The following is a 113,705-nucleotide window of genomic DNA, read 5'->3' as shown; positions in this document are numbered from 1 at the left end:
GAAGACGTTGCCACGACGGACACCGGCGCCCGCAACGACAGCGATCGCCCGTCGATTCCGCTGGTGCCGGAAAACGCCACCTGGGACAGCTTCCACGGTCAGCTCAACGCCCAGAAGTACAGCCCCCTCGACCAGATTACGGCGGACAATGTCGGCGATCTCGAGAAAGTCTGGGAATTCCATACCGGTGACGTCTCCGACGGTTCCGGAGATACGCCGGCAAGCGTCTGGTCGGCGACGCCCGTCTTCGCCAACGACACCATCTATATCGGCACGCCCTTCTATCGCCTGATCGCGCTCGACCCGGGCACCGGTAAAGAGAAGTGGAGCTTCGACACCAAGTCTTCGCGCAAGGCGCTGACCCAGCCGGTGTTGAAGAACCGCGGCGTGTCCTATTGGGAAGCAGAAAACCCGGTCGCCGGTGAACCGTGCCAGAAGATCGTCTACATGGGCACCATGGACGCTCAGCTGTTCGCGCTGGACGCCGATACCGGCAAGCTCTGCAAGGGCTTCGCCGACAACGGCGTGCTCAACGTCAACCAGTGGAACGACACCCACGCCGTATGGCCGCTGTCCATACTGCAGCCACCGACCGTGGTCGGTGATCACCTGATGCTCGGTTGGGCCGGTATGGACTGGGCCTACGAACAGGCACCGCCGGGAACGATCTTCTCGCTGAACGCCCAGACCGGCGAGCTCGAATGGACGTTCCAAGCGCTCTCCGACGAGATGCGCGAGAAGAGCGGTACCGCCAACGTCTGGACGCACATGTCTGCCGACCGCGAGAACGGCCTGCTCTATCTGCCGGTCTCTTCGCCATCTCCGAACTACTGGGGCGGCAACCGCACCGAAAAGGCACCGCTGGCAACGTCGACCACCGCGCTGGATATCGACACCGGTAAAGTGGTGTGGTCTCGTCAGTGGGTTCACCACGATATCTGGGACTACGACATCAACTCCGCCCCGACGTTGATGGATATCACCGTCGACGGAAAAGAGATTCCGGCACTGGTTCAGGCGACCAAGCAGGGCTTCCTGTTCGTGGTCAACCGTCTGACCGGGGAAGACGTCTGGCCAATCGAGGAACGTCCGGTACCGCAGGGCGATGGCAGCGTCAAAGGCGAAGTGTATGCTCCGACACAGCCGTTCCCGACCAAGCCGGCCCCGCTGCTGGATCAGTCCAAGAAGCCCGAGATCTGGGGCCTCGCCGATGCCGTGGGCGGTGGCCAGTGTTCGCGTCTGTGGGACAATCTGACCTACGAAGGCATGTACACACCGCCGACCACCAAGGGAGAAGGCGCACTCTCCTATCCTGATAGTGCCGGTGGCGTGCAGTGGGGCGGTGTCGCTTACGATCCCCAGAGTCAGACCGCGATCGTCAACACCTCGCATATCGTGCAGACCATCAAGCTGTACAATCGCGAGGATTACAAAAAGGCCGATAGCGGCTCCGGCAACGAGAGTGGCTTCGCGCCGCAGGAAGGCGCGCCGTACGGCCTGCGCCTGCAGGTCGCGACGAACTGGCTGGGCATGCCCTGCTGGGAGCCGCCCTTCGGCGAGCTCGTGGCGATCGACATGCATACCGGTGACGTGAAATGGCGTCGTCCGATCGGGGCTTCTCAGCAGTACGGCTTCTTCATGCCCGAAAAATGGGGTTCACCGACCATCGGTGGCCCGGCCGTGACGGCAGGCGGCGTCGTGTTCATCGGTGCCTCGATGGATGCCAAGCTGCGCGCCTTCTCGCTGAAGACCGGTGAAGAGTTGTGGGAAGACCAGGCCGAAGCACCGGCCGTGGCCAATCCCTCGGTCTACGAGTACAAGGGCCGCCAGTATGTTGCCTTCGTCGCCGGCGGCAACACGATCCTCAAGGATCAGGTTGGCGATCAGGTCGTGGTGTACGCCCTGCCGGAGGATTGATTCTCTAGTTCGGCAACACTGATGCGGTAACAGCCGCAATCGTCGTGACGGGGTGGGCCTTTGGCCCACCCCGTTTTACGTCAGGCCATCCAATAAACAGAACACCTCGCGCCTTTCATTCGATCACGCTCTCTCTCGATACTCGGTCAATCACCTCTCCACCAACAATAAAGAGGTCGCGACCGATGTCCCTCTCCCAACTGCTCAACTGGCGCCTGCACCTGCTGGTCGTCGTACTCTCGCTGTTCAGTGAATGGATCGGCATTCTCAAGATCCCGCTCGGACCCGGCGCCCTGCTGCTGTTGCCGTTGTTCTATGCCTTTATCCTCGGCGTACTGCTCAACCCCCATCTATTTGCGGGAACGAAGCGATTCCTGCCGGAAAGCGTCAGCCAGGCGGCTACCCCGCTGATCCTGATCTCGATCATGCCGTTCATCGCACGCTTCGGCTCGACCATCGGCCCGGCCATCGACCAGCTCATCAGCGCCGGCCCGGCACTGATCCTGCAGGAACTGGGCAACCTCGGCACCATGCTGGTGGCATTGCCGGTCGCGGTGCTGGTGCTCAAGATGGGCCGCGAGGCCATCGGCGCGACATACTCGATCGCTCGCGAGCCCAATATCGCGATCATCTCCGACAAGTACGGCCTCAAGGGGCCGGAGGGGATCGGCGTAATGGGCGTGTATGTCGTCGGCACCATGTTCGGCACGTTGTGGTTCGCGCTGATGGCCGGCTATCTGGCCTCGCTCGACTGGTTCGATCCACGCGCGCTGGCCATGGCCTGCGGTGTCGGCAGCGGCAGCATGGTGGCGGCCTGCTCCGGGGCGCTTGCCGGCGCCATGCCCGATCTCGCCGATGACCTGCTCGCTTTCGCTGGCGCCAGCAACCTGCTGACCTACGCCACGGGGCTTTACGTGTCACTGTTCATCGCGCTGCCCGTCGCGGAATGGCTATATCGCCGCCTGGGCGGACGTAGTCGCGCCGACAGCATGGCGGGTGTCACCGCGGCCGATGGCGGCAGTCAGGGTGAAAACGACGACCTGACCGCCGAAGAACGTCCCGAATCGAATCTCGGCAAGACCGCCGCGGTGCTGGCGATGGCCTGCGTGGTCGGCTGGATCGCCAACACCATCAACGGCGCCTCACTGATCGACGCCCTGCCGGGCATGATCATTCTCTACATCATGACCCTGATCGGCCTGGTCATCACCCGCCTGGCACCGTTCTATCTGCCCGGCGTGGCCTGGGTATCACTGGTCAGCATCATCATGACGCTGCCGTTTTTTCCGGGCAGCGGCTGGATCGTCGATCAGCTCGCCGCGGTCAATTTCCTGGCCATCGTCACGCCGGTGCTGGCCTACGCCGGACTGGCCCTCAGCCGCCGCGAGTTCACGATGTTCCGCCAGACCGGCTGGAAACTGATCATCATCTCGCTGCTGGTATTCACCGGCACCTATGTCGGTTCGGCGGTCGTAGCCCAACTGTTGCTTTAAGTCATTGACCGCCATTATCGGAGGAGATCATGAACCAACCCGCTTCCTATCCCGATCCTGAAACGTTGACCGAGTGGCGCCACGACTTCCACCGCCATCCGGAGATCGCGTTCGAAGAGACTCGCACCAGTCAGCGCATTGCCGCGATACTACGTGAGCACGGTCTCGACCCGGTCACCGGCCTTGGCGGCGGTACCGGTATCGTTGTCACCATCGAGGGTAACCGAGGCCCGGGCCGTGCCATTGGTCTGCGTGCCGATATCGATGCGCTTCCGATCGAGGAGCTCAACGACGTCGACTACCGCTCGACGATACCGGGCCGCATGCATGCCTGCGGCCACGACGGCCACACCACCATGCTGCTGGGCGCGGCCTGCGCACTGGCGAGAAACCCAGACTTTGCCGGCCAGGTGCACTGTATTTTCCAGCCCGCCGAAGAGAGCGAAGGTGGCGGCCGCGTGATGGTCGAGGAAGGATTGTTCGAGCGCTTCCCGATGGCGGCGGTTTACGGCCTGCACAACTGGCCGGGACTCGCTGTCGGTGAAGCCGCCGTCCACGACGGCCCGGTAATGGCGGCGTTCGATGTTTTCACGCTCAGACTGACCGGGCGCGGCTGCCACGCCGCCATGCCGCATCTGGGCACGGATGTGGTGCTTGCCGCCTGCCAGCTGGCCAATCAACTGCAGGGCTTGATCAGCCGCGAGACCCCGCCCCATCAATCCGCCGTGCTGAGTATTACCCAGTTTCACGCTGGCGACGCCTATAACGTCATTCCCGAGACGGTCGAACTGCGCGGCACCGTGCGCTGCTTCGATGCAGCGCTCAAGGCCAGGCTGGAGCAGCGCTTTCGCGATGCCGTGGATGCCACCGCCCAGTTTCACGGCCTCAAGGCCGAACTCGACTATCAGGCGCGCTATCCGGCGACGATCAACGATCCCGAGCACGCCGCGCGCTGCGCCGACGTGCTCGACACGCTTCCCGGTATCGCCAAGGTTCACCGCGACATGGCGCCCAGCATGGGGTCGGAAGACTTCGCCTTCATGCTGAACCAGTGCCCCGGCGCTTATGTCTGGCTGGGCAACGGCAATAGCGCCGCGCTGCACAACCCGGCCTACGACTTCAACGATGCCATCTCTCCCCTCGGCGTTGCCTACTGGCAAGCACTGGTGAGGGAACTGCTGAGCGAGTGACACGACGCGCCGAGCGGAACGCTTCATTTCCAGACCCAGCCAGGAGAACTGCATGAAAATCACCGTCATCGGTCTTGGCCAGATGGGCGGCAACATGTCGCTGACGCTCAAGCGCGCCGGCTTCGATGTCACCGGCAGCGACGTGTTCGAAACCGCCCGCCAACGTCTCGCCGATCAGGGTCTCGACACCGTCACGCCCGACGCGATGCCGGCCAGCGACGTCTATCTGCTGTCACTGCCGACCTCCGATCACGTGCGTGAAGTCATCGAGACGTCCCCGGGCTTGCTCACACTGGCGCCCAGGGGCAGCGTGATCGTCGATACCTCCACCAGCGATCCGGTGGTGAGCCGCGAACTGGCGGCCAAGGTGATCGATGCCGGGCTCGAATGGCTGGACGCGCCGGTCAGCGGCGGCCCCAAGGGCGCGGCGAGCGGCAAGCTCGGCATGCTGCTGGGCGGCGACATGGCAACGATCGAGCGGGTCATGCCGATGCTCGAGGCAATGTCCGCCAGACGCACCCACGTGGGCGGCCCGGGCAGCGGCCACGTCGTCAAGCTGGCCAACAACTACCTCTGCGCCACCAACCTGATCGCCACAGCCGAGGCGGTCACGCTGGCCGCCAAGGCGGGAGTCGACCCGGCGGCCTGCCTGGCCGGTCTTAACAGCGGCTCCGGTCGCAGCGCCATCAGTGAAGTCAACTTTCCTGAATGGATTCTCTCCGGGCGCTTCGACTCCGGCTTTACCAGCGGCTTGATGCGCAAGGACCTGCGCCTGGCGCGCGATGCCGCCGAAGGTCTCGACCTCGATCTGGCGCTGTTGGATCAGGTAGTGGCTGGCTGGCACGTCAACGCCGATCGGCCGGCGGATGCCGACGACTTCAATCACATCACTTCGCCCATTCTGGCCCAGGCCGGCATCGGTTTCGCCCCTTCCGCCGCCGGCGATGAGGAAGCCTCCGCATGAACGCGCTGAACACTCAGGCACAGCAAACCCTGCATCGTCTTCTCACCCAATTCGGTTTGTCGCTGGAAGCCGGAGACACGCCCTGTTCCAACTGGATCAATGGCGATCTGGTCACCGGTCAGGGCGATGCCATCAGGCTGACGAATCCGGCCACCGGCGGTGAACTGATCAACTATCGAGATGCCGGTGCCGAACTGCTGAATCAGGCCGTCGAAGCCGCTGCACGTGCCCAGGTCGAATGGATGGCGCTGACCGCCAGCGAACGGGGTCGACGCATGAACACCGCCGTCCGTCGACTGGAGGGCCACGAAGAAGACCTCGCCCAGCTAGAGAGCGTGGTCGCGGGTAAGCCGATCCGCGATTGCCGGGGCGAAGTCGGCAAGGTCCGCGAAATGTTCGAGTACTACGCCGGCTGGTGCGACAAGCAGCACGGCGAAGTCATCCCGGTGCCCACCTCGCATCTCAACTACGTGCGCCACGTGCCGTTCGGCGTCGTCGGCCAGATCACGCCCTGGAATGCGCCGATGTTCACCTGCGCCTGGCAGCTGGCCCCGGCCATCGCCGCGGGCAACGGGGTCGTGCTCAAACCCTCGGAGCTGACGCCATTCTCTTCGGTCGTCATCGCCCGCCTGCTCGAATCCGGCGGCCTGCCGCAAGGCCTGATCAACATCGTTAACGGCGTCGGCACGACCACCGGCGCAGCCCTGACCGGCCACGACGGCATCAGCAAGCTGGTGTTCGTCGGCTCGCCCGACAGCGGCCGCCTGATTGCCGAAGCCGGCGCCCGTCGGCTGGTGCCCAGCGTGCTCGAGCTCGGCGGCAAATCCGCCAATATCATCTTCGGCGATGCCAGGCTCGACGACGCCGTGGCCGGCGCGCAGGCGGCGATCTTCGCGGCGGCCGGGCAGAGCTGCGTGGCCGGCTCGCGACTGCTGATCCAGCGCGACATTTTCGACGCCGTGGTCGAACGCGTCGGCCGTGCTGCCAGCCAGATCGCCGTTGGCCTGCCCGCCGAGGAAGCGACCCGGATGGGACCGCTGCAGAACGCGCGCCAGTTCGAACGCGTGACCGGCATGATCGAACGCGCCTGCGCTGCCGGGGCTCGCATCGTTAGCGGCGGCGCCCGCCCTGCGGACCTGCCAGAAGGGGCGGACGGCTACTATCTCGCGCCCACCGTGATCGCCGATGTCGATGCCTCGATGGAAATCGCCTGCGAGGAAGTCTTTGGCCCGGTCGTGGTGGCAATGCCGTTCGATGACGAAGCCGATGCCATTCGCCTCGCCAATGCAACTCGCTTCGGCCTCGCCGGTGCCGTCTGGACGCAGGATCCGGCCCGGGCGCATCGCGTCGCCGCTCAGTTGCGCGCCGGCACCGTCTGGATCAACAGCTACAAGGCGATCAATGTGATGTCGCCCTTCGGCGGCTTCCGCGACAGCGGTTTCGGCCGCTCCAGCGGACTCGACGGCTTGCGCGAATACACGATTCCCCAAAGCGTGTGGGTCGAGACCGGCCTCGAAGCCAGCGTCGCCATGGGCTACGGCAGCGGCCACGCGTAGCGATCTGGGCGCGGTCGAAAGTAAGAAACCGGCAAGCCTTAGCCATCGGGCTGCCGTGAATCTCGCCGCATGGGCCCAATACGTCGAAAGATATCGACCGTGTCGTGGCAGAGCCGGACCGAGAGAGCGGTGCCGAAATGAGAAAAAACGCGGCCGATCCCGTACCCTACCCCTCTTACTCTCGATCTTAGGCAATACTGCAGACAACGACACTATCGGACGGACGGCTCATGAGCTTCGGTATCGATCACCCTTTACTGGCGGTCAGTGATCTCGATCATGCCGCCCGGGCAGCCACGGATCTGGGTTTCACCGTCAACGCGCGCCATCAGCACCCGTGGGGCACGGACAATCACCTGCTGTTCTTCAGCAATAATTTCATCGAATTGATCGGTATCGGGCGTCCCGAATGCCTCGATTACCAGGACGATAACGGCTTCCAGTTCGGCCGGCTAATCGAGGCTCGTCTGAAAGCGGTCGGCGACGGTATCGCCATGGTGGCGCTCGATAGCAACAGCATTCAGCGCGATCATGCGCTGGTGGCAGCGCGAGGATTTACCGAGGCGTGTCCGATCATTTTTCGACGCACAGCACATCTGCCAAGCGGACGCGACGAAGAGATCAGCGTGGCGCTGGATATCCTGCATGATGCAGAACGCCCCTTCCTGACCCAGTTCCTGTGCCAGCAGCTGCGTCCGGAACTGTTTCGTGTCGACCCGACCCAGGAATCGCATGCCAACACCGCCACCTCGATCGCCGACATCTGGTACGTCAGCGATGATCCCGGCTATGACGTCGAATACTTCAGACGCATTCATGGCCCCCAGGCCGTACGCGGCGGCGACACCGAATGGACCATTCATACCCACAAGGGCGACTGCCACCTGCTCGATCGCCGAGCCCTGGCGGAAACCTTCCCGAGCCTGGGGGATCTGGAAGAGCAGCCGCCACGAGCCGTGGCGTTGACGTTGACCTGCCGGGACCTGAATGCCGCCATCACGCAGTGGGAAGCTGTCGGCATCGACTACCACCGCCACAGCGAAACCCAGGCCGATATCGCGCCCGGCGTGCTCGGCACGCTGCTGCGTTTCGAGCAGCGCTGAACGTTTCAGTCAGATCGGCCTGACAGCGAGCGGAATGCCTGCATCCACGAACCGAGATGACGCAGCAGCTTGAGACTCGCCTGAGGTTGGCGCCGGCCCACCCGAGTGACCATGTGGGCCTGGGAATTCTGAAAGAGTGCCGACGCCACCGGCAAGGCAACGACATTGCCTTCGCCCAGTTCGTGGGCAACGGCAAAGCGAGGCAGTAGCGTGATGCCCATACCCGCCACCACCGCGCGACGCAGCACGGCCATCGAATTGGTCTCCACGGCCACCTGCGGCCGCAACCCCGCCTGCACGAAGGCCTGATCCACCAATCGGCGCACGCCGTGGCCCGGCTTCCAGAGCGCCATGGGGGTTTCGCTGAGTCGTTGCAGCGAGATCGGCTTCAATTCCCGGGCCAGCGCATGATCCACGGGGCAGATCGCCAGCAGCGGCTGGCCACTGGAAGCCCAGAAGCGAATCTGCGGGTGCACTCGCTCGTGGAACATCAATCCGATATGTGCCCGATCCTCGACCACGGCTTCGATGATCTCGTCGGTACTGCCCTGCTCGATGTCCAGACGCACGCCTCGGTAGCGCTCAGCAAAAGCTTTCAGCGGGGCATCGATCAGATCGTTGATGAACCCCTCGCCGACGACCAGCGAGATCGTACCGGTCTCGAGCCGCTGGTACGCCTCCAGCCGACCGATGAATGCATCGTCGAGGTCTCCGCGCTGGCGACAGTAATCCAGCGCCATCTCGCCCACCGGTGTGGGCCTGATCCCTCTCGGCGTGCGTTCGAGCAGCGGTGCTTCGAAGGCGGCTTCCAGCAGTGCAATCTGCCGACTGACCGCCGACGGCGCGATGCCGAGCCTGGCCGCGGCCTTGCGTAGCGAGCCGGATTCGACCGTGACCCGAAAATAGACCAGGCGCTGATGAGGAATATCCATGGTTGATGACCGAGAAGCGGGAACCGTTGCCTCGATTAGCCCACTAACCCCTGGTGACGTCAACGCCTCGCTCGATTCTGACTGAGCCTTTCCGGCTCGACTTTTGCCACGGGATGCTGGCAATGTTGTCCAGTCAGGGCTGAAAACGAGCGGCGAAGGTCTTCACACGGCGTCTTTCGCTGACGCCGATGTTCTAACCAGAAAAATGTCTTACCCGGACGATGTCTTAACCAGGAGTCAATGCATGTTCATCGCCATGAACCGCTTTCGCGTCAACCCGGAACGCACCCACGAATTCGAGACGATATGGCTGGAGCGAGAAACGCACCTTCAGGATCTGCCGGGGTTCGTCGAATTTCAGATGCTGCGTGGCCCCCAGGAAGAAGATCACGTTCTCTACGCCTCACATACCGTGTGGCGCACTCGCCAGCATTTCGAGGACTGGACGCATTCGGAAGCCTTCCGTGCCGCTCATGCCAACGCCGGCCAGAGTCGACGCGAAGGTCTGTATTTAGGCCCGCCCAAGTTCGAGGGTTTCGAGGTCATTCAAACGATCGGCACCGATGACCAGGCTGTCTAATCGGCGATACCGGGGTCTGTCCCGCTACCTTGCGCTGACCGTTCTATTGTTGGGCTGTACTTCAGCGTTGGCCGGGCCGCCGCCCACCAAAGCCGAAATCGCCAGGCAGAAGGCCGAACGGCTCGAGCAGCGCGTCGTCGAAACAGATCAGATAGCGCCGGCTCCCGCCGCGATACGACTCACGCCCGAGGGTACGCAGGCCGTCGATCCCAACGGGCGAGCCCCCCTGGACGACGCAATTACCTGCCTGGCCCGGTCGATCTACTGGGAGGCCAAGGGCACCGACTCGCAAGAAATGCAGGCGGTCGCCAACGTGATCATGAATCGACTGGGCGATCCGACCTTCCCTTCCACGCTGTGCGGCGTCGTTCAGCAGGGTTCGGAGACCGGCCGGTGTCAGTTTTCCTGGTGGTGTGACGGGCGTCCCGACGAAGCCGACGAACCCAAGGAATATACGACGGCCAGAGAGATGGCTCGGCGTGCGCTCAACGGCACGCTGCCGGACATCACCCACGGTGCGCAGTTCTTCCACCATCGCAGCATCGGGCCAGGCTGGATGGCGACGCTGGTCAAGACGACACAGACGCACGAGTTCAGTTTCTATCGCCTCCCGGGATGAGCGCGGGCATTGATCGAACGATCTGCCCGCTCCGAATCAACGGACGTCACCGCCGTGGCCGTGAAATCGAGGGGCTAGGCATACGACATCCGGCGCCACGATCGAGCCGCTTCCGACTGCGGCGCCGGACCACACCCATCGAGCCATGATGATTCACGACTCAAAACCTGACGCACTATTCGACGCCTTTCACCCGACGGCAGAGCCGTTGCGCCAGGATCTGGCGCCACTCCGCCAACTCTGGGTGCGCGACATCGCCTGGCTGCTGCACGCGCCGGATATGGCGACCCTCGATGCGACGTCCGGTTATTCCGGCCGCCCCACATTGGCAGAGCTCGGCCTCGATGAGCCTCGCCGAAGACGTTGCTGGCTGCTAACGCAGGAATCACGCACAGCCAGTTTCGAGGCCCATCATCAGGCGCGCCGCTCCCATCGCCTAGGCATCTATCATGAGTCGCTGTGGCAATGGATTCTGGATCACGCGCCTCGCACCCGGTTACTGGCCCACAACGTGACGCTGCGCGAGGACAGGCAGACGCTCGGCGAACTCGACCTGCTGTATGCCACCGAAGCGTCCACGGCGACGACTGAAGCCGAGCACAAGCCGCCGATCTACCATGCCGAACTGGCCATCAAGTTCTTTCTTGGTCTACCCGAGGGACCCGGCGACGAACGAAATGCCGCGCGCTGGATCGGCATCGGCAGTTTCGACTCCCTGGCGATCAAATGCCATCGCCTCCAGTACCATCAGTTACCCAAGGGGCAATCGCCAGCCGCCCAGCATCAGCGCCAGCGGCTCGGCGCCGAAGGACCGCTGCAACAGCGAATCATCATGCCAGGGTTTCTCTATCACCCCTGGCGTCAGCGCCTGCCGCTGCCGACGCTAGCCAATGAGCGCGTCTGGCAGGGCCTTTGGTGCTCCCATCGGTGCTGGGCCACCCTGGCCCGGCGGTTACCCGAGGCGACTACCGGTCACTGGCTGATCAAACCCCACTGGCTCGCGCCACCGATAATGGCGCCGATGTCGCTGGCAGAGCTGGGTGCTGCGCTCGCCGATCACTTCTCGCTTCACGGTTCACCCAGACATCTGCTGCTGATCCTGCCGGACGGACGCCATTGCCGGGTTTTCGTGGTCAGGAACGACTGGCCGCCGGCGTTGCCGTTGCCACCCCGCTGCGCTTCGCCCAGCGCGCATTGAGCCACAGCGAACCGGCGAGAATCGCAGCGCCGACGCACAATCGGGTCAGATCGGCGTCCCGATTCCAGATCAGCAGATTGACGATCAGACCCGCGGGAATCAGCGCGTTGTTCATGATGGCCAGGGTACCGGCATCGACGCGGCAGGCGCCCTTGTTCCAGAGAAAATATCCCAATCCGGAGGCCGCGATCCCCAGCCAGCCCAGCACACCCCACTGCAGCGGCGTGGACGGCAGTTTCGTCGCATCACCGAGGATCCAGAACGCCGGCACTGCCAGACACAGCGCCCCCAGATAGAACCAGCCGAAAAGGTGGCGATGCGCCACGCCGCTTGGCAAACTGCGCGCCAGATGGCGATAACCGACCTGGCCAAAAGCGAAACTCAGGTTGGCCCCCTGCACGACCAGAAAACCCAACCAGTAGTCGCTGGTCACGCCGTCGTAGCGAATGACGGCGGCCCCAGCCACGGCCACGACCGCCACCAGCAGGTAGCGCGGCGAAAAGCGTCGTGCCAGCAGATCATCGATCAGGGTGATGTACAGCGGCGTGAAGATGGTAAACAGCAGGACTTCGGGTACGCTCAGCAACAGGAAGGATTGATAGAAGAAGAGATACATCACGCCAAGCTGCACGCTACCGATCGCCATCAGCCCCAGGCGAACGGGCCAGCGTAATGCGGCGGGGCGCAGAAAGGGAAGAAATACCAATGTCGCCAGGATGATGCGGGTCATGACGGCGAAGTAGCTGTCGACTTGTCCCGAGAGATAGACGCCGATCAGACTGAACGAGAAAGCCCATAGCGCCGTGACGCCAACGAGATACGACATGAACGGTAAACCTTCAAAAGAACCAAAGTTGACAGCCATTATACGGCTACGTCGACTTTTGCCCAAGCTCTCGCGCTTCGAATTCGACGCACGCTCCGGTGAAGCGTCGCACGTCGGCTGGAACGGTCACGGCGAAGGCTCGCTCGACATCACGCAAGAGGACAACCATGTGCGGTTCTTTGAGTCGGGTACCTTCACGGTCGCCGGTGGGAGTCGTAGCGTTCCCATGCGTAACGTCTATCGCTGGGAGCTCTTTGACGACCGCGTCCGGCTTTTCCACGAAAGACGCGGGGTCGAAGCGGCCGTTCTGCTGTTCGATCTGATCGCGGAGAGCGACGACACTCTGGTCAATGCCGAAGTTCATCAGTGCTCGGCGGACGCCTATAGCGCCAGGCTGGTGCTGACACCGGAAGGACTGGACCTCGAATGGCGAATCGTCGGTCCGCGCAAGGACGAGCGAATTCTCTATCACTATCGATGATGAATCACTACCGGTGATGAATAACTACCGGCGATGAATGGGAGTTCCATCGCGTCGTCAGGAGAGTCAGGAGATCCCCTGGAAAACCTTGCTCTGAAACGACGACGGCTTCCCGAAGGAAGCCGTCGTGAATGTTTCGAAGGTCTGTCTCGAAGGACTATTTCGAAGGACTGTGTCGAAGCGGTGCCTCAACGCGTTGCGATGATCCAGATGGCGTGGATGATACCGGGAATATAGCCCAGCAGCGTCAGCACGATGTTGATCCAGAACTGCAACCCCAGACCGACCTGCAGGAATACTCCCACCGGCGGTAGAATGATAGCGATAATGATACGAATGATGTCCATGTAGCCTCCTTTGCCCAGAACGACATCTTTATTGATCTTCGACAATCCATTGCGGCGCCTCGAGAATAGAGATCCCACTCCCGAGGGCAAATTGACGAAAAGCTTTGGTTACTCTTGCCTTACCCCGTGTAGAGCATAGTGCCCATCAGCGTCGAACGCAGCCTTTCATTGATCACGCTCCTTGTCATTTATCTCGCTCTTCGCATCGCGCCCTTTGGCGCGCCCCCGATCGCCTACCTTGCTGTGGATCGAGCGCGAATCGGAAGCCAGTTCGTCGTGGTGGCGCTCCCAGTCTTCCCAGTCATGCGGCGTTCCACTGCGGGGGCCATGTTCCGCGGCCTCGCGGGCACGGGCCCAGGCTTTCTCCTCGAGCGACTGAGGCTTTTCTTCCTCCTTGTCGAGCGAGATCCCCTGCTTGGCCATGTAGTCTTTTGCATTCATGAGCTGATTCTCCTGTTCGCGCCTAAGCGGTACGACGAACCACTCACATGAGGAGCCGATTTACGGTATCGACTCGTTCACGGCTACGTCACGACGGCAAAGGCAGTTACGACACTGACCTCTGATATGGCGTCGAAGTCCCGGGAGTTCAAGCCTCCCGCGTCTGAAAGGATTCCAGCCTGAGCAGACTGCCAAGATGGGCGACAGGTTGACGAGTGCAAATTCTGCGGACAAATGGAGACTATGCACTATAGTTAATGTGTCTTGACCGTAGTAAAGCGCGATGCCGTTCTCCTCCACAAAAGGAATTTGTCATGAGAAAGAATCTGATCACCGCTTCACTGACCGCCCTGATGCTGATGGGTTTCGCTGGCAGCGCCATGGCGCAGAGCGATGCAATGCAGGAAGCCGAGAACGCCAATGACAAGCCTCTCGCCGAAGGCAGCGGCGTTACCGCCTCCGGCAAGGAAGATACCGACAAGGAAAGCGGCCACAGCGATGCCGCCAACCAGTCGCTCGATGCCGTCGACTCCGAGACCGATGAAGCCACTGATGTTTCCGATTCGAAAGAACTGGACGACATCAATGCCGAGGGCCAGAGCGACGCCGCAGGGGACGCCATCGAAAGCCAGTGATCCTGCTCATGCCCAGTTAGTTTCGACACGCTTGAAACCAGTGACGAACCCACCCTTCCGGTGGGTTTCGTCGTTATAGGGCTCAGCGCGTGGGATAGCGGTAACGCAGCAACCGGCTCCCGCCGGATTTCCATTTATGTCAGACTTCGCCTTTCTTTTGTTATCAGGCCTTTGTCAGCAGGAGCCTTCCACGCATGCTGGATCGCATTCGCATCGTTCTCGTCCAGACTTTCCATCCCGGCAACATCGGTGCCAGCGCACGTGCCATGAAAACCATGGGGCTGAGCGATCTGGTACTGGTGTCGCCACGCCAGTTTCCCGATGAAGAAGCGACTCGGCTCGCCGCTGGCGCGACCGATCTCATCGACGACTGCCGCGTCGTCGAAACGCTTTCCGAGGCGATCGGCGACTGTGTCCAGGTTATCGGTGCCAGCGCTCGTCTACGCAGCCTGCCCCTTCCTTGCTACCACGCGCCGGATCTCATGGCAGCGGAGCTGTGGCAGCGCCTACCGGAAGGGCCCGTCGCGATCGTCTTCGGGCGGGAGCGCTACGGGTTGACCAATGAGGAAATCGGCCACTGCACCCATCAGTTGAACATCCCCGCCAATCCCGATTATGGCGTGCTGAACCTTTCCCAGGCTGTGCAGATCGTCGCTTATGAAGCGTTCAGACAGTCCCGAATGCACGGTGAGGCGCATCAGGTGCCCAGAGCGGCCGGCCCCTATCCTACGGTCGAGCAGCTCGAACACTTCTATGGTCATCTCCATCGAGCCCTGGATAGCGCCGGGTTCCTGACCCAGCCCCATGCCAAGACGGAGGCCCATCTTCGAGCGCTGTTTACCCGCGCCGAGCCCAGCCGCAAGGAGCTATCGATTCTGCGTGGGGTTCTCAATGCGCTGGAAAGCCGCAGTCCATCAGAGTGAAGGGGATACGCCGGGTGCCTCGGAAAAACCTCCCCGAAAAAGCACTTTGACAGTGGAGCCGTCGAGATAGAGAATAGGAATCACTCTCATCAAAAATGGCGATGACGACGATGATGACCGAGCGCTCCCAGCTCTACTACACCTGCGTCTTTCTGCAGGTGTCGTTCCGGGCCATCGGCAATTCGATAACGGCGGCCGACGATGAAACGCGGCGTTGCTGGCTGGATGCCCAGACCCTGCAATTGCTGCTCGGTGAGCTCCAGCGCTGTCGCCAACAGGCATCGCCGTTTCGCGATCTTCACTCGCCGTTGGACCAGGCAAACTATCACTGCGGACTGCTGATGGCCCAGTGCCCCGGGGCTCTCGATCAGCGACTGTGTCGGCATCATCTCGACGCCATTTGCCTGCCACTGGGCCAGGCCATCGACCAGCTCGCAGGGAAGCCGACGCTGGCGACAAAACCATCACCCAAAGCAGACCGGCGCTTTCGCCACTGGTTCGGGCGCTGAGCGCCTCGGGCTCGAACCGATTGACCACATGGTTATGCCTGACGGTGACGCATAAAAAAACAGCGCCCGGAGGCGCTGTTTTCTGAGGGATAGAACTAATTCAGAGAATTAGTCCTGGCCCATCTGCTGCTTGATCAGATCACCGATGGTAGTCGGGCCGTTGGGCTCCGCTTCCTGGTCACGCGTCTTGCCCGGCGCACGACGCGGCGCCTCGACCTGGTCTTTCGCCTTGATCGAGAGATTGATCACGCGGCTCTTGCGATCCACGCTGACAATCCGTGCTTCGACGCTGTCGCCTTCGTTCAGCACGTTGCGCGCGTCTTCGACACGGTCAGCGCTGATCTCGGAGGCCTTGAGCACGGCCACGACATCAGTCGCCAGCTCGACATGGGCTTCCTTGGCATCGACTTCGACGATGCGGCCCGTGACGAGCGCGCCCTTGTCGTTGACGGCCAGGAACTCGGAGACCGGATCGGACTCGAGCTGCTTGATGCCCAGCGAAATGCGCTCACGCTCCGGATCGATCGACAGGATGACCGCTTCCGCTTCATCGCCCTTCTTGAACTGACGAACCGCTTCTTCGCCGGTTTCGCTCCAGGAGATGTCGGAGAGGTGAACCAGACCGTCGATGCCGCCTTCAAGACCGATGAAGATACCGAAGTCGGTGATCGACTTGATGGTGCCGGCAACGCGGTCGCCCTTGTTGTAACGGCCGCTGAAGTCTTCCCACGGGTTGGTGGTGCACTGCTTGATACCCAGGGAAATACGACGACGCTCTTCGTCGATGTCGAGAATCATGACTTCGACTTCATCACCGACCTGAACCACCTTGGACGGATGGATGTTCTTGTTGGTCCAGTCCATTTCGGAGACGTGAACCAGACCTTCGACACCCTCTTCCAGCTCGGCGAAGCAGCCGTAGTCGGTCAGATTGGTGACGCGAGCGTTGACCTTCATGCCTTCCGGATAGCGGTCGACGATGTTGACCCACGGGTCTTCGCCCAGCTGCTTGAGACCCAGAGAAACACGGTTACGCTCACGGTCGAACTTGAGCACCTTGACATTGATCTCGTCGCCGACGGCAACGATTTCGCTCGGATGCTTGATACGCTTCCAGGCCATGTCGGTGATGTGCAGCAGGCCATCGACGCCGCCGAGGTCGACGAAAGCGCCGTAGTCGGTCAGGTTCTTGACGATACCGATGATCTGCTGGCCTTCCTGCAAGGTGGCGAGCAGCGCTTCACGCTCGGCACTGTTCTCGGCTTCGAGCACGGCACGGCGGGAAACGACGACGTTATTGCGTTTCGGGTCGAGCTTGATGACCTTGAAGTCCAGCTCTTTGTGCTCGAGGTGCGCGGTATCGCGGACCGGACGCACGTCGACCAGTGAACCCGGCAGGAAGGCGCGGATAGAGGCGACGTCGACGGTGAAACCACCCTTGACCTTGCCGTTGATCACGCCCTTGACGATCTCGTCCTTCTCGAAGGCCGCTTCCAGCTCTTTCCACGCTTCGGCGCGCTTGGCCTTCTCGCGTGACAGGCGAGTCTCGCCGAAACCATCTTCGACGGCTTCCAGCGCGACCTTGACTTCGTCACCGACCGCAATGGTCATTTCGCCATTGTCGTCGCGGAACTGCGCCACGGGGATCTGCCCCTCGGACTTCAGGCCAGCGTTAACAGTGATCCAGTCGCCTTCGATGTCAACCACGGTCGCCATGACGATGGCACCGGGTTCCATGTTGATGTCCTGGAGAGACTGTTCAAATAACTCAGCAAAGCTTTCGCTCATGTGATTCCTACGTGATCAACGTTGATGACGGTCAAACCGTCTTCCTCCGCACCACCAGCGAGCACGGGCCTTATCGACATATCCCTGGGGATGTTAGCGCTGGTTCGACCTGCAACGACTTGCCAGTCGGATCGTTGCACGTCATGACATCTTGCCAGGGGCCCCGGAACGGAAGTGCGTCGTCCGCTGGTGCCGTCCAAAACCGATCGTCGCCAATCCTGCAGGCTTCAGACCAGGTTCCGTTCGGCGAGCAGCGTCTCGATACGCTCCACGACTTCCGGTATATCCAACTGCGTCGTGTCCAGCTCCACCGCATCTTCAGCGGGTTTGAGCGGAGCCACGGCACGCTGCATATCACGCGCATCGCGCGCTTGGATTTCTTTCAAAAGGGTCGAGAGTCTAGCATCTTCCCCTGCCTGCTGCAATTGGAGCAAGCGTCGCCGCGCCCGCTCCTCGGCGGAGGCGGTCAGGTAGATCTTGAGCGAGGCGTCGGGAAAGACCACCGTTCCCATGTCGCGGCCGTCGGCGACCAGCCCGGGCGCCTGACGAAAATCCCGCTGACGCTGGAGCAGTGCCTCGCGTACCGGGGGCAGCGCCGCGACCTGGGAAGCGGCACTACCGACTCCCTCGCTACGAATCGCCTGGGTCACGTCGTCGCCTTCCAGCAGAATCTGCATCGCGCCATTCTCGACCGCGAACACCACGTCGAGATTCTGGGCCTGCTCGGAGAGCGCCCGGGCGTCATCGACGGCAACGCCATTGCGCAGCGCGGACAGCGCGGTCAGTCGATAGAGCGCGCCGCTGTCCAGCAGATGCCAGCCCATGTGTTCGGCGATCATCCGACTGATGGTGCCCTTGCCGGCGCCACCCGGGCCATCGATAGTGACGATTGGTGCGGCCTCGCTCATGTCGGGGCCTCCGTCAGTTCGAGCCCGACCCTGTTCGCCAGTGAAACGAATCCCGGGAAAGACGTCGCCACGTTGGCACAGTCGTCGATAGTGATCGGGCCGTCGGCGCGTAGCGCGGCAATGGTAAAGGCCATGGCGATACGATGATCGCCCAGGCTATCGACCTGACCACCTCGATAGTTGGCGGCGTCGCCACCCTTGCCGACGACATCGATACCGTCATCGTAGACGGTGGTGTCGACGCCCAGGATGGTGAGGCCGTCGGCCATCGCCTGGATCCGATCGGACTCCTTGACGCGAAGCTCCTCGGCACCGCGCAGACGGGTAGTGCCCTCGGCATTGGCTGCGGCGACGAACAGCGCCGGGAACTCGTCGATCGCCAGCGGCACCTGGTCGACGGGAATATCGATCCCCTTCAACGGCGCGTAGCGAATGTGCAGATCGGCGACCGGCTCGCCGCCGACTTCCCGCGGGTTCTCCAGCCGCAGATCGGCGCCCATCGCCTTGAGAATATTGATCACGCCGATACGGGTCGGGTTGACGCCGACATGCTCGAGGACGAGATCGGAACCCGGCGTGATGGCCGCGGCGACCAGAAAGAAAGTCGCCGACGAGATGTCGGAGGGCACGTCGATCGGCGCGCTGGTGAGCTCGCCGCCGCCCTGCAGCATTGCCAGGTCGCCATCGCGGTCGACCTGGTAGCCGAAGCCGTTGAGCATGCGCTCGGTGTGGTCGCGGGTCGGTGCCGGTTCCCGCACGCGGGTCTCGCCCTCGGCGTAGAGACCGGCCAGCAGCAGGCAGGATTTGACCTGGGCGCTGGCCATCGGCATGTCGTAGTCGATGCCTTTCAGCGGCTGACCGCCGTGAATCTTCAGCGGCGGGCGTCCGCCTTCGGCGGTATCGATCTTCGCTCCCATCAGCCGCAGCGGATCGGCGACTCGTGCCATCGGCCGCTTGGTCAGCGAGGCATCGCCGGTCAGCTCGGTATCGAATGCCTGCCCGGCGAGAAGGCCGGTAAACAGACGCATGGCGGTGCCGGAATTGCCCACGTAGATCGGCCCCACCGGCTTTTTCAGTCCATTCAGGCCCACGCCGTGGATGGTCACGCGCCCCTGGTGCGGGCCTTCGATCGCCACGCCCATGTCACGGAACGCCTGCAGCGTCGCCAGACTATCCTCGCCCTCGAGGAAGCCCTTGACCTCGGTAATACCGTTGGCCAGCGCCCCGAGCATGATCGAGCGATGAGAAATGGACTTGTCGCCGGGAACGCGAATTCGGCCGCTGACCGAACCGCCGGGCGACACCCGGTACTGAACCTGTCGTGCTTCCATGGTCTGATAACTCGTCTGATTCAACAGCGTTTCGAAATAATGTCTGGCGTGGCTAGCCCGGTCGAACGTGCCCAGCATGGCGTCGCTATCGCCCTGCTCCACGGCCGTCCGCAGCCGGGCGAGCCCGGCCTCGAAATCGTCCAGCGCCGCCAGCAGCGCGCCGCGATTGGCGGTGAAGATGTCGCGCCACATGACCGGATCGCTGCCGGCGATCCGGGTGAAGTCGCGAAAACCACCGGCCGCATAGCGAAAGATATCCAGGCGCTCGTCCTGCCGCGCCAGGGTATCGACCAGCGAAAACGCCAGCAGGTGCGGCAGGTGGCTGGTTCGCGCGAGCACCTGGTCATGTCGGTCGACCGGCATCTCCAGCACTTCGGCGCCACAGCGTTGCCAGAGTGCGCGCACGGTGGCGACGGCGCGAGGCGCGGTGACAGCTTCCGGGGTCAGAATGACCTTGTGATGACGATAGAGCTCGGGATTGGCCGCGGCCACACCGCTCTTCTCGGAGCCGGCGATCGGATGACCGGGCACGAAATGCGGCGGCATATGGCCGAAGGCTTCTCGCGCCGCATCGCAGACCCGACGCTTGGTGCTGCCGACGTCGGTCAAGATGCGATCGCCAATCAGCGCCACCAGCTGCGCGAAAACCTGACTCATGGCCAACACCGGCACCGCCAGCACGACGACATCGCTCTTGGCCACCAGTGGTGCCAATTCGCCACCGCCCTCGTCGATCAATCCCATCTCGAGCCCGGTGGCGATCTCGTCGGAATTCGGGTCGCATGCCAGGATTCGGCCGCGATAGCCATTGGCCTTGAGCGCGGCGGCCAGCGAGCCGCCGATCATGCCGAGCCCCACGATCAGCAGCGTCGGCTCGCCAACCGTTGCATCGCCTCCCCCCATCCTAAAGCACACCCACCGGATAGGAACCGAGCACTTTCATGTCCTGGGCGCGACGGCGGACTTCATCCAGCACGCTGGCGATCTCGGGCTGGTCGAGGTGCCCCTTGAAGTCGATGAAAAACACGTAGTTCCAGGCGCCGGTTCGAGACGGTCGCGTCTCCAGCCGTGTCATGTCGACTCCGTGGCGATGGAACGGCTCAAGCAGACCGTGAAGCACGCCGGGCTCGTTGCGCATGGCGACCACCACCGTGGTCTTGTCGGTACCCGAGGGCGGCACCAGCTCGTTGCCGATGATCAGAAAGCGCGTGGAGTTGTCCGGGCGGTCCTCGATCTTCTCGGCGACGTGGTCGAGCCCGTAGAGCTGGGCGGCCATGTCGCCGGCGATCGCCGCGCTGTGCCACTCGGTCTTGACCAGCCGCGCGGCTTCGGCGTTGGACGATACCGCGACACGTTCGGCGTGCGGATAGTGCGCGTCCAGCCACTTGCGGCACTGGGCGAAGGATTGCGGATGCGAGTAGATCCGCGAGATCTTGTCGCGGCGGGTGACGCTCGACATCAGCAGATGATGGTGAATGCGCAGCACCACCTCGCCACTGATATGCAGGCCGGAATCCATGAAGGAATCCAGCGTGTTGTTGACCACGCCCTCGGTAGAGTTCTCGACTGGCACTACGCCATAATTGACCGCGCCCGCCTCGACTTCGCGGAAGACCTCGTCGATCGCCGCCATCGGCAGGCTGATCGCGCTGTGACCGAAGTGCTTGAGCGCCGCCTGCTGGGTAAACGTCCCTTCCGGGCCGAGATACGCCACCTTGATCGGCTTTTCCAGCGCCAGACAGGCCGACATGATTTCGCGAAACAGCCGCGCCATCTCCTCGCTGTGGAGCGGCCCGGGGTTGTTCTCCATCACCCGGCGCAGCACCTGGGCCTCGCGTTCGGGGCGATAGAACACCGCGTCGGGGTCATCCGCCGTCTTGACGTGGGCCACCTGGGCGGCGCATTCAGCCCGCTCGCTGATCAGGCGCAGCAGCTCGCCGTCGATGGTATCGATGCGTTGCCGCAAGGCCGCGAGATCCAGCGGCGAGTTCGGGGAGTCACTCATGACCGTTTCCTGATTGACTGTATCCTGATGCCCGTATTGCCAAGGCGTTGGATGGCGCTGCGCTCAACCGCGGCGGCGCTCGAAATCCTGCATGAAGGTGATCAGCGCCTGGACATCGGCTTCACTGACCGCATTGTAAAGGCTCGCGCGCATCCCGCCGACGCTGCGATGCCCCTTGAGGTTGAGAAGCCCCGCCGACTCGGCTTCGCTCAGAAAGACGGAATTCAACGACTCGTCCGCCAGCGTGAACGGCACGTTCATGATCGAGCGGTTGACCGGATCGATCGGATTGGCATAGAAGTCGCTGGTGTCGATCGCGGCGTAGAGTGCCTCGCACTTGCGTCGGTTGATCGTCTCCATCTCGTCCAGCCCGCCGATGTCGTGCTTGAGCCACTGGAATACCAGACCGGCCAGATACCAGGCGTAGGTCGGCGGCGTATTGATCATCGAATCGTTGTCGGCGTAGACCTTCCAGCCCAGCAGCGACGGCGTCTGCGGCAGCGCCCGCTCGAGCAGGTCGTCGCGCACGATGACCACGGTGATACCGGCGGGGCCGATATTCTTTTGCGCTCCGGCGTAGATCACTCCATAGCGACTGACATCCAGCGGCGTCGACAGAATCGACGACGACATGTCGCAGACCAACGGCACCTCGCCATTCGCCCCGTCGACCTGAGGCACGTAGTCGTAGGCCAGGCCACCGATGGTCTCGTTATGACAGTAATGCAGATAGGCAGCGTCGGCGGAGAGCGCGATCTCGTCCGGGCGCGGTACGTGAACGTAACCGTTGCCGCGGGTCGAGCCGGCAATGTGAGGACCTGCCAGATGCTTATTCGCGAGATTCAGATGCTTATTCGCGAGATCCAGATGCTCGGCTTCCTTGATCGCCTTGCCGGACCAGATGCCGGTATCCAGGTAGTTGGGTGACCCGCCCGGCCCCAGCAGATTGAGCGGCACACAGGCGAACTGCATCGTCGCGCCGCCCTGCATGAACAGCACCCGGTAGTTGTCGGGAATCGCCAGCAGATCGCGAAAATCCTGTTCTGCCTGAGCGGCGATCGCCTCGAACGTCGGGCTGCGGTGACTCATTTCCATCACCGACGCGCCCTGCCCGCGATAATCGAGCATCTCTTCGCGGGCGCGCTCCAGAACCGCGGTCGGCATCGCCGCCGGACCCGCGCAGAAATTGTGCAGACGTGTCATTGCCAGAATTCCTAGAAGTTGTCCGAAACTCGTCAACGGCTGAAAAACGTGCCACTGCCAGCGCCCCGGCTTGGCCGGGGCGCCTCACTTCACTCGCTGCGCGGCTCGTCGTCGTTCGAGCCATTGCCGTCCACCCCGTCGTCATCCGCCTCGGCGTCGCGATCAGTGTCGGACTCGTCAGCGGTGTCGTCGGCGGTCTCGGAGCCAGGCTGATCGGCATCGGCATCAACGGTTTCGGCATCGATCGCTTCGGCGTCGAGCAGCTCGTCGTCCTGAGGCTCGTCGACACGCACGGTCTTGACCAGGTGCTCGTCGTCACCCGTCCGAATCAGCGTGACACCCTGAGTGTTACGCGAGCTGATCGAGACTTCGGCGACACGCGTGCGGACCAGCGTACCGCGGTCGGTGATCAGCATCATCTCGTCGCTCGAGCGTACCTGCATCGCGGCCACCAGCGAGCCGTTACGTGAAGTCGTCTGCATCGCGATCACGCCTTGGCCGCCCCGTCCACGGAGCGGGAACTCCTCGAGCCGGGTACGCTTGCCGTAGCCATTCTCAGAGCCGGTCAGAATGTAGATCTGCTCGTCATTGACAGCGACGTTGCCATCACTATCGCCAGCATCAGCCGGGCTGTCGGACTCGGCGTCGGCTTCGGCATCGATGGTCTGGCTCTGGGGAATGATCAGGCTGATCACCTGGGCGTCGTCGAGCAGGCGCATCCCGCGCACACCGCGTGCGGTACGGCCCATGGCGCGCACGTTGCCTTCCTCGAAGCGGATCGCCTTGCCGTTGGAAGAGAGCATCATCACGTGATCCGAACCGGAGGTGATCGCGGCACCGATCAAACGGTCACCCTCATCGATGTCGATGGCGATCAGACCGACGCTACGCGGGCGGGAGAACTGATCCAGCGACGTCCGCTTCACCGTGCCGTTCGCGGTGGCGAAGAAGATGTAGCTGTCGGCGCGATACTCGCGCACCGGCAGGACGGCGCTGATCGACTCGTCGGCGTCCAGCGGCAGCAGATTGACCAGCGGCTTGCCGCGCGAGCCGCGGCTCGCGTTGGGCATCTCGTAGGTCTTGAGCCAGTACACCTTGCCGCGGCTGGAGAACAGCAGCATGGTGTCATGGGTCGAGGCGACCACCAGATGTTCGATGACGTCTTCGTCCTTCATGCTGGTCGCCGATTTGCCGCGGCCGCCACGTTTCTGCGCCTGGTAATCGGTGATCGGCTGGGTCTTGGCATAGCCGCCACGCGACAGCGTGACCACCATGTCTTCCTCGGCGATCAGATCTTCCATGGAGAGGTCGAGACGACTGGTGTGGATCTCGGTCCGGCGGTCGTTGCCGAACTGATCGCGAATCGACTCCAGCTCCTCGCGGATGACCTCGAGCAGGCGATCCGGCGAGGCCAGAATATGGTTGAGCTCGGCGATCTTCTCGAGAATGCTCAGGTACTCGTCGAGCAGCTTCTCGGTCTCCAACCCGGTCAGACGGTGCAGACGCAGTTCCAGAATAGCCTGGGCCTGCGCCGGGGAGAGCCGATACATGGCGCTGTCTTCGGACAGTCCATAGGGTCTTTCGCCAGCGCCCTCTTCGAGATCTTCCGGCTTGCACGACGTGGCGCCGGCGCGCTCGAGCATCCCGGTCACCTGACCCGGCTGCCAGTCGCGGCCCAGCAGCTTCTCCTTGGCCTCGGCCGCATTGGGCGAGGCCTTGATCAGCTCGATCACCTCATCGATGTTGGAGATCGCCACCGTCAGACCTTCGAGCAGATGACCGCGCTCGCGTGCCTTGCGCAGCTCGAAGAGCGTGCGACGGGTGACGACTTCACGCCGGTGACGCACGAAGGCTTCGAGCAGCTGCTTGAGGTTAAGCGTCTTGGGCTGGCCGTTGTCGAGCGCGACGATGTTGATCCCGAACACGTTCTCGAGCTGGGTATGCGCGAACAGATTGTTGACGACGACGTCGCCGGACTCGCCGCGCTTGATCTCGATCACCACCCGCAGGCCGTCCTTGTCGGACTCGTCGCGCAGCTCGGCGATGCCCTCGACCCGCTTCTCTTTCACCAGCTCGGCGATCTTCTCGATCAGCCGCGCCTTGTTGACCTGATAAGGCAGCTCGGTGATGACGATATGGTCACGACCGCTCTTCTTGTCGAACTCGACGGTGTGCTTGGCACGCACATAGATGCGCCCGCGCCCCGTCCGATACGCCTCGAGAATACCGGCGCGGCCGTTGATGATACCGGCGGTGGGGAAATCGGGGCCGGGGATATACTCCATCAGATCGTCGATCGTCAGGGTGTAGTCGTCGATCAGCGCCAGACAGCCGTTGATCACCTCGACCATGTTGTGCGGGGGAATGTTGGTCGCCATGCCGACGGCGATGCCGGAGGCACCGTTGATCAGCAGGTTCGGCACCTTGGTCGGCAGCACCTCGGGAATCCGCTCGGTGCCGTCGTAGTTGTCGACCCAGTCGACGGTGTCCTTCTCGAGATCGGCGAGCAACTCGTGAGAGAGCCGCGACATGCGCACCTCGGTGTAACGCATCGCGGCGGCGTTATCGCCATCGATGGAACCGAAGTTGCCCTGACCGTCGATCAGCACGTGACGCATCGAGAAGTGCTGGGCCATCCGCACGATAGTGTCGTAGACCGCACTGTCGCCGTGGGGATGATACTTACCGATCACATCGCCAACCACGCGCGCCGATTTCTTGTAGGCCTTGTTCCAGTCGTTGCCGAGCTCGTGCATGGCATAAAGCACACGCCGGTGGACCGGCTTCAAGCCATCGCGGACGTCAGGCAGTGCCCGCCCGATGATGACGCTCATCGCATAGTCCAAATAGGACTGCTTGAGCTCATCTTCGATGTTGACTGGCAGAATTTCTCTGGCGATATCACCCATGGGTCGTCAAATCCTTTGCACCGCTGCCACGACCGGAGTCCGGCCATGGCAGCGTTAATAAAGCCCCGGCAAGGCGACTGAGAGGCTCAGCCGCACAATCATGGGATAATACCATTTCAGGGGCTTCAAAGGCAGGCGTTGACGCGCTTTGAGCGGGTTTTCTACGTCGCTTCGGGTATCGCCACTACCAGCGGCCCCAGTCGCTCCGCCCATTCGCCCGTCATCGGGATCACCTGGCCGCTCTGCTGATCGAGCAGCACGAAGGTCAACGAGGCCGCCACCACCAGCTCGCCGCTGCCGACGTGAGTGATCCGATGCCCGACGACACCGCTGCGGCCGCCGACGCGGGTAAGGCAGGTCTCGACCTCGAGATCGTCGTTCATCACCGCCGCCCGGCGGTAATCGATGTTGAGATTGACCGCGACCAGCGCCACGCCCTGGGCCAGCCCCTCGGCGAATTCGGGATGGGCATCGACGTAGGCCCAGCGCCCCTCCTCGAGAAATTCCAGATAGCGGGCATGATTGACGTGGCCGTAGCCATCGAGATGGAAGCCGCGAACGCGGACTGCGGTCACGGTAGTGCGTGAATCCATGGAAGCCTCTCCTGGTTGGGCGCAAGGTTTGCCGTAGCTCGTAGCTCGTAGCTCGTAGCTCGTAGCTCGTAGCTCGTAGCTCGCAGCCAAAAACATACGCCCGTTTGAAACAGGCGCGCAAATATCAAAGGTCCACCTCGGTAGTAACAGCTGGGTCATTTCGCCATAATATGCCTCCTTTCAAACGGAACTGGCGCATGTGGTTCAAGCATTGTCATCTGTATCGCTGCCATGACGTCGAGGTCCTCTCGCTAGAGGATCTGGAAACCGCATTGGCAGAATTCGCATTTCGCCCCGTCTCCCCGCGTGAGGCACGGCGGGTCGGCTGGAGCGCACCGGCAGGCCGTCGCAGCGAACAGCGCGCGCATGAAATTCAGGGCCATCGGCTGCTGTCGATGCTGCGCCAGGAACGCCTGCTGCCGGCCGCGGTGATCAACGACGAAGTCAACGAGCGCAGCGAGGAGCGCGAACAGGCCGAGGGCCAGCCGCTGTCACGGCGCGAACGTCAACTGCTCAAGGAGCAGGTGATGGAGGAACTACTGCCGCAGGCTTTCACCCGCACCCAGCGGGTCGAACTGTGGTGGGACACTCGCAAGCGCCTGATCGGCATCAACGCGTCCAGCCGCAAGCGCGCCGAAGAAGTGCTGGACCTGCTGCGTCAGTCGCTGGGTTCGCTCAAGGTCACTCCCCTGGCGACTAAAACGCCGCCGGCACGGGGGATGACCCAGTGGCTGAGCGATCCGGCCAGCCGCCCCGCCAGCCTGTTGCTGGGCGACCAGGTCGAGTTGCGCGCCGCCGAGGACGACGGCGTGCTGCGCGCCCGCAAGGTCGATCTCGACAGCGAGGAGATTCAGTCGCTGCTCGAGAACGGGCGCCAGGCGAGCCAGCTGAGCCTGGGGAGCGAAGGCCAGCTTCGCGTCATGCTGCACGACGATCTGGCGCTCAAGTCGCTGCAGTTCGACGACGCGCTGCTGGACGAAGCCAGCCAGAGCGACAGCGGAGAGGACCCGATCGTGAGTCTGGAGACGGACTTCGCGCTGATGTCGCAGACGCTTTCCACCTTCGTCGACCAACTCATCGAATGGCTGGGCGGTGAAGCCGACCCGGCAACGCCGACACCATGACGCCACGATCCAATACCGACAACAATACCGTGCCCGGTAACGATGCCGTAAACGGCAGCGGCGCCGTGACCGACGCCAAGCCTTCGGTGACCGCTAACCAACATAGCGCCGAAGCGGCGATCGATCTCGATCGCTTCGCCGACATTCGCCCCTATCACGACGAAGAGGTCGAAGCCGTACTGGCCCGACTGGCGCATGACAGCGAGCTGCTGGATGCGATCACCCGCTTTCGTCTGCCGCGGCTGGCCCGTTTCGCCCCGCCATTGGCGCGGGCATTGGCGAGCTTTCGGCTTCAGCGCGAGATGCGCGGCGTCAAGACCGTGCGCGATCTCCAGCTGCGTATTGCCGACTACATGGCCCACATGATCAGCCACTCCACCCGCGGCTTCACGGTCGAGGGGCTGGATCGGCTGGACGCGAATCAGGCCTACCTGTTCATCGGCAATCACCGCGATATCGCCATGGACCCGGCCTTCGTCAACTACGCGCTGTACAGCGAAGGCCACGACACCGTACGCATCGCCATCGGTGACAACCTTTTGCAGAAGCCTTTCGTCACCGACCTGATGCGGCTCAACAAGAGCTTCATCGTGCCGCGTTCGGCCAAGGGCAAACGCGCGATGCTGGCGGCGTATCAGTCGCTTTCGGGCTATATCCGTCATTCGATCACCGACGACAACCACTCGGTGTGGATGGCGCAGCGCGAGGGCCGGGCCAAGGACGGCATCGATCGAACCGATAGCGCCATCGTCAAGATGCTGTGCATGGCACGACGTTTGGAAGAAGGCGACAGCGACATCGGTCAGGCCGTGCAGGAACTCAAGATCGTGCCGGTCTCGATCAGCTACGAGTACGACCCCTGCGCGATCAACAAGGCCCGCGAGCTGCATGCCAAGGAGACCGACGGCGCCTACCAGAAAGTGGAGTTCGAGGATATCTTCTCGATCGTCGCCGGCATCACCGGCGACAAGGGGCGCGTCAAGCTCAAGTTCGGCACGCCGCTCTCCAGCGATTTCGAAAGCGCCGACCAGGTCGCCGAAGAGATCGACCGCCAGGTGCTGGAAAATTACCCGACCTTTCCCAGCCATCAACTGGCACTGGCGGAAACCGGCCTGGCGCCGGAGCTGGTCGATCTTTCCGGCGTCACCCCGGAAGACCGCGAGCGCTTTCAGACCCAGCTGGCTGCCGTCCCCGATGCGCTGCGCCACTGGTGGCTGTTGCAGTACGCCAACCCGATTCTGAATCGGGCCGGAAAAGCGCACAGCCGCGACACCTGAGCGCCGCTATGCCCTCCGGCACACGCGGTTGAGTTCAGACAGCCCTACCGCCATCGCCCCGCGATGGCGGTTTTTTATGGGCGCTCGGTAAGTGGCGACGGAAGAACCTCGATGGCGATGAAACAACATTGATACCCCCGAGCGAACACTCGGGCCGATGAAAAACGTTCGTGACGATAAAACGTTCGTGACGATGACAGATGTCACTTGCGCCAGAAGAACGGTGTCATCAATACCAGCACGGTGAGGATCTCGAGTCGACCCATCAGCATGCCGACGGAGAGCAGCCACTTGGCGGCATCCGGCAGCGAGGCGAAGTTGCCGGCGGGGCCGATCGTATTCCCCAACCCTGGGCCGACGTTGGCCAGCGCCGTGGCCGCCCCGGTAATCGCGGTAACCATGTCGAGCCCCAGCGCGGCCAGCGCCAGCGCCAGCACCGCCACGGTCAGAAAGAAGAAGAACGAGAAGGCCATGACCGCCCGCACCACTTCGTCGTTGAGCGGACGCCCGTTGTAGCGCTGGGCGAACACGCCGCTGGGGTGCACCAGGTAGCGCAGCTGATTGGCCAGCAGCATGCCGCCGATCTGAAAGCGGAAAATCTTCATGCCGCCGCTGGTCGAACCGCTGCAGCCGCCGATGAAGGTGATGAAGAAAAACGTGGTGACCGCCAGCGGCCCCCACTGGGTGTAATCCGCGCTAGCGTAGCCGGTGGTCGTTACCACCGAAATCACGTTGAAAGCGACATTCGTCAACGCCTCGAAAGGCGCATCCGAGAACGCCAGCACCCGGTAGAGCGTCAGCGCCGTGATCACCATGATCAACAGCCCGACCAGACCGCGCACCTGCTGGTCCTCCCACAGCGCGCCCCGGCTATCGCGCAGCAGACGAATGTAGAGCACGAACGGCAGCGCGCCGCCGAGCATGAACAGACAGCCCAGCCACAGGATCAGCGGCTGATCGTGGTAGATACCGAACGAGGCGTCGTAGTTGGCGAAGCCGCCGGTGGAAACCGAACTCATGGCGTGCACGACGGCATCCAGCATGCCCATGCCCGCCAGCCGGTAGCTCAGAATCGCAGCCAGGGTCAGCCCGAGATAGATAAAGGTCGACGCCTTGGCGATACCGCCGGCCCGCGGTAGTACCTTGTCCGACCAGTCGGAGGATTCGGTCTGGAACAGCCGCATGCCGCCGACCTTCAGAAACGGCAGGATCGCGATCGCCATCACGATGATCCCGATGCCGCCCAGCCACTGCATCAGCCCGCGCCAGAGTTTCAACCCATCCGACAGATTATCGATGCCCGAGAGCACGGTGGAGCCGGTGGTAGTGATCGCCGAGACCGACTCGAACACCGCATCGGTGAACGACAGCTGCGGCGCCCCCAGCACCAGCGGCAGGCTGGCGAAGGCGCTGATCACCGCCCAGCTCGACGTGGTCAGGATGAACATGTGGCGCGTCTTCAACTCAACCGAGGTGCGCCAGGTCCAGATCAGCAGCGAACTCGAGACGATCGCTACCAACCCCATCGACTTGAGAAACGCCCACAGATCGGGGTCGTTCTCCAACCCCAGCATGATCACCGGCGGCACCATGAACAGCGCCAATACGATCAACAACAGCGCCAGAATCTTGAAAATCGGCTTGGCGTCTTGCAAGACTTCCTCCTGATCCCATTACCGTTCGGCTGTTATTGCCGCGACGAGCCGAATGAACCGCAGCGATGATAGGCCATCCCGACGCGCAAGACACGACCCGGACACCATTTGTTATCGATACGCCTTGCCTAGGACTTGCAGTAAAAAGCCGCCGAAAGCCGCGGAACGGATCCGCTCTGGGCCCGCAGCGAGATATGCTATGGTGGCGCCAATCATCACCGCCGAACATGACCCGCCAAGTACGAGAGGAAAACCCCATGAGTTCCGCTTCGGAAATGCAGAAGACCCGCGTCATTCAGGAGCTTCGCGCCTTCATCAAGAAACTGCTGCAGGAACCCGGCATTCTCGAGAACTCGCTGACCATTGCCAAGCGCCACTCCGACGGCAGCAACGACGCCACGGCCTGGGCGACCATCGCCAACGAGATTTCAGACACCACCAGCGTGCATATTCCGGAGGACCCCGCCGAGCATTCGGAAGCGGATAGGCTGTTTTTGGAAGTGTTGCGGGAGGTCGTGGGGGAAGAAAAGGCGCTTTACTGAGGTTATAATACAGTAGGTTGCAGAACGAGAAAGGCCGGCGAGCGCCGGCCAATTCTATTAATCACGAATAGCTTGATTATTCTTCGTCAGCGCCAGAGCAGCTGTCAGGGATAGCCGGGTCGCCAGCAGTAATAGTAGTGGAACAAGCCCAACCACCGCCGGTAGTGTCTCCATTCGTCGTAGAAGTCTGGCGAGTCAAGATAATGGCTTTACCATCGTAATTGCCCCCATCAAACTCAAACTGAATAGCAGCCTGACTGCCGCCACTGCCTTTATTAGAGATCGACAATGTTCCGTTCTGAACTGATTCTGCATTCAGACCAAGCTCTTCGATCGGGTTGGCTTCATCTAAGTTAGAAAGGTCACCATACTGCTGTATCTCCAACTCTGCTGGCGTTTGCAGCGACTTGAGAGTCGCCAATGCCGCTGTAAACTGCGAACGCGCCACATAATTCTGATATTGCGGAATCGCGATGGCGGCGAGAATGCCGATAATCGCGACGACGATCATGAGTTCGATCAGGGTGAAGCCGCCCTGCCGGCGTGACATATTCTTTCGTGTTTGCTGCATCGTGGTTCCCTGCCTTGCTGTTGTTGGATTGATCGCTGAATCGATCGATGAATCGTTCGTTGAGTCAACCGTTGAGCCCAGTGTCGAGCCGCTCGACGTGATCCCTCTCGTCATACCTGCCGCGCGCCCCGAATTTTGCGTTCCGCCCGCCTGCCTTGCTCGAGCCTGACAGCCCCGTCGAATCCGCCCGAGCCGCTCTAACCCTGCACACGCGTCGATACGTAAAATTACCTTCAGTGACACTACAGTCGCGTTATCGGCCGATTGCGAAGAATACTTAAAGAAAAAATGCCGTTCGCCGATAGCAGCATCATTGGAGACGGTAAGGATCGACTTTTCAGGTTTCGATCGACCGCCTGCCCGTTCGTCAGCCAGTCAGCCGGGGCCCTATTTCCATGCCGGACGTCATCACCTCGCGCGCACAGAGCAGTCTCGCTCAGCGCTTTATCGAACATCGCCTGATCGGGGCGGCGGACTGCGAGCAGGCGTTCCGTGAAGCGGCCGACAAACAGCTGACGCTGCTGGAGTTCCTGGTTCGCGAGGGCCGGATCGATGCCCGCGAGGCCGGTATTCTGGCCGCCCGCGAATACGGTTTGCCGTTCATGGACCTGAAGGACGTCGACTGGGACAAGCTGCCGGTCATCGAACCGGTGGCGGACAAGGTCATCCGACGCTTCCAGGTGCTACCGCTGGCCCGCGACGATCGCCGTCTCACCGTGGCGATCGCCTTCCCCGCCACGCTGGCGAGCCTCGACGAGCTGCAGTTCACCACCGGTCTGGCGATCGAGGGCGTGCTGGTGCCGTTCGATCAGCTGGAACGGGCGCTGGCCAAGCGCTATCAGCACCACGAGACCTCCGGCATGCTGGAAGCGCTGGGGGAAGCCAGCGATTCGCTGACCCTGGACACCAGCGAGGCGGATCTGGCGAGCGAAGCCGCGGCGTTCGACAAGGGCGGCGAGGACGACGAGCCGGTGGTGCGCTTCGTCAACAAGATTCTGCGCGACGCCATCCATCGCGGCGCGTCGGACATCCACTTCGAACCCTACGAATCCAGCTACCGGATTCGCTTTCGCGTCGACGGCATGCTGATCGAGATCGCCCGGCCGCCGCTTAATCTGCGCACCCGCCTGGCCGCGCGGCTCAAGGTCATGGCCCGACTGGATATCTCCGAGCGCCGCCTGCCGCAGGATGGCGCGATGAAGATTCGACTCGATGCCCAGCGTGCCATCGATTTCCGCGTCAACACCCTGCCCACCGTGTTCGGCGAGAAGATCGTGCTGCGCCTGCTGGATGCCCGGACCGCCAGCTTCGGTATCGATGCGCTGGGCTTTGCGCCGGACCAACGGCGGCTGTTCGAAGCCGCGCTGGCCGAACCCCAGGGCATGATTCTGGCCACCGGGCCGACGGGCAGCGGCAAAACGGTGACGCTTTACACCGGCATCAACCAGCTCAATACCGAGGAGCGCAACATCTCGACGGCCGAGGACCCGGTGGAGCTCAAGGTACCCGGGGTCAATCAGGTCAACGTGCAGCCGCGCATCGGCCTCGACTTCGCCAGCGCCCTGCGCGCCTTCCTGCGCCAGGATCCGGACGTGGTGATGGTCGGCGAGATCCGCGATCTGGAAACCGCCGAGATCGCGGTCAAGGCAGCCCAGACCGGCCACCTGGTGCTATCGACGCTGCATACCAATTCCGCCGCCGAAACCCTTACGCGCCTGCGCAACATGGGCGTCGCGAGCTTCAATATCGCAAGCTCGGTGTCGCTGATCATTGCCCAGCGACTGGCGCGCCTACTCTGTCCGCGCTGCAAGGCGCCGGCGGAAATTCCTCATGAGGTGCTGCGTCGGGAAGGCGTCTCACCGGAGAAGCTGGCTGACACCACGCTCTACCGCGCCGTGGGCTGTGACCACTGCACGCTGGGCTACAAGGGCCGCATCGGGATCTATGAAGTCGTGCCGGTGGACGATGCCATGAGCCAATTGATCATGACCGATAGCCACGCCCTCGAACTCGCCCGCGCAGCGCGCACCGCCGGCTTTCCGGGGCTGCGCCAGAGCGGGATCGACAAGGTGCTCCAGGGCCTGACCAGCCTTGAGGAGATCAATCGCGTGACCACCGACTAGCCCATGCGCGGCCACCGAAGACCTCGCACTCTCTTTTCATCGATTCACTGTCAGGAACGCACGCATGGCGACCACGCTCAAGTCAGCCAGACCGTTGAGGCCCTCCAAATCACCCAAGCGAGTGGTGATGCACCGCTGGCAGTGGCGCGGCAAGAATCTGCGTGGCGAAGCGGTTTCCGGAGAGCTGATTGCCAGCGAAATCGCGGATGTGCGCAGTGAACTGACCCGCCAGAAGATCATCGTCAAACGGATCACCCGCAAGACCGGGATGTTCGGTCTGGGCCGGATCAAGTCAAAGGACATCACGCTGTTCTCGCGTCAGCTGGCGACCATGATTCGTGCCGGCGTGCCGCTGCTGCAGGGCTGCAAGGTCGTCGCCGAAACCCTCAAGAATCCGGCCATGCGCAATCTGGTCGAGACGCTGGCCAACGATATCAGCGCCGGCGCCAGCTTCTCCGAAGCGCTGGCCAAGCATCCCTCGCGATTCGACCGCATGTTCGTCAACATGGTCGCCGCCGGCGAACAGGCCGGCGCCCTGGACAAGATGCTCGAACGCGTGGCCAGCTACCGCGAAAAGGTCGAGACCCTCAAGGGCCGAGTCAAGAAAGCGCTCTACTACCCGACCGCGGTGGTGCTGGTGGGCATCGGTGTGACCGCCCTGCTGCTGGTCAAGGTGGTCCCCCAGTTCCAGAGCCTGTTCAACGGCTTCGGCGCCGAGCTGCCGGCGTTTACCCAGTTCACGGTGCATCTTTCCCAATTGACCCAGGCCTACTGGTGGCAGGCGATTCTTGCCGCCGCGGCGATTGTGTTCGGACTACGCCAGGCGATGAAACGCTCGCCGGCCTTCGCCTATCGTGCCGATCAACTGGTGCTCAAGCTGCCGGTCATCGGCAATATCGTCGACAAGGGCTCGATAGCGCGTTTCTCGCGGACCCTGGCGACAACGTTCAATGCCGGTATTCCGCTGGTCGAAGCGCTCGATACGGCCGCCGGCGCCACCGGCAACCGGGTCCACCAGCGGGCGATTGCCAGCATTCGCGAGGACGTCGGCACCGGCCAGCAGCTCAACTTCGCCATGCGTCGGACAAAAATTTTTCCCGTGATGGCCGTTCAGATGGTCAGCATCGGCGAGGAGGCCGGCGAACTGGATACCATGCTCGACAAGGTGGCGGAGTTCTACGAGGAGGAGGTCGACAATCAGGTCGACGCGCTGACCTCGCTGCTGGAGCCGTTCATTCTGGTGGTACTGGGAACGCTGGTTGGTGGGCTGGTCGTGTCGATGTATTTGCCTATTTTCCAGATGGGTTCCGCCATTTAGGTTGTTATTCATGACTGCGCGCATCCGCCGCGTTGTAGCCCGCCACCTCGAAATCCTCACGGACAACCGCGTCCGCTCCGGGTTCTCGGCGTCGGGCGCCTAGCGGCAAAAGCGCTCGACAATGAATCTCGACCTCAGCGCACTCAAAAGCCAGCTTTCATATGCGTTACCCTTAGCGGTGACTATTTATTCGATGTTCGTGGAGTTTCCGTTGTCCGACCTTCCCCCTCTAATTCTCTGGCCGCTGGCGTTTCTATTCGGCGCGGCGCTTGGCAGCTTTCTCAATGTCGTCATCGTGCGGCTGCCGGTGATGCTGATGCGCCGCTGGCGGGCCGAGGCGCTGGCAGCGCTGGAGCAGCCGACGGAAGTCGATGCGCCCTACAATCTGGCGACGCCACGGTCGCACTGCCCCGGCTGCGGGCATTTCATCGCCTGGCACGACAACCTGCCGCTGATCGGCTGGCTCAAGCGTCGCGGCCGCTGTGCCGCCTGCGGCACGTCGATCAGCGCCCAGTATCCGCTGGTCGAACTGGCCGCGGCGCTGCTGACGGTGGCGGTCATCGCCCTGCACGGTTTGAGCTGGCAGAGCCTGTGGCTGATCGGCGCCTGTCTGACCCTGCTGGCCATGGCCGTGATCGATTGGCGAACCCAGCTGTTGCCGGATGCGTTGACCCTGCCGCTGCTCTGGGCCGGGCTGCTCTACCAATGGCTGTTCGATCCGCTGATGCTGGCAAGCGCGGTGCTGGGGGCGGCCGCCGGATATCTGTCGCTATGGTCGATCTACTGGCTGTTCAAGCTGACCACCGGCAAGGAAGGGATGGGCTACGGTGATTTCAAGCTGATGGCGGCGCTCGGCGCCTGGCTCGGCTGGCAGAATCTACCGCTGCTACTGTTGATTTCCGCGGGTGTCGGCGCGATCGTCGGCTTGATCCTGATCGCCTCGCGTCAGCAGAATCGCGACCAATCGATGCCGTTCGGACCCTACCTCGCGCTGGCCGGATGGATCTCGTTGCTGGTCGGCGCGCCGCTGCTGGCCGGCTATCAGGCGCTGCTGATGGGAGGCTGGCAATGAGCACCGACGACAGGCAAGCCGAAGCGGAAATCGCCACGCTGGTCGTTGGCGTGACCGGCGGGATCGGCTCGGGCAAGAGCGCAGTGGCGGATGCCTTTGGCGACCTGGGCATTGGCTGGGTCGATGCCGATCAGGTGGCGCGGGAAGTCGTCATGCCGGGCGAGCCGGCACTGGCCGCTATCGTCGAGCGCTATGGCCCGACGATCCTGCAGCCGGACGGCACGCTCGACCGGCGCGCGCTCCGCACTCGAATATTCGACGACGAGGCGGAACGCCGGTGGCTGGAACACGAGACCCACCCGCGTATCCGTCAGGGTCTGATGAGACACCTGGAACGGCTGGCCGGCAGCGGCGCGCCTTACTGCCTGCTGGTCTCGCCGCTGCTGACCGAGTCGGGGCAGCGCGAGCTGGTCGATCGGATTCTGGTGGTCGACGTGCCGCAGGAACTCCAGATTTCCCGCACCCTGGCACGCGATGGTGTCGATCGACGTCAGGTGGAATCCATCATGGCCGCGCAGAACCCGCGGGAACATCGTCTTGCAGCCGCCGATGACGTCATCGACAATGGACGCGACCACCAACATCTACTCGAACAGGTCGCCCGGCTGGATATCCGCTATCGTCAACTGGCTCGTTCACGGGAACGATAGCGGCCGATACCCAAGCCGCCGCGCCAATCTCCGACACAAAAGCCACCGACACGACACCTCTCGCCATGACCCGACGTAACGACCCCAGTAATGATGCAGCCCCGGGTTCCGATCCCGCCTCCGGCAAGAAGCCGTTGACGGTACCCTGCCCTCAGTGCCAGAAACCGATCGCCTGGACGACCGAAAATCTCTATCGGCCATTCTGCTCGAAACGCTGCAAGCTACTCGATCTCGGTGCCTGGGCCGACGGCTCTCATCGTATCGCCGGTGAACCGCACATGGATGAAACCGAACTCGACGAACTGATCGATCGCCTCGAGCGCGGCGAATAGTCCGTTCACACCCGGAGTACCGACGCTTCCCACAGCGTAACTCTCCACGGCGTAACTCCCCACAGCGTAACTCTCCACAGCATAACTCCGTGGCCAATAACGAAGACGCCGCACCCATTGGGTGCGGCGTCTTCATTTTTGACTCGTGGCTCGTGGCTCGTGGCTCGTGGCTCGTGGCTCGTGGCTCAGGAATCGTTGCGCCAGAAATCACGGATCGACGCGATGCCTTGAGCGCCGACCGCGCGCGCCTGACTGGCGTGATGGCGAGTCATGCCGCCCAGCGCGAAGACCGGCATCGCGGCCGTTTCCACCATCTGCTGGAAATCGTGCCAGCCGATGGTGACGGCATCGGGATGCGACGGTGTCGGCGCCAGCGGTGAAAGAGTGACGAAATCGCAGTCGATCGCACCCGCCTGAACCAGCTGCTCGTCACCATGCGTCGAGGCACCCAGCCACTTGTTGCCGGGGATCGGGCGATGCTTGAGCGCCATCAGCCGCGCGCTGGTCAGATGAATGCCGTCGGCATCGACCCGTTGCAGCCATTCGGGATCGGCGTTCAACAGCAGCTTGGCCCTGTAGCGCCGGCACAGTTCCAGGGTTTTTTCCGCCCTTGCCTGATAAGCGGCGTCGTCCAGGCCTTTCGCGCGCAGCTGCACCAGCCGGACATTGTCTTCCTTCAGCGCCCGTTCGAGCCGCTGCAGAAAGACCGTATCGTCCGCCTCTTCCGCAGTAATCAGATACTCCTGGGGAAGCGCCACCGCCTGCAGGATCGGCAGGTTGGCCGCCGGGAACGGATAGTTGGGCAGGTCATCCACATCGACCCAGCGCACCGGCTGGCCTTCCCGGCCGTATGGGTCGCCGTCGTATTCGCGCACCTGCCACACGTCCAGCAGGATATGCTTGTCGGGGTATTCATGGTGCACCCGGATTAGCGGCTGGGCGCGCAGGATCTGAATGCCGAGCTCCTCGCTCAGCTCCCGCTTGAGCGCCTCCAATCCGGTCTCGTAGGGCGCCAGCTTGCCCCCGGGGAACTCCCACAGACCGCCCTGATCGGCCGTTGCCGGGCGCTTGGCGATCAGCACCCGTCCGTCGCCGCGAATGACGGCTGCTGCCGCTACATGGACCCGTCTTTTGATCATTTTGCTCAGTCTCTCGTACCACTGCAGTGTTTACGCTTTGTCTCGAAAATGCCTGCGCTCGCCGATTTTTTCAGACAGAGCTGACTCTTGACCCGCGAGGTCGACATGGCGCGCATCGTCCGGAATCGCTCAACTACGGTAATCCGCGTTGATCGATACGTAATCGTGGGATAGATCCGAGGTCCAGACCGTCGCGCTGGCCGTGCCCCGACCAAGCCGAATCCGGATGGGGATCTCCTCCTGAGCCATGACCCGGCTGCCGATCTCTTCGGTATAGCTATCGGCGCGCCCGCCGTGTTCGACCAGGCGTTCGCCGCCGAGATCGATGACGATACGCTCGACATCGAGGCCCTCCACCGGCGCGCGACCCACAGCGGCGAGAATCCGCCCCCAATTGGCATCGCAGGCGTAGAGCGCGGTCTTGACCAGCGGCGAGTGCGCCACCGTGAACGCGACCGCGCGGGCCTCGTCGACACTGGCCGCCTGTTCGACGTCGAGCGTGACGAACTTGGTCGCGCCCTCGCCATCGCGGATGATCGCCTGGGCCAGCTCGGTCAATACCGTCGTCAGCGCCTCACGGAAGCGTCGCTCGTCGTCGGCGGACTCGACAGCCGCGCCGCGGCCCGTGGCGATCAGGGTGCAGGCGTCGTTGGTGGAGGTATCGGAATCCACGGTGATCGAATTGAACGAGACCTGGACCGATTCGCGCAGCCACTGTTGAAGCTTAGACGCTTCGACGGTCGCGTCGCAGGCGACGAAACCCAGCATGGTCGCCATATTGGGCTGGATCATGCCCGAGCCCTTGCTGATGCCGTTGATCGTGACGGTGCCGCCGCTGAGCTCGACCTGAGCCGAGGCGCCCTTGATCCGGGTGTCGGTGGTCATGATGCCCTCGGCGGCCAGTGCCCATCCGGCTTCGTCCAACGATTCCATTGCCGCCGACATGCCGCCGACGATGCGCGCCACCGGCAGAGGTTCGCCGATCACGCCGGTCGAGAACGGCAGTATCTGAGCGGCATCAACCCCGGCCAGATCGGCCAAAGAGGCACAGCAGCTTTCGGCATCCTGACGCCCGCGTGCACCGGTTCCGGCATTGGCGTTACCGGTGTTGATCAGCAGATAGCGCGGCGCGGACTGCTGCAAGTGATCACGCGCCACCTGTACCGGCGCGGCACAGAAGGCGTTGCGCGTGAACGTCGCCGCGACCGCAGCGCCTTCCGGTATCTCGATCACCACCAGGTCACGCCGATCCGGCTTCTTGATCCCGGCCATCGCCGTGCCCAGGCGCACGCCTCCGATGGCGGGCATCTCCGGGAATACTGACTTACCTACGGCCATCTCGATTCTCCTTGAAAGGCCCGACTCGCGCCGAGCCCGCCACGCTTCAGCTGAGCGTGCCGTGGCACTGCTTGAATTTCTTGCCGGAACCGCACGGGCAAGGATCGTTACGACCGACCTTGGGGCTCTCGCGACGGACAGGCTGAGTGCTGTCGTCACCGGCTTCGGGTTCCGGCTCGGCCCCTTCGGCCGTCTGCTGAGCGGCGGCCACGGCATCTTCGTGCACCGATTGGCTGGAGGCCTTTTCGCGCTCGAGCGCTTCGCGACGCTGGCGTTCGAGATCCTCGACCTCTTCCTGGCGACGTACCTGGACGTGGCTCAGAATTCGCGTGACGTCGTGCTTGATGTTGTAGAGCAACGACTGGAACAGCTCGAACGCTTCGCGCTTGTACTCCTGCTTGGGGTTCTTCTGCGCATAGCCCCGCAGGTGGATGCCGCGGCGCAGGTGGTCCATCGACTGCAGATGTTCCTTCCAACGGGTGTCCAGCACCTGAAGCATCACCTGCTTCTCGAAGCGTCGCATCATATCGCCACCGATCGCCTCGACCTTGGCGACATACAACCCGCGATGCTGATCGTGCAGGCGCTGGCGCAGCACTTCCTCGTTGAAGTTGTCGTCCTCTTCCGCCCACTGCACTAATGGCAGGTCGAGATTGAACTCCTGCTTGAGCTGATCCTGAAGGCCGGCCAGTTCCCACTGTTCCGGCAGGCTCTGCGGCGGCACGTAGTCGGAGATGGTCTGCTCGAGCACCTCGTCACGAATGCTGGCGACGTTATCGGAAATCTCGTCGGCGGCAAGAATGTCGTCGCGCTGCTCGTAGATCACCCGACGCTGGTCGTTGGAGACATCGTCGTACTCCAGCAACTGCTTACGGATGTCGAAGTTGCGGCCTTCGACCTTCTTCTGCGCCCGCTCGACCGCATTCGACACCATCTTGTGCTCGATCGCCTCGCCTTCCTCGAGCCCCAAGGCGCCCATCAACCGCTGCACGCGGTCGGAGCCGAACAGGCGCATCAGACTGTCTTCCAGCGACAGGAAGAATCGCGTCGAACCGGGGTCGCCCTGACGGCCGGCACGCCCGCGCAGCTGATTATCGATACGTCGCGACTCATGGCGCTCGGAGCCGATCACGTGCAGACCGCCGGATTCGAGCACCGCATCGTGGCGCTGCTGCCACTCGGTCTTGATCGCCGCGATCTGTTCCTCGCTCGGATTCTCGAGCTTGGCGACCTCGGCCTCCCAGTTCCCGCCCAGCATGATGTCGGTACCACGACCGGCCATGTTGGTGGCCAGGGTGATCGCACCGGGGCGACCGGCCTGGGCGATGATTTCCGCTTCGCTATCGTGCTGCTTGGCGTTGAGCACGTTGTGCGGAATCTTCTTCGCCTGCATCAGCTTGGAAAGATATTCCGAAGTCTCGATCGACGCGGTACCCACCAGCACCGGCCGGTTGGCTTCGCGCTGGGTATTGACGTCCTCGATGATCGCGGCGTATTTCTCTTCGGCACTGAGGTAGACCAGATCGTTGAGATCCTGGCGCGCCAGGGGACGGTTGGTGGGGATCACCAGCACGTCGAGACCGTAGATGTGGTTGAACTCGAAGGCTTCGGTATCTGCGGTACCGGTCATGCCCGCCAGTTTTTCGTAGAGACGGAAATAGTTCTGGAAAGTGGTAGAAGCCAGCGTCTGACTCTCGCGCTGGATCGATACCCCCTCCTTGGCCTCGACCGCCTGGTGCAGTCCTTCCGACCAGCGCCGCCCCGGCATGGTGCGGCCGGTATGTTCGTCGACGATGACCACGTTGTCGTCGGCGACGATGTAGTCGACGTCACGATGATAGAGACAGCGCGCACGCAGTGCGGAGTGGATGTGCTGCAGCAGGCCGAGGTTCTGCACGGCATAGAGCGATTCATCGGCTTTCAGCAGGCCCGCTTCGCGCATCAGTTCCTCGACCTTCTGATGCCCTTCCTCGGTCAATTCGACCTGCTTCTGCTTTTCGTCGATCAGGAAGTCGCCGGTACTCGGATCTTCCTCGTCGGTGCACTGCTCGAGCTGCTTGGAAAGCGTGTGGATAGTGCGATAGAGCTCGACGTTCTCTTCCACCGGGCCGGAGATGATCAGCGGTGTCCGTGCCTCGTCGATCAGGATCGAGTCGACCTCATCGATGATCGCGTAGTGCAGCGGGCGCTGGACCTTGTCCTGCATCGAGAACGCCATGTTGTCGCGCAGGTAGTCGAAGCCATACTCGTTGTTGGTGCCGTAGGTGATGTCGCAGGCGTAGGCGCGGCGCTTTTCGTCGTTGGGCTGACCAGAGGCGATGACGCCGACGCTCAGTCCGAGAAATTCGTAGAGCGGACGCATCCAGTTGGCATCACGACTGGCCAGGTAGTCGTTGACCGTGACCACGTGAACGCCCTTGCTCAGCAGGGCATTGAAGTAGACCGCGAGGGTTCCGACGAGAGTCTTGCCTTCACCGGTCTTCATTTCCGCGATTCGGCCGTCGTTCAAGGACATGCCGCCGACCATCTGGACATCGAAATGGCGCATGCCCAGAACGCGTTTACTCGCTTCGCGGACGGTAGCGAACGCTTCCGGCAGCAGCGACTCGTGCTTCTCGCCGTCGGCGAGTCGCTGGCGGAACTCGGCGGTCTTGGCCTGGAGCGCGACATCGTCGAGCGCTTCGAAAGTGGCTTCCAGTTCGTTGATCGCCACCACCTGCTTGCGCATGCGCTTGACGTCGCGATCGTTCTTGGAGCCGACCAGTTTATGTAGCAATCCATTCAACATGATGTGGTTCCTGCCTAACTCTGTTTCTCGTACTGCGCCGAGGCAACGACACGACAATAAGAGCCGCGTCGGCTGCCGATGAGATGAAACGTATGACCAGAGATCAGGCAGAAACCGGCGGACCGCGGCGGGAGATGACATCCAGTGCGGCGCTGAGGGAGATAGCAGGTTCAACATAGAACGAGCGTCGCGCTCGGGCCGCCGCAGCCTGCGGATGAACGGGTCGCTTGGCAGCCACGCGCGCGACGCGCCGGGATTCCGCGCGAATGGCCTCCGGGGCCATCAGATAGACCTGGGTCAGGCGCTCGGCCAGCCGTAATGCCTCGGCGTGGAGCAGACCTGCAGGCAGCAGACAACCGACCAGCACGCTGGCCAGCCACCAATGGGCTCGCTGCCGGGGGCGCCAGATGGCGCCGCGCTGACCGGACTGCGCTTTGGCCGAAGTCATGCTGTCGACGAACTCCGCGTCGTGATAGGTTTAGCGGGACATTTCCCACTGCGTGCAGGCCGATGAGTATAAAGGCTAAGCGTTTACGAGCCCAGCCCGTTTCCCGACTGCTGGAACAACCCGGCGGGCTGGGTGACGTCATGCGCATGGCGACACTGATCGAACGCGCCCAGACGCATCTGAGGCGTCAGCTGCCGCCGGATGTCGCCGAGCATCTTTACGTCGGTGGCTACCGCGACGGCGTGCTGACACTGATCACCGATCGCGCCGCCTGGCTGACCTGGCTGCGTTACGAGCAGCCGCGCCTGCTCAAGCTGCTGCATCAGCTGCCGGGATTCGAGGCGATCATGAAATTTTCGCTGAAGGTGCGTCCGATCCGTCCCGTCAAGGCAGTGCCGCGCCACACGCGACGCCTGTCGGCGGCCGGCGCCGAGGCGCTCTCCCACTGCGCGGAAAACCTCGATGACTCCCCACTCAAGCGCTCGTTGAATCGACTGGCGTCTCATGCCGATGCGCCTTCCGAGCCCGCCGACGAAACCCCGACGTAGCGCGGGGGACGGACTTCACGTCCGTACGAATTGAGCGCACGAGCTGACGATGATGACCGCCGAGATTTCCAACACGCAGACACGACGACGCCGATCCGAAGATCGGCGTCCAACCCAGCGGCACCCTCGGCCGCGTGAGTAAAAGGATCACGACTGGCGTATTACGCCATGGCAGGCGCTGCATAAGAGATAGGCGCAGCTTGAGTCGACTCTTCGAAGGTCACGATTTCGTAAGCCTCTGGATGAGCCAGCAGCTCGCGGCAGAGCTGATTATTGAGTCCATGGCCGGACTTGTAGCCCTTGAACTCGCCGATCAGACTGCAACCCAATTGATAGAGGTCGCCGATCGCATCCAGCATCTTGTGCTTCACGAACTCATCGTCATATCGCAAGCCGTCCTGATTGACGATGCGATAATCGTCGACAACGATGGCATTGTCGAGGCTGCCGCCCAGGGCCAGATTCTGTGAGCGCAGGAATTCCAGATCGCGCATGAAACCGAAGGTTCGTGCTCGCGACACTTCCTTGACGAAGGAGGTAGTAGAGAAATCGACGCTGGCCGTCTGCTTCTGCTGCTCGAAGACAGGATGGTCGAAATCGATCGCGAAGCTGACCTTGAAGCCGTTGTGCGGCAGGAAGGTCGCCTGCTTGCCATCGTCATTGACCGTGACTTCGCGCTTGATACGAATGAACCGCTTAGCCGCCGCCTGCTCGGCGATACCCGCCGATTGAATCAGAAAGACGAACGGCCCGGCGCTGCCGTCCATGATCGGCACTTCCGGCGCGCTCAGTTCGACATAGGCGTTGTCGATACCCAGACCCGCGAACGCCGACATCAGATGCTCGACCGTGGCCACCTTGACGCCATCCTTGGACAGCGCGGTGCACAGATTGGTATCGGTGACACTCTCGGCGTGAGCCGGAATGTGCACCACCGGGTCGAGATCGGTACGCACAAACACGATGCCCGTGTTGGGCGCCGCAGGACGCAGCGTCAGATACACTTTCTCTCCGGAATGGAGCCCCACGCCGGTGGCGCGGATCGTGTTCTGCAACGTTCGTTGTTTGATCATGGCATCGACCTAACAGTCAAATGGTTTGGAAACGGTGTTCACTATAACACCAAACCAATAGCCTACCAACCATATCGACGTTACAGAATGATGATCGGCAGCTTAAAAAGCTATCAATCCGCCTGACGACGCAGGAACGCCGGAATGTCCAGATAGTCGTCCATATCCGAAGACTTGCGTCGGTCCTGCTGGGGCTTCTTCGCCGCCGCTTCCTGCTCGGCACGCGCTGCCTGCTGGCGCATTACCGCCGGCTGCTGCAGCTTGCGATAGTCGGTCGTTTCCGGACGTGAAGCCGCAGTTTCGCGAGGAGCCGCCTTCTCTTTCTGCGCGTCGAGACCTGCAGCAACAACCGTCACCCGCAGCTCATCGGACATTTCCATGTCGATGGAGGTACCCACGACAATGGTGGCATCCTGTGAAGCGAATTCCTGAACCGTTGCCCCCACGTCGTTGAACTCACCGATGGAGAGATCCGGACCGGCCGTAATGTTGACCAGGATGCCGCGGGCGCCGTGAAGGTCGATATCTTCGAGCAGCGGGCTGCGAATGGCCTTTTCGGCGGCTTCACGCGCACGGTTTTCACCCGTCGCCGCGCCGGTGCCCATCATCGCCATCCCCATTTCCGACATCACCGTGCGCACGTCGGCAAAGTCGACGTTAATGATACCGGGGCTGGTGATCAGCTCGGCGATCCCCTGGACTGCACCCAGCAGCACATCGTTGGCGGCGCTGAACGCGGTCAACAGGCTGGCATTCTTGCCCAGCACCGACAGCAGCTTTTCGTTGGGAATGGTGATCAGCGAATCGACGTACTCGGAGAGCTCCTTCATTCCCTCTTCCGCCGCGCGCATGCGCTTCGGACCTTCGAACGGGAACGGTCGCGTGACGACAGCGACCGTCAGAATGCCGAGTTCCTTGGCCACCTGGGCCACGACGGGCGCGCCACCGGTACCGGTACCGCCACCCATGCCGGCAGTGATGAAGACCATGTCCGCACCCTGCAGCATTTCCGCGATGCGCTCGCGATCTTCCATCGCGGCCTGACGTCCAACATCCGGATTGGCTCCCGCGCCCAGCCCTTTGGTGATCTCGCCACCCAGCTGCAGTACGGTCTTGGCCGCCACGCGCTTGAGCGCCTGGGCATCGGTGTTGGCGCAGATGAACTCGACGCCTTCGATGTTGCTCTCGACCATGTGGTTGACAGCGTTGCCGCCGCCGCCGCCGACACCGATGACTTTGATGACTGCACTACTAGAAGGTGCGTTATCTACTAGTTCGAACATTGCCCCGTCTCCAAGACCGCGTGCGGCCTGTCAGAAATTTCCTTTAAACCAGCCTTTGAGTCGCTCCAGCGTCGAAACCTCATCCCTGGTTGCGCGCCGGGGAAGTAGATCTTCCCGTTGAGGCTGGGCTGATACTGCGCGAGAGTGCTTGGAATCTTTCATTCCGTAGAATAGCAAACCAACACCTGTCGAATAAATCGGGTTGCGCACCACGTCCGCCAAACCGCGGACATTGTACGGGCAGGCGATGCGAACCGGCATGTGGAATATCTCCTCCGCCAGCTCCACGACCCCCTCCATGCGAGAGGTGCCGCCCGTCAGCACGACGCCAGCCGCCACCAGGTCCTCATAGCCACTGCGACGCAATTCTTCGCGCACCAGAGTGAAGAGTTCCTCGTAACGCGGTTCCACGACTTCCGCCAAGGCTTGGCGCGAAAGGTCCCGCGCCGGACGATCGCCGACGCTGGGAACCTTGATCATTTCATCGCTGCTCGCCAGTTGTGTCAGCGCGCAGGCATATTTGACCTTGATGTCTTCGGCATACTGGGTCGGTGTTCGCAACGCCATCGCGATGTCGTTGGTCACCTGATCGCCGGCAATCGGGATCACCGCGGTGTGTCGAATGGCGCCCTCGGTAAATACGGCGATATCCGTCGTGCCACCACCGATATCGACCATGCACACGCCGAGTTCGCGCTCGTCTTCGGTCAGCACCGCATGACTGGAGGCGAGCTGTTCGAGGATGATGTCGTCGACTTCCAGACCGCAACGTCGCACACATTTTTCAATATTCTGCACGGCGTTCATCGCCGCCGTCACCAGATGCACGCGCGCCTCGAGGCGTACGCCGGACATCCCGAGCGGCTCGCGGATCCCCTCCTGGGTATCGATCGCGAACTCCTGGGGGATGACGTGCAGCACTCGTTGACCTTCCGAGATAGCACGGGCGCGGGCGGAGTCGATCACGCGCTCGATATCGGCCTGCGCGACTTCACGCTCCTTGATCGCCACGACGCCATCGGAATTCATGGAGCTGATGTGGCTCCCGGCGATACCGACATACACGGAATGAATATCACAGCCGGCCATCAGCTCGGCTTCTTCCACGGCACGCTGAATCGACTGAACGGTTGATTCGATATTGATCACGACACCCTTCTTCATACCACGAGAAGGATGTGAACCAATCCCGGCGATTTCCAACCCGCCATCGTCGGTGGGTTGCCCCACGATGGCGACCACCTTGGATGTTCCGATATCCAGCCCGACCACCATGTTGGAAGCGTTGGATTGTCCTGCCATAGGTCGGGGTCGCTCCTCAAACTTCACCAGTAAACCGATAAAAATGGGCTAACAAAGACTCGCGCTTATTATAGGAACAAGTCGACCTTTTTCACCAGCCCATCACTGAAACAAAAGCCACATTAAGCTCTTTTTCTTTAAAAGGGAAATAAGGAAGGAGGCTCGCGGCTATTTACAGCCGCGAGAAATAACAGAATGGGCCAATAGCGGTATGTCGACGAGGGTCGGACGAGGCCAAAGTCCTGCTACTGTTTCCGTCCAACTACCGAGTGATGTTCTCCAGGATGCGCCAGCCGGGAGATCGAGGCCATCTTTACGAACCATGATGACAAGGACTAATCATCGGAGGTCGCGGTCGTTTCACCATGGCGCGCCACTGAAACTCCGTTGGGATAACGCAAGTCGATGTAGCGTATCTGCGACGCTTCCTCACTTAACTGTCGCTTCCATGCAGCAATAAAACGAGCCAGTCGTGCGTCCAAGTCGGTACGTCCCAGAATCACCCACACGCCATCATTGACTTGAAAACGCCAGGCGCCTCGAGGTTCCAATCTCAACTGGGTGATCGACAGTCCGAGATTGGACAGCGTACGGCGCAACGAGTCGTAATAACCCAGCACTTCTCGACCCGATCCCTTGGGGCCGCCGAGATCAGGTAGCCGACGACCCAAGTCGGTCACCGGCCCGGGGGCAAACGACTGTCCCCGGCTGTTGAGCAACCGATCATCATTCCAGCGGGCGACTGGATCCTGTTCGTAGAGCACGAAGCGCAGAGTATTCGGCCACTCCCGTGAGATTGTCACTTCTCGAAGCCACCCGATCTGACGCGCTTCGTTGCGCAGATCGGTCAAGGATAGAGACAGCCAGGTGTGCCCCCTCACCAGTGGCGCCAATTCCTTCTGCAGGTAACTCGCGCTCACGTAATTCAGGTCGCCGCTGATCGACACCCGTTCGATGGGCTTGTCCAGCCATAACCACAGCGCCCTGCCGCCGGCACCGATGAGCACGACGAGCATGAGCACACCCAGTAGCGTACCCCGCGCGTTCGCGTTCATGTCGATCGCCCCATACTGACGTCGTCGCGCCCATTGTCGATCCTTGGTGACTCGCTCAAAGGTCCACCTCGTCGAGATGGAGCGCACTCTGGGCGAGTCGCTGGGAAATGCCGCCGATATCACCGGCGCCCTGCGTCAGCAGAATGTCCCCCGGGCGCAACACCCGCGACAGGATCGCCGGCAGAGCCGACTTCTCTTCGATGAACAGCGGGTCGACCTGGCCCCGCTGGCGAATCGATCCCGCCAGCGTCTTGCCTTCGGCTCCCGGAATCGGCGCTTCACCGGCACCGTAGACATCCAGCAATAGCAGCGTGTCGACGCCGGAAAGCACGCGCACGAAATCCTCGTAGAGATCGCGGGTACGACTGTAGCGATGTGGTTGATAAACCATCACCAGACGACGCTGTGGCCAGCCAGCCCGCACCGCACGGATCACCATCTCGACTTCCCGCGGGTGATGGCCATAGTCGTCGACGAGCATCACTTCGCCACCGCTAGGCAGCGAGTAATGGCCATGAACCTGGAACCGCCGGCCGACACCTCCGAACGACGCCAGCCCCTTGACGATATCGTCGTCGCTGACGCCCGCATCGGTGGCCACGGCGATCGCCGCCAGCGCGTTCAGCGCATTATGGGTACCGGGCATTGCCAGCGTGATGTTCAGCGAAGCCAGGCCGTCGGGGCGTTCCGCAACGAAGCGGATGGTTTCGGCAGTCTGCTGGAAGTCTTTCACTCGATAATCGGCTTCTTCGCTGAAACCGTATGTCACGAACTGGCGCTGAACCTGGGGCAGCAATTCCCGCACGTTGTCATCGTCGAGACAAAGCACGGCACGACCGTAGAACGGCAGGTTGTGCAGGAACTCGATGAACGTCGTCTTCAACCGCGAGAAATCGCCATCATAGGTCGCCATGTGGTCGGCATCGATATTGGTGACGATCGATGTCATCGGCTGGAGATGGAGAAAAGACGCATCGGATTCGTCGGCCTCGGCGACCAGAAAGTCACCGCTACCCAACCGCGCGTTGGTTCCGGCACTGGTCAGTTTGCCACCGATGACGAAGGTCGGATCGAGTCCGGCTTCGGCGAACAGCGTCGATAACAGACTCGTGGTCGTGGTCTTGCCATGGGTACCGGCAACGGCGATGCCATGACGAAAGCGCATCAATTCGGCGAGCATCTCCGCCCGGCGTACGACCGGGACGCGATGCTCGCGCGCCCACTGGATCTCGGGATTGGTCGGATCGACTGCCGTCGACACCACGATGACATTGGCACCCTCGGCGTTGACCGCCGCATGACCGATCGCCACGCGAATGCCGCACTGGCGTAGATGCTGCGTCACCGCGGATTCGCGCAGATCGCTGCCACTGACCTCATACCCTTCATTGACCAGGACTTCGGCGATACCGCACATGCCGGCCCCGCCGATTCCGACGAAATGGATGCCACGGATGCGCCGCATGCCCAGATGCGATCGCGTCGGACGCGTCTGAATGCTATCGCTCAAAATCGATCTCCATGCAGCCGTCGACCAGACGATCGACGGCATCGAGGTGGGCTACCCGCCGAGCCTGGACCGCCATTCGCGCCAGCACGTCGGGCTGTAAAAGTGACTCGAGCGCCGCCTGGAGACGTTCAGGGGTCAACTCGGCCTGCTGGATCAACTCGGCGCCACCGGCCTCGACCAGGTGGCGCGCATTATGGGTCTGGTGATCGTCGACAGCGTGCGGAAACGGCACCAGCAACGACGGCTTGGCCGCTGCCGACAGCTCGGCGATGGTCAGCGCCCCGGCGCGACACACGATGATATCCGCCCAGTCATAGGCCTCGGCCATATCATCGATGAAAGCGCTAACCTCGGCTGCGACACCGGCCGCGCGATAGGCGTCTCGTGTGACATCGTCCTTGTCGCGCCCGGCCTGGTGACGAATCTCGGGCCGCGGCGACAACGTCAGCGCCGCCAGTGCTTCCGGCAATTTCTGATTGAGCGACTGCGCCCCCAGCGAGCCGCCCAGCACCAGCAGGCGCAGCGCACGGCCGTTCATCTGCTCGGCCGTTCGGGGCCGCTCACCCAACGCGGCGATATCCGCGCGCACCGGATTGCCAACCACCTCGGCCTTGCCACCGGGAAACGCCCCCGGGAAGGCGGCGTAGACGCGCGTCGCCAGCCGCGCCAGTGAGCGATTGGTGAGTCCGGCGACGGCATTCTGTTCATGGACGACCAATGGTTTGCCGCTCAATCGCGCCGCCAGCCCGCCGGGACCGCTGGCAAATCCGCCCAGGCCGACGACCAGTTGCGGGTCGAAACGCTGGATCACCCGGCGCGACTGCCGGATGGCACGCGTCAGACGCCACGGAATCGCCAGCCAGCCGGCCAACCCCTTGCCTCGCAGCCCTGTCACATCGATCTGGTTCAGCGGAATGCCGTCAGCGGGAACGAGACGATTCTCGATCCCGCGCGGGCTTCCCAGCCACTCTACCGTGACACCACGTTCGCGCAGGGCCCGGGCCAGCGACAGCGCCGGCACGACGTGCCCGCCGGTGCCCCCGGCCATGATCAGGACGCGCCTCAGTTCACTCATGATCGGGCTCCGTCGTGCCACGCGCCGGCCGGACGCCAGGCCCGATGTCGGTTTCAGGACGGGAATTCAAATCGGGACGGGAATCGTCCTCGGGCATCGGTCGCCGTCCCAGTCGCCGCACTTCGGCGTCGACCCGGAAAAGAATGGCCATCATGATGCCGCTGATGATCAGGCTCGAGCCGCCGTAACTCAGCAATGGCAACGTCAAGCCCTTGGTCGGCAGCATGCCGGAGCTGACGGCGATGTTGATGAACGCCTGGGCGCCGATGACCAGCGCGATGCCGTAGCAGAGGTAGGCCGCGAACGGGTTCCCGGCCAGCTCGGCCTTGCGCCCGATCCGGAAGGCGCGGAACACCAGCAGCGCGAACAGGAGAATTACCGCAATGGCACCGAACAGTCCCAGCTCTTCCGCCAGCACGGCGAAGACGAAATCGGTATGCGCCTCGGGTAGATAGAACAGCTTCTGAACGCTGTTGCCCAACCCCAGGCCGAACCAGTGGCCGCGACCGAAGGCGATCAGCGCCTGAGTCAGCTGGTAGCCGGTGTTGTACTGGTCCGCCCAGGGGTTGGCAAAACTGGTGATGCGCTGAAGACGATAAGGCTCCGCCACTGCCAGCATCACCGCCCCCGAGCCGACGACGGCCAGGATCAGCAGGAATCGCCACAACGGGGCACCCGAGAGCAGCAGCATTCCCATCACGCAGCCGGTCAGCACCACGACGGCCCCGTAGTCGGGCTCCAAAATCAGCAGAAAGCCGATCAGAGCCATCACCGCCAACGGCCGCATGAACGCGCCCCAGCTTCGCCGAACCTCAGGCAGATACCGCTCCAGGTAGCCGGCTACGTAGACGATCAAGCAGAGCTTGGCGACTTCCGAGGCCTGAATATTGATGATACCCAGCGGGATCCAGCGGCGACTACCATTGATCTCGCGGCCCACGAGCAGCACCAAGAACAGCAGCAGCAGCGCACCGATCAGCATCAATGGCCCCTTTCGACGCCACCAGTCCAGCGGCAGACACACGGCGACCAGGCCGACCCCGATCGCCGCCAGCACGAAAATGCCATGCCGAATGCTGAAGTAATAAGGGTTGCCGGTCAGATTGGCGGCGATTTCGGTCGAGGCGGAGGTCACCATCACCCAGCCGATCAGCATCAGCGAAAGCGTGGCCAGCAGAAGCCAGCCATCGAATGCGTGATGCCGCGTGGTGAGCCGATCCTGCGACGTCCTCAACATGGCTTTCAACATGCGACTTCCTGTCCTTGATCGAGAATCTTCCGGAACGATTCGCCCCGCGCCAGATAGTTGGGAAACTGATCGAGACTGGCGCAAGCGGGTGACAACAACACACAGTCGCCGGGTTCGGCGATCGAAGCCGCCCGGCGCATGGCCTGCAGAAGCGTCTCGACACGCCACGTCGCTACCTGCGACTCGAGCGCCGAGACCAGCAGCGGCGCATCCTGACCGAAGACGATCGCCTCGCGAGCGTGCCGGGCGAGCGGTGCCGCTAGCGGCGAGAAATCCGCCCCTTTACCGACCCCGCCACCCAGCCAGATCAAGCGCCCGGTCAAGGTTTCTCCCAACCCGGCGATCGCCGCCAGGGTCGCGCCCACGTTAGTGCCTTTGGAGTCGTTGATCCAGCGCACGCCGCCACGCTCGGCGACGATCTCACCGCGATGGGGAAGGCCCGCAAACCGGGCCAGAACACCGCGCATGACCGCCAGCGGCAAGCCGACAACGTGTCCGATCGCCATCGCCGCCAGCGCATTGGCCTGGTTGTGACGCCCGGCCAGGCGCAGCTCGCTGACCGGCATCAAGGCTTGCTGGCCATGGCACAGCCACTCGCCCGTGGCCTCCGTCTCCCCTGGCACGCTACCCGGACTGGCGATCCCCCAGGCGTCGCCTGCAGGCGAATGCGTCGTGAAGCGCTCGCAAGGCAACGAGGTGTCGTCCGGCCAGGTGGCGGGGTCCTCGCCGTTGACGACGACATGCGCCGCGCCCTCGAATATTCGCGCCTTGGCGTGCCGGTATCCGGCCATGTCACCATGGCGATCGAGATGATCCGCGGACAGGTTGAGGAAAGCGGCACAGCTCGCCCCCAGAGCGTCCAGCGTCTCCAGCTGGAAGCTCGACAGCTCGAGCACGAATAGCTCGGCATCCGGATGATCGATCAGCAGATCCAGTGCGGCATCGCCCAGATTGCCGCCCACGGCCACTCGTCTGCCCGCCTCCCGAGCCATCTCCCCGACCAGCGTGGTCACCGTGGACTTGGCATTCGACCCGGTAATTGCCACGATCGGTGCCTTGCAATGGCGCGCGAACAGGGAAATTTCCCCGATGACGCGATCGCGTACCGCGGCCAGACCGCTGCGGCCGAGATCGACGCCGGGACTCACGACGATCTCGGCAAAGCTCGACAGATCCAGCCCCGCCAGATCGCCGAGATGAATCTCGACGTCCGGATAGGCCTCGCGGAACGCGTCGATGCCGGGCGGCGCTGCCCGCGTGTCGGTTACCACGAAGCGCTCGCCGCGCTGCTGCAGAAACCGAGCGATCGCCCGGCCGGATATTCCCAGCCCGACGACCAGCCAGGGCATCGCCCCACTTCCGTCGTCCTTCTTCGAACGCGATACGACTCGCGCAATCCCCGACTGATCGCTCATGACATTAACGCAGCTTCAGGGTCGCCAGCCCCAGCAGGACGAGGATCACGGTGATGATCCAGAAGCGCACGATCACCCGCGGCTCCGGCCAGCCCTGGAGTTCGAAATGGTGGTGCAACGGCGCCATGCGGAAAATCCGGCGACCGGTAAGCTTGTAGGAACCGACCTGAAGGATGACCGACACCGTCTCCATCACGAACACCCCGCCCATGATGAACAGCACGATCTCCTGACGCACGATGACCGCGACGATACCCAGCGCCGCGCCCAGCGCCAGCGCACCGACGTCCCCCATGAAGACCTGGGCGGGATAGGTGTTGAACCACAGGAAGCCGAGCCCGGCCCCGGCGATGGTGCCGCAGAATACCGCCAGCTCGCCGGCCCCCGCCACTTCGGGAATGTGCAGATAGTTGGCGAACACCGCGTTGCCGCTGGCGTAGGCGAACACCGCCAGTCCCATGGAAACCAGTACGGTGGGCATGATCGCCAGCCCGTCGAGACCATCGGTCAGGTTGACCGCATTGGAACTGCCGACGATGACAAGATAACTCACGACGATGTAGAACACGCCGAGCGGCATCACCACGTCCTTGAACAGCGGCACGATCAGACTGGTCTCGACCGGGCTCGCGGCGGTGAAATAGAGAATGATCGAGGCGCCGAGCCCGATGACCGACTGCCAGAAGTATTTCCACCGCGCGGGCAGACCACGAGGGTTCTTCTCGACCACCTTGCGGTAGTCGTCGACCCAGCCGATGGCGCCAAAGCCCAGCGTCACCGCCAGCACCAGCCATACGTAGTGGTTGGTCAGATCGCCCCACAGCAGCGTGCTCACGGCAATCGAGACCAGAATCAGCGCCCCGCCCATGGTCGGCGTGCCGGCCTTGGACAGATGCGACTGTGGGCCGTCGTCGCGCACGGCCTGACCGATCTGACGCTCGACCAGACGTCGAATCATCTGTGGTCCCATCCACAGACTCAGAAAGAGCGCTGTCAACGTGCCCAGAATCACGCGCAGGGTCAGGTATCCGAAAACATTGAAAGCACTTTGAAAATGGGTCAGCAGTTCAGCCAGAAAAAGCAGCATGAGTCAGATTCACCTTGAGGCATCGTCACGCAGTGCGGCAACGAGTCGTTCCATGCCGGCACTACGCGAACCCTTGACCAGCACGCTGGCCCGGGAAGGAAGCTGATCCTGGGCAAAACGCTCGAGCGTTGCCCAGTCATTGAAATGACGGCCTTCGTCACCGAAGGCCTCGATGGCGGCACGTGCGGGTTCGCCGTACGTGCCCAGAAACTCGATGCCGAGGTCGCGTGCTGCGCGCCCGACCTCGGCATGCAGGCGCTCGGCGTCAGCCCCCATTTCGCCCATCGCGCCGAGAAAACACCAGCGCGGCGATGGCAGCGAAGCCAGTACCTCGAGCGCCGCTCGCATCGCGCCGGGGTTGGCATTGTAGCTATCGTCGATCACCCGACTGCCGCGAATGCCGTCGAGCGCCTGCATCCGTCCGGCCATGCTGTGACAGGCCTCGAGCCCGGCGGCGATTTCCGCGCCACAGAATCCCAGGGCGTGCGTCGCGGCCGCGGCGGCCAGTGCGTTACGCACGTTGTGCCGGCCCATCAATGACAGCGTGACCCGCACCGGCGTCTCGCCCGGCAGGTGAAGCGTGAAAGCATAACGCCCGGCCGCGTCACAAACCAGATCATCGGCGACGACGCTGGCGCCGGTATCGATACCGAAATCGATCACCCGGGCGCGTCCGGCCAGCGCCTGCCACACCGGGAAGTAGCGCTCGTCGCGGTCGAGCACGGCACAGCCGTCGACCGGCAATCCGGCAAGAATCTCGCCCTTGGCCTGGGCGATCTGCCCCAGCCCGCCGAATTCCCCGACATGCGCGCCGGTGACGTTGGTGATGATGGCGACCTGCGGTTTGGCCAGCGCCGTCGTCCAGGAGATTTCTCCCAGATGATTGGCCCCCAGCTCGATCGCCGCATAGCGCTGCTCCGCGCTAAGCTCGAGCAGGGTCAGCGGCGCGCCGATGTCGTTGTTCTGATTGCCCCGTGTGGCCAGCGTCGGCGCGCGGGCCGGCAGGATCGACGCCAGCATCTCCTTGACCGTCGTCTTGCCGCTATTGCCGGTCACCGCGATCAGCTGACCATCCCAGGCCAGCCGATGCGCCCGCGCCAGCAGCCCCAACGCGAGCCGCGTATCCGGCACTTCGATCTGTGTTAGCGAATCGTCGATCGGCCGGGAGACGATCGCCCCCACCGCGCCCTTTTCACGCGCCTGGGACAGAAAATCATGCGCATCGAAGCGCTCTCCTTCGAGCGCGACCAGCAGGTCACCGGGCAAAAGCGCCCGGGTGTCGGTAACGACCCGCGAGAACTCGACGTCAGCCCCTCGCAGCGTGGCACCCAGCTGCGCGGCGATGGTACTGAGTCTGCCGTTCATTGAACTGCCTCCCGTGCCCGGCAGGCTAGCGCCGCGGCATCGACGTCGCTGAAGTCGTGACGCACCCCGGCAATTTCCTGATAGTCCTCGTGGCCCTTGCCGGCGATCAACACGATGTCGTCGGGACCGGCGGCGGCGATGACGCGCTCGATCGCCTGGCCACGACCGGCGATGGACCAGCTGCGCACGCGAGCCGTCTCCGACAGCCCCTCGACGATCTGATCGCGAATCGACTGCGGATCCTCGCTACGCGGATTGTCGTCGGCCACCACGACCCGGTCTGCCAGCCTCTCGGCCGCCGCCGCCATCAGGGGACGTTTGCCACTGTCGCGATCGCCGCCACAGCCGAACACGCACCACAGCTCGCCCCCGTTCGCGGCGGGCAAATGCATGCGCAAGGCGGACAGGGCGTTCTCCAGCGCGTCCGGCGTGTGGGCATAATCCACCACCACCACCGGCACCTTCGCGCCTTCTTCGCGTGGCAGACGCTGCATGCGCCCCGGCACCGGCCGAAGCTCGCCAGCGGCCTGCCACAGGGATTCCAGCGGATAGCCCAAGCCATAGAGCGTGGTGATGGCCAGCAGCGTATTGTCGAGATTGAAGCGCCCCATCAGCGGTAGCTCGAGCACGCCTTCGTTGTCGGGGGTAGCGACGATCGCGCGGAGACCGTTGGGCAGCGCTTCGCAATCGACGACTCGCAGCGTCGTCGCTTCGCCATTGCCCGTCGCCAGCACTCGAACACCGGACGACAGACCGGCCAGCATCAGCCGCGCCAGGGGATCATCGCCGTTGACCACGGCAAGCTGAAGCGACTCTCTCTTGAACAGCCGTGCCTTCGCCGCGGCGTAGGCCGCCATGCTGCCATGATAATCGAGGTGATCTCGGCTCAGATTGGTGAAAACCGCCGCGTCGACCCGCGTATCGCCCAGCCGCTCCTGAGTCAGCGCGTGGGACGAAACCTCCATTGCCACGGCCTCGACGCCATCGCGCGCCATCTCGCCGAGCATCTGCTGCAGCGCCAACGGCCCCGGCGTCGTCTGCAGCGCGGGACGAATGGCGTCCGGCCGGCCGTAGCCCAGCGTACCGATCACCCCGGCCGGCGTGCCTAGCGCCTCCAGCAACGTGGCGATGTAGTGGGTCACGGAACTCTTGCCATTGGTGCCGGTGACACCGATCAGCTTGAGCGTCTCCGGCACCGCAAACAGCCCGCGACCCATCGCGGCCAGACGATGCGTCAATCCAGGCAGCGCCAGAACGCGATCGTCCGCCAGCCAAGTCGAATCCAGCCCATCCGCTTCACACAGAACGCCGACGGCACCGGCCTGCAACGCGGTTTCAATGAAGTGACGCCCGTCGACACTGACGCCAGGCACCGCCAGAAACAGATCGCCCTGTTGCAATTGGCGGCTATCCTGCACGAGCCTCAGTTCGGTCGTCGCCGGCAGCCAGGTCGTCAGGCGAGACGCTACGGCGAGATCCGGCCACAGCTCGGCCAGCGTTGTCGCCAGCCGCGTCGCGTCGATTTTCATCGGGACGCCTCCTGTTTCTCCGCCTTGGACGGGGCGTCGGGCGGAACATCGAGCAGGCGCAGGGCGCTGCCGACCACACGGCTGAACACGGGCGCGGCAACCAGGCCACCGTAATAGTCACCCTTCTTGGGGTTGTCGATCATCACCACGGTGACGACTCGCGGATCGGAAGCCGGAGCGATACCCGCGAACAGGCCTCGATATTCCTTTTCCTGATAGCCGGAGCTCGTGACCTTGCGCACGGTGCCGGTCTTGCCCGCAATCTGATAGCCCGGGACCATCGCCAGGTGGCCGCCGGCGTTGGGTTGCACGATTTTTTCCATCATGCCGAGCAGTTGATGAGCGATCGTCGGCGAGATCACCTGCTGGCTCTCGGGGCTACCGTCGAGCTTGAGCAGCGACGGCGACAGTCGCTTGCCATCGTTGGCGATGGCCGTATAGGCGCTCGCCAGCTGCAGCGGTGTGACGGCGATGCCGTAACCGTAGGCCATGGCGGCCTGAACGCTGCGCGGCAGATTGGTCAGCGACGGCAGACTGCCACTGTTTTCCCCGGGGAAACCGGTTCCGGGTGACTGGCCCAGCCCCAGTTCGCGATAACGATTCCAGATGGTGTCCTGGGGTAGCGACAGCGCGATATGCGACATGCCGACGTTGGAGGAGTGGAACAGAATTCCCGCAGGATCGAGTTTGCCGTAATTGCGGAAATCGCTGATGGTATAGCCGTCCACCACCATCCAGCCCGGCGTGGTGTCGACGATGGTATCCGGGGTGTACTTGTCGGTAGCCAGCGCTGCCGACATCGCCAGCGGTTTCATCACCGAGCCGGGTTCGATGGCGTCGGTGACCGCCTGGTTGCGCAGCCCGCGAACGTCGACATCACCGCGATTGTTGGGGTTGTAGGAGGGCAGATTGGCCATCGCCAGCACCTCGCCGGTACGCGCATCGAGCATCACCAGCGAGCCGCCATCGGCGTCGTTCTCGCGGATTCCCGCGGCCAGCTCCCGGTAGGCCATGTACTGCAGACGCAGATCGATCGACAGTGTGAGATCGCCGCCCGGCTTGGCCTCTTCGATCAAATGGAGATCGCGAACCAGATGCCCCTTGCGATCCTTGAGCACGCGACGCTTGCCCGGCTGACCGGTCAGATAACGGTTGTAGGCGAGTTCGAGCCCTTCCTGGCCCTTGTCGTCGACATTGGTCACGCCCACGACCTGGGCCGCCACTTCCCCCGCCGGGTAATAGCGCTTGTACTCGTCACGCGAATAGACCCCGGGCATCTGCAGATCGAGCACGGGCTTGGCCGCGGCGGGCGTCAACTGCCGCCGCAGGTACATGAACTCATGGTCGGAATAGCGCTCGATCCGCTCTTCGAGCTGCTGGGGATCGATCTTCAGCGCCTTGGCCAGCAAGGTCTGCTGGATGGGATCCTGAGGCAATTCCTTGGGGTTGGCCCACAGCGTCACTACCGGGGTGGAGATCGCCAGTGGATCACCGTTGCGATCGCTGATCATGCCGCGGTGGGCACCGATGGTCTCGACCCGCAAGGTGCGAGCGTCGCCCTGATTCTGAAGAAAGCTGCGATCGATCACCTGGAGATAGACGATACGACCGGCCAATGCGGAGAGCGCCACCAGAATGATGAAGAGCATGAACCAGTAACGCCCCGCGGCCAGCGGACCTTCCGGCCGACGCGATCTACCCGGTGGCCTGCGACGCGTCGCACTCATGGATGAATCACCTTCACTTCATCGACGCTCGGCACGCGCATGTCCAGGCGCTTGCTCGCCAACGCTTCGATCCGTGCCGGCGATGACCAGGTGCTCTCCTCGAGCAACAGTCGCCCCCACTCGGTCTGTAGAGAGTCGCGCTGGTTTTCCAGTTTCTGCAATCTGGCGTACTGCACGCGGGTCAGGTGAGACGTACTGATGACGGCAACCGCCGTGATCAGAACCGCAACGAGTACCGCGCCGAGCAGCAGCGCGCGACCACTCGGGCGCCGAGCGAATGGCCAGTCACCGGTTTGCAGTAGGCGGTGTCGTCCTTGAACGGCCATGGGGCTCCTTAACTCGACTTCTCGGCGGGCGGTCTCGACTTCTCGACGGCAGGTCCCAGCTTCTCTGCGATACGCATCACCGCACTGCGCGAGCGCGGGTTGGCATCGATTTCACTGTCGCTGGCACGCATCGCCTTGCCCACCGGCTTGAGACGCTTGTTAAGCTGGTCTTCACGGATCGGCATGCCGCGAGGCAGATGCGTATCGCCACGCGCCTGATCCCGGATAAAACGTTTGACCAGCCGGTCTTCCAGCGAATGAAAGCTGATGACGACCAGCCGTCCTCCCGGTTGCAGCGAGTCGAGCGCCACATCCAGTGCCCGCTCCAGCTGCCCGAGTTCATCGTTCAGGTGAATGCGGATCGCCTGGAAGACCCGCGTCGCCGGATGCTTGCCCTTCTCCCAGGCGGGGTGGGCCGCCTTGACGATCTCCGCGAGCTGGTGGGTACGCTGGACCGGCGCCTCTTGCCGCGCGGCGACGATGGCGCGGGCGATGCGTTTGGCGAAACGCTCTTCGCCATAGGTCTTGAAGACGCGAGCCATCTCCTGGTCGCCGGTGCGCGCGATCCATTCGGCGGCACCGATGCCCGAGGTCGGGTCCATGCGCATATCGAGTGGGCCATCACGCAGAAAGCTGAACCCACGCTCGGGATCGTCTAGCTGGGGAGAGGAAACGCCGACATCGAGGAGAATACCGCTCAGGCTGCCATGGACGCCGCACGCCGCCGCGTGGCGGTCCAGCTCGGCAAAGACACCCTGGCATACCGTCAATCGAGCGTCGTCGATCTCGGCGGCAACGGCCAGCGCGGCAGGGTCGCGGTCGATCGCGACCAGCCGGCCGTGACCGTCGAGACGCGACAGAATCGCGCGGGAATGGCCGCCGCGACCGAAAGTCCCATCGAGATAGGCACCCGAGGGAGACTGCACCAAGGCATCCACGGCACCCTCGAGCAGAACGCTGGTATGACGAAAATCGGGGCGATCTGCCGTACCGCCTGAGGGTGCCTCTGAAGCGTTGTCGCGGTGCAGCATGCGGATCTCGGTGTCGAACGGCAAAAATCGGAGAGGGAGTCGGCCGATAAGCCGGGTTCTGTCTAAGACAGTCATTCATCTAGGAAACGCGTCGCCACGTTTCTCGAGCAACCTACCCGGATCCAGCGCGGGCCACGCCAACGGATCCCTATTTGGTCTTGCTCCAGGTGGGGTTTACCTTGCCACGCACTGTTACCAGGCGCGCGGTGCGCTCTTACCGCACCCTTTCACCCTTACCGGCAGCGAATACGCTGCTTAGGCGGTCTACTCTCTGCTGCACTAGCCGTCGGCTTGCGCCGCCCAGGCGTTACCTGGCACCTCGCCCTATGGAGCCCGGACTTTCCTCCCCCGGCAATGCCGGCGGCGACTGTCTGGCCAACTCCCAAGCGCGCAAGAATAGCAGCCCCCCGGAGCCCTCTCAAGGCGGCATTGTCGCGATCGACGAAAGCCGCCAAGATTGGCATGAAAACGTCGCCCGACGCCGACACTTTCCGCGGCGAGACTAACCACTCGACAAAACCTAGGGGTCGGATTTCAGCGTCAACGCCAGCTGATACCAATGCTTGCGTCGCCCACCGAGCAGACGCACCGCCACGGCGGCCGCGCTCTTGACCCCGACGTCCTCGGCGAGCATCGCCCGAATCAGCGCCTCACCCTCGGCATCGTCGGCGGTCTCGCCCCGGGCCGGCGCACCGGCCAGCATCACCACGAACTCCCCGCGCGCCTGATCCGGATCCTCTTCCATCCGTTGCAGCAACTCGGTGGCGGAGCCCTCCAGCAATGTCTCGAAGGTCTTGGTCAACTCACGCGCCAGCACCACCCTGCGCTCGCCGACCACCGCGGCAAGATCGGCGAGCAGATCGCGAATTCGGTGCGGCGACTCGTAGAACACCCGCGTCTCGGCGCGAGCCGCTCCGGCGGCCAGCTGTTTCTGGCGCGCTCCCGACTTGGCGGGAAGAAATCCCTCGAAAGTAAAACGATCCGTCGGCAGCCCGGCCACACTCAACGCGGCGATCAGCGCACAGGGGCCGGGCACCGGAACCACACGGCAACCCGCCCGGCGCAGCTCCCGAACCAGCACGAAGCCAGGGTCGGAGATCAAAGGCGTCCCGGCATCGCTCACCAGCGCCAGCGACTCCCCCTCGATCAGGCGTCGGCGCAACTGCTCCACGCGAGCGGCTTCGTTATGTTCATGGAGTGAAATCAGCGGACGCTCGATTCCCAGATGACGCAGCAGGCGCTGGGTATGCCGGGTATCCTCGGCCGCAATCGCGTCGACCTCCGAAAGAAGCCGGCCCGCCCTGGCGCTGATATCCTCGAGATTCCCAATCGGCGTGGCGACCACGTACAATACGCCTTCCTTTGTCTCGCTCATTCGGTACCATCCGGATTGACGTGCATTCAGACATCGACGACTGCCAGCGGCAGACTCGATTTTCAGTTCAACAAGGAAGCCTCCGCGAGGCAGCGACGGGCAGCCAGCATTGGCCAACGAGATGCCGAAGCCGCCCACGGAACGGGAACAGGTCAGCGCCTCGAGTCTTCGAGCTGCCGCTCTCGATCTCCGGCTCAGCGATGACCGGTATCGACAGCGCAAGACCCTCAACACGTAAAGGGATAGACACTATGCGTTATGCGCTGCGGCAACTTCTTCTGCCACTGATCGCACTCCTGATGCTGGCTGGCTGTGCCGGGCAGAACATGATGCCAGGCACCAGTGGGCCAAGCGCTCAGGAACTGCTCGATCAGGCCAACAGCCAGAGCGGCCAGCAGGCTGCCGCCTCTCGTCTCGAGGCGGCGGATATCCTAGCACGCCAGGGCGACACGGCGCAGGCGCTCCAGATCGCCAGCCAGATCAATGAGGGCCAGCTCGACGACGCACAGCGAATTCGCTGGGCCCTGGTACTCTCCGATAGCGCGTTGAACGAAGAGGACGGCGACAGCGTGATTCGCGCCACCGACATCCTCGACAGCACCAGCAACCTCTCCAGCGACGATCGCCAGACGCTGCGTTACCGGCGCGGTATCGCCCTCAACATGGTCGGCGAACCGGAAGCGTCCGCCCGCCTGTTGATCGGTCTGCAACGCGAAGATGCCCCTTACGAGCTGAACGACGAAATCTGGAAGCCGCTATCGACCCTCAGCCCGACTGCGCTCGATGCGCTGGCCGCCACGGGTAACGACTCACTCACTCAGGGCTGGGTGAATCTCGCCCGCCTCTATCGCACCAGCAGCAGCGATATTTCCAACTTGTTCGACCGCCTGGATCAATGGCGCAGCCGCTATCCGGACCACCCGGCCAACCGGCGCCTGCCCAAGGATCTGACGACATTGCGCGAAGTCGAGGACAACAAGATCAACCAGATCGCGGTGTTCCTGCCGAGCAGCGGTCCGTTGGCCAATGTGGCCTCGGCCATCCGTCAAGGCCTGGAAGCGCGCGCTCGCGACGCCGAGGCGCATGGAGAACGCACGCCGCAGCTGACCTTTATCGACTCCAGCGAGCAGGATACCGATGCCCTCTATGCCCAGGCGACCATGGCCGGCGCTCAAGCGGTCATCGGGCCGCTCGACAAGAGCAAGGTCAGTGCGCTGGAAACTCGCAGCAGCGTTCCGCTACCCACTCTGGCGCTGAATTACGGCGAGCATGCTCAAAACCAGGCCGCCAAACTGTTCCAGTACGGCCTTTCCGCGGAAGACGAAGCGCGTCAGGTCGCGCATCGCGCCTATCTCGACGGTCACTCACGCGCCGGGATCATGGTTCCGGACAACGACTGGGGCTCCCGCGTCCTGGCCGCGTTCCGCAAAGGCTGGGAACGTGAAGGTGGCGACGTCGCCTCGGTGGTCAGCTACGACCCCTCGGGCTCGGTTGCTACCGCAGTGCGCAACTTGTTGAACAGCGACCCCTCGAGCATGGACATGCTGTTCCTTCTGGCGCTGCCCAGCTATGCCCGCCAGGTGCCGCCCACGCTGGACTTCTACTACGCCGGCAATTTATCGGTGTACGCTACGTCGCACGTTTATGAAGGGATCTCCCAGCCACGCGCGGATCACGACCTGAATGGCGTGCAGTTCGTCGATATCCCATGGATGATTCCGGATGCCGCCACCGGGGGCGCCGATGCGCTGCCGTTCGGCTCCACCTACCAGCAGCTGTCCAGCCAGGATGATCCGGGGCTGCTCAAGCTCAACGCCATGGGCGTCGACGCCTATGAACTCGCCCGGCGTCTGCCGCTGATCCAGGCCCTGCCCAATACGCAGATCTTCGGTGCCACCGGCATGCTGCAGGCTGCCGACGACGGCCGCATCCAGCGCACGCTGCCATGGGCCGTGTTCCAGTCCGGCAGCCCCCAGCCGCTGTTGACGCCGGTCCCGAGCCGCGCGACATCGAATCGGGTCCGCGCTGACGAGCGAGGCGCCTCATTGTCTCGTTCGCCGGATTCGGCCAACGGCAGCCTCAACGGATCCGCGCTCGATGCCGAAGAAGATCGCACCATCCAGTCGTCGGGCGCCAACCCACCGTCCACCCCCTCGTCAGATGCCAACTGATCGATCCACACCGATCAATCGCCGCCAACTCGGGCAGCAGGTCGAACAGGCCGCCGCCCGCTGGCTCGAAACCCATGGCCTGGTGCTGGTTGCGAGCAATCAGCACGCCAAGGGTGGCGAGATCGATCTGGTCATGCACCATGGCGATGATCTGGTCTTCGTCGAGGTGCGACATCGTCGGCGTAGCGACTACGGCAACCCGCTCGAAACGATCACCCCGGCCAAGCAGCGAAGAATCATCAAGGCGGCGCGTTTTTATCTTCACGCACACGGGCTATCATGCCCCTGCCGCTTCGACGTCGTTGGCGTGACCGGAAGCTTGCCCGCGCTCGAATTCGACTGGATTCGATCCGCCTTCGACGCATATTGACCCAGGCCCCGATAGGCAACTCATGGATTTTCAAGCACGCATTCTCGACCTGTTCAACTCAAGCATCGATACCAAGACCTACGCCAGCGAGGTGTTACCGCCGTTCATCGAAGTGGCTAGCCAGATGATGGTTCAATGTCTGGTGAGCGAGGGCAAGATTCTTGCCTGCGGCAATGGCGGAAGCGCCGGCGACAGCCAGCACTTCTCCTCCGAGCTGCTCAATCGCTTCGAGCGCGAGCGCCCGAGCCTGCCGGCACTGGCGTTGACGACCGACACCTCGACACTGACGTCGATCGCCAACGACTACAGCTACAACGACGTATTCTCCAAGCAAATCCGCGCTCTAGGTCAACCCGGCGACATCCTCCTGGCCATTTCGACCAGCGGCAACTCGGCCAACATGGTTCAGGCCATCCAGGCTGCCCACGACCGCGAAATGAGCGTGGTTGCCCTGAGCGGTCGCGACGGCGGCGACATGGCTTCCCTGCTTGGCCAGGAAGATTGTGAAATTCGCGTTCCCGCGACTTCCACCGCGCGCATTCAGGAAGTCCACCTTCTAGTGATCCACTGTCTGTGCGATCTGATCGACCAACAGCTTTTTGGCAGCAACGAGTGAGCCCCCATGAAAAGAACCCTGATCGTTTCCTCCTGTTTGATTGGCTTGCTGACACTCGGCGGATGCGCCACCGGTAGTCAGGAAGAGAACTACGCCGAACGCACGCCCGGCGCCAAAGTCGAAGACAGCAACATCCAGGGCAAGATATTCGATGCGCTCAACGCCTCCGACGCCCGCTATGGCGATGCGCATGTCAATGTCGACAGCTACAACAGCAACGTGCTGTTGACCGGCCAGGTTCCCAGCGACGATCTCAAGCAGCGGGCCGCCGAGATCGCCCGCGACGTGCGCAGCGTACGCCAGGTGCACAACGAGCTGACCGTATCGGCCAATACGCCGGTCAGCCAGCGCATGACCGATACCTGGATCACCGGCCGCATCAAGGCCAATATCGTCGCCAACGAAGACCTGGACGCCAACCTAATTCGGGTGATTACCGAAAACGGAACGGTCTACCTCATGGGCCTGGTTACCCAGCAGCAGGCCACCGAGGCGACCGGCGCCGCTTCCGGCGTTGGTGGGGTACAGCGCATCGTCAAGGTATTCGAATACCTCAATTGATCGCCTGAGTCTGAGTCTGGACCTGAGCCCGAGCCTGAGCCCAAGCCCGGACCCGGACCGGAAAGAGAAAGCCGCCGCCGAATCAGATTCGGCGGCGGCTTTTTTCAAGCTTCAACTTGCCACGAACATCGACGACATCACGACGTCGGCGAACGCAGAGCCTACTTGACGATGCGCAGGGACGGCTTTCCCTTTCCGGGACGATTGGACGAATCCTCATCCGTTTCGTCGACGGATTCGGATGGTTTGGTCGCCTCCTCCGTGCGACTTTCGACGCTCTCGAGCGTAGGTCGCCCTTCGTCTTCCAGCGCCGCATCCTCTTCACTGGCGAAACTCGGCATGACCGGCTCCTGGCCGAAAACCATGCCGATACCGTTCTCGCGAGCGTAGATGGCGATCAGCGCATCCATTGGCACCACGACCTGCATCGGCTGACCGCTGAAACGCGCTCCGAAGGTGACCGCCGCGTTGTCGATGGACAAGTCCCGCACCGCTGCAGGTGCGATGTTCAAAACGATCTGACCGTTCTGCACGAACTGCTGCGGAACCCTGACGTCGGGTTTTCCCGCATCGACCACGACGTAGGGCGTCTGCTCGTTATCCAGCAACCACTCATAGAGGGCTCGCGCCAGATAGGGACGGCTAGTCAGCATGTCATCTCCTCTCGGGGCAGCTTGGGACACGGCCGTGTCAGCTACGCATTTCACGTTCGGATTCGGATAGTGACACCTTGAAAGCGTCACGCGCGAAGACGCGCTCCATATAGCTTACCAGCGGCGCAACCTGCTTTTCAGGCAGCTCCACGCCCAGTGCCGGCAAGCGCCAGAGAATCGGCGCAATGCAGCAATCCACCAGCGTGAACTCTTCGCTCATGAAAAATGGCATGTCTTCGAAGATCGGCGAGATTCCCGTCAGGCTTTCGCGCAGTTCCTTGCGGGCCTTCTCTGCGTCCTTCTTGGAGCCCTGCTGAATCTGTTCGACCAGAGGGCACCATTCACGCTCGATGCGGTGCATCCACAGGCGACTCTGCGCACGCGCCACCGGATAGACCGGTAACAGCGGCGGGTGCGGGAAACGCTCGTCGAGATACTCCATCATGACCTTGGACTCGTACAGCACCAGGTCACGATCCAGCAGCGTGGGCACGCTGTTGTACGGATTGAGATCCGCCAGTTCGGCGTTGTGCTCGTCGGCTGAGACTTCCAGGATATCGACGGCCACGCCCTTCTCTGCCAACACGATTCTGACGCGATGGCTGAAATGATCATCACTACCGGAGTAAAAGATCATCGACGATCGCTTGGCCACTACACCCATGAAACTTTCCTCGCATTAATTCAATGGCCAATGGTAACACGACGGGCAAACCGGCTGGGTCCCCGCCGCGACCATGGGAAGCACAAATGCTCATACGCATCGTACCAACGGCAAAACGCCCGACTGAGTAAGTCGGGCGTTTTGCGCAGACGCGATCCCGCAGGATCAGCGCTTGGAGAACTGCGGACGACGACGAGCTTTGCGCAGACCCACTTTCTTACGCTCGACTTCGCGAGCATCGCGGGTCACGTAACCGGCCGCACGCAGCGGACGACGCAACTCTTCGTTGTAGACCATCAGCGCGCGCGTGATGCCGTGACGAATCGCGCCGGCCTGAGCGGAACCACCGCCGCCCTTGACCGTGACGTAGACGTCGAACTGGCCAGTGGTCTCGGTCAGTTCCAGCGGCTGACGCACGACCATCTGTGCGGTCACGCGGCCAAAGAACTCACCCAGCTCACGATCGTTGACGGTGATCTTGCCGGTGCCCGGCTTGAGAAACACACGAGCGGTGGAAGTCTTGCGGCGCCCGGTGCCGTAATACTGTTGTGCCATGACGGATTACCCTCAGATGTTCAGTTCTTGCGGCTGCTGCGCGGCGTGCGGATGCTCGGTACCGGCATACACCTTGAGCTTGGCGTGCATGGCACGACCCAGCGGCCCTTTGGGCAGCATGCCCTTGACGGCGGTTTCAATGACACGCTCCGGCGCATGATCGATCAGCTTCTCGAACGACATGGTGCGCAGACCGCCCGGATAACCGGTATGACGATAATAAGTCTTGGCTTGCGCCTTGTTGCCGGTCACGTGCACCTTCTCGGCGTTGACGACGACGATGTAATCGCCGGTGTCGACGTGCGGGGTGTATTCCGGCTTATGCTTGCCACGCAGGCGGCGTGCGATTTCTGTCGCCAGACGACCGAGCGTCTTGCCCGATGCATCAACGACATACCAATCGCGCTCCACGGTATGCGACTTGGCACTGAACGTCTTCATGAGTGTTTCACCAAATAAGCGTATTTGGGCGTCGAAGCAAACGCTTCTCGGCCATCCCTATTTTTCTTGGGTTACCGGTCTCATGGTGCCCGCGAGGGTCACCGACAAGGCGGTAACAGATCGAAGAGCGCATATTGTACACGAGCCGATCGGGCGACGGAAGATCGAGCCTTGATTTTGCCACGACACCGCCGCCCCTCGTTTCAAGGCTTGTGCGCCAGCGCCAGGTAGTCGCGAGACTGCATCTCCTGCAGGCGTGACAGCGTGCGTTCGAATTCGAAACCGAGATTACCCCCGGTGTAGAGCGACTCGACTTCGGTCTCGGCAGAGAGCAGCAGCTTGACCGCGCGGTCGTAGAACTCGTCAACCATGCTAATGAAGCGGCGCGCCTGATCGTCGTTGCTTCCGCCCATGCGCGGCACACCCGACACCAGCACGGTGTGGAATTCCCGCGACAGCTCGATGTAATCGTTCTGGCTGCGCGGCCCGTCACAGATCATCTTGAAATCGAACCAGACGACTCCCTCGTGCAGGCGACGCGCCTTCAATTCACGATGATTGATCGTCAGTGCCGCGTTCTCGCGCCCCGCGTTGCCGGCCACCGAGCGAAAGCTCTTCGCGAGCAGCTGCTCGGCCTCGTCATCGAGCGGCGAATGGAATATCTCGACCTGCTCGAGGGTACGCAGACGATAATCCACCCCGGAATCGACGTTGACCACCTCGCAGTGTCGCTTCAGCAGATCGATTGCCGGCAGGAAGCGGGCCCGCTGCAGACCGTCCTTGTAGAGCTCGTCCGGCACGATATTGGAAGTCGTCACCAGCACCACGCCCTGCGCGAACAGTGCCTCCATCAGATTGCCGAGAATCATCGCATCGGTGATGTCCTTGACGTAGAACTCGTCAAAACAGATGACACGCGCCTCGCTGGCAAAGGTGGCAGCGATCTGGGTCAACGGGTTCTTTTCACCTTTGTGAATTTCGAGCTCGCGATGGACCCGCTGCATGAAACGGTTGAAATGCGTGCGCATCTTGCGATCGAACGGCAACGACTCGTAGAACACGTCGACCAGATAGGTCTTGCCGCGCCCGACGCCGCCCCAGAAGTAAAGTCCCATCACTCGCGGCTTGTCGCTTGCCTCCGGCTCCGATGACTTGCGCTTGCCGAACAGCCCCGCCATCTTGGACAGCTTCGACTCCCCCGGTCCCGCGAAAGAGGGCTTGGGAGCCGGTGTGCGCTGGAGATCGTCATAGAGACGTTGCAGATGCTTGACCGCATTCTCCTGCGCGGCGTCATAGCTGAAGTCATCGCGCTCGAGGTCGGCGCGATAGCGGGACATCGGCGTCATGGCGCTGGAATCGGACGTCGCAGACTGGGGAGAACTCATGGCAGTATCGTGACCTCACGTCGGGACAAGTGGCGAGATTATACGCTTCGACGAAAGTCTTGACAGGGGTCGAGCACAAGCAAGGTTTGACCCGGCAGCCAGACAGATCGATATAATGGCCCCGCATCGATCTCATGCAATGGTCTACAGGACAGATCGTGCCGGGCACGACGACGAGGAGCGCACTGTGAACGAAAGCAATATCGACTGGATTCTGGCAATCGCCTGCTTCCTGGCGGGCATCGGTATCGGCGCCCTTTGTTATCACCTGATGAACGCCAACGTGGCCCGCAATCAGAAAGTGCGGCAACGTCTGGCCGAGACCGAGCTGGAGCTCAACCAGGTCAAGGACGGGTTGAACGACCACTTCGCCAAGGTAGCCGATCTGGCTGCCAGCATTCAGCGTCAGAGCCACGACCTCGAACTGCATCTCGTTCAGGGCGCGGACAAGTTGGTCGACGACTTGAAGTTGAAGCGCCGCCTGCACGGCCAACAGGAGGAGAGCGAAGAGATCGACGCGCCGGAAGTGCCGCGCGACTACGCCGACGGTGCTGGCGGCACGCTGTCCGAGGATTACGGCGTTCGCCAACGCCATACCGCCGGGCAACAGGAAGGCACGCCTCAACCCCCGCGCTACTGATACGCCTCGCATCAATCCTGCCACCGGCGTTATCGACGTTCCTGGCACTATCGACGTCACTGACGCTATCGACGTCACTGACGCTATCGACGTCACTGACGTTCGACCGACGCTAGCCCGCCGCTGCCAGCCCGCCATTCGCCGGAATGGCGGGCTGGCGGGCTGGCAGCGGTCGCTCAGGCAGGGTTGTCGATATCGATGAATCGCTGCTCGATATCGAATCGTTCGGCCAACCACTGCCCCAACGCCTCGATGCCATCCCGTTCGGTGGCATGATGACCGGCGGCCAGATAGGTGATGCCGAGCTCTCTCGCCATGTGCGTGGTGCGCTCGGAGATCTCCCCGGAGATGAACGCATCGGCCCCCGCCTCCGCCGCCAGCGGCAACATGTCCTGCGCCCCGCCGGTACACCAGGCCACGCTTCGGATGACACCGGCGTGGCCCTCGATCAACGTGGGCGCGCGCCCCAGCCGCTGTTCGATACGCTCGGCTAGCGCCTGGCTGTCGAGCTCTGCTTCCGGCACGCCCATCCACAGCAGGCCCTGCCCCAGCTCACCGTCGAGGCAGCGTTCGGCTCGAAAGCCGAGACGTCGCCCCAGACATGCGTTATTGCCCAGCGAGACGTGCGCATCCAGAGGCAGATGATAAGCCAGAAGATTGAGATCATTCTGCAGCAAGGTCGCGAAGCGACGCCGCTTCATGCCCGTCACGATGGCCGGCTCGTTTTTCCAGAAATAGCCGTGATGGACCAGAACGGTATCGGCGTTCCAGGCGACCGCCTCGTCCAGCAGCGCCTGACAGGCAGTCACACCGGTCACGATTCGCCCGACCGATTGACGTCCCTCGACCTGCAACCCGTTGAGCGTGTAGTCCTTGAAGGTGTCGACACGCAATTCGGCATCGATAGCCGCCTGCAGCACCTGCCGTGAAACCATACTGCCTCCCAGCGAAAAGCATTGTTGAATGTTACACTTATGATACGTCTTGCCATCACGCCTCGGCGGCGTGGCTGTCATCGAGCTTAGCGTTCCGCTGTCGATAACACGACAACGCGACTGGCCTTGACTGGATGCGACGCTGCCAGCGAAGAGACGCCGTTTGGCCGAGTCGCTCCTGGTATCGGCGAGCCGCATCCATGTAAGCACCGTCATCGTTTATTGCCATCGGCTGCCACGACATAGTCCGATCCCGAGCCCAAGGACCCAGCAAATGCGTCGCCATCTCGCTACCTACCTGTGGCCCGCCCTCTGTGGCATTCTGCTGTCGATCGTCTTGCTCTACGCATTTCCGTCGTTGCTGGGTCGCCAGCAGCCCAGCCAGCAAACCGAGACGTCGACCGCCACGACCAACGGTGATCGCTCCGCGCCCGAGGTCGTCGACGCCCCCGCGCTGAATCGCCACGAAGGCCCCGTCAGCTATTCCCGTGCCGTCAATCACGCCGCGCCCGCCGTGGTCAACGTCTACTCGTCTCGCGTGGTCGATACCAGTCAGCACCCGCTGATGTCGGATCCGTTCTTCCGCCAGTTCTATGGCAAGAACATGCCTCAGCGTCAGCGCATGCTGTCGAGCCTGGGTTCCGGGGTCGTGGTCAGCGAGGATGGCTACATCCTCACCAACAACCATGTCATCAGCGATGCGGACGAGATCCAGGTGGCACTGCGGGACGGCCGGGAAGCCATCGCTCGGGTGATCGGGACCGATCCCGACAGCGATCTGGCGGTACTCAAAATCGACATGGACAACCTCCCGGTCATCAAGCTGAGCGACTCCGAAGATATCGCCATCGGTGACGTCACCCTGGCGATCGGCAACCCTTTCGGGGTCGGCCAGACCGTCACCATGGGCATCATTAGCGCCACCGGCAGGGACCACCTCGGCCTGAGCCGCTACGAAGATTTCATCCAGACCGACGCCGCGATCAATCCGGGCAATTCCGGCGGTGCCCTGGTGGATGCCAATGGCTCGCTGATCGGCATCAACACCGCGATCTTCTCACGCTCCGGTGGCTCCCAGGGCATCGGTTTCGCGATCCCGGCCAATCTGGCCCGCAGCATCCTGGATGACATCGTGACCCAGGGCCGAGTCATCCGCGGCTGGCTCGGTCTGGATGCCCAGCAGATGACACCCGATCTCGCCGCCTCGTTCGGCCTCAAGACCTTGAGCGGCGTCATCATTGCCAACGTGGCATCCGGCGGCCCCGGCGACCAGGCCGGGCTACGACCTGGCGATATCCTGCTGGCGATCGATGGCAAGCCGATCCTCGATCCGCGGGAAACACAGGTGGATATCGCCGAGATCGCACCGGGTACAAAGCTGCCATTGACGATCGTGCGCGGCGGAGAAAAACGCCAGGTTATCTTGAACGTCGGCGAACGCCCCCAGCCAGCGGAAAGTCGCGACAATGCGCCCCGGCAGGCGACGCAATCCGACGGCAATGACGAACCCGGCACGAATGACGAACCCGGCGCCAAAGAACCCGGCACGAATGACGAACCCCGCGCCACGGAGCCGAATCCCGATGGCACGAACGACGAACAGCGTGTCGAAACAACGCCACCCGATCGCGGCGGCAGCGACAACGACCAGCCCTAGCTCGATCTGTCACCCATGAAAGACGAGATCGCCGCCTCGAAGGGCGGCGATCTCGATCGTGAACGGCCACATTATTGCCAAATGTTGTGCGTGCCAGACAGCCCTTTTGCTAACGCTTGAATCGATTTTCGGCCGACCGTGCATGAGCCGTCAGTGACTCGCCGCGCGCCAGCACGGAGGCGGTTCGACCCAGCATGTCGGCGCCTTCCGGCGAACACTGGATCAGGGACGAGCGTTTCTGGAAGTCGTAGACCCCCAGCGGCGAAGAGAAGCGCGCGGTCCCGGAGGTCGGCAGCACGTGGTTGGGCCCGGCACAGTAGTCGCCCAGGACTTCCGCCGTATAACGGCCCATGAAGATGGCGCCGGCGTGACGCACGCCTTCCGCCATCTCCTGTGGCGCCTCCACGGAGAGCTCAAGGTGCTCCGGCGCGATCCGGTTGATCAGCTCGACCGCCTGCGCCGGCCCGTCGCAGAGAATCAGCGCCCCGCGGCGAGCCAGCGACTCGCGAATGATCGCCTCTCGCTCCATCGTCGGTAGCAGACGCTCGATCGAGGCCAATACCGCCTCCAGGTGCTCCGCATTCCACGTCACCAGAATGGCCTGGGCGTCCTCGTCGTGCTCGGCTTGGGAGAACAGGTCCATCGCCAGCCAGTCCGGATCGGTTTCGCCATCGGAAACGACCAGAATTTCCGAGGGCCCCGCGATCATGTCGATCCCTACCTGGCCGAACACCGCTCGCTTGGCGGTGGCGACATAGATGTTGCCGGGCCCGACGATCTTGTCGACCCGCGGCACGGTCTCGGTGCCGTAAGCCAGCGCTGCCACCGCCTGAGCGCCGCCCAACGTGAAGACGCGATCGACGCCGGCAAGATGCGCCGCGGCCAGGACCAGTTCGTTGACGATGCCGTCCGGCGTTGGCACGACCATGATGATTTCCGCCACGCCAGCCACGTGCGCCGGCACGGCGTTCATCAACACCGACGAGGGGTAAGCGGCCTTGCCGCCGGGGACATAGATGCCGACCCGGTCGAGTGGCGAGACCTTCTGCCCCAGCACGGTTCCATCCGGCTCACTGTACTGCCAGGATTCCGGCTTCTGGCGCTGATGATAGGCGCGGATACGCTCGGCGGCGTGCTGTAGCGCTTCACGCTGCGTCTGCGGTACCGAGGCGAACGCTGCCGCCAGGCGATCGGCGCCGATCGTCAGCTCCGACATCGAGCTCACGGACAGACGGTCGAAGCGATTGGTGTATTCGATCACGGCGTCATCGCCGCGCTGACGGACGGCGGCAAGAATCTCCGCCACCCGCGAAGCGATCTCGTGATCGGACACTCCTTCCCAGGCCAGCAGCGACTCGAGTCGCGCCTCGAAGTCGACGTCCTGAGTGGTAAGACGGGCTATGGTCGTCATCTGGCTCATCTATCGATTCTCTCTAGGTTCGAACGACGCTGTCGATGCCGCTGCCTGAGTCCGCTCAGACGGCGCTCGCACCTCGGTCCTGGACCGCCTGACGCAAACGCTCGATCAGCGGCCGCAGGCGTTCGTGCTTCATCGTCATCGATGCCTTGTTGACCACCAGCCGAGTGCTGATGTTCTCGATCAGCTCGCGGGGCGCCATGCCATTGGCACGCAGCGTGTTGCCGGTGTCGACGATGTCGACGATTTCATCCGCCAGGTTCATCAGCGGCGCCAGCTCCATCGCGCCGTAAAGCTTGATCACCTCGGCCTGAATCCCCTGCTCCGCATAATAGCGGCGCGCCACGTTGACGAACTTCGTCGCCACGCGGCGCCGGGCATGAGCCGGCTGCGCGCCGACGATGCCCGCCGTCATCAGGCGGCAGCGGGAAATTCCCAGGTCGAGGGGCTCGTAAAGCCCTTCGGCCCCGTGCTCCAGCAGCACGTCCTTGCCGGCGACGCCGAGATCGGCCGCGCCTAGCTGCACGTAGGTCGGCACGTCGACAGCGCGAATGACCACCAGCTTGACGTCGGGCAGGTTGGTATCGAACAGCAGCTTGCGGCTCTTGCCGAAGTCGTCCGCCGGCGTGATACCGGCATCCGCCAGCAGCGGCAAGGTCTCTTCGAGGATACGGCCCTTGGAAAGCGCCAGAATCAGTTGGTTGCTCATGGTCTCTCTAGCCGTCGCTTAACCCGGCACGCGTCGAATGCGCGCGCCCAGTAGCTGCAGTTTCTCTTCGATGCACTCGTAGCCGCGATCGATGTGGTAGATCCGGTCGACCATGGTCTCCCCCTCCGCCAGCATCGCCGCAATGACCAGACTCGCCGAAGCGCGCAGATCCGTTGCCATGACCGGCGCGCCGGACAGCTTCTCGACGCCGGTCACCACCGCCGTGTTGCCCTCGAGTGCAATATGCGCGCCCATGCGGTTGAGCTCCTGCACGTGCATGAAGCGGTTCTCGAAGATCGTCTCGACCACGGTGCCGGTGCCTTCGGCCACGGCGTTCATCGCCACGAACTGCGCCTGCATGTCGGTCGGGAACGCCGGATAGGGTGCCGTGCGCAGATTGACGGCCTTGGGCCGACGTCCCTCCATGTCGAGCTCGATCCAGTCTTCACCGGTGGTGATAGTCGCGCCAGCTTCCTCGAGCTTCGCCAGCACCGCTTCCAGAATGTCCGAGCGCGTCTTGCGCACGCGAACACGACCGCCAGTCGCGGCCCCGGCAACCAGAAAGGTTCCGGTCTCGATACGGTCCGGCATCACCTCGTAATGACAGCCGTGAAGACGCTCGACCCCTTCGATCGTGATGGTATCGGTGCCCTGTCCACGAATATTGGCGCCCATGGCGATCAGGCACTCGGCCAGATCGACGACTTCCGGTTCGCGAGCGGCGTTTTCCAGCACGGTCGTCCCTTCGGCCAGCGTCGCTGCCATCAGCAGGTTCTCGGTCCCGGTCACCGTGACGGTGTCGAAAAAGATCGTGGCGCCCTTGAGCTTGCCATCCACACGCGCCTTGATGTAGCCGTTTTCGACCGTGATCTCGGCGCCCATCGCCTCGAGCCCGCGGATATGCAGGTCGACCGGCCGAGAGCCGATGGCGCACCCGCCGGGCAAGGACACATCGGCCGTGCCGAAATGCGCCAGCAGCGGGCCAAGCACCAGGATCGACGCGCGCATCTTCTTGACCAGCTCATAGGGCGCATGACAATCACGCACCTGCGAGCCGTCGATCTGGATGCTCATTTTCTCGCCCATGACCGGCTCGATGCCCATGCGCCCGAGCAGCTCGAGTGTCGTGGTGATGTCCTGAAGATGCGGCAGATTGCCGATGGTGACGGGCTCGTCGGCGAGCAGCGTCGCCGCCAGGATCGGCAGCGCGGAGTTTTTCGCGCCGCTGGCCCAGACCTCGCCATCGAGGGGCCCGTTGCCGGTGATGATCAGCTTGTCCATGAAGGTTCGCTATAGAATCGAGAGAGATGATCGACCCGAAGGTCCAGAACGACGTCCGGGCGTCGATTTTGAATCAAGCGCCTAGGTTTTCTGTGAATCAAGCGCCCAAGTTTTCAGGCGCCTTTTGCCACTGCGCCGGCGTAAAGGTCTTGATGGTGATGGCGTGCAGCGCGCCGGACGCGATCTCGTCGGATAGCGCGCCGTAGATCAGCTGCTGGCGCTTGACCGGGCTCATGCCGTCGAAGACATCGCCCACGGCGATCACCTGGAAGTTGCAGCCTTCGCCCTGAATATGAAACTCGCAGCCGTCGATCTGGTTCTCGAGGCGGCTTTTGACATCGCTGGGTTGCATGACGATCGGGCTCCCTTGTGACGGCTGCGCAGAATGCGCAGGGAAAGCGCCACATGGTAGCGGAAAGCGCCCCGTCTTGGCGATCTCGCCAGCGTGTAAAAACGCTGCAAGTCACCGAATGCTACGGGGCGCTCGGATGCGGGAGATGCTAGCGGCCGCCCGGTGCAGGCTCGGCGCAGGTCGTCTCTACGGCCGGCAGCAGTGGCGCCAGCTCGGTGATATCCATCAGTCGCTGAAGCGGCGCCGACAGCGAGACACGGCGCAACGTCAGGGAGTGACGATTGACGCTACGCACCCACACCAGCAGCACACTGAGAACGGCACTACTGGCGACCTGCACGCCGGTCAGATCGAACGAGACCTCGGTCTGTCCCGGCTGATCCGCCAACCAGTGCCGACCCGCCTGGGCCAGTGGGCCGGCACTGTCGAAGTCCGCCTCGCCGCGAATCGTCAGCACGTGATCGTCGACGACTTCCAGCGTGGCGTCCTTGCGCTCGAGCAGCAAGCTCACGCGTCGCCACCCTTCTGGAGCTCATCGGTACCCACTTCCGGCGCCCAGTTGTCGATCACTGCATCGATATCGCGATTGTTGTCACGCATCGACTGATCGAACTGATTGCGGAATGTCAGGCCAAGGTTGATACCGTTGACGATCACATTGATCACCTTCCACTGTCCGTCACTCTGACGCAGCGTGAAATTGACGGGATAGGTCTCACCGCTGGTAGAGACGACCTCCATCGATACCGACGCCTGGTCGTCGTAGCGACCCGCCTCCTGTTCGTCTTTCACTCGGAGTGTCTTGTAGTCGAACGTCACCAGGCCTCTGGCGTAGGTGTCGATCAGCGTCTTGCGGAACACCTTGACGAATTTCGAACGCTGCTCCGGTGAAGCGCCGCGGAAATAGCGGCCCATCACGCTGGCGCCGATGTATCGAAAGTCGGCCACTTCCGCCATGTTGGTATCGACTAGCTTCGCCAACTCGACTTCGTGCTCGGCGTAGTAGTCCTTCTTGCCATCCAGCTCGGACATCAGCGAGTCGACGCTCTGCTGAATGACCTGCGTCGGCGACTGTGCCGCCTGCGCCGGGGTAATGACGCTTGCCAAACACATCGCGATCAGCGTCAGCCCGGCCATCCAGACGCGGCGCGCCCAGGTATCGCGACTGGAAATACTCATGGCGTTACGTGCAGACATCATTTTCATCATCGACTCCTTGTCTACGATCTCGATCTATCGACTTATTTGGACATATTGGACACGAACTGCTGGATGAGTTCCTCCAGCACCAGCGCCTGCTGAGTATCGTGGATGACATCGCCGTCATGCAGCATGTCGGGCGCCCCGCCCACGGTCAGGCCGATGTACTGCTCTCCCAGCAACCCCGAGGTCAGGATCGCCGCCGTGGTGTCGTTGGAGAGCTTGCCGTCGTACTTCGAATCCAGCTGCATGGTGACCTTGGCATCGAACCACTTGGGATCGAGCTGGATATCGGTCACCTCGCCGATGCGTACGCCGGACATGGTGACCTTGGCCTGGGGCCGCAATCCGCCGATGTTGGCGAAGTTCGCACTCAGCGTGATGGTATCGTTGGGCATTCCCACGCCCAGGCCACTGACCCTGAGACCCAGGAACACCAGACCCAGAATGCCTGCCAGCATGAAAATGCCGACGCCCAGTTCCAGCAAATTATTGCGCTTCATCCTAGATCTCCAAACATCAACGCGGTGAGCACGAAATCGAGGCCCAATACCGCCAGCGAGGCGTATACCACCGTCCGGGTGGTCGCGCGTGAAATACCTTCCGAGGTGGGAACTAGGTCGTAACCCTGGAATACTGCGATCCAGGTCACGACCAGACCGAATACCAGGCTCTTGATCACACCGTTGAGAACGTCATCGACGAAGTCGACGCTGTCCTGCATGTTGCTCCAGTAGGAACCCTTGTAGACACCCAGCCAATCGACGCCGACCAGATACCCCCCCCAGATACCGACCACGCCAAAGAGAACGGTCAGGATCGGCAACGAAATGAAACCGGCCCAGAACCGCGGGGCGACGATGCGCCGCAGCGGATCGACACCAATCATCTCCATGCTGGTGAGCTGTTCGGTGGCCTTCATCAGGCCAATCTCGGCAGTCAGCGCAGAGCCCGCGCGGCCGGCGAACAGCAGCGCAGCGACCACCGGCGCCAATTCCCGGACCAGCGACAGCGCGACCATCTGGCCCAGAGCCTCGTCCGCCCCGAAACTCACCAGAATGGTGAAGCCCTGCAGCGCCAGCACCATTCCGATGAACAGCCCAGACACCAGCACGATCGCTACCGACATCACGCCAACGAAATGCATCTGGCGAAGCCAGAGATGAAAACCCTCGCGGGAAGGCAGGCAAAAGATCGACTGAATCAGGAACAGACCGGCTCGACCGATCGTGCTCAAGGTGTCGAGGGTGGCCCGACCCAGCGCGGCGATATATCGCGTCATGAGAACTGCCCTGCCGGCGCCAGAATGTCGTCGAAGAAATCCGGAGCCGGATAGTGAAACGGCACCGGCCCGTCGGGCTCGCCATGTACGAACTGCTTTACATGGGCATCGTCATTGACGTTGAGTGTCTGGGGAGTGCCATGCGCCATGACCCGGCCGTCGGCGATGATATAGACGTAATCCGCGATCGACAGTGTCTCCTTGATGTCGTGGGAGACCATTACGGCAGTCAATCCGAGGGCCTGATTGACCTTCTTGACCAGCTGCACCAGCACACCCATCGAGATCGGATCCTGACCCACGAACGGCTCGTCGTAGAGCACCAGCTCGGGGTCCAGCGCCACCGCTCGCGCCAGCGCGACACGCCGGGCCATGCCGCCAGACAACTCGGACGGCATCAGATGCCGCGCACCCCGCAACCCCACCGCCTGCAGTTTCATCAACACGATGTCACGAATCATCGCGTTGGGTAGTTCGGTATGAACCCGAAGCGGAAACGCGACGTTCTCGAACACGTCGAGGTCGGAGAACAGGGCACCACTCTGGAACAGCATGCCCATCCGGCGCCGCAGCGTGAACAGCGAACGCCGGGAAAGTTGGTGTACGTCCTGGCCGTCGATGAGGACCTGCCCTCGATCCGGCACCAGCTGCCCCCCGATCAACTTCAACAGGGTAGTCTTGCCGGTTCCGCTGGGCCCCATGATAGCGGTTATCTTGCCGAGCGGAATCTGCAGATCGACACCGCGAAAAATGTCAGTGTTGCCGCGGGAAAAGTGCAGATCCTTGACCTCGACCATAATCGGGTCATCCATGCAGCATCCACCAGTTCAGTGAGATTGATTATCGAACATTGTATCCTAACCTAACCGGCAGCGACCAGCCGTCACTCGACGATGACAAGACCCGCCACCGTCCCGGGGACGAATCCCCGCGCAAACGAAGGTATACTCTCTATCCTTTGCATCGCCTTTGAAGAATCGATCCGAGCGTGATGCTCTCCATACCGCGACCGATATGCATGCCATGACCGAATCCCGAACCGCTTCCGCCGAGCCGCCGAGCGAACCCACCGGGCTGGACTTTCGCGCCAGTGCCAGACGCACGCTGACGCTGGAACAGCAGGCCATCGGCGAACTGGTCGAGAAACTCGACGACTCTTTCGACGCGGCCTGCCGGCTACTGCTCGACTGCCGCGGGCGCCTGATCGTGACCGGCATGGGCAAGTCAGGCCACATCGCCCGCAAGATGGCGGCGACACTGGCCAGCACCGGCTCTCCGGCCTTCTACGTTCATCCCGGCGAAGCCAGTCACGGCGACCTTGGCATGATCACCGGCGACGACGTCGTCATTGCCCTGTCCAATTCGGGCGAGACTCAGGAAATCACCGGCCTGCTGCCGCTGTTCAAACGCCTCGGCGCACCGCTGGTCAGTCTGACCGGCCGACCGGCCTCCACGCTGGCCCGCTACAGCGACGTGCATATCGATGTCGGCGTTTCTCGCGAAGCCTGCCCCCACGATCTGGCGCCAACCTCGTCCACGACCGCCGCCCTGGCCATGGGCGATGCGCTGGCATTGGCACTGCTCGAGTCCCGTGGCTTCAGTGCCGAGGACTTTGCGCTTTCCCATCCCGGCGGCACGCTGGGCAAACGTCTGTTACTGCGGGTCGCCGATCTCATGCACGACGGCAACCGCCTGCCTCGCGTCGCCACTGGCAGCCCGCTGAGAGAAGCACTGCTCGAGATGACACTCAAGGGCATGGGCTTTACCTGCGTCGTCGATGAACACGGCGTGCTCGCCGGTGTCTATACCGACGGTGATCTCCGTCGAACGCTCGATCAGCGCGGCGATTTCACGCTGCTCCGGGTCGACGATGTCATGACTCGCGGCGGTAAGACGGCGACACCGGAGATGCTGGCTGCCGAAGCGGTGCGGATCATGGAAGACAACCGTATCACCGCGCTGGCCGTGGTCGAGAACGGTATTCCGGTCGGCGCGCTGCACATGCATGATCTGCTTAGAAGCGGCGTGATCTGAACTACGCGGCGTCAAGACCATGCGGCGTCAAAGCGAGAAGGACCCGCCGAGCGCGTCGTCCATCCGGGCATCTATCGCACCGTCTATCGAATCATGGACCCAAGCGTAGATCATCAGGTCGATCACGACACCGATCAGAGCACCGACAAGCGCCGATCGTTGCCGCTTGATGAATGCACGCTCGATGAATACGACCGCTATCCTAGATAGCCGATCATGACCCAATCGACCCACACGAGGAGAATCCGTGGCCAAGACGACCCGATTTCAGTCTCCCTGGTGGCGCCGCCTCGGCCTGCTGGTACTGCTGCTGGCACTGGGGGGTGGCTTGACCTATCTGGACCAGCGCGGGGACAACGATAGCGGAGAAACTCTCGGCAATACCGCGGGCGAACCCGACTACTACCTCGAGGATGCCAGCATGACCCGCTACGACGAGCAGGGCCGTGCCTACCAGCGGCTGGAAACGCCTCGCCTGGTGCATACGCCGGCCGATGACATCATTCGCACCCAGACCCCTCATGGCTACCTGACCGATGACCAGCAGCGCCAGTGGCAGGTGACCAGTGACACGGGCATCATGAATCGTAGCGGCGAGCAGTTGACGCTGGAAGGCAACGCGCGCCTGGTACAGCCGGAACAGGCCTGGAGCCTGGAGACCCGAACGCTGCATTACGACAGCCGCAAGGCGCACGTCTGGAGTGACACGTCCGCCGTGTTGCGTCAGCATGACCAGAGCATGCGTGGCGACCGCTTCGATGCCTGGATCGATGAAGATCGTATGCGCCTGACCGACAACGTGCAGGGACGCCTGCCACAGCAATCCCAGTCACAGCAACCCAAGGATCAAGGATCATGAGGCGAGAACTCGGCCAACTTCTGGTGCTGACGACGCTGGGCATCGCAAGCTTCTCGGCGAACGCGCTGGAAAGCGACGCCAGCGCGCCGATCGAGATCGCGGCGGACCAGCTCGATATCGATGACCGTCAAGGTACTGCCGTCTACACCGGCGGTGTCGACATGCAGCAGGGCAGCATGCATCTCAAGGCTGCGCGGGTCGATATCCAGCGCGCCGACAACGGTCAGGTCGGCCAGGTCACGGCCAAGGGCGGGGGCAGCGAGCGCGCCTATCTCGAACAGAAGCCGGGGGCCGACCAGGAACTGGTCAAGGGCTGGGGCGATACCGTGGTCTATCACGCCGCAGAACGGCGGGTGGAGCTGATCGGTAACGCCGAACTGCACCAGGGCGGCGATACTTTCGACGGCGCCTACGTCGAGTACTATCTCGACTCACGCCGCGTCCAGGCTCGCGCCAGCCAGGACAGCGACGGCAACAGCGACGGCCGCGTCCGCATGACGCTGACCCCGCGCGAATCGTCCCAATAGCACCTCGATCGCGCCCGGATCCCGAGGGTGCTCGAGACCCGATATTCGAAGTGAGCGGGCCAGATGCCGATCTCCGTCGCGATCGCGACGGTCTGCTCTGCCCCGCGTTGTGCCGTGACAAGGAACGACCGAATGAAAACGCTGACGGCCGCCAATCTGGCCAAGAGCTACAAGGGACGCCGCGTCGTCCATGATTTCAGCCTGACCCTGCGTCAGGGCAGCATCGTTGGCCTGCTGGGCCCCAATGGGGCCGGCAAGACCACGTCTTTCTACATGATCGTCGGCCTGGTCAAGGCGGATGCGGGAAGCGTCCATATCGACGATCACGACCTCAGTCGCGCCCCGATGCACGACCGCGCCCGCGCCGGGATCGGCTATCTGCCGCAGGAGGCCTCGATCTTTCGCAAGCTGAGCGTGGCCGACAACATCATGGCCATCCTCGAGACCCGCAAGGATCTGGACCGTGCCGGACGCCGCCATCATCTCGAGCAGTTGCTCAACGATTTTCATATCGACCACATCCGTGACAACCTCGGCATGAGCCTGTCCGGTGGCGAACGTCGCCGCGTGGAAATCGCCCGGGCACTGGCTACCGAGCCCGCCTTCGTACTGCTCGACGAACCCTTTGCCGGTGTCGATCCGATTTCGGTCGGCGATATCAAGCGTATCGTCCGCCAGCTTCGTGATCGCGAAATCGGCGTACTGATCACCGATCATAACGTGCGCGAAACGCTCGATATCTGCGATAACGCCTATATCGTCGGCGATGGCCAGATCATCGCGGAAGGTCGTCCGGACGCCATTCTCGACAATCAGCGCGTGCGTGACGTCTATCTGGGTCACGAATTCCGGCTATGACCGCCTTGCGAACCGGCACCAACTGATGCGAGCCACTGGCATGTTTCTTGCATCGTTTTCCTGCATAAGTCGTTGCACGCTACCCGATCAGTCAGTAACGTAGTCCCCTTCTCGTTGATTGTGACGATCGCCTCACCATGTCCATGAAGCCCTCGCTGCAACTTAGAGTCGGCACGCAGTTGACCATGACGCCTCAGCTCCAGCAGGCGATTCAACTCCTGCAGCTGTCGACGCTCGACCTTTGCCAGGAGATCCAGCAAGCCCTCGAATCCAATCCGATGCTGGAGCTGGAAGAACCCTATTCCGAAGAGCCCTGTTCCGAAGAAGAGTCTCAGGAAGCGCCCGAGGACGACTGGGCAAGCGATATTCCCGACCAACTGGCGCTCGACAGCGACTGGAGCGACACCTACCAGGATGCCAACGCGGGCTCGCTCAGTGGCAACGGCAGTAGCAGCGAAGACGCGCCGGATTTCGACCGCAATGCAATCGCCACCAGCCTGCACGACCATCTGTCATGGCAACTGGCGATGGGGGATTTCGACGGCCGCGAGCGCGAGCTGGGCGAATGCCTGATCGACGCCATCGGTGACGACGGCTATCTCACCGGCTCACTCGACGAGCTCGCCGCCGGCCTCCGAGCCCAGCGCGGCGAAAGCGTCAGCACGGCGGACCTCGAGCATGTTCTGATGCGAGTACAGCAGTTCGATCCCACCGGGGTCGGCGCCCGCGATCTGCGCGAATGCCTGTTGCTTCAGCTCGGCACGCTGGCGAGCGAAACCCCGCTGCTGCCCCAGGCCAAGCGGCTGGTACGTCAGTTTCTGGAGGCACTGGCCGGCAACGACCGACGCCTGCTCATGCGGCGCCTGCGCCTGGAAGAAGACGAACTCGACTGCGTCATCGCCTTGATTCGCACGCTCGAACCTCGCCCGGGGCAGCGCTTCGATACCAGTCGCGACCACTACGTGATTCCCGATCTCGTCGCCACGCCCTCCCCCGAGGGCTGGCGTATCGAACTCAACGCCGAATCACTGCCGCGCCTGCGCATCCAGCCGGACTACGCAGCGCTGATCAAACGCGCCGACAAGAGCGACGACAATATCTTTCTGCGCCAGCACCTTCAGGAGGCCCGCTGGCTGCTCAAGAGCCTCTCCAGCCGCAACGACACCCTGTTGCGCGTCGGCCGCGAGATCATGTCGCGTCAGGTCGATTTCCTCGCCCACGGCGAGGAAGCCATGAAACCGCTGATCCTGGCCGACATCGCCGGCAGCGTCGAACTGCATGAATCGACGATTTCCCGCGTCACCACCCAGAAATACATCCACACGCCTCGCGGCGTCTTCGAATTGAAGTATTTCTTCTCGAGTCAGGTCGGTGGCCAGCGAAGCGATGGCGATAGTTATTCGAGCACCGCGATTCGCGCCCGACTCAAGAAGCTGATCGGCGAGGAGCCACCGCGAAAGCCGCTCTCGGACAGCAAACTGGTCGAATTGCTGGCCCAGTCGGAAATCTGCGTCGCCCGGCGGACCGTGGCCAAATATCGTGAAGCCATGGGCATTCCCTCCTCCAGCGAACGCAAACGTCTGGCTTGAGTCCGAGCGGAAGATCAACCAACGCTCGCCAATCTACGTCAGATCGATCACGATGACTTTGCAGTGCCCTGAAAAGGGTTACAATCCGAAGTGCCATCTGCCGCAACAGGAGCGTGCCATGCAAGTGAACGTTACCGGCCACCATGTCGAGCTGACCGACGCCCTACGGGACTATGTCGGAGAGAAGCTCGTTCGTTTAGAGCGTCACTACGACAACATCACCAATGTTCAGGTCACCCTGAGTGTCGAGAAGGAGCGTCAACAGGCTGCCTGTACCCTGCATGCCGCTGGCGCCGACCTACACGCCGAGGCTAGCGAAACCGACATGTACGCCGCCATCGATTCGCTGGCCGACAAACTCGACCGTCAACTGGTCAAACACAAAGAGAAGGCACAAGCCCGCGCCCAAGGCGCTGGCGCCCGTTAACGCCTGATGATGACACTGGAAAGCATTCTGCCCCCCGAACGTACCCTTTACGGGGTCACGGGGGGCAGCAAAAAACGTCTGCTGGAATTCTTCAGCACCTTCATCGCCCAAAACACACCCAGCCTGGATAGCCAGGAAGTTTTCAGTCGTCTGATCGGCCGCGAGCGGCTGGGCAGCACGGGAATCGGTCACGGCGTTGCCATTCCCCATGCGCGCAGCCCTCACTGCAAGGTGCCGGTGGCCGGTTTCATGCGCCTGGAGGATGCGATCGACTTCGATGCGATCGATGGCGAACCGGTCGACCTGGTGTTCGTACTGCTGGTGCCGGAAGAGGCCGATGAAGCCCATCTCTCGCTGTTGGCAGAAGTCGCCGGCATCATGAGCCAGAGCAGCGTCCGCCAGCAGTTGCGTCAGGTCGAGACGCAGGCCGCGCTGCACGATGCGCTGGTCGACGCCATCCGCCACCACAGCAGCGACGACGGTTAAATCAGGACGGACAAACCATGCAGCTCGTCATCATCACCGGCCTCTCGGGATCGGGAAAATCGATCGCCTTGCAGGCGCTGGAAGATCTGGGCTACTACGCCATCGACAACCTTCCGGCCAACCTGCTGGCGCCGCTGATTGACGAGCTGCGCGGCGCGCCGCCCTCGCGGTCCAATGTTGCGGTCAGCATCGATGCCCGTAACCTCCCGGAGTCGCTAGAGCGCTTTCCGGGCCTGCTGGAGGCGGTGCGCGAGCGCGGCATCGACACCCAGGTCGTCTATCTGACCGCCGATGCCAAGATCCTGCTCGAGCGCTACTCGGCCACCCGTCGACGCCATCCGCTGACTCGCGGTAACGACATGACGCTGGCCGAGGCCATCGATCACGAGCAGGAGTATCTCGCACCGATTCGCCGCATGGCCGACCTGGTGATCGACACTCGCGGATTATCGGTACACGACCTGCGGGGGCGGATCAGCGAACAGGTCGCCAGCCACCGCGGCGGACGCCTGACCCTGACCTTCGAGTCTTTCGGTTTCAAACGCGGCGTGCCGCTGGATGCCGACATGGTGTTCGATGCACGCTGTCTGCCCAACCCGTTCTGGGATCCCGGCCTTCGCACCTACGACGGCCGCGACCAACCGGTCATCGAATTTCTGGAGTCCTATCCCGACGTTCACGCCATGGCCGACGACATTCACGCCTGGCTCGATCGCTGGTTACCGGCCTACCTGGCCAGTCATCGCAGCTACCTGACGCTGGCGATCGGCTGTACAGGGGGCCAGCATCGTTCGGTCTATCTGATCGAGCGGCTGGCTCACCATTTCCATCATGAAGCCGTCGATACCCGGCTTCGTCATCGCGAACTCGGTATTCATACCGAACTCTCGACGGCGTCGGTATCGCTGGCTGCGCCGTCAAAAGAGGCAGGATCATCCGAGCACGATGCCAACACGTGAACTTCGTCTGACCAACCGCCGCGGGTTGCATGCCCGGGCCGCCACCAAGCTGGTGCAGTGCTGCCAGCCGTTCTCCGTTCGCGTCGCCATCCACCATGGCGAACGCCGCGCGGACGCCGCCAACATCATGTCCCTGTTGATGCTCGCCGCCCCCTGCGGTACCGAATTGACCGTGGTAACCGACGGCGACGAGGAAGAGGCTGCCATGGAGGCGATCGTCGCGCTGTTCGAGGCGCGTTTTCACGAGGACGAATAGCGCTCACGCTTCCGACCCATTCGTGAACAGTGTTCTACATCCTCGTCATTTTTTTCGACGATGGTAGAATGCTCATCCTACCGCCAGTCGCTCAAGGATGACCGTTCAGGATGAGCAACAATCCCGAAAAACTGCAGCCCCGGCTGGCCAAGCTCAACGAAGCCCTCGAAAGCGGCGCACTGGACCAGGCCAGGCGCATGCTCAATCGGGGGCTGGCGCCGGTAGACGTCGCGCATCTGCTGGAGTCCACGCCGCCCAAGGAGCGCGAGATCCTGTGGGGTTTGCTGGATCCCGACCTCCACGGCGATGTGCTGCAGTATCTGGGCGACGACGTCCAGATCGAATTCCTCAACCGCATGGACGCGGAACAGCTGCTGACGGCCACCGAAGGTCTCGATGTCGACGATCTCGCCGACCTGCTGCAGCAACTTCCCAACACCGTCATCCAGGAAGTCCTCCAGTCGATGGAGGCACAGGAGCGCCAGCGGGTCGAGGCCGTCCTCTCCTATCCCGAGGATACCGCCGGCGGCTTGATGAACCCGGACGCGATCACGATCCGCCCGGACATCACGCTGGACGTGGTGCTGCGCTACCTGCGCCGCCACGAGCGCCTGCCCGATGCCACGGATACGCTGCTGGTGGTCACGCGTCGCGACGAGCTGATCGGCATTCTATCGCTCAACCGCCTGCTGGTATCGGACGTTTCGGTGCTGGTGCGTGAGGTCATGGAGACCGACTTTCACGCGATCCAGGCCATCGCGTCGGACACCGACGTCGCCACCCTTTTCCAGAAGCACGACCTGATTTCCGCACCGGTCGTCGGCATCGACGGCAAGCTGCTCGGCCGCATCACCATCGATGACGTGGTCGACGTCATCCGCGAAGACGCCGAGCATCAGGTCATGAGCATGGCGGGTCTGGACGAAGACGAAGACACCTTCGCGCCAGCACTGAGAACCAGCCGCCGGCGTGCGGTCTGGCTGGGCATCAACCTGCTCGCAGCGACCATCGTTTCCATCGCCATCGGCTTCTTCGAAGATACGATTCAGCAGATCGCCGCGCTCGCCGTGTTGATGCCGATCGTCTCCAGCATGGGCGGCATCGCCGGCTCCCAGACCCTGACCGTGATGATCCGCGGTATCGCACTCGGCCACGTCTCCGGCGCCAACGTTCGTTGGCTGCTGGTGCGCGAGCTGCTCGTCGGCATGACCAACGGCCTGATCTGGGCGGTCGTCGTGGGGACGATGTCGGTGTTTCGCTTCGACGACATTCGGCTGGGCGAGATCATCGCCATGGCGATGGTGATCAATCTGACCGTCGCGACCCTCGCCGGCACGTTGATCCCGGTGCTGCTCAAGAAGTTCAAGATCGACCCGGCGCTCTCCGGCGGCGTCCTGCTGACCACCATCACCGATGTCGTGGGCTTCGTGGCCTTCCTGGGACTGGCAACCGTCTTCTACCTGTAGCGGCGATAGCAAGACCGCGAAGGGAAACCATGCAGAGAGGCTTGTTAATCGGCCGGGTAGAAAGCCCCGTAGACAGGCCTTATATCTTCTAAAGGTCTAGTGGAAAGGCACGGGATCACCCCGCTCAAGTTTCAGGCCGCGCGGGTTTCAGGCCGCGCGGGTTCCAGGCCGCTGATGCAAGCAAGGAGACGCCAATGAACTTCCACACCCGCAAGTGGATCAAACCCGAGGATCTCAATCCCAACGGCTCGCTCTTCGGCGGCAGTCTGTTGCGGTGGATCGACGAAGAGGCCGCGATCTACGCCATCATTCAGCTGGGTAACGCCCAGGTGGTGACCAAATACATCTCGGAGATCAACTTCGTCTCCAGCGCCCGCCAGGGCGACATCATCGAGCTCGGCATCACCGCCACCCATTTTGGCACCAGTTCAATCACGCTGGAGTGCCACGTTCGCAACAAGATCACGCGCAAGAGCATCCTGACGATCGACAGGATGGTCTTCGTCAATCTGGGCGAGGATGGGACCCCGGCAGCCCACGGGCGCACCGAGATCACCTATATCAAGGACCGCTTCGACGCCTGAGGCCGCGAGCCGCCGGTTTCTGTCAGAAAAAAACGTCAGCGACGCCGTCGCTGACGTTTTTTCGTAGCTCGTAGCTCGTAGCTCGTAGCTCGTAGCTCGTAGCTCGTAGCTCCAGCCTCTACTGCCCCGCGATCGTCATCGAATCGAGCAGCCAGCTGCCGGTCTGGATGCTGCCGCGCCGATCGATGTCGTCGCCGATGCCCTGCAGGCCGGCAAACATGTCGCGCAGGTTGCCTGCCACCGTGAACTCCTCGACCGGGTGGGATATCCGGCCATTCTCGATCCAGAAGCCGGCCGCACCACGCGAATAGTCACCGGTCACCGGATTGAGGCCTTGCCCCATCATCTCGGTCACCAGAATGCCCGTGCCCATCTGCTGCATCAGACTCTCCAGCGGCGTCGTCGGCGCCTGAATGCGCACGTTGCGCGCTCCGCCCGCGTTGCCGGTGGTCTCAAGCCCCAGCCGGCGAGCGCTGTAAGCCGACAGCATGTAGCTCGCCAGCTTGCCGCGATCGATGAACACGTTGTCGCGGGTGGCCACGCCGTCGCCATCGAACGCCGCGCTCGCCATGCCACCGATCTCTTGCGGATGCTCGCCCAGCGAAAACCACTCGGGGAACAGCGTCTCGCCCAGTTGATCGCAGAGAAACGAGGACTCCCGGTAGAGCGCGCCGCCGGCGATGCTGTTGAGTAGATTGCCGACCAGACTGCGTGCCATGTCCGGTGCCAGCAGTACCGGCAGCCGCCCGGTCTTCGGCCGCTGGCCGCCCAGGCGGCGTAGGGTGCGTTCCGCCGCACTGATGCCCACCGACTCCGGGCTTGCCAGATCGGCGGACTTGCGCGCGGTGGTGAAATCATGATCGCGCTGCATGGCGTCGCCGCTGCCGCCGATCAGCAGGCAGGAGAGCGAATGTCGCGTCCCCCGCTTGCTGCCGAGGAAGCCATGGCTGTTGGCATAGACCGTCACCACCTCGGAGGAAGAGAGGCTCGCTCCCTCGGAGTTGGTGATCCCGGGCCGCTCGCGTCCGGCGTTCTCGCAACGCAGCGCCAGCTCGATCGCCTCGTCGGTGCTCAGCGCCCACGGGTGATGCAGATCCAGATCCGACAAGTCGGTTGCCATCAGCCGGGCGTCGGCAAGGCCCGAGGCCGGGTCTTCGCCGGTGTAACGCGCGATAGAGATGGCCTTTTCGACGACTGCGCGAAGGGAGGCATCGCCGGCATCCGACGACGACGCATTGCCCTTGCGATTGCCAACGTAGACCGTGACCGCGATACCCTGATCGCGAGACAGTTCCACGGTCTCGGTTTCACCGAGACGCACGCTCACGCCCAGCCCCTGGTCCACACTGGCGCCGACCTCGCAGGCATCCGCGCCCATCTGTGTGGCAAGGTCCAACGCCATGCTGGCACGCTCTTCGAGACGCGACTGCTGCGCCTCGGCATTGAAGGCTTGGCTCATCTCAAACTCCTGATTCGTAAAACTCGGATCATAGACATCACAGTCAAAAACCTGATCGAAAAACGGGTCGGAAGACGGCGACAATCAAAGCGTTTCCGCTCAAGAAGACCTCGGCCAGCGACGCCATCAGCACGGATTCGCGCATCGAACGGACGCGAGACGTGGGCTAGCCGGATCACGCTGATATACTGCGGCCCTCATTCGTCGCCAGGGTCAAGATCATGGGTAGAAAATCGGACAACGACACGCCTTTCGAGGATGACGCGCCGCCCAGCAGAAGCCAGCTCAAACGCGAGATGCAGGAGCTACAGGCGCTGGGCGAACGCATCATCGCGCTGGACCCCGCCGTCCGAGCCCGGCTGCCGCTTTCCGACGACATGCGCGAGGCCGTCGAGGAGACCGGTCGCGTTCGCTCCCACGAAGGCCGGCGCCGCCACATGCAGTATGTGGGCAAGGTCATGCGCAAGGAGGATCGGGACGCGATCCGGGCGGCGTTCGAAGAGATCGACAATGAACACGTCCAGCGCAACGCTGCCTTCCACCGGCTCGAACAGCAGCGCGATCGGCTGATCGAAGACGACGAAGCGCTCGAGCCGTTCATCGAAGCGCACCCCCAGGTCGATCGCCAGGCCCTGCGCCAGCTGATTCGCAACGCCCGTAGCGAAAAACAGCGTGGCAAGCCGCCCGCCAGTTCGCGCAAGCTGTTCCAGCTGATCCGCGATACCGCCGGCCTTTGATCTGTCCGTGACGCCTTCACTGTGCGGCGCGGCCGAGCAATGGCCAGGCTAGGCGAAAACCGACAAGGCAGCGGAGTTGATGGGTTATCGATGAGCATGCCGATGCCGGTTGTCGACGCCGCATGGCCGAAGCGCAGGCCCGCCGAGGTCAGGACGCCGTCCCCCCGACCGTGATCTCGTCGAGCTTCAGTGTCGGCTGGCCCACGCCGACCGGCACCCCCTGCCCCTCCTTGCCGCAGACCCCGATACCGGTGTCCAGCGCCATGTCGTTGCCGATCATCGAAACGCGCGACATCGCCTCGGGGCCATTGCCGATCAGCGTGGCACCCTTGACCGGCGCGGTGATCTTGCCGTCCTCGATCAGATACGCTTCGGATGCCGAGAACACGAACTTGCCCGAGGTGATGTCAACCTGACCGCCACCGAAACTGACCGCATAGATGCCTTTCTTGACGCTCCTGACGATCTCTTCCGGATCGTCGTTACCCGCCAGCATCAAGGTATTGGTCATGCGCGGCATGGTGACATGCGCGTAGGATTCGCGCCGCGCGTTGCCGGTGGGCTTCATGCCCATCAGGCGCGCATTGAGCTTGTCCTGCATGTAGCCGGTCAGAATGCCGTCTTCGATCAGCGGCGTGTACTGACCCGGCGTTCCCTCGTCGTCGACGCTGAGCGAGCCGCGACAGTCGCTGAGCGTGGCGTCGTCGACGACGGTGACGCCCTTGGCGGCGACCTGCTCGCCCAGACGCCCAGCAAAGGACGAGCTGCCCTTGCGGTTGAAATCGCCTTCGAGCCCGTGCCCCACCGCCTCGTGCAGGAGAATGCCGGGCCAGCCGTTGGCCAGTACCACCGGCATCTGCCCCGCCGGCGCGGCCACGGCATCGATATTCACCAGCGCCTGGCGCACGGCTTCTCTGGCGTAGGTGTCGGCAACGTTCTCGTCGCGCAGCCGTTCCATCGAATAGCGACCGCCGCCACCGGCACTGCCACGCTCACGGCGCCCCTCCTTGGCCACGATCACGTTGACATTGAAACGCACCAGCGGGCGAATATCCGCCGCGAGCGTACCGTCGCTGGCACATACCAGCACGACTTCGTGCACGCCGGTCAACGAGGCGCTGACCTGTGTCACCGAAGGGTCGGCGGCCCGGGCCACGCGATCCGCCTGCTTGAGCATGGCGATCTTGTCCTCGGCACTCAGCCCGCTCAGCGGATCGATACCCTGGTAACGCGACGTCGCCGTCGCGAGCTGAATCGGCATCGGCTTACGTCGGTCACCGCTGCGGGCAATACCCGAAGCCGTACGCCCGGTATCCAGCAATGCATCCTGGCTGATCTGGCTGGAATAGGCGAAGCCGGTTTTCTCGCCGGAGAGCGAACGCACCCCGACGCCGCCGTCGATGCTGTAGCTGGCATCCTTGACCTCGCCATCTTCCAGCACCCACATCTCGTGCCAGGTGCGCTGAAAGAAGAGATCGGCATAGTCGATGCCGGCGCCCATGGCGTGGCCCAGGCCGACATCCAGCGATCCTACGTCGAGCCCGCCGGGGGCCAGCAACAGCGCCGATGCCTGTTTGAGAGCGTCACCACTCATCGTTCCAGTAGAATTCATACCGTTCTGATTTCCTTTGCTTTTTAGTGCGACCATCCACCGTTCAAGGCCTTGCTGAACATCACTCAAGGCTTTCGGGATATCACCGCACCAGACTGACGATAGATGGTGCCAGCGTATCCCAAACGCAAGGGGTACGGACAGAACGGGACCATCAAGAAATACGTTTTGCTCAAAATGCTGACACAAAAAACCCGCTATAGAGCGGGCTGGAAAATCAGAACCGGAATAACGTTCCTAAAATGATCGGATCAATATTATTCCTTCATGTCCTCAACGATGGCTTTGATTTTGCTTTCGGCCTCTGTTTCGTCATCCTCTTGCTTCAGAATATAGTGGAGACGAATCGTGGAATGTTCTTCAGTCTTGCCCGATTCCGCTGTCGATGACGATGTCGATATTCCACCGACATGCGCATGAACGCCCAACTCTTCCTGAATACGGCTAACGAGCTTTTCTGCATCGATTCTGGTGTCTTCGATCGTGAAACTGTGGGTATTCGCCATGGCGCGCTCACCTTTATCCGGTGTTGATAAATCTAGCTTTCACGGTCATTCCTTTCATTACCCAACATAGGGCAAGGGCCCGAATCTGTCATCTCTGTTCAGACATCGACTCTATAACAAGGAAAAAAATGAAATCGAATGAACGACGCTAAGTCGCTGCATTTCCATGGATATGCACTCAAAAACACGGCTCTCGATAGAAAGACACCCCCAGAGCCGCTAGCCCGTCCGTTAGTCGTGAACCGGTACTCAGCAAAAAATCGCATGATGTCGAGTCATGGCGATCATCGGGCACTTTCCAGGTTGATGGTCGGCGAAGACCAGGGACCTTCGATGCGGTAGTAGATCTGGGTGGCGCGATCCAGCCAGCGGCCGAACAGCTGGTCGAACACGAACAGGCCGATACCGACCTGAGGCGCGCCGACCATGACCGCGACCAGCGGTAGATTCTGGCTCACCGGGACGGTGATCCCGAGGCGCTGGTCCAGAGTCTGGCGATTGAGATCGACGCTGCCGGCAAGGGTGAACCGCGTCGCCGTGCCGTCGACCACGATCGGCCCTTCGGTCTGCAACCTTCCGTTGTACAGGGTCGCGCTGCCGTCGAGCCGTTTGTAAGAGGTACCGCCATCGGTCACGTCGGAAAAATCCAGCTGCAGGCGACGCAGGATATTGTCTAGATTGAAAAGCCCCACCAGCTTGGCACCGGAAGAATGGATCTGTCGAAGTCGGCCGTTTTCCATTGTCGTCTGAACTCGACCGGTCGACAGCGGCAGTGCGAATTGCCAAGGCGCTCCCGGCCAGGAGAGCTGCAGATCGCCCTTGGCGCTTTCGCTGGTAATCGGTACCTGCTGATCCATCACGCGGAATGCGCTGCCGACATCGCCGCCGCTGGCATGCAGCTGAGCCCGGCTCAGGCTGGCATCTCCGGCGGCTTGCCATTCCAGCGCACCCGACAGGTCCAGCTCACCCAGCGACAGGGTCAGCGGGTCGACGGTGAGCTGCCGGTCATCGGCTCTCCAGGTCGCTTCGAACGGCCCGAAACGCTGGCCCTGGCGCTCGAACTCACCGATACGCACGTGTCCTGCCGGCACCTGGGCCAGCTCCTTGGGCAGCGCGATCGGATGCGGTGCGGTCTCGATCTCGTCCATCAGACTCGCGGTCTGGCTCTCGCCGCCATCGTCCTGCTTCGGGGTCAGCGCATCGAGGTTGAGACGCTGCAGGTCGATATCGACAGGCATCGCCGCCCTGGGCTGCCAGCTCGCCTTGCCGGCGGCGATCTCACCATCGAGAGAGAGTCGCCAGCCGCTCGCCAGCGGGGAGGCATCGGCCTGCAACCCACCCAGGCAGCGCCCTTCGACCAGGATGCACGGCGTCGACAGCGCCACGCGCTTGAGCCCGCCTCCGTCTTTGGTCGCTTGAGCGTCCGGAGCGCGAGCGGTATCGGCCGAGGGAGCAGAACCGGTTTCCGCAGTCGATGCCGTATCGCTCGCCTTGAGCGAGGTCAGCGCCTGCACCCAGCGCTGCGTATCCACTCGGTCCGGACGCCACAACACGTACCAGCCGGGTTCGCTGGGCCAGGCCGCCTGCTCGCCTGGCCAACCTTCCAGCCACACCTGACCCTGGGTCTGATCCTCGATCGTGCGCCAGCGCGCATGCCCCCAGCTGCCCAACGTCACCTTACCGGTGCCGGCAGCGATGTCGGCGTCGATGGCCAGCGACTCCTTGTCATCGGAAGTCTTGCCGAACGGTGGTGGCAACGCGATACCCAGCCCCTGCAGATTGCTGCGCAGCGACAGGCTGGCGTTGTTCTCGGCATCGAGCGTCAGATCCGCCTGATACGGAAAGAAACCGCTCAGCAAACCGCCGACACGCGACATGCCCGCCCAGTCAAGCAGCCCGCGCCCCAACGCTCTCCCTTCGAAAGCGATGCCGCTGGCGCCGGACTGATAGCCACCGATATTGAAGTGAGCCGACACCGGCCCCTCGAACGCACGCGCACCCATATCTCCCGTGACATAGTCCTCGCCGTTGTTGCGCCGGTAGCGCAAGTCGCCGTTGACGCCGCCGAGGGTCAACTGGAGTTCGGGGAACGTCAGCGACTCGGCGTCGACCTGGCCTTGGACATCGACCACCATGTCGGTTTCGATATCGCTGTCGTCGTCCATCGGCATTGCGATATGCAGCTTGGCGTCGACGTCGCCGTCGCTCTCCCAGCGGCCGAACGTATCGCTCATCGACTCCAGCGGTGCCTGGGCGAGAAAATCGAGTACGCCAGCGGTACTGCCGCCGACATCACCGTTGACCGTCAACTGCTTGTCGGCAAGGGTGACGGTGGCATCCCGCGTCGTCAGACCGTGGCTGGTGGCATGGGTGATATCGGCGTCCAGGTCCATGTTGTTCATCTGTAGATGACCGTAGACCCGCTCCAGCGCCGGCCAGTCCGGGTCGTACTGCAGACGCCCGTCGGCCACATCCAGTGAAAGATGGAGGTAGTCGTCCGGGTTGACGAACATCTGACCCTCCGGCGCTTCCTTGTCGCTCAGCGTGACCGACAGTCCCAGCTTGCCCTGCTTGACGATGCCGCCGATGTCGCCGCTGAACCATTCGCGCAGCTTTTTATCGTCGATCACTCGGGTCGGCAGCCAGGAGAGCACCCGTGAATTTCGCGCGTCGGCATTGGCAATGGAGAGATCGAGAATGAAGGTACCCGGCTTGTCCTGGGCATCGTAGAGTGTCAGCCCGAATCGCCCTTCGGCGCTGGCGCCGCGCCAACCCGCTTTCAAATTCTCGCCGCTGATCACCGCGCCCTGTCGGGTCAGTTCGAAGTCGATCTCGCCACTGGCGTGGGAGAGAACCAGCGGATCGGCATAGACGGAAGGGATCGCAAACCGGGCGCCCTCGCCACCGACGAAAGAGACCGTTCCGCCCTGTCCCTGATAGACGACCCAGGCGTCGGCCGGCCCGCCACCGGGGATTTCGTTCCAGGCCGTCAGCGAGACACCTTCCAGCGCGCTTTGGGCATACCACTCGCCGTCATCCTGTCCCACTTCCAGACCGGCGACGTGGCCTCGGGGATCGAGCTGAATCAGCGTCTGCGATAGTTCGAACGGCAGAGGTAGATAGCGCAGATAGTCGGTCATCCCGGCCAGCTCGAAAGGCGCGCTTCGCAGCCACCAGCCGTCCTCCGTGGACTGGGCCTGCAATTGCTGCGGCCAGTCGATCGCCGCCAGCCCGGTGTGAGTCAGCCGTAAATTGTCCAGCCAGGCCTGCCACTGACCATCGCGGTTTCGGTCTAGGTGGGCATCGAAACCGAGCTGCGTCAGCGTCTCGGATATCTCGTTACGACTGTCGATCACCCGCAGACGAGGCACGTCCACGGACAGGCGAGCATTGCGCGGGCCGCCGTCTCGCCACTCTCCCGCCAGCGAGACATGCCCATCGATCTGGCCCAGCGCCTTGGGCAGGCCCGAACTCAACACTGCCAGCGACGGCGACAGCGCGGCCAGATCGAACTCGGCGGCAAGATGAGCATCGGGATGATGGCCGCTCGCCCCGGCAGCGGTTGGCGCGCCGTTGTCTGCACTGTCGCTTTCACCACCACCGCTTTCATTACTGCCGATTTCATTACTGCCGCTTTCACTCGGGTCGGTTTCATCACCCCTTTCGATCGTCAGATGCAGTCGCCCCGCTTTCTCGTTATCGGCGGCCAGAGTCGCCTGGATCGAGGCCTGGCCGTTTCGACTGGCGAGCGTCAGCTGGGGCAGTGACACCGCCGCCTGGTTACGGTTGCCGTGCAGGACCAGCGTGACATTCTCGAGCTGCGCCTGCTGACGCAGCAGCGTTCGCAGCCAGCCATCGACATCAAGGGGGGATTGCGAGGAATCGGCATCGTCGCGCCCGCCGAACCAGCGACTGCCGGCACCGTCGGGCCAGCCCCAGCGGCCATCGGCGCCCTGGTAGAGGTGGAGCGTCAAGCCATCGACCTCACCGCCGCGAACCACCGGGGCGCCCAGCCGCCAGCTGGAGAGCGTGTCGAGACGCCCGGCGGCATGATCGAGCTCGAGCAGCGCCTGGCCCTCGCGGCTATCGAGGCGGAAGTCGTCCAGCGTCAGACGAGGATTGCCACGATTCACCGCGAGGGCCAGATGGCCGAGCTCGGCCTGCGCTTCGAGCTGGTCTTCCAACGTCGAGGTCAGCCAGGGACTCAGCCGGTCGATCTGCCACGCGGCAAGACGCACCCCAGTCGAGAGCACGGCGATGACGATGGCAACGAGAGCGACCAGCGTCAGCAGCCAGCGCACCGTCATACGTAAACGAGTGATCGGCGGACGACTCATCGGCTCACATCAGTACGATATCGTACTGTTCCTGGGAATAGTGGGCCTCGACCTGGAATCGAATGGTCTTGCCGATGAAGGACTCGAGGTCGGCCACGGCGGAAGACTCTTCGTCGAGCAGGCGGTCGACCACCGACTGGGACGCCAGCACCATGTAGGTCTCCGGCGAATAGGCCCGCTCTTCGCGGAGAATTTCGCGGAAAATTTCATAGCAGATCGTTTCCGGCGTCTTCAGCGACCCGCGCCCCAGGCAGGTGGGACAGGCCTCGCACAGCGTCTGCTCTAGACTCTCGCGCGTGCGTTTGCGGGTCAGCTGCACCAGGCCCAGTTCGGTGACGCCGGTCAGCTTGTTCTTGGCGTGATCCCGCTCGAGCGACTTCTCGAGCACCCGCAGCACCTGGCGCTGATGCTCGAGCTCCTCCATGTCAATGAAATCGATGATGATGATGCCGCCCAGATTGCGCAGCCGCAGCTGTCGGGCGATGGCCGTGGCGGCCTCGAGGTTGGTCTTGAAGATCGTCTCTTCGAGATTGCGATGCCCGACGTAGCCACCGGTATTGACGTCGATGGTGGTCATCGCCTCGGTCTGATCGATGACCAGGTAGCCCCCGGACTTGAGCTGAACCTTGCGCCCCAGCGCTTTCTGGATCTCGTCTTCGACGCTGTAGAGATCGAAGATCGGACGCTCCCCGGGGTAATACTCGATGCGCGACTCCATGGTCGGCATGAACTCCCGGGCAAACTCCTTGAGCTTGAAATAGTTCTCGCGGGAGTCGATGCGCACCTTCTCGATCTGATCGCGCATAACGTCGCGCAGCGTGCGGATGAACAGCGGCAGGTCGTCGTAGATCGGCGTGGTTATCGGAGCGGTGATTCGCCGCTCGGAGACCTTCTGCCACAGCCGCTGCAGAAAGACCATGTCGGCGAAGAGCTCTTCCCGGCCGACGCCCTCCGCGGCGGTACGGATGATGAATCCTCCCCGCTCTTCGCCCGGCAACTCGGCCTGACCGCTTTCGACCAGCGACTTGAGTCGCTCGCGTTCTCCGTCATCCTCGATCCGCTGGGAAACGCCGACGTGAGGGGAATCCGGCATGTAGACCAGATAGCGGGACGGGATCGAGAGATGCGTGGTCAGCCGCGCGCCCTTCGACCCGATCGGATCCTTGGTCACCTGGACCACCAATGGCTGCCCGGCGTGCAACAGATGGCTGATCGACGCCGGCTCATCGCGCATCGAATCATGCGAGGCGTCGGGCGGCAGGACTTCGTTGACGTGTATGAACGCGGCTCGCTCGAGCCCGATATCGATGAACGCGGCCTGCATACCCGGAAGGACCCGCACCACCTTGCCCTTGTAGATATTGCCGACGATGCCACGGCGTCGGCTACGCTCGATGAAGGCCTCCTGCAGCACGCCGTTTTCCACCACGGCGACCCGTGTCTCCATCGGCGTCAGATTGATCAGTACCTCACCGCTCATGCAGGCATCCTTGTGGCGAGTGGTTCGAGCGCATCGGCAACACCCCTGACGGGCGAACGGAGCAGCGAGGAGTATGGCACAGCCCCCGCTTCACTCATAAAAAGTGCTTCTTGAACGCCGTTTCACAACGCGCCATCCCACACTGCCACACCTTGCGCGCGCAGCAGCGACGCCGTTTCGTAAAGTGGCAGTCCGACAACGGCGGAGTAGCTACCTTCCAGGCGTTCGACGAATATCGCCGCACGACCCTGGACCGCATATCCGCCGGCCTTGTCTGCCGGCTCTCCGGTCGCCCAATAGGCGGCCATCTCCACGTCATCGATCCGACGCATGAACACCTGCGTGGCGACCCGGCATTCGCGCACACTGTGGGCACCGATGACTGCCACCGCCGACAGCACGAGATGGCTTCGGCCGGACAGCGCCGTCAGCATCTCGCGGGCATGCACTTCATCACGTGGCTTGCCGAAAATAGCGCCATCGCAGACGACCACGGTATCCGCCCCCAGCGTGGGCAGCGCGCTTTCCCGGTGGCCCGCTTCGGCCTTCTCGCGGGCCAGGCGGGAAACGAAATGCTCGGGCGACTCCCCTTCCAGACAGGACTCATCGATATCCGCGGGGGCGATCTCTACCACCACCCCGATCGAAGCCAGCAGTTCAAGTCGCCGTGGCGAAGCCGATGCCAGCCGCAGTGTCGGCGCAGCTTCCATGGATCGTCTCCTGATCAGTCACAAGGCACCAGCGCCATACGCTGGCGAGTTTCTTGGAGCGGGCGCCCCTAGCCGATACCGAGACGACGCCTGACCACCTGCATCATGGTGTAGAGCCACGGCCACAATAGCGAGCCGATCAGCGCCGGCAGCAGAAATTCGAGGCTCAGGGAGATAGGGCCGTAAATCGTGCGCAACCACTGCTCGATCAGTTGCGCAATGCCCAGCAGGATGAAGACCAGTACCGCCTGCTGCCAGATCGAGTAGACCCGGAAGCGCTGGTACAACAGCAGGAAGAGATACGCGAGCAGCGACAGCACCAGGGCATTCTGTCCCAGCGGCGCGCCCTCGATCAGATCGAGCATCAACCCCAGCACGAAGCCATGGAGAACGCCCACGCGCTGCGGGGTCACCACGCACCAGTAGGCCAGCAGCACGCCCAGCCAGTCCGGCCGCCAGACCAGCCAGGCATCCGGCAGGGGCATCACCTGCAGACAAAGCGCCAGCAGTAGCGTGAACCAGACAAAGAGATAACCGAACGGGCCCATGCCTACTCCTGTTCCTCGGACTGCAGGGTCAGCGCCGCGGTCAGCGCATCTTCACTGATACGGTTGATAGCCGGATGCCCGGGATCACCGGGCCATACCACCTGACGCGCCATCCGCTCCGGACCGCTCAGGTTTTCATCGGGTTTTTCGGGAGGGAACAGCAGCAGGAAGTAACGCGAACGTTCCGGCTGGGCAATCGGCTCGGCCGCCACTTCCATGAACGCCTGACTCGACTCGCGCTTGACGCTCTTGACCCGCGCCACCGGGTAACCCTGCGGGAAGCGCCCGCCCAGCCCGGAAGTCACCAGCAGATCGCCTTCGCGAATATCTGCCGTGGCCGGCACGCTGGGGATATTGAGGGTATCCAACTGGCCCGTGCCCTGGGCGATGAAACGCAGACCATTGCGATTGATCTCGACCGGTACGGCGTGGTTAGCGTCCGCCACCATCAGCACCCGACTGGTGTAAGCCGAAACCGAGACCACCTGCCCGATCAGGCCCGAGGCATCCATTACCGGCTGGCCAATGTAGACGCTGTCGCGCCGGCCGCGGTTGATCACCATCTGCTGCGTGAATGGATCGGAATCCAGCGACAGCAGCTGAGCGGTGATATAGGGCACATCGGCGGGATTGGGCGCGTTGAGCAGTTCGCGCAGATGGATGTTCTCGGCGGTCAGGCTCGCCATTCGCTGGACACGGTTGGACAGCGTCAGCAGTTGCTCGCGCAGTCGACCGTTCTCGTCAATCAGCGTCTGCTGGTCGGAAATCGCCATGGCGCTCCAGCGCACCCCTTCGCTGGGCAGCGCCACCAGCCACTGGATCGGCGCCACCACCGAGGTCATATGAGAGCGCGCCGTCTCCACCGCGCTGAAGCGGTGTTCGGCAAACATGAGCGCGAACGCCAGCACCGCACACAACAGCATGCGGTACGTGGGTATCGGACCGTAGGAAAACAGCGGTTTGATAGGCCTCACCCCCACCTACCGAGGACGAAGGAAGCCGCGTGGCGACCTCATCCGTCGCGGCGGGCCTCAATCGCTGGAGAGCAGCTCGAAAGTATGCTGGTCGATCATCTCGAGCGCCTTGCCGCCGCCACGTGCCACGCAGGTCAGCGGATCTTCGGCGATGATGACCGGCAGGCCCGTTTCCTCGGCGATCAGCTTGTCGATGTCGCGCAGCAGCGCGCCGCCGCCGGTCAACACCAGACCGCGCTCGGCGATGTCGGAGGCAAGTTCCGGCGGAGACTGCTCGAGTGCACTCTTCACGGCCGTGACAATGGACGCCAGCGGCTCCTGCAGCGCATCGAGAATCTCGTGGGAGTTGAGCGTGAAACTGCGCGGAATCCCTTCGGCCAGGTTGCGCCCGCGCACGTCGATCTCGCGCAGCTCGCCACCCGGGTAGGCGCAGCCTACCTCCTCCTTGATCCGCTCCGCCGTGGCTTCGCCGATCAGGCTGCCGTAGTGGCGACGCACGTAGGAAGTGATGGCCTCATCGAAGCGATCCCCACCCACGCGAACGGATTCGGAGTAGACGACACCGTTGAGCGAGATGATCGCGATTTCGGTGGTACCGCCACCGATGTCGACGACCATCGACCCCTGAGCCTCTTCGACCGGCAGACCAGCGCCGATCGCGGCTGCCATCGGCTCCTCGATCAGATAGACATCGCGAGCGCCAGCACCTTCGGCGGACTCCTTGATCGCGCGGCGTTCGACCTGCGTCGACATGCAGGGAACGCAGACCAGCACGCGCGGACTCGGCGTCAGGAAAGTGCTCTGATGAACCTTGCGAATGAAATGCTGCAGCATCTGCTCGGTAACGGTGAAATCAGCAATCACGCCATCCTTCATCGGACGGATAGCGGTAATGTTACCGGGCGTGCGCCCCAGCATTCTTTTGGCGTCGAGGCCGACGGCCGCAACGCTGCGCATGTTGCCGGATTGACGAATCGCCACAACGGAGGGTTCGTCCAGGACGATACCGCGACCGCGGACGTAAATCAGCGTGTTGGCGGTCCCCAGATCGATCGAAAGATCGCTCGAGAACAGCCCCCGTAAACGTTTAAACATGGAAACTTTTACCTAGTGCAGACCGGAACCCTGTGCGGACGCAAACGGTATCACCGTGGGGGGTAAGCAGCAAGCGCGAGCCTGCCAGATGGGGCGTTAATATGATAATGTCTCCTCCATTTGCTGCCTGGCGAATTTGCCTTGGTCAGATTTGTCGTGACGGCGTTCGAGCGGCTTGCCGTCATCGACTGGTCGCAACGCACCATTTGCAACGACTGGTTTGCAACCGATGGGTTGTCACGAACGGGTTGCCGCGAACGGATCGCCACGGCCTCAGCACGACACCACTTTCTTTCCGCGACGAACGTGACTGAAACGGATGCTCGAACGTAGCGTCCTCGGCCTCAAGACACGTTGTCCCCCATGAGAGGGCATTCAACATATGGCAATCGAACACGCAGACGTGCTGCGCGCGGCCCATTTGGCCCGCCTGGGCCTCAACAACGAGGCCGAGGCGGCTGGCTATGTCGATGACCTGACCCGGATCCTGGAGATGGTCGATCGCCTCCAGGCCGTGGACACCGACGGCGTGGTACCGCTGTCACACCCCCTGGACGCCACCCAGCGTCTGCGCCCGGATGAAGTCACCGAAACCAACCAGCGCGATACTTTCCAGGCCTGCGCACCGGAAACGGCCGAAGGTCTCTACTTAGTACCACGCGTCGTCGAATAAGTTCGACGCTATCGACAGACGAATAAGTTCGGCGCTATCGACAGACGAAGATAAGTTCGACACCGATTTTGCAAGGTGCCACCCCGGCAAGCCGGTGGCACCGACGCGGACAATGATTTGACTCAGGGAATATCGACCCCATGCATCATATGACGCTCACGGAACTCGCCAGGGGCCTCAAGGCCGGCGACTTTTCCAGCCGAGAGCTGACCACCAGCCTGCTCGATCGCATCGAGCGTCTGGATGGTGACATCAACAGCTTCGTTACCGTCACCCGCGATCAGGCGCTCAGCGCGGCCGATGCCGCCGATCAGGCTCGCGCCAAGGGCGAATCGCGTCCGCTTGCCGGCCTGCCGCTGGCGATCAAGGACATCTTCTGCACCCAGGGCGTTCGCACCAGCTGCGGCTCGAAGATGCTCGACAACTTCCAGGCGCCCTACAACGCCACGGTGGTCGAAAAGCTGGAAGCTGCCGGCATGATCAGCCTCGGCAAGACCAACATGGACGAATTCGCCATGGGGTCGTCGAACGAATCGAGCTTCTACGGCCCGGTCAAGAACCCGTGGGACCGCACCGCCGTGCCCGGCGGTTCCTCCGGCGGCAGCGCCGCTGCCGTCGCGGCAGGCTTCGCCCCTGCGGCGCTGGGCACCGATACCGGTGGCTCGATTCGCCAACCGGCAGCGTTCTGCGGCATCACCGGACTCAAGCCGACCTACGGCCGCGTGTCCCGCTACGGCATGGTCGCGTTCGCCTCGAGCCTCGACCAGGGCGGCCCGATGGCCCAGAGCGCGGAAGACTGCGCGCATCTGCTCGGTGCCATCGCCGGGCATGACCTGCGCGATTCCACCAGCGTCGCCCGCGTGGTGCCGGACTATCTCGCCGAACTGGATGCACCGCTGACCGGACTCAAGATCGGCCTGCCCAAGGAGTACTTCGGCGACGGCCTCGATGCGGAAGTGGAAAGCGCCATTCGCGAAGCGATCCGGGTCTACGAGTCGCTGGGCGCCCAAGTGTGCGAAGTCAGCCTGCCGCACACACACCTGGCGGTACCGGCGTATTACGTCATCGCGCCGGCGGAAGCGTCCTCGAACCTGTCCCGTTACGACGGCGTGCGCTTCGGCCATCGCTGCGACAGTCCGGTCGACCTGGAAGACCTCTACAAGCGCAGTCGCGCCGAGGGCTTCGGCGAAGAGGTCAAGCGCCGCATCCTGATCGGGACCCACACCCTGTCGGAAGGCTTCTTCGATGCCTACTACCGCAAGGCGCAGCAGATCCGCCGACTGATCCGTCAGGACTTCCTCGATGCCTTCGAGAAGGTCGACGTATTGATGGGCCCGGCAGCGCCGACCCCGGCCTTCGACCTGGGCGCCAAGAAGGACCCGGTCTCGATGTACCTGCAGGACATCTACACCATCGCCACCAATCTCGCCGGCATTCCAGGCATCAGCGTTCCCGCCGGATTTGCCGGCAAACGCCCTATCGGCCTCCAGATTCTCGGTCAGCACTTTGCCGAGGGCCAACTGCTCAACGTGGCGCATCAGTTCCAGCAGGCGACGGACTGGCACCGTCGGCATCCGAGCGACCAGGAGACAACCTAATGCAATGGGAAACCGTGATCGGGTTGGAAGTCCACGTCCAGCTCGCGACTCAGTCCAAGATATTTTCCGGCGCCTCTACCGCGTTCGGTGCCGAACCCAACACCCAGGCCTGCGCCATCGACCTGGGCCTGCCGGGCGTGCTGCCGGTGCTCAATGAAGGTGCCGTGGCGATGGCCGTGCAGTTCGGCCTGGCCATCGATGCCGAGATCCCCGAAACCTCGCTGTTCGAGCGCAAGAACTACTTCTATCCGGACCTGCCCAAGGGCTACCAGACCAGCCAGATGGCCCAGCCCATCGTCGGCCGGGGCGAAGTCGAGCTGGTGCTGGATGACGACGTGCGCAAGCGCGTACGCATCCATCATGCCCACCTGGAAGAGGACGCCGGCAAGTCGCTGCACGAGACGTTCTCCAACGGCATGGGCCGCGACATGACCGGGATCGACCTCAACCGGGCCGGTACGCCGCTGCTGGAGATCGTCTCCGAACCCGACATGCGCTCGGCCAAGGAAGCGGTCGCCTACATTCGTGCGATTCACGCCATCGTCACGTACCTGGGCATCTCCGACGGCAACATGGCCGAGGGCTCGATGCGCTGCGACGTCAACGTCTCGGTGCGCCCCAAGGGTCAGGAAACGCTGGGCACCCGCGCCGAGATCAAGAACGTCAACTCGTTCCGCTTCGTCGAGCGCGCGATCGAATTCGAGGTCGAACGTCAGATCGAGCTGATCGAAGACGGCGGCAAGGTCGTGCAGGAAACCCGGCTCTACGATCCGGATCGGGATGAAACCCGCAGCATGCGGACCAAGGAAGAAGCCAACGACTACCGGTACTTCCCCTGCCCCGACCTGCTGCCGATCATGCTCGACAGCGCCTATATCGAGCACCAGCGTTCGACTCTGCCGGAGCTCCCCACCCAGAAGCACAACCGCTTCGAGACGAGCCTTGGTCTATCTGCCTACGACGCTGGCGTACTCTCCGCGACGCGCCCGACGGCCGAATATTTCGAAGCCGTGTTGGCCGTCTGCGGCGATGCCAAGCAGGCCGCCAACTGGGTCCAGGGCGAACTCTCCGCGCACCTCAATCGCGAGAACATCGACATTGCCAACAGCCCGGTCACACCGGAGCAGCTCGGTGGCCTGATCCAGCGTGTGCTCGACGACACCATCAACGGCAAGGCTGCCAAGCAGGTCTTCGCCGCGCTGTGGAACAACGAAGGCGCCAGCGCCGACGAGATCATCGACACCCGCGGCCTCAAACAGGTCACCGACACCGGCGCCATCGAAGCGATGATCGACCAGGTCATTCTGGAAAGCCCAGTGCAGGTCGCCCAGTACCGCGACGCCGAACCGGAAAAGCGCGGCAAGATGATCGGTTACTTCGTCGGGCAGGTGATGAAGGCCTCCCGCGGCACCGCCAACCCGCAGCAGGTCAACGGCGTGCTCAAGCAGAAGCTGGACGAGGCGTGACCCTGCACATGAGCTGATTGGAATTGATGAGCTGGAAATAAAAAAAACCCATGGCTAATGCCATGGGTTTTTGAATCACAGCATGTTAATAGCTGACAATTTCTAAAGATGCTTACACATTCAACGCCATAGGCCAGAAATCACCCAACCAAGAACACCGACAAAAGCGCCAACGCCAATGACAGTGCAAAGCAGGGGCCAGTAAAGCTCCCACCAGCCCAGCGGGCCATTATCGCGCCAGGTCAGGCGGTAAGGATCATCCGGCTCCTCTGGATTGGCTCGTTCCACCTCTTCCGGCCATTGCGGTATTTTACTGGTGCTCATTGCCAACATACGGCCTAGTGCATTCAGTCCAAGGAAGGGCGAAAACAGAAGCTGAAGGTAAGGCCAGTGGGCTCCCAGCATAAAGCTACGCGCAATGCTCCAGCGCCAGCCTTCCCTGCGATTATCGACGGGCACCAAATATCCCGTATTTTCCTTGAGGTGGTGCCAGGTTCTCTCCACACCATCTTCCGCTTCCATATAGGGTTGCAGAAAGGCCCAAAATTTATCAATCGACTGCGCATTACCTAGTGGGGAAGGGTAACCAAGCGAAAAAGACTCGCGAACCGTTTCGCCATCATCGTAGAGCACATGAGCACGCAGGTCATAAGTCGTTCCAGCCAAGGGGCTTTTCGATTCACCCAATGTCAGAAACAATGACTCCCATGGCGCTGTCAACACCGTACCATTTTGGCGGAAAAAATAGACTTGACGGCTTTTGCGATTCAGGCGAATCGGGTAATGAGTGTATCGCCCACATTCGGTGCGGATTAGCCACCAACCAGCCCATGCCAAGCACAGAAAAAGTGGCGTCAGCCCAACAATACCAATCCAGTCCACCACTTCCACTGGGGCAGTACGACCAGAAAAGAAAACACCTCCATATATTGCAAATAGCATGCCTATGGAAATTAATAAGACGCACCCCCCCAACCACACATTAAAACCCTTTATTGGGTACCATCTGTCAACAAGATCTATATATTCTGAATTAACCTTCGCAACCGATAGAAAATCCATCGGTGTAGCCCTTCCCCGCTGCCCTTGATTGTAACGCGAAGCGCGTTCAGCCTCTGTCAAGGCTCGGTCAACAGGGAAGCGAACATTCCGATAATCCAGCCCAGCATAATCCATCTTAATTCACCTAGTTCACCTGACCATTCCAAGTCACGCTCTCACATCTCGGACTTCGGATAATAATGATCATACACCCTTATGCGATCAGTATTGGGCAAATCTGAACACGCAGAAAGTGGGGGCACTGACAGTGAAGCAACCTGCCACTCAGCTGAGCCGCATTTAGTAAATACAAGACGAATTTTCGTGACACTGGACAGCAGTTAGAATGCATCAGCAAAGCTCATAGCAGGTTGCTATGAGCTTCCACACTGCCAGCTCGTCACTGGTCGACGGCTGTTGACGAATAATGTTCAATCATTATCGCCATAGGCCGGAAATCACCCAGCCTAAAATCCCGATAAAAGAACCCACGCCAATAACGGTACATAGAAGGGGCCAGTAAAGCTCCCACCAGCCCAGCGGGCCATTATCGCGCCAGGTCAGTCGGTAAGGGTCGTCCGGCTCCTCTGGATTGGCTCGCTCCACCTCTTCCGGCCATTGCGGTATTTTGCAAGTACTCATTGCAAGCATACGGCCCACAGCATTCAAACCTAATGGGATGCATAGCAGAAGCATTGTCCATGGGTAATGTAGCCCTGGAGCAAAAGTCCGAAAAATACTCCATCGCCATCCTTCTCGACGACCATCGACTGGCATCAAAAGGCTCTTTCTTAACTCTCGACACGTGCGTTCCACACCATCTTCGGCTTCCATATAAGGCTGCAAGAAAGCCCAAAATTTATCCATTGACTCAGGTTTACCTGGAAATGTATAGCCTAAAGAGAACGATTCGCGAACCGTCTCACCGTCTTCCTCCAGAACACGAGCACGCAGATCATAAGTCTTTCCAACTAGAGGATTCTTGGATTCACCCAGCGTCAAAGAAAGAGATTCCCAAGGCACGGTTAACACTGTTCCGTCTTGGCGGAAAAAATAAACTTCTCGAGTCTTCCTGTTCAAGCGGATGGGATAATGGGTATATCCTAAACACTCAACTTTGAAAGCGTACCATGCCCCAAAACAAGCAACTAAAAAGAACATCAAGGAGAGAAATAAAAAAAATATTTTTGCTCCCACCCCCGGAATCATCGGTTCACCTATTGGAAAAAAAACCGCATATAGCAACGCGCCAGACACCAATAGCGAACCGCATCCCAGCATCACTGAAAGCCATGCCCAAAACCCGCGAATTGGATACCAGCGGTCTACCAGCTCAATATAACTACTATTGACTTTTATGACCGAAAAAAAATCCATCGGCATGCTTTTTACAGATTCACCTTGAATATAGCGAGCAGAAGATTTCTCATCGCTTAGACGATAACCAACGGAGAACCGATTCCTCTTACCGAGACCAGAATAATCCATAACTTAACCTCCTACACTATTCAGCGCAGTCTTCAGCTCGCCAATTTCTCGCTTTGAATCACCATAGCGCTCAGAGACATCAAATTTTCCAAAGTAACAACGCTCCATCCAATCCTGTATCTTATCGTCTTTAAAAATCTCAATCACAACTGCAATAACTACAATTAAAACAACTAAAACAATTCCAATACCTGTAGCAGAAACCCCAAAAATCGTCGCTCCAAACCAGCCAGCAAACACCCCGGTTGCAAAGACACTAAACCCAGCAGAGGTGAACAATAGCCCACCGACAAGCGCATTACCTTCCTGCACTTCCTGCCAACCACGAATACTGTCCCACGCAGCCATTACCACACCTGCGCCTACTCCTAGCACTCGCCCACCTGTCCTTAGCCAGAGGCCGATTGTCTTCTCCATACGTAAGGCGTATCGACTACCCGTCTTCACAGCACTCTCGGACCATTTACCTACGGTTTCCGCGACTGTACCTACCAGCCCAGCCGTCCCCGTCCAGAAGCGCCGCCGGTTCTCGCCTCGCTCGTAGGCCATGCTGCTGTCCAGATCATCGGACAGTTTGAACAGCGCCATAACCTGTAGAATACCTGTGACCACGCCAAGCCCAGCCTCGGTAGGCAGCAGTTGCCGCCACCTGAGCTGCGTCATCGCGCGCCGATCTGCCTGGGTCAGGACTGCCGATTCCGCCAGTTGCCTTGCACCACCTTGAGCGTTCAGGCCGGGAAAATCCTCGATGACTTTGGGATTGGCCAGGATCAGGTAGCGAAATCTTCCGGTCCCTTCGACCGGCACACCATAGATGCGTGCCTTGCGCATCTGGATGTCGATGGCACGATTCAGGTCTTCCAGATTGCCGATCTCAGGGTTGATGGCCGCCATTCTAGAGACCAGTTCCGCAATCGCGGCTTTCTTGCTCATCGTCACGTCAGCCAGGATGACAGGCGAACGTGCAATGACGCCCATACCGACTAGCGCAGGGCCGACGACACCATCGACTGCCTTGGCCGCTACCTTAGCGAAAGGCCCGCCCAAAGCGGCCGTCAGCCGGACTACGGCATTCTGGCTACCATCCTGAAGTGACTGCAGTGCGTTTTCATAGCCACCGATCAAGCCATCCCATGGTAAACCGCGCAGGGAGTCAGGCTGTAAGCCGCCGCTGACGTGCCCTTCCCACCGCTCCAGTATGATTTTCTGGTTGTAGCCCAGCGCCCGCAACGCCAGGTTACGTTGATCGAGATTCGATGCAGATAGCCAGCGGTGATATAGCTCCGCGCAGGGCGAGTACTCCTGCGTGTCTTGAATACAGATCAACATGGCATCCACGAATGCGGCGCCAGATTCGATATCTTGGTCGTCATGCACCGCATTCATCTGATGATAGAGTGGATCGCTCTGCATCCAACTGACATGAGCACGCGCCAGGGGCGCAATGCGATTCTTGTCGAAGTCGCGCATCTCACTCTGCCACGCCGCTTCCCAGGACTGAAGCCGAGACATATCCAGCTTGTCGGTATAATCGCTCCAGGCATCCTCCTTGGCGGCCACCAGTTGTGCTGGTGTGGGGTTGCGCCAACGCTCCAGCATCTCCTCCTGGCGCTCTTGAAAACCATCGACAAGCAGGCCGGCCAACGCCCGGCCACCAGCGCCGGGACCACCGTAGACCGTCTGATAAGCGTCACGCTCGGTACGGTAGATCTGGCGATTTTCAGCATCCTCGCGGATGCTTTGGCGGATGTTATTGATGACCGAGGAGACCGCCAGAGGACGGGCCTGTTCAGGGTCGGCCATCTTCTCCTTCAACCTTACGCCCGTCAGGCTGGCGAGATCTGCCGAAATCCCCACCGGGTCTTCCAGCGCAACCAGCATGGGTGTCATATCCAGCGGTTCGGCCTGCTCGTCTGCCCACCGCTTGAGCCCCTCGACCTGCTCTTTCATGCCATGGAACGGAAATGGACTGAACTCGAAAGCGTGTCCGTCCTGACGTTCCCAGGTTCCCGAAGCGCCGGGCCGCCATGTGCCGGAAGCATCATGCTGATCCGGCGGCGTCCAGATACGCCCGGCTTCAGCGACGATGTCCCCCAATTTTTCCAGCGACTCTGCGTAGGGCGCGCTGCCACCACGCCATGCCCCGAGCGAAACCCGACGCATGTTGTCACGTCGCTGGTTCGCATTGGTTGCGTGTTCTTTCCAGACCCGCTTGGTCCATGCCACGTCGGAGAAGGACAAATAGACGTTATCAGCCTTGTCTGCATTGGGGATCATCACACAGCGCCCCGGATAGGCGTGCGATGGATTGGCGGCGCAGGCAAACTCCTGCTCGTCGGCAGGCGGCTGCAAGCGGCCATCAATGGGCTGCGGGCTATCGGGATCGATCGCCATCACTTCGTCGTGAGAGACGTCGACATATTCGATCAGGTAGCCTTTTTCGGTGACGGCATGGCCGATCCAGCGGCCACGCGTCTCGTTGAACACATAGAGAAACCCCGCGCGCAGCAGCCTGAGCGTATAGCGTTGCCCTTCAGGTAATGGCGTTGCCGCGAAGCTTTCATCGAGCAAAGCGCCACTAATCTCGGGGCCAGGAGGATGGCCGGACTGATCTCCCCCATCCGTTCGCGTGACGGCATATCGCAGCGGCAGAATCGGCAACCCGCTGCGCTGGCACACGCGACAATTGGCGATCGACTGTACGTCCTCGGATGCTCCACTCATGTGATGGTCTCCAGTTCCCGTGCCATGGCGAGTAACGACTGGGCTGAGAGGTCTTCACAGCGGCGCACGTAGCTGCCCTGTGTCTCGACCGTCTGATCGAGGCGCCGTCGCATCTCGGGGTGATCGTGAATGTGTGGGTGAAAACGAGCGGCTTGCTCGGCGTAGAGTTGGCGGCCCTCGGCGTCGGCCAAGCCGAGCTGCTGTGCCTTGACCAGCAGGCCGTCCAAATCCCTGTAGCCGTCGAACGAGGCCACGGCTTCCGGCTTCAGCATGGCCAGCCGGTCGATGACGGCGTTGAGAGAGGTCATGCGGTCGATACACGACCACTGCGAGGCAGACAGCAAAGGCGCACGAGTCGAAAGATCGGACGCTTCATGGCGCTCGAGCGCATGCCACTGGCCGTACTGATTCGGCCAACGCCAGCAGGTGATAGGACCCAGCAAGCGATCCATGCTCGTGGTCTCGAGCAGCCAGCACAAGTGACGAAAGACTCGTGGATCGTAGCAACGCAGCCACCAGCGTCTCCGACTTCCCGGACGTGCCTGTTCGAGGGTGAAACGGAAGTGCCTGATCACCTCTTCGGTGTCCGCTTCACTTTGCAACAAGGCAGACAGGAAGACGCTACCGCGCTTGGCGTACTGCTCGATCCGCTTGGCCAGATGCTCACGCTGTGTCAGCGAGAGTGACTCCAAACAGACCAACTGAGGTAGCAGTGGATCACGTACCTTGACGCTCGGCGTTTTCAACGTGTGGCTATCCAGGTCGTCGCGATCGCTGGACGCAACGTGTAGCGGATTCAATAGTGCATATCGATGTCTATCCGGCTGTAGCCAGTTGGGGTCGAACGGACCGGCCGCGCCAACCCGGGAGGCCGGGCTATCCTGCTTTGGGGACGTTTTCTGACGCTCCATGATCTCGGCCTCTCCGGCTATAGCGCGCTGGCACCCGCAGAAGCCGAATCGTCTCCGGCAAACTGGGTCTCACAGGCGCCCTCCGGCAACTCTGGCATGGCGGCATCCATGCTCGCCGGCCCGCCGAAGCTGTGCTGGGCCCCCTTGATATCGATCTTGCCGGGGCCGTGGACGTCGATATTGCCGCCTTCGATGCGGATATAGCCGCCACCGCTGTTCAGCAGGATGCCGTTGGCGGCGTTGATCTCGACCCGCCCTTCGGTGGAGGTGATCTTGACGTCTTTCTGCGCGGTCAACTCCATCGCATCGCTCTGGGCCTGAACTTCGACCTTGCCGCGGGCGGCGAACAGTTTGATGCCGGCGCGGTAGACGAACAGCGACAGCTTTTCTGAGATCGATGCCACCAGGCTTTTGCCCGTGGCGATATTGACGTCCTCACCGCTCGAGACACTCAACGACTTGCCCTGAGCCAGATGGGTCGACTCCGGCGTGCTCAGAGTGATGCCCGCCGGCGAGGCCAGATGCAGCCAGGGCGCTTTCATGCGGGCGGCCTGGCCCCGTCCGCCGCTGTCACTGGCGCCACTGGCACTATCCTGGTTGGCCTGACCCTGTGAATCGACGAGCTGTTCGCTGTTGCCGTAGCGGTCGTCGGCGTCCTCGCCTGCCTGCTTGAGGTGGGTACGACTGTCGAGCGCTTCGGCATTGTGATCCTGGGCGCTCTGACTGAGCGTGTCGGTGAGGTTATAGGCGCTGTCGAGCTGCTGTCGGGCCGGGGTGAGGTCGAGCTGGTCGCCGCTGGCACCGAGCTGGCCCCAACTGGAGAGGTAGAGCCCCTGGTTGGCGCGGATGGCGCCATAGGCATCGGTACGCAGCTCGAACCCGGTCCCACGGAAGGCACCTCGAATGTTGCCGGTCTGGTGGATCAGGTAGCCGAGGTTGAGCTGGCTCTTCTCGGCTTCGGAGTTGAGGCGAACGCGCTCCTGGTCGGTGGCGTCGTCGAAGACGAGTTCGTTGTACTTGCTGCCGCGATAGGTCTTGCTCTTGAACCCGGAGAGCAGGCCGTGACTGTGCCAGTCGGGGCTCTGTTCGCCGTTGTAGACCCGCCCGGTGATCAGCGGGCGGTCGGCGTCGCCTTCGAGGAAGTCGACCAGCACTTCCTGGCCGATCCGCGGCACGAACACGCCGCCCCAGCCGGCGCCGGCGTTGGGCTGGGAGACCCGCAGCCAGACGCTGGAGTTTTCATCGTTTTGCCCTTGGCGATCCCAGTGGAACTGCACCCGCACGCGGTTGAGGTGATCGGTGTGGATCTCTTCATTGGCCGGGCCGACGACGGTGGCGGTCTGCGGGCCACCGATCACCGGGCGATGATGGGCCAGCGGATGGCGATAGGCCTGGGTGCGGCGCTGGGCCTCGACATCGACCAGGAAGTGGCCGGTGCCGCCGGTGGCATAGTCCTTGAGATGGCCAGACAATCGTTCACCGGTAGGGTCAGCGGTATCTGACTCGAGCCCATGGGCGCGCTTGGCGGCATCGATCTGCGGCTGCAGGCTGCCAGGCAGTGCCTGGAGCTGGGCCGACACTGGCAGGGCGTTTTCGGCATGAATGCTGACGCCGAGCAGCAGGAACTGGCGTTC

General features: G+C 62.2%; 104 protein-coding genes and 1 other RNA gene. 43 read left to right on the top strand and 62 right to left on the bottom strand.

Annotation, left to right across the window (positions count from 1 at the left end; translation table 11 throughout):
- The 6 genes from BTW08_RS14180 to BTW08_RS14155 all read left to right on the top strand — a co-directional run.
- On the top strand, positions 1 to 1,917 hold a 1,917-nt coding region (locus BTW08_RS14180; protein ID WP_075563172.1), incomplete at its 5' end, for a pyrroloquinoline quinone-dependent dehydrogenase.
- A gap of 185 nt (positions 1,918 to 2,102) precedes the next feature.
- The gene (locus BTW08_RS14175) at positions 2,103 to 3,410 is read left to right on the top strand and encodes a DUF3100 domain-containing protein (RefSeq protein ID WP_075563171.1); all 1,308 of its coding nucleotides are present in this window, start codon (positions 2,103 to 2,105) and stop codon (positions 3,408 to 3,410) included.
- Between the two features lie 29 nt (positions 3,411 to 3,439).
- Entirely contained in the window at positions 3,440 to 4,600 is a 1,161-nt protein-coding gene (locus BTW08_RS14170; RefSeq protein ID WP_075563170.1) for a M20 aminoacylase family protein, read from the top strand.
- Positions 4,601 to 4,652: 52 nt separating this feature from the next.
- Complete coding sequence (locus tag BTW08_RS14165; protein ID WP_075563169.1) at positions 4,653 to 5,564, top strand: NAD(P)-dependent oxidoreductase; 912 nt, start codon at positions 4,653 to 4,655, stop codon at positions 5,562 to 5,564.
- Entirely contained in the window at positions 5,561 to 7,120 is a 1,560-nt protein-coding gene (locus BTW08_RS14160; protein WP_075563168.1) for an aldehyde dehydrogenase family protein, read from the top strand. Before BTW08_RS14165 ends, BTW08_RS14160 begins: the two co-directional genes overlap by 4 nt.
- Before the next feature lie 230 nt (positions 7,121 to 7,350).
- The gene (locus BTW08_RS14155; RefSeq protein WP_075563167.1) at positions 7,351 to 8,223 is read left to right on the top strand and encodes a VOC family protein; all 873 of its coding nucleotides are present in this window, start codon (positions 7,351 to 7,353) and stop codon (positions 8,221 to 8,223) included.
- A gap of 5 nt (positions 8,224 to 8,228) precedes the next feature.
- Here BTW08_RS14155 and BTW08_RS14150 read toward each other — a convergent pair whose 3' ends face one another.
- Entirely contained in the window at positions 8,229 to 9,155 is a 927-nt protein-coding gene (locus tag BTW08_RS14150; protein ID WP_075563166.1) for a LysR family transcriptional regulator, read from the bottom strand.
- Between the two features lie 244 nt (positions 9,156 to 9,399).
- Between BTW08_RS14150 and BTW08_RS14145 the strand changes: the two genes are divergently transcribed.
- From BTW08_RS14145 to BTW08_RS14135, 3 genes are all read left to right on the top strand, one after another.
- A complete protein-coding gene (locus BTW08_RS14145) occupies positions 9,400 to 9,735 on the top strand; it encodes an antibiotic biosynthesis monooxygenase (protein ID WP_075563165.1) in 336 nt (111 codons plus the stop codon).
- Positions 9,719 to 10,354 carry a cell wall hydrolase gene (locus BTW08_RS14140; RefSeq protein WP_075563164.1) on the top strand — a complete coding sequence of 212 codons (636 nt, stop codon included), beginning with the start codon at positions 9,719 to 9,721 and terminating at the stop codon, positions 10,352 to 10,354. The genes BTW08_RS14145 and BTW08_RS14140 overlap by 17 nt, the downstream gene beginning before the upstream one ends.
- Positions 10,355 to 10,502: 148 nt before the next feature.
- Entirely contained in the window at positions 10,503 to 11,552 is a 1,050-nt protein-coding gene (locus tag BTW08_RS14135; RefSeq protein WP_083627887.1) for a DUF1853 family protein, read from the top strand.
- Here BTW08_RS14135 and BTW08_RS14130 read toward each other — a convergent pair.
- The gene (locus BTW08_RS14130; RefSeq protein ID WP_075563163.1) at positions 11,488 to 12,378 is read right to left on the bottom strand and encodes a carboxylate/amino acid/amine transporter; all 891 of its coding nucleotides are present in this window, start codon (positions 12,376 to 12,378) and stop codon (positions 11,488 to 11,490) included. The genes BTW08_RS14135 and BTW08_RS14130 overlap by 65 nt on opposite strands.
- A 28-nt stretch (positions 12,379 to 12,406) precedes the next feature.
- On the opposite strand from BTW08_RS14130, the gene BTW08_RS14125 reads away from it, so the two are divergent.
- Positions 12,407 to 12,859 (top strand): DUF6314 family protein, encoded by a 453-nt coding sequence (locus tag BTW08_RS14125; RefSeq protein WP_139313667.1) that lies wholly within the window; start codon positions 12,407 to 12,409, stop codon positions 12,857 to 12,859.
- A gap of 188 nt (positions 12,860 to 13,047) precedes the next feature.
- Here BTW08_RS14125 and BTW08_RS14120 read toward each other — a convergent pair whose 3' ends face one another.
- Positions 13,048 to 13,206, bottom strand: a complete 159-nt coding sequence (locus BTW08_RS14120; RefSeq protein WP_075563162.1) for a YqaE/Pmp3 family membrane protein — start codon at positions 13,204 to 13,206, stop codon at positions 13,048 to 13,050.
- A 165-nt stretch (positions 13,207 to 13,371) separates the two neighbouring features.
- Positions 13,372 to 13,647: a hypothetical protein gene (locus tag BTW08_RS14115; RefSeq protein WP_188113831.1), complete on the bottom strand. Its 276-nt coding sequence runs from the start codon at positions 13,645 to 13,647 to the stop codon at positions 13,372 to 13,374.
- A gap of 314 nt (positions 13,648 to 13,961) precedes the next feature.
- Here BTW08_RS14115 and BTW08_RS14110 point away from each other — a divergent pair, with 314 nt between their 5' ends.
- From BTW08_RS14110 to BTW08_RS14100, 3 genes are all read left to right on the top strand, one after another.
- Positions 13,962 to 14,282 (top strand): hypothetical protein, encoded by a 321-nt coding sequence (locus tag BTW08_RS14110; RefSeq protein WP_075563161.1) that lies wholly within the window; start codon positions 13,962 to 13,964, stop codon positions 14,280 to 14,282.
- Between the two features lie 194 nt (positions 14,283 to 14,476).
- Positions 14,477 to 15,205 (top strand): RNA methyltransferase, encoded by a 729-nt coding sequence (locus BTW08_RS14105; protein WP_075563160.1) that lies wholly within the window; start codon positions 14,477 to 14,479, stop codon positions 15,203 to 15,205.
- Positions 15,206 to 15,300: 95 nt separating this feature from the next.
- Positions 15,301 to 15,714 carry a hypothetical protein gene (locus tag BTW08_RS14100; protein ID WP_246837755.1) on the top strand — a complete coding sequence of 138 codons (414 nt, stop codon included), beginning with the start codon at positions 15,301 to 15,303 and terminating at the stop codon, positions 15,712 to 15,714.
- A gap of 108 nt (positions 15,715 to 15,822) precedes the next feature.
- Here BTW08_RS14100 and rpsA read toward each other — a convergent pair whose 3' ends face one another.
- The 7 genes from rpsA to BTW08_RS14065 form a co-directional block, all read right to left on the bottom strand.
- Positions 15,823 to 17,502 (bottom strand): 30S ribosomal protein S1, encoded by a 1,680-nt coding sequence (gene rpsA, locus BTW08_RS14095; RefSeq protein ID WP_075563159.1) that lies wholly within the window; start codon positions 17,500 to 17,502, stop codon positions 15,823 to 15,825.
- 227 nt (positions 17,503 to 17,729) lie between these two features.
- Positions 17,730 to 18,410, bottom strand: coding sequence for a (d)CMP kinase (gene cmk, locus BTW08_RS14090; RefSeq protein WP_075563158.1), 681 nt, complete (start codon positions 18,408 to 18,410; stop codon positions 17,730 to 17,732).
- Positions 18,407 to 20,644, bottom strand: coding sequence for a bifunctional prephenate dehydrogenase/3-phosphoshikimate 1-carboxyvinyltransferase (locus BTW08_RS14085; protein ID WP_075563157.1), 2,238 nt, complete (start codon positions 20,642 to 20,644; stop codon positions 18,407 to 18,409). Before BTW08_RS14085 ends, cmk begins: the two co-directional genes overlap by 4 nt.
- 1 nt (position 20,645) lies before the next feature.
- Complete coding sequence (gene pheA / locus BTW08_RS14080; RefSeq protein WP_075563156.1) at positions 20,646 to 21,746, bottom strand: prephenate dehydratase; 1,101 nt, start codon at positions 21,744 to 21,746, stop codon at positions 20,646 to 20,648.
- A 63-nt stretch (positions 21,747 to 21,809) separates the two neighbouring features.
- Complete coding sequence (gene serC, locus BTW08_RS14075; protein ID WP_075563155.1) at positions 21,810 to 22,949, bottom strand: 3-phosphoserine/phosphohydroxythreonine transaminase; 1,140 nt, start codon at positions 22,947 to 22,949, stop codon at positions 21,810 to 21,812.
- Between the two features lie 89 nt (positions 22,950 to 23,038).
- A complete protein-coding gene (gene gyrA, locus BTW08_RS14070; protein ID WP_075563154.1) occupies positions 23,039 to 25,858 on the bottom strand; it encodes a DNA gyrase subunit A in 2,820 nt (939 codons plus the stop codon).
- A gap of 161 nt (positions 25,859 to 26,019) precedes the next feature.
- Positions 26,020 to 26,451, bottom strand: a complete 432-nt coding sequence (locus BTW08_RS14065; protein ID WP_075563153.1) for a thioesterase family protein — start codon at positions 26,449 to 26,451, stop codon at positions 26,020 to 26,022.
- Between the two features lie 197 nt (positions 26,452 to 26,648).
- On the opposite strand from BTW08_RS14065, the gene BTW08_RS14060 reads away from it, so the two are divergent.
- Together BTW08_RS14060 and BTW08_RS14055 are read left to right on the top strand one after the other, a co-directional pair.
- Positions 26,649 to 27,575 carry a recombination-associated protein RdgC gene (locus BTW08_RS14060; protein ID WP_075563152.1) on the top strand — a complete coding sequence of 309 codons (927 nt, stop codon included), beginning with the start codon at positions 26,649 to 26,651 and terminating at the stop codon, positions 27,573 to 27,575.
- Positions 27,572 to 28,852, top strand: coding sequence for a 1-acyl-sn-glycerol-3-phosphate acyltransferase (locus BTW08_RS14055; RefSeq protein WP_139313666.1), 1,281 nt, complete (start codon positions 27,572 to 27,574; stop codon positions 28,850 to 28,852). Before BTW08_RS14060 ends, BTW08_RS14055 begins: the two co-directional genes overlap by 4 nt.
- Before the next feature lie 203 nt (positions 28,853 to 29,055).
- Here the strand turns inward: BTW08_RS14055 and BTW08_RS14050 are convergent, their stop codons facing one another.
- Positions 29,056 to 30,507 carry a TrkH family potassium uptake protein gene (locus BTW08_RS14050; protein ID WP_075563151.1) on the bottom strand — a complete coding sequence of 484 codons (1,452 nt, stop codon included), beginning with the start codon at positions 30,505 to 30,507 and terminating at the stop codon, positions 29,056 to 29,058.
- A 257-nt stretch (positions 30,508 to 30,764) separates the two neighbouring features.
- On the opposite strand from BTW08_RS14050, the gene BTW08_RS14045 reads away from it, so the two are divergent.
- Complete coding sequence (locus BTW08_RS14045) at positions 30,765 to 31,049, top strand: hypothetical protein (RefSeq protein ID WP_075563150.1); 285 nt, start codon at positions 30,765 to 30,767, stop codon at positions 31,047 to 31,049.
- A gap of 76 nt (positions 31,050 to 31,125) precedes the next feature.
- Here the strand turns inward: BTW08_RS14045 and BTW08_RS19460 are convergent, their stop codons facing one another.
- Complete coding sequence (locus BTW08_RS19460) at positions 31,126 to 31,620, bottom strand: pilin (protein WP_281492026.1); 495 nt, start codon at positions 31,618 to 31,620, stop codon at positions 31,126 to 31,128.
- Positions 31,621 to 32,015: 395 nt separating this feature from the next.
- Between BTW08_RS19460 and pilB the strand changes: the two genes are divergently transcribed.
- The 5 genes from pilB to yacG all read left to right on the top strand — a co-directional run bounded on the left by pilB (position 32,016) and on the right by yacG (position 37,115).
- A complete protein-coding gene (gene pilB / locus BTW08_RS14035) occupies positions 32,016 to 33,743 on the top strand; it encodes a type IV-A pilus assembly ATPase PilB (protein ID WP_075563149.1) in 1,728 nt (575 codons plus the stop codon).
- A gap of 64 nt (positions 33,744 to 33,807) precedes the next feature.
- Positions 33,808 to 35,061 carry a type II secretion system F family protein gene (locus tag BTW08_RS14030; protein ID WP_075563148.1) on the top strand — a complete coding sequence of 418 codons (1,254 nt, stop codon included), beginning with the start codon at positions 33,808 to 33,810 and terminating at the stop codon, positions 35,059 to 35,061.
- 211 nt (positions 35,062 to 35,272) lie between these two features.
- Positions 35,273 to 36,133, top strand: a complete 861-nt coding sequence (locus BTW08_RS14025; RefSeq protein ID WP_246837754.1) for an A24 family peptidase — start codon at positions 35,273 to 35,275, stop codon at positions 36,131 to 36,133.
- Positions 36,130 to 36,783, top strand: coding sequence for a dephospho-CoA kinase (gene coaE, locus BTW08_RS14020; RefSeq protein WP_246837753.1), 654 nt, complete (start codon positions 36,130 to 36,132; stop codon positions 36,781 to 36,783). Before BTW08_RS14025 ends, coaE begins: the two co-directional genes overlap by 4 nt.
- 65 nt (positions 36,784 to 36,848) lie before the next feature.
- Positions 36,849 to 37,115, top strand: a complete 267-nt coding sequence (gene yacG / locus BTW08_RS14015; RefSeq protein ID WP_083627885.1) for a DNA gyrase inhibitor YacG — start codon at positions 36,849 to 36,851, stop codon at positions 37,113 to 37,115.
- A 185-nt stretch (positions 37,116 to 37,300) separates the two neighbouring features.
- Here yacG and BTW08_RS14010 read toward each other — a convergent pair whose 3' ends face one another.
- From BTW08_RS14010 to BTW08_RS13995, 4 genes are all read right to left on the bottom strand, one after another.
- Positions 37,301 to 38,254, bottom strand: coding sequence for a Nudix family hydrolase (locus BTW08_RS14010; protein WP_075563146.1), 954 nt, complete (start codon positions 38,252 to 38,254; stop codon positions 37,301 to 37,303).
- A 129-nt stretch (positions 38,255 to 38,383) separates the two neighbouring features.
- The gene (argJ, locus tag BTW08_RS14005; protein ID WP_075563145.1) at positions 38,384 to 39,592 is read right to left on the bottom strand and encodes a bifunctional glutamate N-acetyltransferase/amino-acid acetyltransferase ArgJ; all 1,209 of its coding nucleotides are present in this window, start codon (positions 39,590 to 39,592) and stop codon (positions 38,384 to 38,386) included.
- A 46-nt stretch (positions 39,593 to 39,638) separates the two neighbouring features.
- Positions 39,639 to 42,380 (bottom strand): preprotein translocase subunit SecA, encoded by a 2,742-nt coding sequence (secA, locus tag BTW08_RS14000; protein WP_075563144.1) that lies wholly within the window; start codon positions 42,378 to 42,380, stop codon positions 39,639 to 39,641.
- Between the two features lie 103 nt (positions 42,381 to 42,483).
- Complete coding sequence (locus BTW08_RS13995; RefSeq protein WP_075563143.1) at positions 42,484 to 42,828, bottom strand: hypothetical protein; 345 nt, start codon at positions 42,826 to 42,828, stop codon at positions 42,484 to 42,486.
- 62 nt (positions 42,829 to 42,890) lie between these two features.
- Between BTW08_RS13995 and BTW08_RS13990 the strand changes: the two genes are divergently transcribed.
- Positions 42,891 to 43,376 (top strand): DciA family protein, encoded by a 486-nt coding sequence (locus tag BTW08_RS13990; protein ID WP_075563142.1) that lies wholly within the window; start codon positions 42,891 to 42,893, stop codon positions 43,374 to 43,376.
- A gap of 161 nt (positions 43,377 to 43,537) precedes the next feature.
- Here the strand turns inward: BTW08_RS13990 and lpxC are convergent, their stop codons facing one another.
- The 16 genes from lpxC to rsmI all read right to left on the bottom strand — a co-directional run bounded on the left by lpxC (position 43,538) and on the right by rsmI (position 61,778).
- A complete protein-coding gene (gene lpxC, locus BTW08_RS13985; protein WP_075563141.1) occupies positions 43,538 to 44,449 on the bottom strand; it encodes a UDP-3-O-acyl-N-acetylglucosamine deacetylase in 912 nt (303 codons plus the stop codon).
- 113 nt (positions 44,450 to 44,562) lie between these two features.
- Positions 44,563 to 45,732, bottom strand: coding sequence for a cell division protein FtsZ (ftsZ, locus tag BTW08_RS13980; RefSeq protein WP_075563140.1), 1,170 nt, complete (start codon positions 45,730 to 45,732; stop codon positions 44,563 to 44,565).
- 30 nt (positions 45,733 to 45,762) lie between these two features.
- Entirely contained in the window at positions 45,763 to 47,034 is a 1,272-nt protein-coding gene (gene ftsA / locus BTW08_RS13975) for a cell division protein FtsA (RefSeq protein WP_075563139.1), read from the bottom strand.
- Between the two features lie 335 nt (positions 47,035 to 47,369).
- On the bottom strand, positions 47,370 to 48,089 hold the full coding sequence (locus BTW08_RS13970; protein WP_075563138.1) for a cell division protein FtsQ/DivIB: 720 nt from the start codon (positions 48,087 to 48,089) through the stop codon (positions 47,370 to 47,372).
- A gap of 55 nt (positions 48,090 to 48,144) precedes the next feature.
- Positions 48,145 to 49,554, bottom strand: coding sequence for a UDP-N-acetylmuramate--L-alanine ligase (gene murC / locus BTW08_RS13965; protein ID WP_245392278.1), 1,410 nt, complete (start codon positions 49,552 to 49,554; stop codon positions 48,145 to 48,147).
- Positions 49,555 to 49,588: 34 nt separating this feature from the next.
- The gene (gene murG, locus BTW08_RS13960) at positions 49,589 to 50,674 is read right to left on the bottom strand and encodes an undecaprenyldiphospho-muramoylpentapeptide beta-N-acetylglucosaminyltransferase (protein WP_075563136.1); all 1,086 of its coding nucleotides are present in this window, start codon (positions 50,672 to 50,674) and stop codon (positions 49,589 to 49,591) included.
- Complete coding sequence (gene ftsW, locus BTW08_RS13955) at positions 50,667 to 51,923, bottom strand: putative lipid II flippase FtsW (RefSeq protein ID WP_246837752.1); 1,257 nt, start codon at positions 51,921 to 51,923, stop codon at positions 50,667 to 50,669. Before ftsW ends, murG begins: the two co-directional genes overlap by 8 nt.
- A complete protein-coding gene (gene murD / locus BTW08_RS13950; RefSeq protein ID WP_075563135.1) occupies positions 51,917 to 53,272 on the bottom strand; it encodes a UDP-N-acetylmuramoyl-L-alanine--D-glutamate ligase in 1,356 nt (451 codons plus the stop codon). The genes ftsW and murD overlap by 7 nt, the downstream gene beginning before the upstream one ends.
- 70 nt (positions 53,273 to 53,342) lie before the next feature.
- Positions 53,343 to 54,425 (bottom strand): phospho-N-acetylmuramoyl-pentapeptide-transferase, encoded by a 1,083-nt coding sequence (mraY, locus tag BTW08_RS13945; protein ID WP_075563134.1) that lies wholly within the window; start codon positions 54,423 to 54,425, stop codon positions 53,343 to 53,345.
- A gap of 9 nt (positions 54,426 to 54,434) precedes the next feature.
- Positions 54,435 to 55,790 carry a UDP-N-acetylmuramoyl-tripeptide--D-alanyl-D-alanine ligase gene (gene murF / locus BTW08_RS13940; RefSeq protein ID WP_075563133.1) on the bottom strand — a complete coding sequence of 452 codons (1,356 nt, stop codon included), beginning with the start codon at positions 55,788 to 55,790 and terminating at the stop codon, positions 54,435 to 54,437.
- Positions 55,787 to 57,319, bottom strand: coding sequence for a UDP-N-acetylmuramoyl-L-alanyl-D-glutamate--2,6-diaminopimelate ligase (locus BTW08_RS13935; RefSeq protein ID WP_075563132.1), 1,533 nt, complete (start codon positions 57,317 to 57,319; stop codon positions 55,787 to 55,789). Before BTW08_RS13935 ends, murF begins: the two co-directional genes overlap by 4 nt.
- Complete coding sequence (locus BTW08_RS13930) at positions 57,316 to 59,046, bottom strand: penicillin-binding protein 2 (RefSeq protein WP_075563131.1); 1,731 nt, start codon at positions 59,044 to 59,046, stop codon at positions 57,316 to 57,318. Before BTW08_RS13930 ends, BTW08_RS13935 begins: the two co-directional genes overlap by 4 nt.
- Positions 59,043 to 59,372 (bottom strand): cell division protein FtsL, encoded by a 330-nt coding sequence (gene ftsL, locus BTW08_RS13925; RefSeq protein ID WP_075563130.1) that lies wholly within the window; start codon positions 59,370 to 59,372, stop codon positions 59,043 to 59,045. Before ftsL ends, BTW08_RS13930 begins: the two co-directional genes overlap by 4 nt.
- 8 nt (positions 59,373 to 59,380) lie before the next feature.
- Complete coding sequence (rsmH, locus tag BTW08_RS13920) at positions 59,381 to 60,403, bottom strand: 16S rRNA (cytosine(1402)-N(4))-methyltransferase RsmH (RefSeq protein ID WP_075563178.1); 1,023 nt, start codon at positions 60,401 to 60,403, stop codon at positions 59,381 to 59,383.
- Positions 60,404 to 60,434: 31 nt separating this feature from the next.
- Positions 60,435 to 60,786: RNase P RNA component class A (rnpB, locus tag BTW08_RS13915), an RNA gene on the bottom strand.
- 137 nt (positions 60,787 to 60,923) lie between these two features.
- Positions 60,924 to 61,778: a 16S rRNA (cytidine(1402)-2'-O)-methyltransferase gene (gene rsmI / locus BTW08_RS13910; RefSeq protein ID WP_075563129.1), complete on the bottom strand. Its 855-nt coding sequence runs from the start codon at positions 61,776 to 61,778 to the stop codon at positions 60,924 to 60,926.
- A gap of 251 nt (positions 61,779 to 62,029) precedes the next feature.
- Here rsmI and BTW08_RS13905 point away from each other — a divergent pair, with 251 nt between their 5' ends.
- The 4 genes from BTW08_RS13905 to BTW08_RS13890 are packed head-to-tail and all read left to right on the top strand — an operon-like array spanning position 62,030 to position 65,496.
- Positions 62,030 to 63,949, top strand: coding sequence for a penicillin-binding protein activator (locus BTW08_RS13905; protein WP_075563128.1), 1,920 nt, complete (start codon positions 62,030 to 62,032; stop codon positions 63,947 to 63,949).
- Positions 63,939 to 64,319 (top strand): YraN family protein, encoded by a 381-nt coding sequence (locus tag BTW08_RS13900; RefSeq protein ID WP_075563127.1) that lies wholly within the window; start codon positions 63,939 to 63,941, stop codon positions 64,317 to 64,319. Before BTW08_RS13905 ends, BTW08_RS13900 begins: the two co-directional genes overlap by 11 nt.
- Before the next feature lie 22 nt (positions 64,320 to 64,341).
- Entirely contained in the window at positions 64,342 to 64,935 is a 594-nt protein-coding gene (locus BTW08_RS13895) for a phosphoheptose isomerase (RefSeq protein ID WP_075563126.1), read from the top strand.
- Positions 64,936 to 64,941: 6 nt separating this feature from the next.
- The gene (locus BTW08_RS13890; protein WP_075563125.1) at positions 64,942 to 65,496 is read left to right on the top strand and encodes a BON domain-containing protein; all 555 of its coding nucleotides are present in this window, start codon (positions 64,942 to 64,944) and stop codon (positions 65,494 to 65,496) included.
- 161 nt (positions 65,497 to 65,657) lie between these two features.
- On the opposite strand, the gene BTW08_RS13885 is transcribed toward BTW08_RS13890, so the two are convergent.
- The 5 genes from BTW08_RS13885 to zapE form a co-directional block, all read right to left on the bottom strand.
- Complete coding sequence (locus BTW08_RS13885; protein ID WP_075563124.1) at positions 65,658 to 66,149, bottom strand: ClpXP protease specificity-enhancing factor; 492 nt, start codon at positions 66,147 to 66,149, stop codon at positions 65,658 to 65,660.
- Positions 66,150 to 66,186: 37 nt separating this feature from the next.
- The gene (locus BTW08_RS13880; RefSeq protein WP_075563123.1) at positions 66,187 to 66,813 is read right to left on the bottom strand and encodes a glutathione S-transferase N-terminal domain-containing protein; all 627 of its coding nucleotides are present in this window, start codon (positions 66,811 to 66,813) and stop codon (positions 66,187 to 66,189) included.
- 165 nt (positions 66,814 to 66,978) lie between these two features.
- Positions 66,979 to 67,368, bottom strand: coding sequence for a 30S ribosomal protein S9 (rpsI, locus tag BTW08_RS13875; RefSeq protein ID WP_075563122.1), 390 nt, complete (start codon positions 67,366 to 67,368; stop codon positions 66,979 to 66,981).
- A gap of 12 nt (positions 67,369 to 67,380) precedes the next feature.
- Entirely contained in the window at positions 67,381 to 67,809 is a 429-nt protein-coding gene (gene rplM, locus BTW08_RS13870; protein WP_075563121.1) for a 50S ribosomal protein L13, read from the bottom strand.
- Between the two features lie 203 nt (positions 67,810 to 68,012).
- Positions 68,013 to 69,194: a cell division protein ZapE gene (gene zapE / locus BTW08_RS13865; protein WP_075563120.1), complete on the bottom strand. Its 1,182-nt coding sequence runs from the start codon at positions 69,192 to 69,194 to the stop codon at positions 68,013 to 68,015.
- Between the two features lie 187 nt (positions 69,195 to 69,381).
- Here zapE and BTW08_RS13860 point away from each other — a divergent pair, with 187 nt between their 5' ends.
- Positions 69,382 to 69,834 (top strand): DUF1043 family protein, encoded by a 453-nt coding sequence (locus BTW08_RS13860; protein ID WP_075563177.1) that lies wholly within the window; start codon positions 69,382 to 69,384, stop codon positions 69,832 to 69,834.
- Between the two features lie 176 nt (positions 69,835 to 70,010).
- Here BTW08_RS13860 and BTW08_RS13855 read toward each other — a convergent pair whose 3' ends face one another.
- Positions 70,011 to 70,769, bottom strand: a complete 759-nt coding sequence (locus BTW08_RS13855) for a Nif3-like dinuclear metal center hexameric protein (RefSeq protein ID WP_075563119.1) — start codon at positions 70,767 to 70,769, stop codon at positions 70,011 to 70,013.
- 274 nt (positions 70,770 to 71,043) lie between these two features.
- Here BTW08_RS13855 and BTW08_RS13845 point away from each other — a divergent pair, with 274 nt between their 5' ends.
- Positions 71,044 to 72,426: a Do family serine endopeptidase gene (locus BTW08_RS13845; RefSeq protein WP_083627883.1), complete on the top strand. Its 1,383-nt coding sequence runs from the start codon at positions 71,044 to 71,046 to the stop codon at positions 72,424 to 72,426.
- Positions 72,427 to 72,535: 109 nt separating this feature from the next.
- Here BTW08_RS13845 and hisD read toward each other — a convergent pair whose 3' ends face one another.
- The 9 genes from hisD to BTW08_RS13800 form a co-directional block, all read right to left on the bottom strand.
- Positions 72,536 to 73,846 carry a histidinol dehydrogenase gene (gene hisD, locus BTW08_RS13840; protein WP_075563117.1) on the bottom strand — a complete coding sequence of 437 codons (1,311 nt, stop codon included), beginning with the start codon at positions 73,844 to 73,846 and terminating at the stop codon, positions 72,536 to 72,538.
- A 55-nt stretch (positions 73,847 to 73,901) separates the two neighbouring features.
- Positions 73,902 to 74,552, bottom strand: coding sequence for an ATP phosphoribosyltransferase (gene hisG / locus BTW08_RS13835; RefSeq protein ID WP_075563116.1), 651 nt, complete (start codon positions 74,550 to 74,552; stop codon positions 73,902 to 73,904).
- An 18-nt stretch (positions 74,553 to 74,570) separates the two neighbouring features.
- The gene (gene murA / locus BTW08_RS13830; RefSeq protein ID WP_075563115.1) at positions 74,571 to 75,833 is read right to left on the bottom strand and encodes a UDP-N-acetylglucosamine 1-carboxyvinyltransferase; all 1,263 of its coding nucleotides are present in this window, start codon (positions 75,831 to 75,833) and stop codon (positions 74,571 to 74,573) included.
- A gap of 97 nt (positions 75,834 to 75,930) precedes the next feature.
- Positions 75,931 to 76,185, bottom strand: a complete 255-nt coding sequence (locus BTW08_RS13825) for a BolA family protein (RefSeq protein ID WP_075563114.1) — start codon at positions 76,183 to 76,185, stop codon at positions 75,931 to 75,933.
- Positions 76,186 to 76,333: 148 nt separating this feature from the next.
- Positions 76,334 to 76,696, bottom strand: coding sequence for an STAS domain-containing protein (locus tag BTW08_RS13820; RefSeq protein WP_075563113.1), 363 nt, complete (start codon positions 76,694 to 76,696; stop codon positions 76,334 to 76,336).
- Positions 76,693 to 77,322, bottom strand: coding sequence for an ABC transporter substrate-binding protein (locus BTW08_RS13815; RefSeq protein WP_075563176.1), 630 nt, complete (start codon positions 77,320 to 77,322; stop codon positions 76,693 to 76,695). Before BTW08_RS13815 ends, BTW08_RS13820 begins: the two co-directional genes overlap by 4 nt.
- A gap of 104 nt (positions 77,323 to 77,426) precedes the next feature.
- Positions 77,427 to 77,888, bottom strand: a complete 462-nt coding sequence (mlaD, locus tag BTW08_RS13810; RefSeq protein ID WP_075563112.1) for an outer membrane lipid asymmetry maintenance protein MlaD — start codon at positions 77,886 to 77,888, stop codon at positions 77,427 to 77,429.
- Positions 77,885 to 78,667 carry a lipid asymmetry maintenance ABC transporter permease subunit MlaE gene (mlaE, locus tag BTW08_RS13805; protein ID WP_075563111.1) on the bottom strand — a complete coding sequence of 261 codons (783 nt, stop codon included), beginning with the start codon at positions 78,665 to 78,667 and terminating at the stop codon, positions 77,885 to 77,887. The genes mlaD and mlaE overlap by 4 nt, the downstream gene beginning before the upstream one ends.
- The gene (locus BTW08_RS13800; RefSeq protein ID WP_075563110.1) at positions 78,664 to 79,479 is read right to left on the bottom strand and encodes an ATP-binding cassette domain-containing protein; all 816 of its coding nucleotides are present in this window, start codon (positions 79,477 to 79,479) and stop codon (positions 78,664 to 78,666) included. Before BTW08_RS13800 ends, mlaE begins: the two co-directional genes overlap by 4 nt.
- 211 nt (positions 79,480 to 79,690) lie before the next feature.
- Between BTW08_RS13800 and BTW08_RS13795 the strand changes: the two genes are divergently transcribed.
- The 11 genes from BTW08_RS13795 (at position 79,691) to BTW08_RS13740 (ending at position 88,712) form a co-directional block, all read left to right on the top strand.
- Positions 79,691 to 80,701: a KpsF/GutQ family sugar-phosphate isomerase gene (locus tag BTW08_RS13795; RefSeq protein WP_075563175.1), complete on the top strand. Its 1,011-nt coding sequence runs from the start codon at positions 79,691 to 79,693 to the stop codon at positions 80,699 to 80,701.
- Positions 80,702 to 80,948: 247 nt separating this feature from the next.
- Positions 80,949 to 81,560, top strand: a complete 612-nt coding sequence (gene lptC, locus BTW08_RS13785) for an LPS export ABC transporter periplasmic protein LptC (RefSeq protein ID WP_075563108.1) — start codon at positions 80,949 to 80,951, stop codon at positions 81,558 to 81,560.
- Positions 81,557 to 82,087 carry a lipopolysaccharide transport periplasmic protein LptA gene (gene lptA / locus BTW08_RS13780; protein WP_075563107.1) on the top strand — a complete coding sequence of 177 codons (531 nt, stop codon included), beginning with the start codon at positions 81,557 to 81,559 and terminating at the stop codon, positions 82,085 to 82,087. The genes lptC and lptA overlap by 4 nt, the downstream gene beginning before the upstream one ends.
- A gap of 132 nt (positions 82,088 to 82,219) precedes the next feature.
- Positions 82,220 to 82,945, top strand: a complete 726-nt coding sequence (gene lptB / locus BTW08_RS13775; protein WP_075563106.1) for an LPS export ABC transporter ATP-binding protein — start codon at positions 82,220 to 82,222, stop codon at positions 82,943 to 82,945.
- A 137-nt stretch (positions 82,946 to 83,082) separates the two neighbouring features.
- A complete protein-coding gene (locus BTW08_RS13770) occupies positions 83,083 to 84,534 on the top strand; it encodes an RNA polymerase factor sigma-54 (RefSeq protein ID WP_075563105.1) in 1,452 nt (483 codons plus the stop codon).
- A 118-nt stretch (positions 84,535 to 84,652) separates the two neighbouring features.
- On the top strand, positions 84,653 to 84,961 hold the full coding sequence (gene raiA, locus BTW08_RS13765) for a ribosome-associated translation inhibitor RaiA (RefSeq protein ID WP_075563104.1): 309 nt from the start codon (positions 84,653 to 84,655) through the stop codon (positions 84,959 to 84,961).
- Positions 84,962 to 84,970: 9 nt separating this feature from the next.
- Entirely contained in the window at positions 84,971 to 85,447 is a 477-nt protein-coding gene (locus BTW08_RS13760) for a PTS sugar transporter subunit IIA (RefSeq protein ID WP_075563174.1), read from the top strand.
- Positions 85,448 to 85,464: 17 nt separating this feature from the next.
- Positions 85,465 to 86,406 (top strand): RNase adapter RapZ, encoded by a 942-nt coding sequence (gene rapZ, locus BTW08_RS13755; protein WP_075563103.1) that lies wholly within the window; start codon positions 85,465 to 85,467, stop codon positions 86,404 to 86,406.
- Positions 86,393 to 86,662, top strand: coding sequence for an HPr family phosphocarrier protein (locus tag BTW08_RS13750; RefSeq protein ID WP_075563102.1), 270 nt, complete (start codon positions 86,393 to 86,395; stop codon positions 86,660 to 86,662). Before rapZ ends, BTW08_RS13750 begins: the two co-directional genes overlap by 14 nt.
- Positions 86,663 to 86,772: 110 nt before the next feature.
- A complete protein-coding gene (mgtE, locus tag BTW08_RS13745) occupies positions 86,773 to 88,128 on the top strand; it encodes a magnesium transporter (RefSeq protein WP_075563101.1) in 1,356 nt (451 codons plus the stop codon).
- A gap of 194 nt (positions 88,129 to 88,322) precedes the next feature.
- The gene (locus tag BTW08_RS13740; protein ID WP_075563100.1) at positions 88,323 to 88,712 is read left to right on the top strand and encodes a hotdog domain-containing protein; all 390 of its coding nucleotides are present in this window, start codon (positions 88,323 to 88,325) and stop codon (positions 88,710 to 88,712) included.
- Between the two features lie 118 nt (positions 88,713 to 88,830).
- Here BTW08_RS13740 and pmbA read toward each other — a convergent pair whose 3' ends face one another.
- Positions 88,831 to 90,171 (bottom strand): metalloprotease PmbA, encoded by a 1,341-nt coding sequence (gene pmbA, locus BTW08_RS13735; protein ID WP_075563099.1) that lies wholly within the window; start codon positions 90,169 to 90,171, stop codon positions 88,831 to 88,833.
- 221 nt (positions 90,172 to 90,392) lie between these two features.
- Here pmbA and yjgA point away from each other — a divergent pair, with 221 nt between their 5' ends.
- Positions 90,393 to 90,908 carry a ribosome biogenesis factor YjgA gene (gene yjgA / locus BTW08_RS13730; RefSeq protein ID WP_075563098.1) on the top strand — a complete coding sequence of 172 codons (516 nt, stop codon included), beginning with the start codon at positions 90,393 to 90,395 and terminating at the stop codon, positions 90,906 to 90,908.
- Positions 90,909 to 91,056: 148 nt separating this feature from the next.
- Here the strand turns inward: yjgA and tldD are convergent, their stop codons facing one another.
- The 8 genes from tldD to BTW08_RS13690 form a co-directional block, all read right to left on the bottom strand.
- Positions 91,057 to 92,520, bottom strand: coding sequence for a metalloprotease TldD (tldD, locus tag BTW08_RS13725; protein ID WP_246837751.1), 1,464 nt, complete (start codon positions 92,518 to 92,520; stop codon positions 91,057 to 91,059).
- A gap of 257 nt (positions 92,521 to 92,777) precedes the next feature.
- Entirely contained in the window at positions 92,778 to 93,026 is a 249-nt protein-coding gene (locus tag BTW08_RS13720; RefSeq protein WP_075563096.1) for a hypothetical protein, read from the bottom strand.
- Positions 93,027 to 93,310: 284 nt separating this feature from the next.
- Entirely contained in the window at positions 93,311 to 97,363 is a 4,053-nt protein-coding gene (locus BTW08_RS13715; protein ID WP_075563095.1) for an AsmA-like C-terminal region-containing protein, read from the bottom strand.
- A 4-nt stretch (positions 97,364 to 97,367) separates the two neighbouring features.
- The gene (gene rng, locus BTW08_RS13710; RefSeq protein WP_075563094.1) at positions 97,368 to 98,843 is read right to left on the bottom strand and encodes a ribonuclease G; all 1,476 of its coding nucleotides are present in this window, start codon (positions 98,841 to 98,843) and stop codon (positions 97,368 to 97,370) included.
- A 122-nt stretch (positions 98,844 to 98,965) separates the two neighbouring features.
- On the bottom strand, positions 98,966 to 99,553 hold the full coding sequence (locus tag BTW08_RS13705) for a Maf family protein (protein ID WP_075563093.1): 588 nt from the start codon (positions 99,551 to 99,553) through the stop codon (positions 98,966 to 98,968).
- 68 nt (positions 99,554 to 99,621) lie between these two features.
- Positions 99,622 to 100,101 (bottom strand): rod shape-determining protein MreD, encoded by a 480-nt coding sequence (gene mreD / locus BTW08_RS13700; protein ID WP_075563092.1) that lies wholly within the window; start codon positions 100,099 to 100,101, stop codon positions 99,622 to 99,624.
- A gap of 2 nt (positions 100,102 to 100,103) precedes the next feature.
- The gene (mreC, locus tag BTW08_RS13695; RefSeq protein WP_280951141.1) at positions 100,104 to 101,075 is read right to left on the bottom strand and encodes a rod shape-determining protein MreC; all 972 of its coding nucleotides are present in this window, start codon (positions 101,073 to 101,075) and stop codon (positions 100,104 to 100,106) included.
- A 57-nt stretch (positions 101,076 to 101,132) separates the two neighbouring features.
- On the bottom strand, positions 101,133 to 102,170 hold the full coding sequence (locus tag BTW08_RS13690) for a rod shape-determining protein (RefSeq protein ID WP_071232911.1): 1,038 nt from the start codon (positions 102,168 to 102,170) through the stop codon (positions 101,133 to 101,135).
- A 382-nt stretch (positions 102,171 to 102,552) separates the two neighbouring features.
- On the opposite strand from BTW08_RS13690, the gene gatC reads away from it, so the two are divergent.
- The 3 genes from gatC to gatB all read left to right on the top strand — a co-directional run bounded on the left by gatC (position 102,553) and on the right by gatB (position 105,907).
- Positions 102,553 to 102,843, top strand: a complete 291-nt coding sequence (gene gatC / locus BTW08_RS13685; RefSeq protein ID WP_075563091.1) for an Asp-tRNA(Asn)/Glu-tRNA(Gln) amidotransferase subunit GatC — start codon at positions 102,553 to 102,555, stop codon at positions 102,841 to 102,843.
- Between the two features lie 140 nt (positions 102,844 to 102,983).
- Positions 102,984 to 104,441: an Asp-tRNA(Asn)/Glu-tRNA(Gln) amidotransferase subunit GatA gene (gene gatA, locus BTW08_RS13680; RefSeq protein ID WP_075563090.1), complete on the top strand. Its 1,458-nt coding sequence runs from the start codon at positions 102,984 to 102,986 to the stop codon at positions 104,439 to 104,441.
- Positions 104,441 to 105,907, top strand: a complete 1,467-nt coding sequence (gene gatB, locus BTW08_RS13675) for an Asp-tRNA(Asn)/Glu-tRNA(Gln) amidotransferase subunit GatB (RefSeq protein WP_075563089.1) — start codon at positions 104,441 to 104,443, stop codon at positions 105,905 to 105,907. Before gatA ends, gatB begins: the two co-directional genes overlap by 1 nt.
- A 120-nt stretch (positions 105,908 to 106,027) precedes the next feature.
- Here gatB and BTW08_RS19005 read toward each other — a convergent pair whose 3' ends face one another.
- The 5 genes from BTW08_RS19005 to tssI form a co-directional block, all read right to left on the bottom strand.
- The gene (locus BTW08_RS19005) at positions 106,028 to 107,083 is read right to left on the bottom strand and encodes a DUF6708 domain-containing protein (protein WP_139313665.1); all 1,056 of its coding nucleotides are present in this window, start codon (positions 107,081 to 107,083) and stop codon (positions 106,028 to 106,030) included.
- A gap of 303 nt (positions 107,084 to 107,386) precedes the next feature.
- Positions 107,387 to 108,436, bottom strand: a complete 1,050-nt coding sequence (locus BTW08_RS19000; protein ID WP_139313664.1) for a DUF6708 domain-containing protein — start codon at positions 108,434 to 108,436, stop codon at positions 107,387 to 107,389.
- 3 nt (positions 108,437 to 108,439) lie between these two features.
- Positions 108,440 to 111,160 carry a T6SS effector BTH_I2691 family protein gene (locus tag BTW08_RS13670; RefSeq protein ID WP_075563088.1) on the bottom strand — a complete coding sequence of 907 codons (2,721 nt, stop codon included), beginning with the start codon at positions 111,158 to 111,160 and terminating at the stop codon, positions 108,440 to 108,442.
- Positions 111,157 to 112,071, bottom strand: a complete 915-nt coding sequence (locus tag BTW08_RS13665) for a DUF4123 domain-containing protein (protein ID WP_083627881.1) — start codon at positions 112,069 to 112,071, stop codon at positions 111,157 to 111,159. Before BTW08_RS13665 ends, BTW08_RS13670 begins: the two co-directional genes overlap by 4 nt.
- A 17-nt stretch (positions 112,072 to 112,088) precedes the next feature.
- Positions 112,089 to 113,705, bottom strand: a 1,617-nt coding sequence (gene tssI, locus BTW08_RS13660; protein ID WP_139313663.1) for a type VI secretion system Vgr family protein, incomplete at its 5' end; no start/stop codon positions are given.

Source organism: Salinicola sp. MH3R3-1, assembly GCF_001937155.1.
GTDB classification, from domain to species: domain Bacteria; phylum Pseudomonadota; class Gammaproteobacteria; order Pseudomonadales; family Halomonadaceae; genus Salinicola; species Salinicola halophyticus.
This window is presented reverse-complemented; position numbering and strand designations above follow the sequence as displayed.

What these genes read in the sequence shown, in the direction of transcription:
- BTW08_RS14175 (WP_075563171.1), top strand. Translation starts at nt 2,103, where the DNA reads ATGTCCCTCTCCCAACTGCTCAACTGGCGCCTGCACCTGCTGGTCGTC.
- BTW08_RS14170 (WP_075563170.1), top strand. Translation starts at nt 3,440, where the DNA reads ATGAACCAACCCGCTTCCTATCCCGATCCTGAAACGTTGACCGAGTGG.
- BTW08_RS14165 (WP_075563169.1), top strand. Translation starts at nt 4,653, where the DNA reads ATGAAAATCACCGTCATCGGTCTTGGCCAGATGGGCGGCAACATGTCG.
- BTW08_RS14160 (WP_075563168.1), top strand. Translation starts at nt 5,561, where the DNA reads ATGAACGCGCTGAACACTCAGGCACAGCAAACCCTGCATCGTCTTCTC.
- BTW08_RS14155 (WP_075563167.1), top strand. Translation starts at nt 7,351, where the DNA reads ATGAGCTTCGGTATCGATCACCCTTTACTGGCGGTCAGTGATCTCGAT.
- BTW08_RS14150 (WP_075563166.1), bottom strand. Translation starts at nt 9,155, where the DNA reads ATGGATATTCCTCATCAGCGCCTGGTCTATTTTCGGGTCACGGTCGAA.
- BTW08_RS14145 (WP_075563165.1), top strand. Translation starts at nt 9,400, where the DNA reads ATGTTCATCGCCATGAACCGCTTTCGCGTCAACCCGGAACGCACCCAC.
- BTW08_RS14140 (WP_075563164.1), top strand. Translation starts at nt 9,719, where the DNA reads ATGACCAGGCTGTCTAATCGGCGATACCGGGGTCTGTCCCGCTACCTT.
- BTW08_RS14135 (WP_083627887.1), top strand. Translation starts at nt 10,503, where the DNA reads ATGATTCACGACTCAAAACCTGACGCACTATTCGACGCCTTTCACCCG.
- BTW08_RS14130 (WP_075563163.1), bottom strand. Translation starts at nt 12,378, where the DNA reads ATGTCGTATCTCGTTGGCGTCACGGCGCTATGGGCTTTCTCGTTCAGT.
- BTW08_RS14120 (WP_075563162.1), bottom strand. Translation starts at nt 13,206, where the DNA reads ATGGACATCATTCGTATCATTATCGCTATCATTCTACCGCCGGTGGGA.
- BTW08_RS14115 (WP_188113831.1), bottom strand. Translation starts at nt 13,647, where the DNA reads ATGAATGCAAAAGACTACATGGCCAAGCAGGGGATCTCGCTCGACAAG.
- BTW08_RS14110 (WP_075563161.1), top strand. Translation starts at nt 13,962, where the DNA reads ATGAGAAAGAATCTGATCACCGCTTCACTGACCGCCCTGATGCTGATG.
- BTW08_RS14105 (WP_075563160.1), top strand. Translation starts at nt 14,477, where the DNA reads ATGCTGGATCGCATTCGCATCGTTCTCGTCCAGACTTTCCATCCCGGC.
- BTW08_RS14100 (WP_246837755.1), top strand. Translation starts at nt 15,301, where the DNA reads ATGGCGATGACGACGATGATGACCGAGCGCTCCCAGCTCTACTACACC.
- rpsA (WP_075563159.1), bottom strand. Translation starts at nt 17,502, where the DNA reads ATGAGCGAAAGCTTTGCTGAGTTATTTGAACAGTCTCTCCAGGACATC.
- cmk (WP_075563158.1), bottom strand. Translation starts at nt 18,410, where the DNA reads ATGAGCGAGGCCGCACCAATCGTCACTATCGATGGCCCGGGTGGCGCC.
- BTW08_RS14085 (WP_075563157.1), bottom strand. Translation starts at nt 20,644, where the DNA reads ATGGGGGGAGGCGATGCAACGGTTGGCGAGCCGACGCTGCTGATCGTG.
- pheA (WP_075563156.1), bottom strand. Translation starts at nt 21,746, where the DNA reads ATGAGTGACTCCCCGAACTCGCCGCTGGATCTCGCGGCCTTGCGGCAA.
- serC (WP_075563155.1), bottom strand. Translation starts at nt 22,949, where the DNA reads ATGACACGTCTGCACAATTTCTGCGCGGGTCCGGCGGCGATGCCGACC.
- gyrA (WP_075563154.1), bottom strand. Translation starts at nt 25,858, where the DNA reads ATGGGTGATATCGCCAGAGAAATTCTGCCAGTCAACATCGAAGATGAG.
- BTW08_RS14065 (WP_075563153.1), bottom strand. Translation starts at nt 26,451, where the DNA reads ATGGATTCACGCACTACCGTGACCGCAGTCCGCGTTCGCGGCTTCCAT.
- BTW08_RS14060 (WP_075563152.1), top strand. Translation starts at nt 26,649, where the DNA reads ATGTGGTTCAAGCATTGTCATCTGTATCGCTGCCATGACGTCGAGGTC.
- BTW08_RS14055 (WP_139313666.1), top strand. Translation starts at nt 27,572, where the DNA reads ATGACGCCACGATCCAATACCGACAACAATACCGTGCCCGGTAACGAT.
- BTW08_RS14045 (WP_075563150.1), top strand. Translation starts at nt 30,765, where the DNA reads ATGAGTTCCGCTTCGGAAATGCAGAAGACCCGCGTCATTCAGGAGCTT.
- BTW08_RS19460 (WP_281492026.1), bottom strand. Translation starts at nt 31,620, where the DNA reads ATGCAGCAAACACGAAAGAATATGTCACGCCGGCAGGGCGGCTTCACC.
- pilB (WP_075563149.1), top strand. Translation starts at nt 32,016, where the DNA reads ATGCCGGACGTCATCACCTCGCGCGCACAGAGCAGTCTCGCTCAGCGC.
- BTW08_RS14030 (WP_075563148.1), top strand. Translation starts at nt 33,808, where the DNA reads ATGGCGACCACGCTCAAGTCAGCCAGACCGTTGAGGCCCTCCAAATCA.
- coaE (WP_246837753.1), top strand. Translation starts at nt 36,130, where the DNA reads ATGAGCACCGACGACAGGCAAGCCGAAGCGGAAATCGCCACGCTGGTC.
- yacG (WP_083627885.1), top strand. Translation starts at nt 36,849, where the DNA reads ATGACCCGACGTAACGACCCCAGTAATGATGCAGCCCCGGGTTCCGAT.
- BTW08_RS14010 (WP_075563146.1), bottom strand. Translation starts at nt 38,254, where the DNA reads ATGATCAAAAGACGGGTCCATGTAGCGGCAGCAGCCGTCATTCGCGGC.
- argJ (WP_075563145.1), bottom strand. Translation starts at nt 39,592, where the DNA reads ATGGCCGTAGGTAAGTCAGTATTCCCGGAGATGCCCGCCATCGGAGGC.
- secA (WP_075563144.1), bottom strand. Translation starts at nt 42,380, where the DNA reads ATGTTGAATGGATTGCTACATAAACTGGTCGGCTCCAAGAACGATCGC.
- BTW08_RS13995 (WP_075563143.1), bottom strand. Translation starts at nt 42,828, where the DNA reads ATGACTTCGGCCAAAGCGCAGTCCGGTCAGCGCGGCGCCATCTGGCGC.
- BTW08_RS13990 (WP_075563142.1), top strand. Translation starts at nt 42,891, where the DNA reads ATGAGTATAAAGGCTAAGCGTTTACGAGCCCAGCCCGTTTCCCGACTG.
- lpxC (WP_075563141.1), bottom strand. Translation starts at nt 44,449, where the DNA reads ATGATCAAACAACGAACGTTGCAGAACACGATCCGCGCCACCGGCGTG.
- ftsZ (WP_075563140.1), bottom strand. Translation starts at nt 45,732, where the DNA reads ATGTTCGAACTAGTAGATAACGCACCTTCTAGTAGTGCAGTCATCAAA.
- ftsA (WP_075563139.1), bottom strand. Translation starts at nt 47,034, where the DNA reads ATGGCAGGACAATCCAACGCTTCCAACATGGTGGTCGGGCTGGATATC.
- BTW08_RS13970 (WP_075563138.1), bottom strand. Translation starts at nt 48,089, where the DNA reads ATGAACGCGAACGCGCGGGGTACGCTACTGGGTGTGCTCATGCTCGTC.
- murC (WP_245392278.1), bottom strand. Translation starts at nt 49,554, where the DNA reads ATGCGGCGCATCCGTGGCATCCATTTCGTCGGAATCGGCGGGGCCGGC.
- murG (WP_075563136.1), bottom strand. Translation starts at nt 50,674, where the DNA reads ATGAGTGAACTGAGGCGCGTCCTGATCATGGCCGGGGGCACCGGCGGG.
- ftsW (WP_246837752.1), bottom strand. Translation starts at nt 51,923, where the DNA reads ATGTTGAAAGCCATGTTGAGGACGTCGCAGGATCGGCTCACCACGCGG.
- murD (WP_075563135.1), bottom strand. Translation starts at nt 53,272, where the DNA reads ATGCCCTGGCTGGTCGTCGGGCTGGGAATATCCGGCCGGGCGATCGCT.
- mraY (WP_075563134.1), bottom strand. Translation starts at nt 54,425, where the DNA reads ATGCTGCTTTTTCTGGCTGAACTGCTGACCCATTTTCAAAGTGCTTTC.
- murF (WP_075563133.1), bottom strand. Translation starts at nt 55,790, where the DNA reads ATGAACGGCAGACTCAGTACCATCGCCGCGCAGCTGGGTGCCACGCTG.
- BTW08_RS13935 (WP_075563132.1), bottom strand. Translation starts at nt 57,319, where the DNA reads ATGAAAATCGACGCGACGCGGCTGGCGACAACGCTGGCCGAGCTGTGG.
- BTW08_RS13930 (WP_075563131.1), bottom strand. Translation starts at nt 59,046, where the DNA reads ATGAGTGCGACGCGTCGCAGGCCACCGGGTAGATCGCGTCGGCCGGAA.
- ftsL (WP_075563130.1), bottom strand. Translation starts at nt 59,372, where the DNA reads ATGGCCGTTCAAGGACGACACCGCCTACTGCAAACCGGTGACTGGCCA.
- rsmH (WP_075563178.1), bottom strand. Translation starts at nt 60,403, where the DNA reads ATGCTGCACCGCGACAACGCTTCAGAGGCACCCTCAGGCGGTACGGCA.
- rsmI (WP_075563129.1), bottom strand. Translation starts at nt 61,778, where the DNA reads ATGAGCGAGACAAAGGAAGGCGTATTGTACGTGGTCGCCACGCCGATT.
- BTW08_RS13905 (WP_075563128.1), top strand. Translation starts at nt 62,030, where the DNA reads ATGCGTTATGCGCTGCGGCAACTTCTTCTGCCACTGATCGCACTCCTG.
- BTW08_RS13900 (WP_075563127.1), top strand. Translation starts at nt 63,939, where the DNA reads ATGCCAACTGATCGATCCACACCGATCAATCGCCGCCAACTCGGGCAG.
- BTW08_RS13895 (WP_075563126.1), top strand. Translation starts at nt 64,342, where the DNA reads ATGGATTTTCAAGCACGCATTCTCGACCTGTTCAACTCAAGCATCGAT.
- BTW08_RS13890 (WP_075563125.1), top strand. Translation starts at nt 64,942, where the DNA reads ATGAAAAGAACCCTGATCGTTTCCTCCTGTTTGATTGGCTTGCTGACA.
- BTW08_RS13885 (WP_075563124.1), bottom strand. Translation starts at nt 66,149, where the DNA reads ATGCTGACTAGCCGTCCCTATCTGGCGCGAGCCCTCTATGAGTGGTTG.
- BTW08_RS13880 (WP_075563123.1), bottom strand. Translation starts at nt 66,813, where the DNA reads ATGGGTGTAGTGGCCAAGCGATCGTCGATGATCTTTTACTCCGGTAGT.
- rpsI (WP_075563122.1), bottom strand. Translation starts at nt 67,368, where the DNA reads ATGGCACAACAGTATTACGGCACCGGGCGCCGCAAGACTTCCACCGCT.
- rplM (WP_075563121.1), bottom strand. Translation starts at nt 67,809, where the DNA reads ATGAAGACGTTCAGTGCCAAGTCGCATACCGTGGAGCGCGATTGGTAT.
- zapE (WP_075563120.1), bottom strand. Translation starts at nt 69,194, where the DNA reads ATGAGTTCTCCCCAGTCTGCGACGTCCGATTCCAGCGCCATGACGCCG.
- BTW08_RS13855 (WP_075563119.1), bottom strand. Translation starts at nt 70,769, where the DNA reads ATGGTTTCACGGCAGGTGCTGCAGGCGGCTATCGATGCCGAATTGCGT.
- BTW08_RS13845 (WP_083627883.1), top strand. Translation starts at nt 71,044, where the DNA reads ATGCGTCGCCATCTCGCTACCTACCTGTGGCCCGCCCTCTGTGGCATT.
- hisD (WP_075563117.1), bottom strand. Translation starts at nt 73,846, where the DNA reads ATGAGCCAGATGACGACCATAGCCCGTCTTACCACTCAGGACGTCGAC.
- hisG (WP_075563116.1), bottom strand. Translation starts at nt 74,552, where the DNA reads ATGAGCAACCAACTGATTCTGGCGCTTTCCAAGGGCCGTATCCTCGAA.
- murA (WP_075563115.1), bottom strand. Translation starts at nt 75,833, where the DNA reads ATGGACAAGCTGATCATCACCGGCAACGGGCCCCTCGATGGCGAGGTC.
- BTW08_RS13825 (WP_075563114.1), bottom strand. Translation starts at nt 76,185, where the DNA reads ATGCAACCCAGCGATGTCAAAAGCCGCCTCGAGAACCAGATCGACGGC.
- BTW08_RS13815 (WP_075563176.1), bottom strand. Translation starts at nt 77,322, where the DNA reads ATGGCCGGGCTGACGCTGATCGCGATGTGTTTGGCAAGCGTCATTACC.
- mlaD (WP_075563112.1), bottom strand. Translation starts at nt 77,888, where the DNA reads ATGAAGCGCAATAATTTGCTGGAACTGGGCGTCGGCATTTTCATGCTG.
- mlaE (WP_075563111.1), bottom strand. Translation starts at nt 78,667, where the DNA reads ATGACGCGATATATCGCCGCGCTGGGTCGGGCCACCCTCGACACCTTG.
- BTW08_RS13800 (WP_075563110.1), bottom strand. Translation starts at nt 79,479, where the DNA reads ATGGATGACCCGATTATGGTCGAGGTCAAGGATCTGCACTTTTCCCGC.
- BTW08_RS13795 (WP_075563175.1), top strand. Translation starts at nt 79,691, where the DNA reads ATGACCGAATCCCGAACCGCTTCCGCCGAGCCGCCGAGCGAACCCACC.
- lptA (WP_075563107.1), top strand. Translation starts at nt 81,557, where the DNA reads ATGAGGCGAGAACTCGGCCAACTTCTGGTGCTGACGACGCTGGGCATC.
- lptB (WP_075563106.1), top strand. Translation starts at nt 82,220, where the DNA reads ATGAAAACGCTGACGGCCGCCAATCTGGCCAAGAGCTACAAGGGACGC.
- BTW08_RS13770 (WP_075563105.1), top strand. Translation starts at nt 83,083, where the DNA reads ATGTCCATGAAGCCCTCGCTGCAACTTAGAGTCGGCACGCAGTTGACC.
- raiA (WP_075563104.1), top strand. Translation starts at nt 84,653, where the DNA reads ATGCAAGTGAACGTTACCGGCCACCATGTCGAGCTGACCGACGCCCTA.
- BTW08_RS13760 (WP_075563174.1), top strand. Translation starts at nt 84,971, where the DNA reads ATGACACTGGAAAGCATTCTGCCCCCCGAACGTACCCTTTACGGGGTC.
- rapZ (WP_075563103.1), top strand. Translation starts at nt 85,465, where the DNA reads ATGCAGCTCGTCATCATCACCGGCCTCTCGGGATCGGGAAAATCGATC.
- BTW08_RS13750 (WP_075563102.1), top strand. Translation starts at nt 86,393, where the DNA reads ATGCCAACACGTGAACTTCGTCTGACCAACCGCCGCGGGTTGCATGCC.
- mgtE (WP_075563101.1), top strand. Translation starts at nt 86,773, where the DNA reads ATGAGCAACAATCCCGAAAAACTGCAGCCCCGGCTGGCCAAGCTCAAC.
- BTW08_RS13740 (WP_075563100.1), top strand. Translation starts at nt 88,323, where the DNA reads ATGAACTTCCACACCCGCAAGTGGATCAAACCCGAGGATCTCAATCCC.
- pmbA (WP_075563099.1), bottom strand. Translation starts at nt 90,171, where the DNA reads ATGAGCCAAGCCTTCAATGCCGAGGCGCAGCAGTCGCGTCTCGAAGAG.
- yjgA (WP_075563098.1), top strand. Translation starts at nt 90,393, where the DNA reads ATGGGTAGAAAATCGGACAACGACACGCCTTTCGAGGATGACGCGCCG.
- tldD (WP_246837751.1), bottom strand. Translation starts at nt 92,520, where the DNA reads ATGAATTCTACTGGAACGATGAGTGGTGACGCTCTCAAACAGGCATCG.
- BTW08_RS13720 (WP_075563096.1), bottom strand. Translation starts at nt 93,026, where the DNA reads ATGGCGAATACCCACAGTTTCACGATCGAAGACACCAGAATCGATGCA.
- BTW08_RS13715 (WP_075563095.1), bottom strand. Translation starts at nt 97,363, where the DNA reads ATGAGTCGTCCGCCGATCACTCGTTTACGTATGACGGTGCGCTGGCTG.
- rng (WP_075563094.1), bottom strand. Translation starts at nt 98,843, where the DNA reads ATGAGCGGTGAGGTACTGATCAATCTGACGCCGATGGAGACACGGGTC.
- BTW08_RS13705 (WP_075563093.1), bottom strand. Translation starts at nt 99,553, where the DNA reads ATGGAAGCTGCGCCGACACTGCGGCTGGCATCGGCTTCGCCACGGCGA.
- mreD (WP_075563092.1), bottom strand. Translation starts at nt 100,101, where the DNA reads ATGGGCCCGTTCGGTTATCTCTTTGTCTGGTTCACGCTACTGCTGGCG.
- BTW08_RS13690 (WP_071232911.1), bottom strand. Translation starts at nt 102,170, where the DNA reads ATGTTTAAACGTTTACGGGGGCTGTTCTCGAGCGATCTTTCGATCGAT.
- gatC (WP_075563091.1), top strand. Translation starts at nt 102,553, where the DNA reads ATGGCAATCGAACACGCAGACGTGCTGCGCGCGGCCCATTTGGCCCGC.
- gatA (WP_075563090.1), top strand. Translation starts at nt 102,984, where the DNA reads ATGCATCATATGACGCTCACGGAACTCGCCAGGGGCCTCAAGGCCGGC.
- gatB (WP_075563089.1), top strand. Translation starts at nt 104,441, where the DNA reads ATGCAATGGGAAACCGTGATCGGGTTGGAAGTCCACGTCCAGCTCGCG.
- BTW08_RS19005 (WP_139313665.1), bottom strand. Translation starts at nt 107,083, where the DNA reads ATGGATTATGCTGGGCTGGATTATCGGAATGTTCGCTTCCCTGTTGAC.
- BTW08_RS19000 (WP_139313664.1), bottom strand. Translation starts at nt 108,436, where the DNA reads ATGGATTATTCTGGTCTCGGTAAGAGGAATCGGTTCTCCGTTGGTTAT.
- BTW08_RS13670 (WP_075563088.1), bottom strand. Translation starts at nt 111,160, where the DNA reads ATGAGTGGAGCATCCGAGGACGTACAGTCGATCGCCAATTGTCGCGTG.
- BTW08_RS13665 (WP_083627881.1), bottom strand. Translation starts at nt 112,071, where the DNA reads ATGGAGCGTCAGAAAACGTCCCCAAAGCAGGATAGCCCGGCCTCCCGG.